98 protein-coding genes and 2 pseudogenes (1 of these 100 running past the window's edge) are annotated in these 113,900 nt (G+C 68.3%); 50 read left to right on the forward strand and 50 right to left on the reverse strand.

All coding sequences use genetic code 11. From position 1 onward, the window contains the following. Positions 1–96: 96 nt before the first annotated feature. Entirely contained in the window at positions 97–1,947 is a 1,851-nt protein-coding gene (locus tag HWX00_RS25085) for a serine aminopeptidase domain-containing protein (RefSeq protein WP_175029058.1), read from the forward strand. 155 nt (positions 1,948–2,102) lie between these two features. Here HWX00_RS25085 and HWX00_RS25090 read toward each other — a convergent pair whose 3' ends face one another. Next, entirely contained in the window at positions 2,103–2,564 is a 462-nt protein-coding gene (locus tag HWX00_RS25090; RefSeq protein WP_226193902.1) for a hypothetical protein, read from the reverse strand. An 81-nt stretch (positions 2,565–2,645) separates the two neighbouring features. On the opposite strand from HWX00_RS25090, the gene HWX00_RS25095 reads away from it, so the two are divergent. From HWX00_RS25095 to HWX00_RS25115, 5 genes are all read left to right on the forward strand, one after another. Next, positions 2,646–3,854 carry a polysaccharide biosynthesis/export family protein gene (locus HWX00_RS25095; RefSeq protein ID WP_059556445.1) on the forward strand — a complete coding sequence of 403 codons (1,209 nt, stop codon included), beginning with the start codon at positions 2,646–2,648 and terminating at the stop codon, positions 3,852–3,854. 55 nt (positions 3,855–3,909) lie between these two features. Beyond that, positions 3,910–6,177, forward strand: a complete 2,268-nt coding sequence (locus HWX00_RS25100; RefSeq protein ID WP_034191563.1) for a polysaccharide biosynthesis tyrosine autokinase — start codon at positions 3,910–3,912, stop codon at positions 6,175–6,177. A gap of 61 nt (positions 6,178–6,238) precedes the next feature. Further along, positions 6,239–7,591: a hypothetical protein gene (locus HWX00_RS25105; protein WP_034191562.1), complete on the forward strand. Its 1,353-nt coding sequence runs from the start codon at positions 6,239–6,241 to the stop codon at positions 7,589–7,591. A gap of 108 nt (positions 7,592–7,699) precedes the next feature. Then, positions 7,700–8,758: an acyltransferase family protein gene (locus HWX00_RS25110; RefSeq protein ID WP_049028486.1), complete on the forward strand. Its 1,059-nt coding sequence runs from the start codon at positions 7,700–7,702 to the stop codon at positions 8,756–8,758. A gap of 74 nt (positions 8,759–8,832) precedes the next feature. Next, on the forward strand, positions 8,833–10,035 hold the full coding sequence (locus HWX00_RS25115; RefSeq protein WP_404823806.1) for a right-handed parallel beta-helix repeat-containing protein: 1,203 nt from the start codon (positions 8,833–8,835) through the stop codon (positions 10,033–10,035). A 36-nt stretch (positions 10,036–10,071) separates the two neighbouring features. Here HWX00_RS25115 and HWX00_RS25120 read toward each other — a convergent pair whose 3' ends face one another. Together HWX00_RS25120 and HWX00_RS25125 are read right to left on the reverse strand one after the other, a co-directional pair. Continuing rightward, on the reverse strand, positions 10,072–11,634 hold the full coding sequence (locus HWX00_RS25120) for a mannose-1-phosphate guanylyltransferase/mannose-6-phosphate isomerase (protein ID WP_175029060.1): 1,563 nt from the start codon (positions 11,632–11,634) through the stop codon (positions 10,072–10,074). Then, the gene (locus HWX00_RS25125) at positions 11,631–12,293 is read right to left on the reverse strand and encodes a GNAT family N-acetyltransferase (protein ID WP_080288009.1); all 663 of its coding nucleotides are present in this window, start codon (positions 12,291–12,293) and stop codon (positions 11,631–11,633) included. Before HWX00_RS25125 ends, HWX00_RS25120 begins: the two co-directional genes overlap by 4 nt. Positions 12,294–12,532: 239 nt before the next feature. Here HWX00_RS25125 and HWX00_RS25130 point away from each other — a divergent pair, with 239 nt between their 5' ends. Next, positions 12,533–13,750, forward strand: coding sequence for a glycosyltransferase family 4 protein (locus HWX00_RS25130; protein WP_244131191.1), 1,218 nt, complete (start codon positions 12,533–12,535; stop codon positions 13,748–13,750). Between the two features lie 699 nt (positions 13,751–14,449). Continuing rightward, the gene (locus tag HWX00_RS25135; protein ID WP_034191559.1) at positions 14,450–15,841 is read left to right on the forward strand and encodes a sigma-54 dependent transcriptional regulator; all 1,392 of its coding nucleotides are present in this window, start codon (positions 14,450–14,452) and stop codon (positions 15,839–15,841) included. A 60-nt stretch (positions 15,842–15,901) separates the two neighbouring features. Here the strand turns inward: HWX00_RS25135 and HWX00_RS25140 are convergent, their stop codons facing one another. The 6 genes from HWX00_RS25140 to HWX00_RS25165 all read right to left on the reverse strand — a co-directional run bounded on the left by HWX00_RS25140 (position 15,902) and on the right by HWX00_RS25165 (position 22,799). Next, the gene (locus HWX00_RS25140; RefSeq protein ID WP_226193904.1) at positions 15,902–18,352 is read right to left on the reverse strand and encodes a glycoside hydrolase family 2 protein; all 2,451 of its coding nucleotides are present in this window, start codon (positions 18,350–18,352) and stop codon (positions 15,902–15,904) included. A gap of 29 nt (positions 18,353–18,381) precedes the next feature. Then, positions 18,382–19,437, reverse strand: a complete 1,056-nt coding sequence (locus HWX00_RS25145) for a DUF1839 family protein (protein WP_034191689.1) — start codon at positions 19,435–19,437, stop codon at positions 18,382–18,384. Then, complete coding sequence (locus HWX00_RS25150; protein WP_034191557.1) at positions 19,434–20,408, reverse strand: amino acid--[acyl-carrier-protein] ligase; 975 nt, start codon at positions 20,406–20,408, stop codon at positions 19,434–19,436. Before HWX00_RS25150 ends, HWX00_RS25145 begins: the two co-directional genes overlap by 4 nt. Then, positions 20,405–21,601: an acyl-CoA dehydrogenase family protein gene (locus HWX00_RS25155; RefSeq protein ID WP_034191556.1), complete on the reverse strand. Its 1,197-nt coding sequence runs from the start codon at positions 21,599–21,601 to the stop codon at positions 20,405–20,407. Before HWX00_RS25155 ends, HWX00_RS25150 begins: the two co-directional genes overlap by 4 nt. Continuing rightward, on the reverse strand, positions 21,598–21,849 hold the full coding sequence (locus tag HWX00_RS25160; RefSeq protein WP_006490451.1) for an acyl carrier protein: 252 nt from the start codon (positions 21,847–21,849) through the stop codon (positions 21,598–21,600). The genes HWX00_RS25155 and HWX00_RS25160 overlap by 4 nt, the downstream gene beginning before the upstream one ends. Positions 21,850–22,016: 167 nt before the next feature. Next, positions 22,017–22,799, reverse strand: a complete 783-nt coding sequence (locus HWX00_RS25165) for a Crp/Fnr family transcriptional regulator (protein WP_034191555.1) — start codon at positions 22,797–22,799, stop codon at positions 22,017–22,019. Positions 22,800–23,718: 919 nt separating this feature from the next. Here HWX00_RS25165 and HWX00_RS25170 point away from each other — a divergent pair. The 5 genes from HWX00_RS25170 to polX all read left to right on the forward strand — a co-directional run bounded on the left by HWX00_RS25170 (position 23,719) and on the right by polX (position 29,857). Continuing rightward, positions 23,719–24,501 (forward strand): Crp/Fnr family transcriptional regulator, encoded by a 783-nt coding sequence (locus HWX00_RS25170; RefSeq protein WP_034191554.1) that lies wholly within the window; start codon positions 23,719–23,721, stop codon positions 24,499–24,501. Positions 24,502–24,503: 2 nt separating this feature from the next. Further along, positions 24,504–25,919, forward strand: a complete 1,416-nt coding sequence (locus HWX00_RS25175; protein WP_244131192.1) for an undecaprenyl-phosphate glucose phosphotransferase — start codon at positions 24,504–24,506, stop codon at positions 25,917–25,919. Between the two features lie 153 nt (positions 25,920–26,072). Continuing rightward, the gene (locus HWX00_RS25180) at positions 26,073–27,245 is read left to right on the forward strand and encodes a glycosyltransferase family 4 protein (RefSeq protein ID WP_034191553.1); all 1,173 of its coding nucleotides are present in this window, start codon (positions 26,073–26,075) and stop codon (positions 27,243–27,245) included. A 301-nt stretch (positions 27,246–27,546) separates the two neighbouring features. Beyond that, positions 27,547–27,939, forward strand: a complete 393-nt coding sequence (locus HWX00_RS25185; RefSeq protein WP_034191552.1) for a TraR/DksA family transcriptional regulator — start codon at positions 27,547–27,549, stop codon at positions 27,937–27,939. A 151-nt stretch (positions 27,940–28,090) separates the two neighbouring features. Further along, positions 28,091–29,857, forward strand: coding sequence for a DNA polymerase/3'-5' exonuclease PolX (gene polX / locus HWX00_RS25190; protein WP_059556702.1), 1,767 nt, complete (start codon positions 28,091–28,093; stop codon positions 29,855–29,857). Between the two features lie 53 nt (positions 29,858–29,910). On the opposite strand, the gene ald is transcribed toward polX, so the two are convergent. Continuing rightward, a complete protein-coding gene (gene ald, locus HWX00_RS25195) occupies positions 29,911–31,026 on the reverse strand; it encodes an alanine dehydrogenase (protein ID WP_175028647.1) in 1,116 nt (371 codons plus the stop codon). A 284-nt stretch (positions 31,027–31,310) separates the two neighbouring features. Here ald and HWX00_RS25200 point away from each other — a divergent pair, with 284 nt between their 5' ends. Next, positions 31,311–31,727, forward strand: coding sequence for a DUF3995 domain-containing protein (locus HWX00_RS25200; protein WP_049032162.1), 417 nt, complete (start codon positions 31,311–31,313; stop codon positions 31,725–31,727). A 12-nt stretch (positions 31,728–31,739) separates the two neighbouring features. On the opposite strand, the gene HWX00_RS25205 is transcribed toward HWX00_RS25200, so the two are convergent. Next, complete coding sequence (locus HWX00_RS25205) at positions 31,740–32,324, reverse strand: RNA 2'-phosphotransferase (RefSeq protein WP_069705309.1); 585 nt, start codon at positions 32,322–32,324, stop codon at positions 31,740–31,742. 603 nt (positions 32,325–32,927) lie between these two features. Between HWX00_RS25205 and HWX00_RS25210 the strand changes: the two genes are divergently transcribed. From HWX00_RS25210 to HWX00_RS25225, 4 genes are all read left to right on the forward strand, one after another. Further along, a complete protein-coding gene (locus HWX00_RS25210; RefSeq protein ID WP_175028648.1) occupies positions 32,928–33,668 on the forward strand; it encodes a gluconate 2-dehydrogenase subunit 3 family protein in 741 nt (246 codons plus the stop codon). Then, positions 33,668–35,446, forward strand: a complete 1,779-nt coding sequence (locus HWX00_RS25215) for a GMC family oxidoreductase (protein ID WP_034191549.1) — start codon at positions 33,668–33,670, stop codon at positions 35,444–35,446. Before HWX00_RS25210 ends, HWX00_RS25215 begins: the two co-directional genes overlap by 1 nt. Then, entirely contained in the window at positions 35,443–36,864 is a 1,422-nt protein-coding gene (locus HWX00_RS25220) for a cytochrome c (RefSeq protein WP_175028649.1), read from the forward strand. Before HWX00_RS25215 ends, HWX00_RS25220 begins: the two co-directional genes overlap by 4 nt. Before the next feature lie 208 nt (positions 36,865–37,072). Next, the gene (locus HWX00_RS25225) at positions 37,073–38,788 is read left to right on the forward strand and encodes a cation:proton antiporter domain-containing protein (protein ID WP_034191547.1); all 1,716 of its coding nucleotides are present in this window, start codon (positions 37,073–37,075) and stop codon (positions 38,786–38,788) included. Between the two features lie 75 nt (positions 38,789–38,863). Here the strand turns inward: HWX00_RS25225 and HWX00_RS25230 are convergent. From HWX00_RS25230 to HWX00_RS25240, 3 genes and pseudogenes are all read right to left on the reverse strand, one after another. Then, positions 38,864–39,223 (reverse strand): annotated as a pseudogene (locus HWX00_RS25230) (SDR family oxidoreductase); the annotation flags it as partial. 139 nt (positions 39,224–39,362) lie between these two features. Further along, positions 39,363–41,255 carry a peptidoglycan D,D-transpeptidase FtsI family protein gene (locus HWX00_RS25235; RefSeq protein WP_034191546.1) on the reverse strand — a complete coding sequence of 631 codons (1,893 nt, stop codon included), beginning with the start codon at positions 41,253–41,255 and terminating at the stop codon, positions 39,363–39,365. 421 nt (positions 41,256–41,676) lie between these two features. After that, positions 41,677–42,021, reverse strand: coding sequence for a DUF3564 family protein (locus HWX00_RS25240; protein WP_034191545.1), 345 nt, complete (start codon positions 42,019–42,021; stop codon positions 41,677–41,679). A 647-nt stretch (positions 42,022–42,668) separates the two neighbouring features. Between HWX00_RS25240 and HWX00_RS25245 the strand changes: the two genes are divergently transcribed. Next, positions 42,669–43,880: an SDR family oxidoreductase gene (locus HWX00_RS25245; protein WP_034191544.1), complete on the forward strand. Its 1,212-nt coding sequence runs from the start codon at positions 42,669–42,671 to the stop codon at positions 43,878–43,880. 54 nt (positions 43,881–43,934) lie between these two features. Here the strand turns inward: HWX00_RS25245 and hpaR are convergent, their stop codons facing one another. Further along, entirely contained in the window at positions 43,935–44,375 is a 441-nt protein-coding gene (gene hpaR, locus HWX00_RS25250; RefSeq protein WP_034191543.1) for a homoprotocatechuate degradation operon regulator HpaR, read from the reverse strand. Positions 44,376–44,527: 152 nt separating this feature from the next. Between hpaR and HWX00_RS25255 the strand changes: the two genes are divergently transcribed. From HWX00_RS25255 to hpaI, 7 genes are read left to right on the forward strand one after another with little or no spacing between them, the layout of a single operon-like run. Continuing rightward, positions 44,528–45,217 (forward strand): fumarylacetoacetate hydrolase family protein, encoded by a 690-nt coding sequence (locus tag HWX00_RS25255; RefSeq protein WP_175028650.1) that lies wholly within the window; start codon positions 44,528–44,530, stop codon positions 45,215–45,217. Next, positions 45,214–45,978: a fumarylacetoacetate hydrolase family protein gene (locus HWX00_RS25260; RefSeq protein WP_175028651.1), complete on the forward strand. Its 765-nt coding sequence runs from the start codon at positions 45,214–45,216 to the stop codon at positions 45,976–45,978. The genes HWX00_RS25255 and HWX00_RS25260 overlap by 4 nt, the downstream gene beginning before the upstream one ends. A gap of 22 nt (positions 45,979–46,000) precedes the next feature. Next, entirely contained in the window at positions 46,001–47,464 is a 1,464-nt protein-coding gene (gene hpaE / locus HWX00_RS25265; RefSeq protein WP_034191540.1) for a 5-carboxymethyl-2-hydroxymuconate semialdehyde dehydrogenase, read from the forward strand. 42 nt (positions 47,465–47,506) lie between these two features. After that, positions 47,507–48,355 carry a 3,4-dihydroxyphenylacetate 2,3-dioxygenase gene (hpaD, locus tag HWX00_RS25270; RefSeq protein ID WP_175028652.1) on the forward strand — a complete coding sequence of 283 codons (849 nt, stop codon included), beginning with the start codon at positions 47,507–47,509 and terminating at the stop codon, positions 48,353–48,355. Between the two features lie 44 nt (positions 48,356–48,399). Beyond that, the gene (locus HWX00_RS25275) at positions 48,400–48,792 is read left to right on the forward strand and encodes a 5-carboxymethyl-2-hydroxymuconate Delta-isomerase (RefSeq protein WP_034191538.1); all 393 of its coding nucleotides are present in this window, start codon (positions 48,400–48,402) and stop codon (positions 48,790–48,792) included. 20 nt (positions 48,793–48,812) lie between these two features. Next, positions 48,813–49,616: a 2-oxo-hept-4-ene-1,7-dioate hydratase gene (hpaH, locus tag HWX00_RS25280; protein ID WP_049036266.1), complete on the forward strand. Its 804-nt coding sequence runs from the start codon at positions 48,813–48,815 to the stop codon at positions 49,614–49,616. 11 nt (positions 49,617–49,627) lie between these two features. Then, complete coding sequence (hpaI, locus tag HWX00_RS25285) at positions 49,628–50,434, forward strand: 4-hydroxy-2-oxoheptanedioate aldolase (RefSeq protein ID WP_175028653.1); 807 nt, start codon at positions 49,628–49,630, stop codon at positions 50,432–50,434. 58 nt (positions 50,435–50,492) lie between these two features. Here the strand turns inward: hpaI and HWX00_RS25290 are convergent, their stop codons facing one another. Both HWX00_RS25290 and HWX00_RS25295 read right to left on the reverse strand, forming a co-directional pair. Then, entirely contained in the window at positions 50,493–50,657 is a 165-nt protein-coding gene (locus HWX00_RS25290) for a hypothetical protein (protein WP_175028654.1), read from the reverse strand. Positions 50,658–50,672: 15 nt separating this feature from the next. Next, positions 50,673–51,473, reverse strand: coding sequence for an AraC family transcriptional regulator (locus HWX00_RS25295; RefSeq protein WP_049036262.1), 801 nt, complete (start codon positions 51,471–51,473; stop codon positions 50,673–50,675). Between the two features lie 95 nt (positions 51,474–51,568). Between HWX00_RS25295 and HWX00_RS25300 the strand changes: the two genes are divergently transcribed. Next, positions 51,569–51,820, forward strand: coding sequence for a hypothetical protein (locus HWX00_RS25300; RefSeq protein ID WP_034191534.1), 252 nt, complete (start codon positions 51,569–51,571; stop codon positions 51,818–51,820). A gap of 46 nt (positions 51,821–51,866) precedes the next feature. Next, positions 51,867–52,832 carry a quinone oxidoreductase family protein gene (locus tag HWX00_RS25305; protein ID WP_034191533.1) on the forward strand — a complete coding sequence of 322 codons (966 nt, stop codon included), beginning with the start codon at positions 51,867–51,869 and terminating at the stop codon, positions 52,830–52,832. A 141-nt stretch (positions 52,833–52,973) separates the two neighbouring features. Here HWX00_RS25305 and HWX00_RS25310 read toward each other — a convergent pair whose 3' ends face one another. The 5 genes from HWX00_RS25310 to pdxR (HWX00_RS25330) form a co-directional block, all read right to left on the reverse strand. Beyond that, entirely contained in the window at positions 52,974–54,065 is a 1,092-nt protein-coding gene (locus tag HWX00_RS25310; RefSeq protein WP_034191532.1) for a porin, read from the reverse strand. Between the two features lie 142 nt (positions 54,066–54,207). Continuing rightward, positions 54,208–55,275 (reverse strand): ABC transporter ATP-binding protein, encoded by a 1,068-nt coding sequence (locus HWX00_RS25315; protein ID WP_175028655.1) that lies wholly within the window; start codon positions 55,273–55,275, stop codon positions 54,208–54,210. Next, on the reverse strand, positions 55,268–57,040 hold the full coding sequence (locus tag HWX00_RS25320) for an ABC transporter permease (protein ID WP_034191530.1): 1,773 nt from the start codon (positions 57,038–57,040) through the stop codon (positions 55,268–55,270). Before HWX00_RS25320 ends, HWX00_RS25315 begins: the two co-directional genes overlap by 8 nt. Before the next feature lie 113 nt (positions 57,041–57,153). Beyond that, complete coding sequence (locus HWX00_RS25325) at positions 57,154–58,254, reverse strand: ABC transporter substrate-binding protein (RefSeq protein ID WP_034191529.1); 1,101 nt, start codon at positions 58,252–58,254, stop codon at positions 57,154–57,156. 216 nt (positions 58,255–58,470) lie between these two features. Beyond that, positions 58,471–59,943, reverse strand: coding sequence for a MocR-like pyridoxine biosynthesis transcription factor PdxR (pdxR, locus tag HWX00_RS25330; protein WP_059556458.1), 1,473 nt, complete (start codon positions 59,941–59,943; stop codon positions 58,471–58,473). Positions 59,944–60,046: 103 nt separating this feature from the next. Between pdxR (HWX00_RS25330) and HWX00_RS25335 the strand changes: the two genes are divergently transcribed. The 3 genes from HWX00_RS25335 (at position 60,047) to HWX00_RS25345 (ending at position 63,506) form a co-directional block, all read left to right on the forward strand. Beyond that, positions 60,047–61,282 carry a multidrug effflux MFS transporter gene (locus HWX00_RS25335; protein ID WP_175028656.1) on the forward strand — a complete coding sequence of 412 codons (1,236 nt, stop codon included), beginning with the start codon at positions 60,047–60,049 and terminating at the stop codon, positions 61,280–61,282. A gap of 125 nt (positions 61,283–61,407) precedes the next feature. Further along, on the forward strand, positions 61,408–62,088 hold the full coding sequence (locus HWX00_RS25340) for a response regulator (RefSeq protein WP_069705315.1): 681 nt from the start codon (positions 61,408–61,410) through the stop codon (positions 62,086–62,088). Further along, positions 62,085–63,506 carry a sensor histidine kinase gene (locus HWX00_RS25345; RefSeq protein ID WP_034191526.1) on the forward strand — a complete coding sequence of 474 codons (1,422 nt, stop codon included), beginning with the start codon at positions 62,085–62,087 and terminating at the stop codon, positions 63,504–63,506. Before HWX00_RS25340 ends, HWX00_RS25345 begins: the two co-directional genes overlap by 4 nt. A gap of 42 nt (positions 63,507–63,548) precedes the next feature. Here HWX00_RS25345 and HWX00_RS25350 read toward each other — a convergent pair whose 3' ends face one another. The 8 genes from HWX00_RS25350 to HWX00_RS25385 form a co-directional block, all read right to left on the reverse strand. Next, positions 63,549–64,415, reverse strand: a complete 867-nt coding sequence (locus tag HWX00_RS25350) for an MOSC domain-containing protein (RefSeq protein WP_049029624.1) — start codon at positions 64,413–64,415, stop codon at positions 63,549–63,551. A gap of 89 nt (positions 64,416–64,504) precedes the next feature. Beyond that, a complete protein-coding gene (locus tag HWX00_RS25355; RefSeq protein WP_034191524.1) occupies positions 64,505–65,458 on the reverse strand; it encodes an ABC transporter substrate-binding protein in 954 nt (317 codons plus the stop codon). A 34-nt stretch (positions 65,459–65,492) separates the two neighbouring features. After that, the gene (locus HWX00_RS25360) at positions 65,493–66,677 is read right to left on the reverse strand and encodes a c-type cytochrome (RefSeq protein ID WP_175028657.1); all 1,185 of its coding nucleotides are present in this window, start codon (positions 66,675–66,677) and stop codon (positions 65,493–65,495) included. A gap of 50 nt (positions 66,678–66,727) precedes the next feature. Next, positions 66,728–67,543: an ABC transporter ATP-binding protein gene (locus HWX00_RS25365; RefSeq protein WP_175028658.1), complete on the reverse strand. Its 816-nt coding sequence runs from the start codon at positions 67,541–67,543 to the stop codon at positions 66,728–66,730. Next, complete coding sequence (locus HWX00_RS25370; RefSeq protein WP_175028659.1) at positions 67,537–68,628, reverse strand: ABC transporter permease; 1,092 nt, start codon at positions 68,626–68,628, stop codon at positions 67,537–67,539. Before HWX00_RS25370 ends, HWX00_RS25365 begins: the two co-directional genes overlap by 7 nt. Positions 68,629–68,632: 4 nt before the next feature. Continuing rightward, positions 68,633–69,667: an ABC transporter substrate-binding protein gene (locus HWX00_RS25375; protein ID WP_034191520.1), complete on the reverse strand. Its 1,035-nt coding sequence runs from the start codon at positions 69,665–69,667 to the stop codon at positions 68,633–68,635. Between the two features lie 30 nt (positions 69,668–69,697). Beyond that, positions 69,698–70,537, reverse strand: a complete 840-nt coding sequence (locus tag HWX00_RS25380) for a class II aldolase/adducin family protein (RefSeq protein ID WP_175028660.1) — start codon at positions 70,535–70,537, stop codon at positions 69,698–69,700. Positions 70,538–70,560: 23 nt separating this feature from the next. Continuing rightward, on the reverse strand, positions 70,561–71,646 hold the full coding sequence (locus HWX00_RS25385) for an LLM class flavin-dependent oxidoreductase (RefSeq protein ID WP_049032552.1): 1,086 nt from the start codon (positions 71,644–71,646) through the stop codon (positions 70,561–70,563). Positions 71,647–71,860: 214 nt separating this feature from the next. Here HWX00_RS25385 and HWX00_RS25390 point away from each other — a divergent pair, with 214 nt between their 5' ends. Next, positions 71,861–73,195, forward strand: a complete 1,335-nt coding sequence (locus HWX00_RS25390) for an acyl-CoA dehydrogenase family protein (RefSeq protein ID WP_175028661.1) — start codon at positions 71,861–71,863, stop codon at positions 73,193–73,195. A gap of 61 nt (positions 73,196–73,256) precedes the next feature. Here HWX00_RS25390 and HWX00_RS25395 read toward each other — a convergent pair whose 3' ends face one another. Continuing rightward, on the reverse strand, positions 73,257–74,231 hold the full coding sequence (locus HWX00_RS25395) for a LysR family transcriptional regulator (protein ID WP_175028662.1): 975 nt from the start codon (positions 74,229–74,231) through the stop codon (positions 73,257–73,259). A gap of 17 nt (positions 74,232–74,248) precedes the next feature. Between HWX00_RS25395 and HWX00_RS25400 the strand changes: the two genes are divergently transcribed. Further along, a complete protein-coding gene (locus tag HWX00_RS25400) occupies positions 74,249–74,815 on the forward strand; it encodes a cysteine dioxygenase family protein (protein WP_034191515.1) in 567 nt (188 codons plus the stop codon). A 100-nt stretch (positions 74,816–74,915) separates the two neighbouring features. Then, positions 74,916–76,541 (forward strand): rhodanese-related sulfurtransferase, encoded by a 1,626-nt coding sequence (locus tag HWX00_RS25405; protein WP_175868153.1) that lies wholly within the window; start codon positions 74,916–74,918, stop codon positions 76,539–76,541. Positions 76,542–76,584: 43 nt separating this feature from the next. Here the strand turns inward: HWX00_RS25405 and HWX00_RS25410 are convergent, their stop codons facing one another. After that, entirely contained in the window at positions 76,585–77,727 is a 1,143-nt protein-coding gene (locus tag HWX00_RS25410) for a glycerophosphodiester phosphodiesterase (protein WP_175029364.1), read from the reverse strand. A gap of 374 nt (positions 77,728–78,101) precedes the next feature. Here HWX00_RS25410 and HWX00_RS25415 point away from each other — a divergent pair, with 374 nt between their 5' ends. After that, on the forward strand, positions 78,102–79,166 hold the full coding sequence (locus tag HWX00_RS25415) for a phytoene/squalene synthase family protein (RefSeq protein ID WP_175029363.1): 1,065 nt from the start codon (positions 78,102–78,104) through the stop codon (positions 79,164–79,166). A 477-nt stretch (positions 79,167–79,643) separates the two neighbouring features. Then, entirely contained in the window at positions 79,644–80,861 is a 1,218-nt protein-coding gene (locus HWX00_RS25420) for a porin (RefSeq protein WP_175029362.1), read from the forward strand. A gap of 89 nt (positions 80,862–80,950) precedes the next feature. Here HWX00_RS25420 and HWX00_RS25425 read toward each other — a convergent pair whose 3' ends face one another. The 8 genes from HWX00_RS25425 to pdxR (HWX00_RS25460) form a co-directional block, all read right to left on the reverse strand. After that, positions 80,951–82,441, reverse strand: a complete 1,491-nt coding sequence (locus tag HWX00_RS25425; protein ID WP_175029361.1) for an efflux transporter outer membrane subunit — start codon at positions 82,439–82,441, stop codon at positions 80,951–80,953. 10 nt (positions 82,442–82,451) lie between these two features. Next, positions 82,452–83,606 (reverse strand): ABC transporter permease, encoded by a 1,155-nt coding sequence (locus HWX00_RS25430; RefSeq protein WP_049034161.1) that lies wholly within the window; start codon positions 83,604–83,606, stop codon positions 82,452–82,454. After that, the gene (locus HWX00_RS25435; protein WP_175029360.1) at positions 83,603–84,550 is read right to left on the reverse strand and encodes an ABC transporter ATP-binding protein; all 948 of its coding nucleotides are present in this window, start codon (positions 84,548–84,550) and stop codon (positions 83,603–83,605) included. Before HWX00_RS25435 ends, HWX00_RS25430 begins: the two co-directional genes overlap by 4 nt. Continuing rightward, complete coding sequence (locus tag HWX00_RS25440; RefSeq protein ID WP_124669367.1) at positions 84,547–85,512, reverse strand: HlyD family secretion protein; 966 nt, start codon at positions 85,510–85,512, stop codon at positions 84,547–84,549. Before HWX00_RS25440 ends, HWX00_RS25435 begins: the two co-directional genes overlap by 4 nt. Next, positions 85,509–86,207: a TetR/AcrR family transcriptional regulator gene (locus tag HWX00_RS25445; RefSeq protein WP_034191506.1), complete on the reverse strand. Its 699-nt coding sequence runs from the start codon at positions 86,205–86,207 to the stop codon at positions 85,509–85,511. The genes HWX00_RS25440 and HWX00_RS25445 overlap by 4 nt, the downstream gene beginning before the upstream one ends. Positions 86,208–86,418: 211 nt before the next feature. Further along, the gene (locus tag HWX00_RS25450; RefSeq protein WP_049032703.1) at positions 86,419–86,838 is read right to left on the reverse strand and encodes a cupin domain-containing protein; all 420 of its coding nucleotides are present in this window, start codon (positions 86,836–86,838) and stop codon (positions 86,419–86,421) included. Positions 86,839–86,848: 10 nt separating this feature from the next. Next, positions 86,849–87,286, reverse strand: a complete 438-nt coding sequence (locus HWX00_RS25455; RefSeq protein WP_049032701.1) for a carboxymuconolactone decarboxylase family protein — start codon at positions 87,284–87,286, stop codon at positions 86,849–86,851. A gap of 95 nt (positions 87,287–87,381) precedes the next feature. Beyond that, positions 87,382–88,866, reverse strand: coding sequence for a MocR-like pyridoxine biosynthesis transcription factor PdxR (pdxR, locus tag HWX00_RS25460; protein WP_175027983.1), 1,485 nt, complete (start codon positions 88,864–88,866; stop codon positions 87,382–87,384). 165 nt (positions 88,867–89,031) lie between these two features. On the opposite strand from pdxR (HWX00_RS25460), the gene HWX00_RS25465 reads away from it, so the two are divergent. Both HWX00_RS25465 and HWX00_RS25470 read left to right on the forward strand, forming a co-directional pair. Beyond that, complete coding sequence (locus HWX00_RS25465) at positions 89,032–89,949, forward strand: LysR family transcriptional regulator (protein ID WP_034191502.1); 918 nt, start codon at positions 89,032–89,034, stop codon at positions 89,947–89,949. Positions 89,950–90,070: 121 nt separating this feature from the next. Further along, positions 90,071–90,820: an SDR family oxidoreductase gene (locus HWX00_RS25470; protein ID WP_059556704.1), complete on the forward strand. Its 750-nt coding sequence runs from the start codon at positions 90,071–90,073 to the stop codon at positions 90,818–90,820. 89 nt (positions 90,821–90,909) lie between these two features. Here HWX00_RS25470 and HWX00_RS25475 read toward each other — a convergent pair whose 3' ends face one another. After that, positions 90,910–92,532 carry a glycoside hydrolase family 32 protein gene (locus HWX00_RS25475; protein ID WP_034191501.1) on the reverse strand — a complete coding sequence of 541 codons (1,623 nt, stop codon included), beginning with the start codon at positions 92,530–92,532 and terminating at the stop codon, positions 90,910–90,912. 165 nt (positions 92,533–92,697) lie between these two features. After that, positions 92,698–94,281 carry a glycoside hydrolase family 68 protein gene (locus HWX00_RS25480; RefSeq protein ID WP_175027982.1) on the reverse strand — a complete coding sequence of 528 codons (1,584 nt, stop codon included), beginning with the start codon at positions 94,279–94,281 and terminating at the stop codon, positions 92,698–92,700. A gap of 187 nt (positions 94,282–94,468) precedes the next feature. Between HWX00_RS25480 and HWX00_RS25485 the strand changes: the two genes are divergently transcribed. From HWX00_RS25485 to HWX00_RS25505, 5 genes are all read left to right on the forward strand, one after another. Further along, complete coding sequence (locus HWX00_RS25485) at positions 94,469–95,482, forward strand: substrate-binding domain-containing protein (protein WP_175027981.1); 1,014 nt, start codon at positions 94,469–94,471, stop codon at positions 95,480–95,482. Between the two features lie 413 nt (positions 95,483–95,895). Further along, on the forward strand, positions 95,896–96,582 hold the full coding sequence (locus HWX00_RS25490; RefSeq protein ID WP_059556477.1) for a type 1 glutamine amidotransferase domain-containing protein: 687 nt from the start codon (positions 95,896–95,898) through the stop codon (positions 96,580–96,582). A 141-nt stretch (positions 96,583–96,723) separates the two neighbouring features. After that, positions 96,724–97,833, forward strand: coding sequence for an NADH:flavin oxidoreductase/NADH oxidase (locus HWX00_RS25495; protein ID WP_175027980.1), 1,110 nt, complete (start codon positions 96,724–96,726; stop codon positions 97,831–97,833). 124 nt (positions 97,834–97,957) lie between these two features. Next, complete coding sequence (locus HWX00_RS25500; protein WP_034191496.1) at positions 97,958–99,028, forward strand: AI-2E family transporter; 1,071 nt, start codon at positions 97,958–97,960, stop codon at positions 99,026–99,028. Positions 99,029–99,241: 213 nt separating this feature from the next. Further along, a complete protein-coding gene (locus HWX00_RS25505; protein WP_175027979.1) occupies positions 99,242–99,616 on the forward strand; it encodes a hypothetical protein in 375 nt (124 codons plus the stop codon). 27 nt (positions 99,617–99,643) lie between these two features. Here the strand turns inward: HWX00_RS25505 and HWX00_RS25510 are convergent, their stop codons facing one another. The 3 genes from HWX00_RS25510 to HWX00_RS25520 form a co-directional block, all read right to left on the reverse strand. Then, on the reverse strand, positions 99,644–100,438 hold the full coding sequence (locus HWX00_RS25510; RefSeq protein ID WP_175027978.1) for an SDR family NAD(P)-dependent oxidoreductase: 795 nt from the start codon (positions 100,436–100,438) through the stop codon (positions 99,644–99,646). A gap of 404 nt (positions 100,439–100,842) precedes the next feature. Next, on the reverse strand, positions 100,843–101,397 hold the full coding sequence (locus HWX00_RS25515) for an inclusion body family protein (RefSeq protein ID WP_034191493.1): 555 nt from the start codon (positions 101,395–101,397) through the stop codon (positions 100,843–100,845). Between the two features lie 120 nt (positions 101,398–101,517). Beyond that, positions 101,518–102,150: an AidA/PixA family protein gene (locus tag HWX00_RS25520; RefSeq protein ID WP_226193912.1), complete on the reverse strand. Its 633-nt coding sequence runs from the start codon at positions 102,148–102,150 to the stop codon at positions 101,518–101,520. Between the two features lie 386 nt (positions 102,151–102,536). Here HWX00_RS25520 and HWX00_RS25525 point away from each other — a divergent pair, with 386 nt between their 5' ends. Together HWX00_RS25525 and HWX00_RS25530 are read left to right on the forward strand one after the other, a co-directional pair. Further along, a complete protein-coding gene (locus HWX00_RS25525; protein ID WP_034191491.1) occupies positions 102,537–103,094 on the forward strand; it encodes an inclusion body family protein in 558 nt (185 codons plus the stop codon). Positions 103,095–103,366: 272 nt separating this feature from the next. Then, positions 103,367–104,212, forward strand: coding sequence for an AraC family transcriptional regulator (locus HWX00_RS25530; RefSeq protein ID WP_175027977.1), 846 nt, complete (start codon positions 103,367–103,369; stop codon positions 104,210–104,212). Positions 104,213–104,224: 12 nt separating this feature from the next. Here the strand turns inward: HWX00_RS25530 and HWX00_RS25535 are convergent, their stop codons facing one another. The 4 genes from HWX00_RS25535 to nthA form a co-directional block, all read right to left on the reverse strand. After that, on the reverse strand, positions 104,225–104,812 hold the full coding sequence (locus HWX00_RS25535) for a LysE family translocator (protein ID WP_049031615.1): 588 nt from the start codon (positions 104,810–104,812) through the stop codon (positions 104,225–104,227). 184 nt (positions 104,813–104,996) lie between these two features. Next, on the reverse strand, positions 104,997–106,259 hold the full coding sequence (locus HWX00_RS25540; protein ID WP_175027976.1) for a GTP-binding protein: 1,263 nt from the start codon (positions 106,257–106,259) through the stop codon (positions 104,997–104,999). Continuing rightward, positions 106,256–106,909 carry a nitrile hydratase subunit beta gene (nthB, locus tag HWX00_RS25545; RefSeq protein ID WP_034191488.1) on the reverse strand — a complete coding sequence of 218 codons (654 nt, stop codon included), beginning with the start codon at positions 106,907–106,909 and terminating at the stop codon, positions 106,256–106,258. The genes HWX00_RS25540 and nthB overlap by 4 nt, the downstream gene beginning before the upstream one ends. A 44-nt stretch (positions 106,910–106,953) precedes the next feature. Next, positions 106,954–107,553 (reverse strand): nitrile hydratase subunit alpha, encoded by a 600-nt coding sequence (nthA, locus tag HWX00_RS25550; protein WP_034191487.1) that lies wholly within the window; start codon positions 107,551–107,553, stop codon positions 106,954–106,956. A gap of 514 nt (positions 107,554–108,067) precedes the next feature. Between nthA and HWX00_RS25555 the strand changes: the two genes are divergently transcribed. From HWX00_RS25555 to HWX00_RS36965, 5 genes and pseudogenes are all read left to right on the forward strand, one after another. After that, positions 108,068–108,964, forward strand: coding sequence for a transporter (locus tag HWX00_RS25555; protein WP_034191486.1), 897 nt, complete (start codon positions 108,068–108,070; stop codon positions 108,962–108,964). Between the two features lie 95 nt (positions 108,965–109,059). After that, complete coding sequence (gene oxdA / locus HWX00_RS25560) at positions 109,060–110,118, forward strand: aliphatic aldoxime dehydratase (RefSeq protein WP_069705332.1); 1,059 nt, start codon at positions 109,060–109,062, stop codon at positions 110,116–110,118. Between the two features lie 55 nt (positions 110,119–110,173). Then, positions 110,174–111,700, forward strand: coding sequence for an amidase (locus HWX00_RS25565; RefSeq protein WP_034191484.1), 1,527 nt, complete (start codon positions 110,174–110,176; stop codon positions 111,698–111,700). 150 nt (positions 111,701–111,850) lie between these two features. Continuing rightward, positions 111,851–112,444 (forward strand): annotated as a pseudogene (locus HWX00_RS36960) (cupin domain-containing protein); the annotation flags it as partial. Positions 112,445–112,511: 67 nt separating this feature from the next. Next, positions 112,512–112,886, forward strand: a complete 375-nt coding sequence (locus HWX00_RS36965) for a helix-turn-helix domain-containing protein (protein ID WP_244131193.1) — start codon at positions 112,512–112,514, stop codon at positions 112,884–112,886. 72 nt (positions 112,887–112,958) lie between these two features. On the opposite strand, the gene HWX00_RS25575 is transcribed toward HWX00_RS36965, so the two are convergent. Further along, positions 112,959–113,900, reverse strand: partial view of a heavy metal sensor histidine kinase gene (locus tag HWX00_RS25575; RefSeq protein ID WP_175027975.1) — the 3' portion only. 525 nt of this gene lie beyond the right edge of the window; only the last 942 of its 1,467 coding nucleotides appear in the window; its start codon lies off the right edge, out of view; it ends in the stop codon at positions 112,959–112,961.

Consider the following 113,900-nt stretch of genomic DNA (forward strand, 5'->3'; position numbering starts at 1 on the left):
ACCGGCCAGCGGCCGGAGTCGCGACATCGTGTATTCCGGTGTCGCCGCTGGCACGGTTGTGCACGGAATAACAAATACTGCTCCGAGGAGTACCGAGTGAAGCCGATAACGTTCGGCAGCTGCGTTGGGTGGCTGCACGAAGGACAGACGGCGCAGGGCGTGATCCTGTGCGAATCGCTGGGCCACGAAGCTGCATGGACGCACAAGCTCATGCGGGCCGTCGCGGAGCGTCTCGCCCGTGCGGGCGTGACGGTGTTGCGGTTCAACTATCCATGCGCCGGCGATTCGCCCGGCGACGACCTCGATGCCGGGCGGCATGCCGCCAGCATCGACAGCATTCATCGTGCGATCGACCTGTTGCGGGACGAAGCCGGCGTGACCACCGTGACGCTCGTCGGCATTCGGGCGGGCGCGCTGTTCGCGATGCTGGCCGCTGCAGGTCGGTGCACGTTGCCGCGCGTCGATGCGGTGGTCGCGCTGTCGCCGGTCGTGCGCGGCCGTGCGTACCTGCGCGAGCTGTCGTTCGTGCATCGTCAGTGGCTCGATACGATGCCGCCTGCGACCCGCGCCGCGCATCGCGACGAACCGTGCATGAACGTGCTCGGACATCGCTTCCCGGCCGAATTTGTCGATGCGCTGAAGGCCGTCGATCTGTGCGACGTCGTGCGCGATGCGCTGGCGCTGCCCGGCGCGATGCTGCTGATCCAGCCGGAGCAGGGCGACGGACCGGCGTTGCGCGACGCACTGCTGGCGCGCGGCGTGAACGTGACGTGCGAACCGTTCCGTGAATGGCCGACGACGATGCTGGACGGCACGCGCTCGCACCTGCCACACGCGGCGATCGACACGGTGGTGAACTGGGTCGTCGCGCGTGCTCCGGGCCGGGGCGTCGCTGCCGGCGTTCCGCCACGCGCCGCCCACGCATGGAGTGGTGAGTCGGCCGTTGCGCTCGACATGGGCGACATGACGGAGCAAGTCGTCGCGGTCGGCCCGGGCCGGCTGGTTGGCGTGCTGTGCCGCCCGGCCGACATGCCGCCTGCCACGCCGGTCGGTCCGGCGCTCGTGATCGCGAACACGTCGACGAATCCACGCAGTGGCGAAGGGCGCTTTGGCGTGCGACTGGCCCGCACGCTGGCGCGGGCCGGCGTGACGACGTTGCGGATCGACGTGAATGGTGTCGGCGACAGCGGGCCCGATGCACCGGACGACCAGTCGGGCGTCGTGTATTCGCCGCAGGCGATCGACGACGTCGCGGCAGCGGCGGACTGGTTGCGCGCGCTCGGTCATCCGGACGTCGTCGCGGCCGGCATCTGTTCGGGCGCCTATGCGGCGTTGCATGCGGCAGTGAAAACGGTATCGCTCGGCGGCGTGATCGCGATCAACCTCGCGCGTTTCGTGTGGCCGGCCGGGCTCACGCTCGAAGCGGCGCAGAAGCAGCGGATCAACTCGGTGCGCGGCTACTGGCTGTCGGTGCGTGACTGGCGGCGCTGGAAGCGGCTCGTCCTCGAACGGCGCGACGTGCGCCCGATCCTGCGCGCGGTGGCCGCCAACGTTATCGCGCGCGTCAGCGTGCCCGTGAAGACGGCGGCCGCGCGCGTCGGCTGGAAGCCGCGCGCCGGTACGCCGCGCGGCGTGATGCGCGAACTTGCGCAACGCAACGTCCGGACGATGCTCGTCTACGGTGCACTCGATCCCGGTATCGACGACGTCCGGCGTCACTTCGGCGCGGTCGAACATGCGTTTCGGCGCTCGCGCCACGTGCGCCTGCACCTGATGCCGCAGGTCGACCACGCCTTGTATGGCATTGCGGGAACCGCCGCCGTGATCGATCTCTGCACGCAGGCGTTGAGCGGCGACTGGGGCTGGATGGTAGTACGCGACGCCAATCCGTCGGCACCCGACACGGCCGATCGACCTTATGCGAACGTGTCGGTCAGAAGTTCCTGATGCGCGTCGCGCGACGCTGGGCGGTTAGCGGGGTGCGATCCTCGTTCGTATGAAGATCGGCTTTCGGTGGGCTTGATCACAGACGTGCCTGTCGCGCTGGTGTCCAATCCCGTATCGGCGCCCGAGCCATTGCGTCGGCGCGCGACGGGGCGGCTTCAGTTCGTGTCACCACGTTGCGTATAGGGCGAAGCGGTGTACGGCGATGCGTACAGCGTGCCGGTATCCCATGCGCCATCGCCGGGTGCGCTGGCCTCTTTCGGGCGGCCCGGCCGCTTCGGCACGAGCGGCCGGCGCAGCGCCCCGCGGGCACGCGATTCCGGCTCCGCGTCGGCGTGGATGCCGGGAAGCGCAAGGCCGGGCGCAGCGGAATCGGAATTCGGCGTCGCGGAGCTGACCGTCGCGGTCTGGGCGGAACGTTGCCGGGGGATCGGCAGGGCCGGCGAGACTGCCCTCGGCGAGATGAAGGTCGACGTATCGGCCGGGTCGGGGTGCAACGATTGGGCATCGGCGGCGCAGGCGATGCCGGCCGACAGGATGCAGATGAGCGACGAAAGCGATAAAGAGCAGTTCATGACGAATCGTACGGAAGACGTGCGGTGACGAGGGGTGCGCGGCACCGCAATGCGAGCCGCGCAGGCAAGCGTAATGCCGGAACCTGCCGCATTCGGCGGGTTACCGCACAGTTTCGGAAGGACACCATGTCAACGACGACGCAAAGGCAATCGACATACGCGATGCGGCAGTCACGCACGCGCTGGCTGTCGCACGTGGCGCTGGCGGCGACCGTGTGCACGCTGAGCGCGTGTGCGCTTTCACCGGGCATGACGTATCACCCGCCGGCCGAACGCGACGCGAACGCGCGCGTGAGCGCCGACGCATCGGGCGCGGGCGGCCTCGACGGCGTGCAGAACGTGTCGAGCGAAGACCTGATCGAGATCACACCGGCATTCGTCGAGCAGCAGCATGCGGCACAGCATGCGAACGTCGACGCCGAAATCCGCCAGTTGTTCGGTACGCCGAAGCCCTACGTGATTGGCCCCGGCGACGTGCTGAACATCGTCGTGTGGGATCACCCCGAACTGAACCTGCCGACGACCCAGACGACGGGCGGCGGCGATGGCGTGGGCGCGAGTTCGGTCGCGACCGGCTACACGGTGGACGCAAGCGGCAGCGTGCAATTCGCGTATGCCGGCCTCGTGCACGTGGCGGGGCTGACCGAGGCGCAAGCGCGCGCGGTGCTGACCAAGCGGCTCGGCGAGTACGTGCGCAATCCGCAGATCGCGGTGCGCGTCCAGGCGTATCGCAGCAAGCGCGTCTATCTCGACGGCGAAGTACGCACTCCGGGGCTGCAGATCGTCAACGACATGCCGATGACGCTGCCCGAGGCAATCGACCGCGCAGGCGGATTTACCGCGACGGCCGACCGCTCGCAGGTATCAGTGACGCGCGGCGACAAGACCGTGATGGTGAGCCTTCCGGCGATGCTGGCCGCAGGCATCAACCCGACGAACATCCTGCTGCGGGACGGTGATCTCGTGCGCGTGCGCGCGGCGAGCGACAGCAAGGTGTTCGTGCTAGGCGAAGTGTCGCGTCCGGCGACGCTGACGCTGACCGATGGCCGGATGAGCCTTGGCGAAGCGCTCGGCGACACGGGCGGCGTCAGCCAGTACACCGCGGATGCGCGGCAGGTGTTCGTGGTGCGGCGCGGGCCCGGCAACCGGCCGCAGGTCTATCACCTCGACGGACGCTCGCCGGCGTCGTTCGCGCTGGCCGACCGGTTCCCGCTCGAGCGCCGCGATGTGGTGTTCGTCGACGCGTCGTCGCTGGTGCGCTGGAGCCGCGTCGTCAACTTGCTGATTCCGTCGTCCGCGCAGGGTGCGCTGACGGCCAAGGCCATTTCGCCGTGAACCTCGTGACGGATCGCATTATCGCGATGCGTCGCGTCTACGGGACCGATCCTGTATGAACGCTCAGACTCTCCCCGACCCGCACGACGGACCCACGTTGCGGCCGTCCTATCCGTACCGCCGCTACTGGGCCATGCTCCATGGTGGGCGGCGGCTGATTCTGTGCACGGCGCTCGCCGGTGCGCTGGCCGGGACCCTCTATGCGCTCTGCGCGCGCCCGGTCTACCGGACCGACATCCTGTTTCAGGTCGAGCAGAGCCCGACCGAGTCGAAAACGAACTCGCCGCCCGGCGATCCGTCTTCGGTGTTCGACCTGAAAACCGATGCATCGACCGAGATCGAGGTGCTGAAATCGCGAGCGGTGATGGCGCGTGCGGTCGACGATACCAATCTGGCCATCGATGCGCGGCCGCATTACCTGCCGGTCATCGGCTGGCGGCTGGTGAACGCGGCCGACGGGCTGTCGTCGCCGCTGCCCGGCGGTTACGTGTATGGCACGGAGCGCATCGACGTCCCGACCTTCGACGTGCCGAAGCGTTTCGTCGGTAAGCGTTTCGCACTCGTCGTCGGCAACGGCGGCACCTATACGCTGCAGCGCACGGGGTGGCTCGGCAGGAGCGGGCCCGTCTGGCAGGGCAGGATCGGCCAACCACTGCACGTCGAGACACCGCAGGGGCCGCTCGACGTGTTCGTGCGCGAAGTCGCGGGCGAGCCGGGCGCACGCTTCGACTTGACGCGCTACGGCGACGAAGAGGCGACCGCGTGGCTGCAGAAGAACGCACTGATCTCGGAGCGCGGCAAGCAGTCGAACATGATCGGCGTGACGCTCGACGGCCCCGATCCCGTGCACGACAGCCGCGTGCTCAATGCGGTCGGCGACGCGTATCTGGCGCAGAACACGCAGCGCAAGTCCGAAGCGGCCGACAAGCTGATCCGCTTCATGGATGCACAGCTGCCGCAACTGAAGGCGCAACTCGAAAAGGCCGAAAGCCGCTTCAACGCGTTTCGCGCATCGCACGGCACAGTCAATACGAGCGATGAAGGGCTCGCGTTGCGTCAGCAGTCGGTCGACATCGAGACGCGCGTGCAGACGCTGCAGCAGCGCCGCGAGGAATTGCTGACGCGGTTCATGCCCAAGCATCCGGCCGTCGTGGCCGTCGATGCGCAGCTCGCCGATGCGCAACACTCGCTCGACACGGTGCGCAAGCAGATCCAGCAACTGCCGACCGTCGAGCAGGGCGTGCTGCAGCTGCAGCGTGACGTGGCCGTCGATACCGCGCTCTATACGAACCTGCTCAACACGCGTCAGCAGATGATCCTCGCGCGGGCCAGCAAGACAGGAACGGTGCGCATCGTCGATGCGGCAAGGATCGCCGAGACGCCCACCGGGCCGCATCGCGGGATGGCCGTGATCGCGTCGTTGCTTCTCGGCCTGCTGGCGGGCGCCGCGATCGTGATCGTGCGACAGCGCGTTGCCGGCACGATCGGTGATGCCGAGGAAATCGAATGGTCGACGGGCCTGACGGTGTTCGCGGCGGTGCCACACAGCCCGCCGTCTGGACAGAACCCGCCGCCGTCGAAGGCCGCGCGGCGGCGCAACGGGCGCCAGCCGTCACTGCCGACGGCACCGGAGGGCGCGGCGCTCGAAAGCCTGCGCAATTTCCGCACGGCGCTGCAACTGGCGATGCCCGACGCGCCGAATCGCATCGTGCTGATCTCAGGGCCGACGACGGGCGTCGGCAAGTCGTTCGTCGCGGCGAATCTCGCGTCGCTGGCGGGCGCCGCGAAACGGCGCGTGCTGTTGATCGACGCGGATCTGCGGAAGGGTTCACTGCACGAGCAGTTCCGCTTCAGTCGTGCGCCGGGCCTGTCGGATGTCGTGGGCGGCACGCACGGGTTCGACCAGGCGCTCAAGCGCGACGCGATGCCCGGTCTCGATTTCATGCCGATGGGCAACGTCGTGCCCGACCCGGGTGAATTGCTGCTCCAGCCCGCGTTCACCGAACTGATCGAGCGCGCCGCGTCACATTACGACATGGTCGTGATCGACGGTCCGCCGCTGCTGCCGGTGGCCGACGCGCTGGTACTTGGGCGCCTGGCCGGAACCGTGTTTCTCGTCGCGCGCAGCGGCGTGACGACGCTGACGGAACTCGACGAAAGCGCGCGACGGCTCGAGCACGCGCAAATCGCCGTACGCGGCGTGATCCTGAACGACTTCAAGGGCTCGCCGGGGCGGTACGACTACGGTTACACGCATGAGAACACTCATCAGGCCGCATCCGGCTACGCAGGCGTAATGGGCGCGCGCGGCCCGGCCCGCTGAGCGGCGGATGCGTGGCGTCGCCCGGCGAGGCGCATGTGCGTGAAGCAATGGAACGGACATCATGAACAAACGAGTGGCGGCCGGCTCGCGAGCGCGACTGCAGCGGCCGGCGAGGCGCGGCGGAGCGGCGCACACCGGCCGCGCGGCCGGTTACGCAGGTTACTGGTGGGAGGATCCGGCACGGCTCGTGCTGCTCTTCATCCTGCCGTTGTACGGGCTGCTTTCGATGAGCCTGCTCGGCGATCAGAAGTCGATCGCGCGCATCTATTTCGACGGGTATTCCGCGTTTGCGGGCGGCCTGTTCCTGCTGGTGCTGACAGCGGCCGCGTGGTTCGCGACGACCGATGCGCAGGTCCGGAAGGGGCCAGGCGACAGAGCGGCCGAGCTGTCGCCGCACGTGCTCGATTTCGTGTTCGCGCTCGCGCTGTTCGGCTATCTCGTGATGATGAGCGGCGTGCTTGCACATCCGGCCGTGCTGCTGTCGTTCCTCACCGGCACGGCGAACACGTTCGAGCTGATCGAACTGAAAGGGCGCGTCACGGGCCTGAGTTCGTTCACGCAGGCTACGGCACCGTTCGTCGCGCTCTATTTCTACGTATTCAGGACGCCGGTCAAGGGCTTCAACCGCTACAAGGCGTACCTGGCCGTGCTGGTCGTACTGACGCTGTTGCGCAGTTTCATCTTCGCGGAGCGGCTCGCGATCATCGAGGTTGCGCTGCCGTTCGCGCTGATGGTCGTGCGGTTCCGGCTCGGCCGCAAGCGGCTGCGACTGCTGGCGCTTGGGCCGTACGCGGCGATCCCGCTGCTGCTCGGCCTGTTCATCGTGAACGAATACAACCGGTCGTGGGAAACCTACTACATCAACATCTACGACAACATCCTCGATTTCGCACTCGAACGCCTGGGCCTGTACTACTCGACGTCGCTGAACAACGGTGCCGGGATCCTCAACGTGCTCGGCTGGGGCAGCGGGCATCCGATGTTCACGTTCGACTGGCTGTTGCACTTTCCGCTGATCGGCGCGACGCTCCAGCCGTGGCTCGACTCGGGCGACAGTGTCGACCTGTTCCTGAACAGCTATGCCGATCCCGAGTTCAACAACCCATCCGGCATCTTCGTCCACTTCTACGAGTGGGGCTGGTTCGGGCTGTTGAACGCGGCGTTCGCCGGCTGGGTGTTCGGGCGCGGCTACGCGGGGTGGCGTCGCGGGAGCGGATTCTGGTGCTGCGCGCACGCGGTGCTGTACGTGTCTCTGATGGAAATACTGCGGATTCCAAACCTGTTCAGTGGCCGGGACTTCGTGCCGATCGTGCTGCTGGTCGTCGTGTTCCGATACTTCGTAAAGCGGCCGGAACGGACATCGTCCGTGGCCGTACGCGGCGCAGCGATCCGGCACACGCCCGACATCGGCTAACTGTCGTCCAGCCCACAGTATTCCGCGGCGAGCGTGCATAGAGTGGAGCTTCTCACGACCATTCGCCACGCGCGCGGGCCCGGACGGGGCCGCGGCATCCACCTTTACATGAATACGACTGCTCGCGAAACCAGCCTGGATGTCGCCCGCGGCGCCGGCATCATTCTTGTCGTATACGGGCACGTCCTGCGCGGCGCCGTTTCGTCGGGGCTCGTGCCGGCCGGCGTGCCCGATACCGTGTTTGCGTGGACCGACTACGTGATCTACACGTTTCACATGCCACTGTTCTTCTTCCTGTCCGGGCTGCACGTCTGCCACTCGTTGCGTGGCGCGCCGAAACGGTTCATCGGATCGAAAGTGCGCACGATCGTCTATCCGTACCTGCTGTGGTCGGTCCTGCAAGGCGGCGTGCAGATTGCGATGGCGTCGCGTGGCACCAATCATCCGTTCACGTTCGGAGACCTGCTCTCGATCGGATGGCGGCCGTTCGCGCAGTTCTGGTTCCTGTACGCGCTGATGCTATGCATGATCGCCGCGTGGCTGTTTGCACGATGGGTGCCGGTGTTCCCCCAGGTGCCGATGGCGCCGCGCATCCGTGGTGCGCTCCTGGCAAGCGCGGTGCTCGGGCTCGCGATCGGAACGGTGACGCAATGGGGCATCGTGTCGACCGCGCTGATGAACTGGCCGTTCTTCGTGGCCGGCGTCGTCGCGTCGCATGCGTTGCCGGGCTGGCTCGAACGCAACAGCCATCCTGCGATGTGCGGGCTGACGGCGGTCGCCTTTGTCGCGGCAGTCGCCTTCGCGCACGGCGTCGGAAGCGCGACGAGCATTTGGGCCGTTCCCGCCGCGTTCGCCGGCATCACGCTGATGCTGCAGCTTGCATACCGCCATGCAGCGTCGTCCGCGCGTGCCGGCTGGCTCGCGGCGATCGGCTACGCGTCGATGCCGATCTACCTGATGCATATCCTGGTGATGGCCGGCGTGCGCATCGTGCTGATGCGCGTCGGCGTCGGCAGTCTCGCGACGCACCTCGTGCTCGGTACGCTCGCCGGCGTGGCGGTGCCGATGATGGCTTATCTGATTGCGCTGCGCACTGGCACCGCGCGTATCGCCGGCTTTCCGGCGTGGCCTGGGCGCGGCGCGGCTGCGCGTCCGCAACCGGCATGACACGCGTGGGCTTGACTCACAAGACCGGGCGCCGATGCCGTTCCCGTCTTTGCTGTGTGATGCTTGGTATGTGGATGATCACCGGTCCCACCGTCACGGTCCACGCTGGGACGGCATTTCAAACCGAACAGACGTCGATCGGCTCGGCCGTGCCGGATGCCCGTGTCGCCCCGGCGCCCGACGGCGCCGATCAGGCCGACGCACTGCAACGCGCGCTGGATGCGCTGCAGCCGGGCCAGCGACTCGTGTTCGCGCCGGGGCGCTACATCGTTGACCGCTCGCTCGTCGTTCGGCAGGCGCAGGTCGTGCTGTCGGGCTACGGCGCGACGCTGATCGCGACCGTGCCGGACGACCAGACGATCGAGATGCGCGGCACCGGCACGACGATCGCCGGATTCAGGCTGGTGGGAACGGGTACGACGCGGATGGGCACGCCCGGGTCGACCAAGATCGAAGTGACGGGGCACGACGTGCAGGTGCTCGACAACGCGATCGACGGTGGTGGTGGCGGCATCTTCGTATTCGGCGGAACGGACGTCGCGATCGTCGGCAACGAGGTGCTGTCGACGCTGGCCGACGGCATCCACATCACGCATGGCGCGCGTAACGTGCTGGTCAAGGGCAACCTCGTGCGCGGCACCGGCGACGACATGATCGCCGTGGTGAGCTACCAGGGCGACGGCGTGCTCAGCCGCAACGTGCTGATCACCGGCAACTCGCTCGAAGGTAACGCGTGGGGGCGCGGCATCACGGTGGTCGGCGGTGCCGACGTGACGATCGAGAACAACGTCGTGCGCAACGTGCAGGTGAGCGCGGGCATTCTCGTCGCGCAGGAGGACAGCTTCCGGACTTACGGCGCGTCCGGCGTGCTGGTCGAGAACAACGAGATTTCGGATATCCAGAACGCGGCCGTGCGTACCGATCCGCGCCCGCTCACGCAGCAGGCCGCGATCGACGTCAGCACGTGGTCGGGCTCGGTGACGCGCGTGGCCGTGATCGGCAACCGCGTGTCGCGCGCACGGTTCGCCGGAATTCGCGTGTGGGGAAACGTATCGCAGTACCGGATCGCGGACAACCGCTTCTCCGCGATCGGCGGCATGCCCGTGCAGGTAGGCGGGGGCGGAGGCTGCCCCTCGGGTGGCGCGCAGGCCGGGTCGTGCGGGGCGCAGGTTGTGCAGCAAGCATTGGCCGACAAGGTCGGGGCGGACCCCTCGGCGTTGCCGCGCGTGCGTGAAGCGCTCAGGCAGGCGCGCCCGTCGCGGCGCGGCATCGATTGACGACTCGATGCACGCGCCGGCAGGCGCGGCCTGCGATTAGCGGACGACGTCTCCCTCCACCACTTGCACGTTCGACACCGCGTGCCGTTCCGGCAGCGTGTCGACGACGGGGCGCCCGTACTGGTCGTCGAAGCGCACGATGTCGTCCTCGCCGAGATAGTTGCCCGACTGCACCTCGATGATTTCCAGCGGAATCCGGCCGGGATTCTCGAGACGATGGACTTCGCCGACGGCGATGTACGTCGACTCGTTCTCGCTGAGCAGAAAGGTCTCGTTGCCGCGCGTCACCTTCGCGGTGCCGCGCACGACGATCCAGTGCTCGGCGCGGTGATAGTGCATCTGCAACGACAGCCGCTTGCCCGGTTCGACGACGATCCGCTTCACCTGGAACCGCTCGCCGAGATCGATCGAATCGTAGTGCCCCCACGGACGCTGCACCTTGCGGTGCTCGCTCGCCTGCGGGCGCCGGTCGCTCTTCAGGCGCGCGACGATGTTCTTCACGCGCTGCACGTCGTGCTTGTTCGCGACGAGCACCGCGTCGGGCGTTTCGATCACGACGACATCCTTCATCCCGACGCACGCGACGAGACGACCCTCGGAGCGCACGAGGCTGTCCTGCGTGTCCTCGAACACGATCGGGCCGCGGGCGACGTTGCCGTGATCGTCCTTCGGCATGATTTCCCAGATCGCATCCCACGTGCCGACGTCCGACCAGCCGGCCGAAAGCGGCACCACGATGCCCTCGATGCCGAGTTCGCTGTGGTCGGCGAGACGCTCCATGACCGCGTAGTCGATCGAGTCGGACGGGCAGGCGTCGAAGGCCGCCGCGTCGATCCGGAAGAACGGATCCTCGGCGACGCCCGCTCGCCATGCCGACTCGCAGGCCGTGTGGATCTCGGGCGCCAGCGCGCGAATCGCGTTGAGCCAGACCGAGGCGCGCGTGACGAAAATCCCGCTGTTCCACCAGTAGTCGCCCGATTGCAGGTAGCGCTCGGCGAGCACCGCGTCGGGTTTCTCGACGAAGCGTCCGATCGAATAGCCGCCTTGACCGCCATGGCGGCTCGTCCGCGGCTCGCCCACCCGGATATAGCCGTAGCCCGTTTCCGCGCGGCGCGGCAGCACGCCGAGCGTGACGATCGCGCCTTCCTGCGCGTAACGCGCCGCGCGTGCGATCGAGTCCTGGAACGCGCCGACATCGGCGATCACGTGATCGGCCGGCATCACGGCGAGCACGGGATCGTCCGCGAGCGCGCTGGCGTCGAGCGCGGCGAGCGTCAGCGCCGGTGCCGTATTGCGCGCGGCCGGTTCGAGCAGGATGCGCGCGGGCGCCGCACGGTCGACCACTTGAGCGGCGCTCATGATGCGATGCTGTTCGCCGCATACCAGCAACAGCGTGTCGCCCAGCGCCGCGTTCGCGATGCCGTTCAGGCGGCGTGCGGTCGCCGACAGCGGCGATTCGTTCGACGTCAGTTCGATCAGCTGCTTCGGATACTGTTCGCGCGACAGCGGCCAAAGGCGCGTGCCGGAACCGCCGGCGAGGATGACCGGCAGGATGCGTGGCAGGTCAGGCTCAGGAACCGGGCGTAGGGTGCGGGTCATCGGTTGGCTCCGGTATCGGCGGGCAGCCGGTTGTGTACGCGGCCGTCGGCGCGCGCGTCTTCGGTTCGGGGCCGGGCGGTCGAGACGGCCCGGGACAGCAGCTGGCGCAACGCGCCGGCGGCGCGGTCGGCCGGCCGGATCATGCCGACGAACGGCGCGCCCTGTTCGAGATACGGTCCGTATGCCTTGCGGAATCCGAAACGTTTGTAGAACGCCTGGCGCGGCTCGGGGACGTGCATGCGCAGCGCGGCGTCCGGCCACGCGGCCAGCGCGGCGGTCAGGGCACGTTCGAGCAGATGCTCGAGCGTATCGCCGTCGCGGCACGCTTCGCTCGTCAGTACCTTGTCGATCACGACGTCCGGATCGATGTCGTCTCCGGGCAGGATCCGTGCGTAGGCCGCGACTTCCGCCGTGTCGCCGTTGCACACGGTCGCATAGACGTGCAATGCGCCCGCGTCCTTGCCGTCGATGTCGAGATGGGTATGCGCATCCTCGACGACCAGCACGGCGTTGCGTGCGCGCAGGATTGCATAGAGATCGACGGCGCTCAGATGTTCGAATTCACAACAATGCCATTCCATGATGCGGTCCTCGTGTGAAACCTTCAGCACGCCGTGCCGCACGGACGCGTTCGTTCCGTGCGGTGTGGCGATGACCATGATGCGGATGGCGTGCGCGCCGGTCTGTTCGAAAGCGCACTCACGGTCCGGTTTGTCGTCCCGCTCGCAGTCCGGCAAACCGGACCGTGAACGGCACGACGGTTCCGGCGCGCCGACAGCAGCGCAATGTGCGATAGCACACATCGGTCGTGGCGGGGCTTTCCGATAATTGGCACGACATGGGGCCGTGTTGCGCGGCTGACCCATATCGAACGTCAATGAAGAATCGGGAGCGGTACTTGAAGATTGCGATCGTTCATGACTGGCTGGTCGTGCCTGGCGGCGCCGAACGCGTGCTGGCGCACATGATCGACTGCTTTCCGCAGGCCGACGTCTACAGCCTCGTCGATTTCCTCGAGGATCGTGACTGCCTGCGCGGCCGCGCGGTGCGCACGTCCTTCATCCAGAAGCTGCCGTTCGCGCGCACGCGCTACCGCAGCTACCTGCCGTTGTTTCCGCTGGCGATCGAGCAGTTCGACCTGTCGGCCTACGACGTCGTGCTGTCGAGCTCGTATGCGGTCGCGAAGGGCGTGCTGACCGGCCCGGACCAGTTTCACGCCAGCTACGTGCATTCGCCCGTGCGCTACGCATGGGACCTGCAGCACCAGTACCTGAACGAGGCCGGGCTCGCGCGCGGGCCGAAATCGGCGATCGCGCGGGCCCTCCTGCATTACATCCGCAACTGGGATGCGCGCTCGGCGAACGGCGTCGATCGCGTGGCCGCGAATTCGCACTTCATCGCACGCCGCATTCGCAAGACCTACCGGCGCGACGCGACGGTGATCTATCCGCCGGTCGACGTCGACCACCTGTCGCTGCGCCCGGACAAGGACGCGTTCTACCTGACCGCGTCGCGGCTCGTGCCGTACAAGCGGATCGACCTGATCGTCGAGGCGTTCTCGCGTACGCCCGAACGCCGCCTGGTCGTGATCGGCGACGGGCCGGAGATGGCGAAAATCCGCGCGCTGGCCGGGCCGAACGTCACGCTGCTCGGCTACCAGCCGTTCGACGTGCTGCACGACCACCTGCAGCGCGCGCGCGCATTCGTGTTCGCGGCGGAAGAGGATTTCGGCATTTCGCCGGTCGAGGCACAGGCCTGCGGCACGCCGGTGATCGCGTACGGGAAGGGCGGCGTGCGCGAATCGGTGCGTGCATGGCCGGGCACCGGTGCAACGGGGCTGTTCTACCGCGCACAGACGGTCGACGCGCTGCTCGACGCACTGGCCCGTTTCGAAGCGCTGCCGCGCGGGTCGATCGATCCGCATGCATGTCGCGCGAATGCCGAATTCTTCGGCTCGGCGCGCTTTCGGGGCGAGTTTACGCGCTTCGTGATGGACGGCTATGCTGCGTTACAGGAGGAAATGGCCGGCCCCGCCGGTTTCACGCCGGGCGACGACGCATCGGCCGTGGACGGCATGCGCGACCGGCCGGTCCGGCAGGGCGAGACGGCACTGTGAGCCCGGGCGGCGATCGTGCCGGTTGATTACGGTATGTAACGGTCGGGCGACCCGCGCGCGGCGCCGAGACGGCCCGGCCGGCCGGCGGCACGCACGATTATGCGGTACATGGAATGCGGTGCCGGTTTTTTTCTCGGATTTCGATGAAAATCACATCCAATCGACGGCGCCAATCTCGCGGAAAAGTAGTATTTGGCACTGATTGACGGGAATGCTCGTAGATAATCAAATCTCAGTGGCCAAAGGGGTGTCGCGCGGGGCGACCCGGCTGCGTAACCGCCTGATTCAGGATTATCTTTTGGTAACAAGACCATCGCGAAACGGGGTGTAAATTCACGAACGGATCACATGCGGCGGTCATTCCGCAAGCGGGTTGGCCGCCGTCCGGTTCAGCATCGGGCGCGACTGTCGTGTACGACGCGACGCACATGCGGACGGATGTTCCGTTTGCCGACGTGTCCCGCCTGACGGCGGGTCGCTTCAAAGCCGGAATGTCGCGGCTCCCGCAGCCGCGCGTTCCGTTCGAGTTCGATGACAACGAGGCCGGGTGACACATCCGGCTCGACCTCCGGGGGTTCTCGCCGTGTGCAGATTCGATCTTCGCCAAGACTGCGGCAACGCAGCGCGAAAAGGCGGCCATGCGCCGCCGGCCGCGGCGCACACGAACGGGTCACGGAGTGAAGAAAGTGATGGGTCGTTATGAATATGCCAATAACGCGCGATAAGAGCGCCGGCGCGGGGAGCGGTAACGGGCAGCGTCCGCTGATCTACTGGACGCAGTCGCCTTCCGTGATGCTGCGAAAGGAATTGTCGCGCCGCGACTGGAAAGTGTCGGTCGTCGCGCATGCGAACGAGTTGCGCGACACGTCCGGCGAAATCACCTGCGGCATCCTCGATCTCAGCGGCGGCCATGCCGATGCGATCGGCAGCATCGCGTCGACCTGCGCGTCGATGCGCGACGTCGTGTGGGTCGCGCTCGTCGACGTCGGCCAGACCGCGTCGCCGAACGTGCGCGCGCTGTTGCGCGACTATTGCTTCGACTACGTCACGTTGCCCGCGTCGCATCAGCGGATCGCCGATACGGTCGGCCATGCGTACGGCATGGAGTGCCTGTTTGCCCGCGACCGCGAACAGCTCGAATCGGAGGAGAAGGGCATCGTCGGCACCTGCAGCGCGATGCTGCGGCTGTTCGATACGGTGCGGCGTTTCGCGCGCACCGACGCACCGGTATTCGTGTTCGGCGAAACGGGCACCGGCAAGGAACTGACGGCCGTCGCGATCCATCGCCATTCGGAACGGCGCAACGGCCCGTTCGTCGCGGTCAACTGCGGCGCGATTCCGCCGCATCTGCTGCAGTCCGAGTTGTTCGGCTACGAGCGCGGCGCGTTTACCGGCGCGAACGCGCGCAAGATCGGTTATGTCGAAGCCGCGAACGGCGGCACGCTGCTGCTCGACGAAATCGGCGACCTGCCGCACGAGAGCCAGGCGAGCCTGCTGCGGTTTTTGCAGGAGCGTTCGATTCACCGGCTCGGCGGCAGCGATCCGGTGCCGGTCGACGTCCGGATCGTGTCGGCCACGCACGTCGACCTGCGCGATGCGATGGAGGAGGGCCGTTTTCGTGCCGACCTGTTCCACCGTCTGTGCGTGATGCGTATCGACCAGCCGCCGCTGCGCGCGCGCGGCAAGGACATCGAACTGCTCGCGCATCACATGCTCGAACGTTTCCGCGGCGACGCGCGCCATCGCGTGCGCGGTTTCTCGACCGATGCGATCACCGCGCTGTACAAGCACGACTGGCCGGGTAATGTCCGCGAATTGATCAACCGCGTGCGCCGTGCGGTCGTGATGACGGAAGGGCGGCTGATCACCGCGCGGGATCTCGAGCTCGAATACTGTCTCGATGCGGCGTCGCCGTCGGTGGCCGACATCCGCAAGTCGATCGAGCGCGAGGCGATCGAAACGGCGCTGCTGCGCACGCGCGGCCGCGTCGCGGCTTCCGCGCGCGAACTCGGCGTGTCGCGCGCGACGCTGTATCGCTGGATGGAGGCGTACGGCATCGAGCGGCCGCGCGGGACGGGCTCGTCCGACTGAGCGGTTCGATCGGGCGGGGATGGAACACGCTCGCGGCACACGGCGGCCGCGAGCGCCGCATCAACCGGCGTGCGTCGCGCGCACCGCGCGCGCGGCATTCACTGCACGGATGTCCACCGCAGGCGGCACGTCGTCGCTCGCCGGGTTGTGCCCGGCCGATTGCAGCGGAACGAGCGCGACGCGCGCCGGCGTGCCCGGCGCGAGGTGGAACCAGTCGTCGCGCGGCATGAAGCCCGGTGCGTCGATCTGCACGTGGCGCGCGACGTGCCGCGTGTCGATGTCGACATGCCACGTGCCACCGGTGCGCGATACGCACGCCTCGATTCCGAGTTCGCGGCGCGCCAGTACGGCCGGATGGGTGCGGGACGGGAAATGGAACGCCTGCGACAGCAGGGTGCCGTCGTCGGTGCGCAGCGTCGCGACAACGGTGTCGTGTTCGCAGGGCCCGAAACGGTATGCATAGGTCCAGTCGAAGAAACGGCCGAGCAGGTCGGCCGAGCCGATCCGCATCGCGTCGTGCGCGGCGATCCGCACCGGGCAGCCGGCCCGCGCGACCGGCGTGCGGCCGTCGCGCAGCGCGACCAGCTCGATCGCCGCCGACAGCGGCGCCGGGTGCTCGTTGACCACGTGCACGTCGAGCCCGTTCAAGCCTTCGTCGACGAGCAGCACCTGGACTGGCTGAAGCACCTGCCGCAGCGCATACCACGCCGATTTCGGCCGGTGCGCGGCGTCGATCACCCCCCATCCTGCTCCGGGCATCACGTCCTGGAACTGCCACACGAGCGCGCCGGCGCAGCGCGAGCCGGTGCGCCGCCACTCCGAGAACGTTTCGCGCATCAGGTCGGCGATCACCGCGCGCGACAGCTCGAAGTAGCGGGCCGGATCCTCGCGCCGCAGCCGGTCGGGCGCGACGTCGTACAGCGTCCGCAGATAGTGGTCGCGGACATCCTCGAAATCCCACGACGTGCCGGGGTCGCGCGGCACGGCCGTCTTCCAGCGCGGCTCGTGCACGCCGGGCCAGCCGAGCACCGCGAGCGTCGCATCGCACGGCACGTTCGCGAACGCGAGGCATTCGCTCGCGAAGCGCACGTCGGCGCGGCGCGCGTCGTCGAGCGGGCGCAGGTACGCGCCGACGCCGTAGTAGTGCGACACGCGTTCGCGCGGCGTGAACGGCAGCACGCCGCCGTCGGGCGAATCGGGCACGTACGGGACGTCGGGACGGCGTGCGGCCGCATGGCCGGCCAGCCGCTCGGCCGTCAGCTCGAGGAAGCGCTGCTTCGGCGCGAGTCCCGACATCGCGGCCTGTTGTGCGATCTCGCTGCCGCCGCACAGCACCGCCAGCGACGGCGAAGCGCCGCGGCGCGCGAGAAACTGATCCGCCTCGCGATCGACGTTGTCCGCGAACGCGGGATCGTCGAGCGCGTAGTCGAAGTTCGCGAACATGAAGTCCTGCCAGACCAGCAGCCCGAGCCGGTCGCACCATGCGTGGAACGCGTCGGCCTCATAGGTCATCGTGCCGCCGACGCGGATCATGTTGAAGCCGGCGTCGCGTGCGAGCCCGAGCAGGCGGCCGTAGGCCGCGTCGTCCGCGTGCAGCGCGAGCGGGGCGGCGCTGCTCCAGCACGCGCCGCGCGCGAACACCGGTACGCCGTTGATGCGCAACCCGAAGCCCTTGCCGTCGGCGCCGCCGTCGACCTCGATCGTGCGGAAGCCGGTCGAGCCGAGCGGCCGCCGTTCGTCGCCGATATGCAGCGTGATCTCGTAGAGTGCCGGTTCGCCGTGCGTATGCGGCCACCAGCGGCGCACGCTGGGCACGGCGACGCTGGCGCGCAGGCGGTCGGTGCCGGTGCGTTCCAGCGTCGCATGATGCTCGCCGCACGACAGCCGCGCGGCGATGCTGTCGGGCAGCGGCGCGGCGAACGCCAGTTCCGCGTCGAGCCAGCCCGTGTCGCCTTCGATGCGCGCCTGCAGGCGCGCATCGACCAGGACGGGGCCGTTGGCCGGATCGAGCACCTCGACGGGCCGCCACGGGCCGGCCGGTACCGCTGGCGGAAACCAGCCCGGCATGTGCCCGAACAACGATGCGCGGACCGTGCGCAACGCGGCCGGCTCGGCGAGCCGCGTGCGCCAGCGCGCCCGGCGCGGCGCGCGCGCGTCGCGCAGCCGCGGCGCGAGCGCGCGAAAGCAGAGCGTCAGCCGGTGCGTGCCGTCGAGCGACACGGGTACGTCGTGCGTGACGAACATGCTGTCGGAGCGGAGGATCGGCGTGTCGTCGAGCCAGGCCTGCGCGAGCGTCGCGAGGCCGTGGAAGCGCAGCACGCGCGGCCCGTGCCCGCGCAGCTCGATCCGGTACCAGTGGTCGCGCTCGTCGAGCGAGCGCGCATCGTCGACCCGGCCGGCCAGCGTGAGCGCCTGCGCGACCGTGCCGGGCACGGGCGCCGCGATCCAGCCGGCGTCATCCGCCGGAAGGTCGCACGGTTCCCGCACGGCGCCCGCGGCCGTCGCGAGCATCGACCACGCGGGCAGGGCTCGCGCGCGCGTCACCGCATGACCGGCACGGGCGCCGCGTCGCTGCGCACGGGCGCGACATGTCGCAGCGGCGCGCCGATCTGCCGCGCGCAGGCGACGAGGTCGGCATACGCGGCCTCGATCGCCTCGAGCGTCGAGTCGCCGCGTTCTTCCTTGCCGCGCGCGCAGGCGCGCGCAAGCCGGAATTCCAGCACCATCGCTTCCGACGCGATGCGATCGCACGCGGCGCGGATCTCGGCGAACGGCCCGACGCAGCCGCTGGCCTGCAGCCAGCGTGCGTAGTGGCCGAACAGTTCGAAGTTTGCGCCGAGCTGCCGCACCGAATTGAACGAGTATGCGTGGAAGTGCTCGAGCGGTGCATCGGCGAGGGTCCGTGCGTCGGTCTGCAACTGCCGCCGGAAGGCGGCGATCGGATTGACGACCGGCAGGCGCCGCAGGTGACGCTGCAGCGCGGCGAGCGATGCGTCGCAGAGCGCGCGCTCGTCGAGCGGCGTAAACCGCCGTTTCGCGCATTCGACGTACGGCGGCAGCGTCATCGGCGAACTGCCGCCGACGAGCCCGTTGTAGTCGAAATCCTCGGCCACGTAGTAACCGCTATTGTGGAAATAGCCGATCTGGTGCTTCACGCGGTCGATGGCGTCGATGCCGATCGTCGTCTTCGTGTGTTGTGTGCGATAGCTGCTGCCGCGCGTGTCGGGCAGGAACCACGCGTCGACCTCGACGATCATCAGGTGGCCGCGCGCGACCTGGGTCTCGATGTGCTGGTCGAGCGGTTCGTAGATCGAATGTTCCTGCACGACGATCCCGTAGAGCCGCTCCAGTTCGTCGTGCGGAAACTTGAAGAACGTGAACTGGTCGCCCTCGAAATCGAGCGCGATCGTAAACGGCAGCGCCGCGTACGGATTCAGGCCCCACCACCGGAGCACCTCGAGCCACATGTCGACGTAGCAGTTGGTCTGCTTCCAGACCATCTCCTGACTGTGCAGCGGGTGCGGCCGGTAGTGGCGTGCGCGGTGGCGCACGTCCTCGAACGACGCGTCTTCGCCGTCGCGGGAGACGAACCTCATCGCGCGCCCCACAGTACGTCGCGCACCTCGACCGGCCATGCGTCGATGTCGAAGCCGTGGTGGCGGAACAGCGCGAGCGTGAGCCGTTCGAGGCCGAAGCCGACGCAGCCCGTGTGCGCGACGTCGTCCGTTGCGGTGCGGATGTTCCACAGCAGGCCGAAATGGTCCATGTGGTAGTTGAAGCTCAGGCACGCGGTCTGACGGTCGTCGTGCTCGATCGGGATCAGCAGCTCGAACTTCAGGTTCTGCTCGCGCTGGCTGTTCGCGACGATCTTGCCGCCCCGGCCGAAGAACGGATCGTTGGCGAGATCGATCGCATTCGGCAGGCGCAGCGCCTCGATCATCCGCGTGCCGCGCTCGATCCATGTTTCGCGGAACGCGACGATCTGTTCGGGCGTGCCGATGCGCACGTACTCGCGCATCCGGAACAGCTGCATGCGGGTCGGGTCGAGCGACGGCTCGTGCCGGAAGCAGTACGAGAACACGTCGACGATCCGGCCGTCGGCGGGCAGCGCCCCCGCGCGCGCGACGACCGGATAGACCGGGTAGCACGCGGCCGGCGTCATCACGACGTAGGTCGGCTTCTGGCTTTCGGTCCAGTCGTCGCCGCGATCGAGGCACTGCAGCACGCGCTGGTGCTGGTGTTCGTCGCCGCAGAACGCGTGCACGCTGCCAGCCAGCTGCGGGAAGCTCTTCATGTATTCGCTGCGCTCGAACTCGATGCGGCTCATCGCCGGCGGGAAGCGCAGCACTTCGGCTTGCTGGTCGGCGCCGACGCGCGTGACGAATGCGTCGAGCGCTTCGACGACGCGCTCGAATCGTTCGCTGCGGCCGAACAGGCCCTGGATGCCGGTCGAGACCAGCAGGCCCGCGTCGATCAGTTCGTCGCGCAGCGGGTTGACGCCCGCGCGGTCGAGCGGCGCGTCGGCGGGAGTGGAGGCGGCGGAGGGCACGGCGAGGCGATCGTTCACGTATGTTTCTCCAGCGTCGCAGGACGCAGCGCGAGCAGCAGGCTCGCAGTGTTGGCGGCAATGCGGTCGTTGCTGATCATCAGCGGCGCCGCGAGCAGGTCGCGAATGTGACGGCCGATGCTGAACGGCGTGCCTTGCTTGTAGCCGGCCATCCCGCAGATCATCATCGCCTGGTGCGCGACTTCGAGCGCGGTCGTCGACACGTAGGTCTTCAGCGTGTTGATCTCGGCGGCCCGGGCCATGCTGGCCGACCACGAGCTGGTCGACGCGTTCGCGTGGAGGCGCAGCACGGCGTCGACACGGGCCTGCATCGCCTGCATCAGCGCGAGCGATTCGGCGATGCGCCGCGCCGCGGGCGACGGCGCGCCGTCGGTCTGGCGCGCCTGTGCGCGGAAGAACTGGTGCGCGCGATGGAACGCGTCGCCGGCCACGCCGATCCAGACGGCGGCCCACAGGATGTGCGACACCGGCACCATCGTTTCTTCGGCGATCTTCGCGAACGGGACCGGCAGGCACTGGACGGCGGCGCCTTGCGCATCGAGCACGAAGCCGTTGCTGCAGGTGCCGCGCATCCCGAGCGTGTCCCATTCGCCGCGGCGCGTGAGCGTATAGCCGTCGCGCAGCAGCGTGACGAGCACCTGCTCGGAGGCCGGGGCGTCGGCGTCGCGGCGTGCGGTCGCGAGGATGCCGTCCGCATAGTCGCCGTACGAGATCGTCGGCGCGGATTTGCGCAGCCGGAACCCGCCGCCGTCGGTTTCGAGCGCGCACTGGCTTGCGCGCAGGTTGCCGCCGACGCCGTCTTCCGACGTCGCCGACGCGAGCAGCCACTGGTGGCGCACGAGCTGTTGCAGGAACAGCTTGTGCCAGCCCTGGTCGGCAGCATGGTCGACGATGCAGGCGACCTGGATCTGGTGCATCGCGAACACCATCGCCGACGACGCGCAGGCCTGGCCGAGGATCGAGCAGGCCGACGCGATATCTTCCAGCGACGCGCCCGCACCGCCGAGATGGGTCGGCACCATCGCGCCGAGCAGCCGGCGCGCGCGCATTGCCTCGATCGCCTCGACGGGGCAGCGCGCGTCGCGATCGACCGCATCCGCGTGCTGCGCGGCGATCTGTGCGACGGCGTGCGCGGCCTCGTCGAGCCGATGCGATTCGCTGTCGGCCGCGAGTTCGGGAAGCGGCGCGCTCATGCGGAATGCTCGGTGCGTTGCAGGGTGGCGATCGTGTCCGCGAGTGCGTCGATGCTGCGGAACAGGTTGCGGTTCAGCATCTCGTCGGGAATCTCGATGTTGAACTGCTTCTCGATCGCGAGCATCAGCTGGATCGTGTCGAGCGAGGAGAGGCCCGCTTCGTAGAGGTCGTCCCCGTCGCCGATCGAATCGATCGCGGCTTCGAGGTGGGCGACGTGCTTGAGGATGGTTCTGATTTCGTTTTTCACGTGCTGCTCCGGCGTGCGTGGTGTCGTCCGCTCGGGCAGACGCGCGATGTGCGCTGACGTCCCCCCGGCAGTCCGGCATCAGTAGACCATTGGCAGGCACGGCGTTCTGTTCGCCACCCTACAATCGGCTGACCCGGCGTGCTCGCGGTGCCGGGCCGGTCCGTCGATCACGCGCGCGATGCGGCCGGCACGCCCGAGTCGGCCGACAGAATGCGCTTCATTTCGTCGCGCACGATCGCGCGGCAGCCACACGACATCCTTTCGAGGCCGTCGAGGTCGGCAAGCTCGATCGAGCTGCGGTATTGCCGGATCAGGCCGAGCTTCTGGATTTCGCCGGCGGCATCCGTGACCGTTTCGCGCCGCACGCCGAGCATCTGCGCGAGCATGCTGTGCGTCACCTGGATCTCGATGCTGCGCGTGCGGTCGTACGCGAGCAGGAACCATCTGCATAGCTGATGTTTCAGCACGTGATGCCGGCTGCAGAACGTGATCTGCGACACCTGCGCCATCAGCAGACGCACGCAGACGAACACGAGATGGCGGATCACCGGCGATGCGTCGAACGCGGCGGCGAATACGCGCCGGTCGAGCCGGTAGACGAAGCCGTCGCGGCAGGCCACCGCACGGCAGGGCATCCGGCCGCTGCCGCCGATCACGTCGTCGCAGACCACGCTCTCGCTGCCGATCTCCGCCACCTCCAGCGTCATGCCGCCGGACGACACGTACTGCAGCGAGATCGCCGTCGTGACCGGCAGGTACACCGCGGTGAGCATTTCACCGGGTTCGCACAGCACTTGCCCCGATTTCAGGTGAACGAGCTGCAGGTGGGGTGCCAGCGTGGCGAGTTCGTCGCGGTCGATGGCCGCGAGAAACCGGTTGGCATCGAAGCTGTGGGAAAGCTCGATCATGCCGTTCGCGTAGGCGACGGCGTCGTTGGCCTGGAGAGTCACGGCACATCCTCGTAGGGTGGCGATCTCGCGTCGTCGTGGCGGTCCCGTGAAAACGGGATTCAGCACGATCGTGCGAATTTGTGTTCATCGAAAATCGAATGACGATGCTGCGAAAAGGCTAGCACGCGATTGAAATCGATCAATTGCACATTACGTCATCTTGCAAAGTTTGACGATTTTGGTCGAGTGCAAACGTCATGCGGATTTAATGGTTCATTTCCGTCGAATTAATCATCCGGAAATGGAATGCCGAGCGGGTCCGTCATTCAATCTTGTTCGGGAATCAATCGGATGACGGTGTGCATCGTACGTGAAAATCATCGGGCGCACGTTGAACATTATTTGACAAATAAACGGGGTCTGCCTGAATGTCCATCAGGATCAATGGCTTGCGTGCGATGTGTGCGACAGGTTACAGAACGGGGAATGCGTACGCCGATTCAAATTTGAGACAGTTTCAAACGAACGTGTGAAGCACGGCGACACCGGGAAGCGTGGTCCTGAACATCACGGAAACAATTGAAAATAGGCTGTAAGTGTTTGAACGACAAGCTTCGCGGCCCCGATCCGTTTGCCCCGGCTCGATGCAGAAGAATTGTTCAGTCAAATCAATTGCGGTGTCCGTCGCCGGAAGAGTGTCCGGAAATGAGACGCTTTTTATGGTGCGAGGCCGAATATTCGGGCGATCCAAATCGAGTGTGATTCATATATTAAGGATGGGCGGCTATTGGCACGTAAATCGCTTATTCGAATTCGCGTGTCGAAACGGGGCGGCCGACTCAATTCGGCGGTAACAAGTCGATGGTCGGTCGGAATCAGGGTTGTGGGCCGCAACCGTTGTCAACGTCCGGACGCGCATTGCGATAACGAGTTCCGTGCACGCGGCTGCAGGCGGTGCGGACAATAAAGGGATACAGACATGCTTCATCTTCACTCGAGCTACACGGCGAACGCCATCCTCGATGCACTCCCGGAGGACAGCATCCGCACTATCGCACCGCATCTCGAACTGGTCCGGATCAAGGCCGGCATGCTCGACCGGGTCGGCGAGCCGATGCGCCATCTGTATTTTCCGACGACGGCGATGATGTCGGTGCAGCACCTGATGGAGGACGGCGCGATGGTCGAGGTGGCGGTGGTCGGCCGTGAAGGCGTGGTCGGCCTCGGGACGCTGGTGGGCGGCATCGCGGCGTCGAACCGGGTCGAGGTGCGCATCGGCGGGATGGCGTATCGCGTGCCGAGTTGCGTGATGCGTGCCGAATTCGAGCGATCGCCGCAGACGTACCGGCTGCTGCTCAACTACTGCCAGGCGACGATGGCGCAGATCTCGCGCAGCGCGCTGTGCAACCGTCATCACTCGGTCAGCGAGCAGTTGAGCCGCTGGCTGCTGCTCGCGCACGACCGCATCGACGGCGACGAGCTGGCCGTCACGCAGCAGACGATCGCGAACATGCTCGGCGTGCGGCGCGAAGGCGTGACGGAGGCCGCCGGCAACCTGCAGGAAGCCGGATTGATCCGGCAGCGCCGCGGCCGCATCACGGTGCTCGACCGCGACGGGCTCGAACACCACGCGTGCGAATGCTACGACCTGATTCGCGCCGACTATCGCCGGTTGCTCGGGGCGCGCGGGAATGCGAGGCCGGCGCCGGTTCGTCCGCGCCTGCCGGAGGTGCATCGCGGATTCCCGGCACATGGTGCATGACGATGCAGTCGACGTCCGGTGGAACGAATGCGATGCGGCGTGCCGCGATCGCGGCGCTCGATGTCGTGCTCGTGCTGGCGGGGGCGCTTGCGGCGCAGGCCGCGTCCGGCCTCGCATGGCGTGAGTTGTCCGATGCGCAGCGCGGTGCGATCGCGCTGCTGTGCGTGCTGACGGTGGCGCTGCTGCCGCGCTACCTGCGCGCCGTGCGTGGCGGCGTGGCGGTGCGGGGCGGCGCGCACGTGCTGACGCAGACGATGGTGGCGGTCGTCTGCGCGAGCGTGCTGACGGTGGCCGCCGCGATGTGGATCATGAATCGAGGCGGCACCGTCACGACACGCTGGCTCGTGCACACGGTGCTGGCCGGCGACGCGGCGTTGCTGCTCGGCCGCGCCGCGCTGCTGGCCGTCGTGCTGACACGCAACGACCCGCGTGCGCGGCAACGCCGTGTCGCCGTGGTCGGCGCAACGGCATACGGGCGCGTGGCGGTCGAGCGGATGCAGCTCGCGCCGAACGGCCCGTTCGTGGCGGCATGCGTCTTCGATGACGACGCACCGGCCGCCGCGAACGGCATCGGCGGCGTGCCGGTGATCGACGACTGGGCCACGCTGCGCGACATGATCCGCAACGGCGAGATCGACGAAGTGTGGCTCACGCTGCCGATGTCGCACGAATGGCGGATCCAGCGCATCGTGCGCGAGTTGCGCGACGAGTTCGTCGAGCTGCGGCTGCTGCCCGATGTGCGGCAGATGGCGGTCGTCGATCGCTCCGCGACCGACGTGCTCGGCATGCCGGCGATCAATCTCGCGACCACGCCGAGCTCGGCGCCGGAGCTGTGGGCGAAGTTCGTGTTCGACCGGCTGTTCGCGTTCGGCGTGCTGATTCCGTTGCTGCCGCTGCTGTCGATCCTGGCGATCGCGGTCAAGCTGTCGTCACCGGGGCCCGTGCTGTTCAGGCAGCGCCGCAAGGGCGTGGACGGCCGCGAGTTCGACATCCTGAAGTTCCGGACGATGCGTGTGCATCGCGCGCAGCCGGGCGTCTTGCGGCAGGCCTCGCGCAACGACGCGCGCATCACGCGCGTCGGCGCATTCCTGCGGCGCACGTCGCTCGACGAGCTGCCGCAGTTCTTCAACGTGCTGTTCGGGCAGATGTCGGTCGTCGGGCCGCGCCCGCACGCGATCGAACACGACGACCTCTATCGGCAACTGATCGACTGCTACATGTACCGCTATCGCGTGCGTCCGGGCATCACCGGATGGGCGCAGGTGAACGGCTATCGCGGCGAGACGCGCAAGGTCGAGGCGATGGCGGCGCGCGTGAAATTCGATCTTTTCTACATGCAGAACTGGAGCTTCTGGTTCGACATGAAGATCATCCTGTTGACGGTCGTGCGCGGCTTCATCGGCCGCAACGCTTTCTGAGGATGGCGAATCGTCCGGAAAGCCGGGCGTTGTGCGGTCGAACGTACCGACCGGATCGGCGGCGGCGGACACACTGACGGCACAGCAGCATTCCGCTCAGCGGGGTGTCCGGCGGCGCCTCATCGTGCCGCAGCCATCGGAACAGTCACGATCATGTCAACGTCGATTCGGGAGCGCAGCGCACCGGTACTGCAGGAAGCGCGCGCGGAACGGGGCGTCGGCGCCGCCGCGCAAACCGCGCGGTTGCGGCGCCTCGCAATCAACGGAAAATTCACGGCGCAGCGCATGACCGGCGTTCAGCGCGTGGCCTACGAACTGACGGCCGAACTCGCGCGCCTCGCGAATGCCGGTGACGAACCGTCGCTCGTCGTGCCGGTCGATCACGATCCGGCGGCCATGCCGGCCGGCGCACGACCGCAGACCGTCGGGCGCCGGCACGGCGCGCTGTGGGAGCAATGGACGCTGCCGCGCACGACGCGCGGCCGAACCCTGTTGAGCCTGTGCAACATCGGCCCGCTGGTGAAGCGCGATCAGCTGCTGATGATTCACGATGCGGCGGTCTTCGATCTGCCGGCCGGTTATTCGCTCGCATTCCGTCTGTGGTACCGCTTCGCGTTCTCGATCCTGAAGCGGCGCGCGCGTCATATCGTGACGGTGTCGCATTTTTCGCGGGCACGGCTGGCCGCCCGGCTCGGGGTACCGCCGGCGCGCCTGTCCGTCGTACCGGGCGCGGTCGATCACATCGACCGGATCGACGCCGATCCCGGCGTGCTGTCGCGCCTGAATCTCGAGACGGACGGCTATGTGCTGTTCGTCGGGTCGCTCGCGCCGGGCAAGAATCTCGTGCGCGCACTGGCCGCGATCGCGTTGATGCGGGCGTCGCACCCGACGTTGCGCTTCGTGATCGCGGGCGGCGCCAATGCGAAGATATTCGGGGTACGGGAGGCAGGCCTGCGCGAGGACGATCCCTATGTCACGTGGGCCGGTTACGTGACCGATGGCGAACTGAAAGCGCTGTACGAGCACGCCGGATGCTTCGTTTTCCCATCGTTGTACGAAGGATTTGGCTTGCCGCCGCTCGAGGCGATGCGGTGCGGTTGCCCCGTCATCGTGTCGCACGAGGGCTCGCTGCCGGAAGTCTGCGGCGGCGCTGCGCTGTTCTGCGATGCCTATTCGCCGCCGGACATCGCCGCCGCAATCGCTCGCGTGATGGACGATCCCGAACTGCGGGCGCGGCTGCGCACGACGGGCCGCGAGCATGCGCGGCGGTACAGCTGGCAGCGCTCGGCGCGCGCGTTGCTCGATATCGTCCGCGCCGATACCTGACGGGCGGTGACGCGGTCCGACGCAACGGCTGGGTCGATCCCGGCGGCGTCTGCGTCGGACGAATCCGGCGAGGCCGCGTTTCACATCCGTCCCCGATTTTCGGGCGTGCGGACGGCCTGCTGATTCCGGTCAACACACGCGTGTTCAATGGGTTTATCCTGCGTCGAATGCGTCTGGCGCTTCGTGCTGCCGGGCGCGTATCCGGACGCGCGGCGACGGCGGTCACGCAGTTTCGCCGCGCACCGGAGCGACACCGCGCGCCGTACGCTTTCGCGCGGAACCCGGAACAGGAGAGACGGCCATGGCGCTCGACCCACAACAACGGCAGACGCTGAAACAGCGGCTGAACGAGAGCGAGCAGGCGCTGCGTGCGGAGATCCGCGCGAGCGAGGACCAGCGCGCGTCGGAATCCTACGCGGACCTTGCCGGCGCGGCGCCGGACGAGGGCGACGAGGCGAACGCGGACCTGTTCGTCGACGTCGATCACGCATTGATCGGCATGAGGCTGACCGAACTGCGCGCGATCGGCCGCGCCCTGCAGCGGATGCGCGACGGCAGCTACGGCGAATGCATCGATTGCGACGGCGCGGTGGGCTACGAGCGGCTGCTGGCGCGCCCGGCCGCCGAGCGCTGCACGCATTGCCAGTCGATCTACGAGCGGCACTACGCGACGACCCCGCGCGCTTCCCTCTGACGTCGCGGCCGCAACGGCGCTGCACGCGATGCGCAGCGGGCGTACGATGAAGGACGGGCGCCGGTGGCGTCGACCTGCGATGCCGACGGGCGGGCAGGCGCCGTGGCGCCAGTACGCGGCGCCATCCACGTGGAAGGGAGCCACGCCGATCATGCCGATCCACAATGCCGAGTGCGCGGCCGTATTCGCCGAGATCGCCGACATGCTCGAGATCCAGGGCGCCAATCCGTTTCGCGTGCGGGCCTACCGCAACGCCGCACGGACGATTGCCGACTACGGTCGCGATATTCCGACGATGATCGCGAACGGCGACGATCTCGGCAAGATTCCGTCGATCGGTCCGGATCTTGCGTCGAAGCTGCGCGAGATCGCCGCGACCGGCACCTGCGAGCTGCAGCAAACGCTGCGCCATGCGTTGCCGGGTGCGATCGTCGAGTTGCTCGACGTGCCGGGGCTGGGCGCGAAACGCGTGAAGGCGCTGCATGATGCGCTGCACGTCGATTCGCTCGAACAGTTGCGTGCCGAAGCGAAAAACGGTCACGTGCGCGAGCTGCCGGGCTTCGGCGCGAAAACCGAAGCCCATCTGCTCGAAGCGATCGACGATCGCCTGCAGCGCGAGCCGCAACGCTTCCTGCTGCCCGACGCCGCGCGGTCGCTGATGCCGTTGCTCGACCGCCTGCGCGCGGTCGCGGGCGTCGGCAAGGCCGTGCCGGCCGGCAGTTTTCGTCGTCGCCGCGAAACCGTCGGCGATCTCGACATCCTCGTCACCGCACGCGACCCGGCCGCCGTCGCCGATGCGTTCGTCGGCCATGGCGACGTGGCGCGTGTGCTCGCGCACGGCAAGACGAAGTCGAGCGTCGTACTCGCCAACGGTTTGCAGGTCGACCTGCGCGTGGTCGATGCCGATGCGTTCGGCGCGGCGCTCGTCTACTTCACCGGATCGAAGGCGCACAATATTGCGCTGCGCAGGATCGCGCAGGCCGGCGGGCTGAAGATCAACGAATACGGCGTGTTTCGCGGCGACGAGCGGATTGCCGGCGACACGGAGGCCTCGGTCTATGCCGCCATCGGGTTGCACGAGGTGCCGCCCGAGCTGCGCGAGGATCGCGGCGAGATCGATGCGTCGCGCGCCGGCACGCTGCCGGCCCTGGTCGAACGCAGGCATCTCCACGGCGACCTGCATGCGCATACCGACGCGTCGGGCGGCCGCGACGGCCTGCGCGCGATGGCCGACGCGGCCCGTGCGCGCGGGCTCGCTTATCTGGCGATCACCGATCGTGCACCGCCTGCCGACGGCGGCCGCCACGACTTCGAGTGGCTTGCGCGACAGCTGGACGAGATCGATCGCATCAATGCGTCGTTCGACGATTTCGTGCTGCTCAGGGGCGTGGAGGCCGGTATTCGCGAGGACGGCAGCCTCGATGTGCCCGACGCGATGCTCGGCCGGCTCGATCTCGTGGTCGGAGCCGTCCGCGATCACTTCGACTTGCCGCGCCAGGCACAGACCGATCGCCTGCTGCGCGCGATGGACCACCCGCATTTCACGATTCTCGCGCACCCGACCGGCCGCATGCTCGGCGAACGCGAGGCAGTCGAACTCGACGTGCCGCGCGTGATTGCCCAGGCCGCGGCGCGCGGCTGCTTCGTCGAACTCGATGCACAGCCGCGGCGGCTCGATTTGCCCGACATCTGGTGCCGCGAGGCCGCGCGGGCCGGCGTGCGGGTCGCGATCGGTTCCGATGCGTACGGCACGGACGAATTCGACAATCTCGCGTACGGCATCGATCAGGCGCGGCGCGGCTGGCTCACGCGGCGGGATGTGCTGAACACGTGCACGCTCGCGCAACTGCGGCCGCTGCTGGCACGGACGATGGGCGAGGGCGGCGGGACGAAGCGGAGCCGGTCGAAGGGGGGATGAACGCGGGCGGCAACGCATGCTGCCCGCCGTGCGTTCATGTCATTCCGGCACGGTCACGCGAGCATGCCGGTCGCCGGCACATAGGGCAGGCCGAGCGCCAGCGCGACCGCTTCGTACGTGATGTGCCCGTCGCAGACGTTCAGGCCCGCGCGCAGATGCGGATCGTCGGTCATCGCCTGCTTCCAGCCCTTGTCGGCGAGCGCGAGCGCATGCCCGAGCGTCGCGTTGTTCAGCGCGAAGGTCGACGTGCGCGCGACCGCGCCGGGCATGTTCGCGACGCAGTAGTGCACGACGCCGTCGACGACGAAGGTCGGGTCGGCATGCGTCGTCGCATGCGAGGTCTCGAAGCAGCCGCCCTGGTCGATCGCGACGTCGACGACGACGGCACCCTTGCGCATCGTCGCGATCATGTCGCGCGTGACGAGGCGCGGCGCCGATGCGCCCGGCACGAGCACCGCACCGATCACGACGTCGGCGTCGCGCACGGCTGCGTCGACCGTATGCGCATTCGAGCAGACGGTCGAAATCCGGTTGGCGAACACGAGGTCGAGCTGGCGCAACCGGTTGACGTTGTTGTCGAGCACGGTGACGCGTGCGCCGAGGCCGACCGCCATCTGCAGCGCGCCGGTGCCCACGACACCCGCGCCGAGCACGACGACGTGCGCGGCCGGCACGCCGGGCACGCCGGCCATCAGCAGGCCGCGGCCGCCGCGCGGGCTTTCGAGGTGGGTTGCCGCGACCTGGATCGACATGCGTCCGGCCACCTCGCTCATCGGCGCGAGCAGCGGCAGGCCGCCGCCGGGGCCCGTCACGGTTTCGTACGCGACGCAGACCGCGCCGGATTTCACGAGCGCGGCCGCCTGGTCGGGATCGGGCGCGAGATGCAGGTACGCGTAGAGGATCTGGCCGCGTCGCAGCATCGCGCATTCGGCCGGCTGCGGCTCCTTGACCTTGATGATCATGTCGGCGCACGCGAAGACTTCGTCGGCGCCGTCGCAGAGCGATGCGCCGGCGGCGGTGTAGTCGTCGTCGAGCAGGCCGATCGCGGTGCCCGCGCCGCGCTGCACGAGCACGCGATGGCCGTGCCGCGTGAGTTCGTGCGCGCCGGCCGGCGTGAGGCCGACGCGATATTCGTGGTTCTTGATCTCCTTCGGCACACCGATCAGCATGAGTCGCCTCCATGGCCTTCGTTATCGTTGTCGTGCGGTCGGTACGATGCTGCGGCGTGCCGACCGCGGTACTGGAATAACAGGGTAGTAGCGCGCGAAGGGAAGTCAAGCGGCCGGCCCGGGCGACCGGCACGCGCACTGCATCGCACCACGTGCTGCCACGGGTTGCGACCGCAGGTCGCAATGCACGCGTTGCCGGGTTTCGGTATCGTCATGCGTGGCGCGGGCCGGGGCCGCGCGCCGAAACCCTTCCGGCAGAACAACGAGACAAGGACACGAACGACATGACCGGCGCGTATTTCAGCGTGCCGACGCTTTGCGCGATCGCGCTCGTACACGTCTACTGGGCGTTGGGCGGGCGGCGCGGCAAGCGTGCGGCGATTCCGGAACTGGATGGCGTGCCGCTGCTGCGGCCGACCGCGATCGGCACGCTTGCCGTCGCGGCGGCGCTGCTGGGCGGCGCATGCGTGGTGGCCGCGCGTGCCGGCTGGCTGGGGCGTAACGCGTATCCCGGCACGATCGCGTTCGCGGTCGTTGCGCTCGCACTGATCTTCGCGGTGCGCGCCGTCGGCGATTTCCGCTACGTCGGCTTCTTCAAGCGCATTCGCGGGTCGCGTTTCGCACGGATGGACTCGCTGTATTACTCGCCGCTGTGCGCGGCGCTGGCGCTGTCCATCGCGTCGATGTTCTGGCCGCGGTGAGCGGCGGGCGGTTCAACCCGCGGGCGCATCGATCGGCGCAAGGCATTCGGCCGGCACGGCGTCGGTCAGCCAGACGCCGTTTTCGGCAATGAAGAACGTGCGGCCCTGCCGGTGCATGCGCTGCGCGTCGACCTCGAGAATCACCGGCACGCCGTAGCGCGCGCCAACCGCCCGTGCCGTCCCGATGTCGGCCGACAGGTGCACGTGATGCCGGGCGCCGGGTTTCAGTCCTTGCGCACGAATCGAATCGAGGAAGCGCGTCGCCGTGCCGTGATAGAGGCGCTCGGGCGGCTGCGCGGCCGGATAACGCCGTTGCACGACGGGCGTCGAATGGCCCTGCACCGCGCGAATGCGCTGACCGTCGTCGGAAAGCGCGAAGCGCTGCTTGTCGCTGGTTGCACAGACGCTTTCGATCGTCGCGCGATCGAGCCGGTGTCCGTGACGGGCGGCGCCGGCAATCAACCGACCGATATCGGCCCAGCCTTGCGCATCGAGTTGCAGGCCGATCGCCTGCGGCTCGTGGCGTAGCAGGTAGCTCAGATATTTGCTGATGCTGGTCGAATCGGGCGCCAGCGATTTGTTTTTCCGGGTATTCATGAGAGGCGGAGGCTACCAGGGTACGGCGCGCTCCGGCGCCGTCGCGTGGTGCCGCGTGACTGGAAAGAGGCAGCTCTCCGGGTACGTCCTCCAGGCAACGAACGCCTGCCTGCCCCCTTCATCCACCTGCGATCGCGCGCATCCTTGCGCATTCCGGTTTTCAGATTTTTCAATTGTTGCGATTTTCGATGCATTGAATTGCATCGAACCCTGTAGCAATGGAACCGGTTCCAGCTATAATTCGCCGCACTCGTCGCCGGGCCCTAAAGAGGGTCGTGCACGTTGCGCTTGCCGTCGGCAAACGCGGCGTCTAAGTTGAACAAGGGTCATGGCGATGGCAGCAGATGCCGGTCGAAAGGCCGCTATTTGTCTGACGATAGGGCCCGTTAAGAGGTCGATCCGTGCAGCGCGCCGCCGTCGCCGGCGCGACGCGCGGCCGCATGAAGGCGTCACCGTGCATCGCGCGGCCGTTGCCCGCATCGAGGTTGTTCGCAACATATGAAGAACAGGACGGCCAGCCGCATGCGGCACGGCTTCCGGCCGGCCACGCGGCATGCGGAATGCGCGTGGCCGGCGCCGATCCCCAACGATCAACATCCGACCATGTCCACGCCACCTGACAAACCCAACTCGCGCCGCCGTTTCCTGCGCACGTCGGTCGCGCTCGTGCCGATCGCGTCGGTCGCCGGCTGCGACCTGCGCTCGTCGTCGCCGTCCGCGACGACGGCCGGCAGCGCGCCCGCCGCATCGTCCAGCGCCGAGCGCGCCCCGTACAAGCCGACCTTCTTCGATGCGAAGGAGTGGGCGTTCGTCCAGGCCGCCGTCGACCGGCTCATCCCGGCCGACGCCGAAGGCCCCGGCGCGCTCGAATCGGGCGTGCCCGAATTCATCGACCGCCAGATGGAGACGCCGTATGCGCACGGCGCGACGTGGTACATGCAGGGGCCGTTCCAGCAGGGCGTGCCCGAGCTGGGTTACCAGTTGAAGCTGGTGCCCCGCGACATCTACCGGCTCGGCATCGCGGCCGTCAACCGTTATTGCGAAAAGGCGCACGGCAAGGCGTTCGCGGATCTCGACGCACCGGCGCGCGACACCGTGCTCGGCGCGCTGGAGAAGGGCGCCGCGCAGATCGACGACGTCCCGCCCGGCGTGTTCTTCGGCCAGTTGCTGCAGAACACGCGCGAAGGTTATTTCTGCGATCCGGTGCACGGCGGCAATCACGACATGGCCGCGTGGAAGATGATCGGCTTTCCGGGCGCACGCGCGGACTTCATGGATTTCGTCAACCAGAGCGGCAAGCCCTATCCGTACGGGCCCGTCTCGATCAACGGGGAGCGCAGCTGATGGCCGCAGAGAAAAAGCCGCATGTCGATGCGGTGATCGTCGGCTTCGGCTGGACCGGTGCGATTCTCGCGAAGGAACTGACCGAAGCGGGCCTGAAGGTCGTCGCGCTCGAGCGCGGCGAATATCGCGATACGTACCCGGACGGCGCGTATCCGAACACGATCGACGAGCTGACGTACAACATCCGCAAGAAGCTGTTCCTCGACCTGTCGAAGACGACCGTGTCGATCCGCCACGGCCTGCAGGACACCGCGCTGCCGTACCGGCAGCTCGCCGCGTTCCTGCCGGGCGAAGGCGTCGGCGGCGCGGGGCTGCACTGGTCGGGCGTGCATTTCCGGATCACGCCGGAAGAGCTGCGCCTGCGCAGCCACTATGAAGAGCGCTACGGCCGGAAGTTCATCCCCGAAGGGATGACGATCCAGGATACGGGCGTGACCTACGACGAGCTCGAGCCGCATTTCGACTTCGCCGAGAAGGTGTTCGGCACGTCGGGGCAGGCGTACAAGGTCGGCGGCAAGGTGGTCGGCGACGGCAACGTGTTCGAGGCGAACCGCAGCGACAACTTCCCGCTGCCCGCGCAGCTCAATACGTATTCGGCGCAGCGCTTCTTCGACGCCGCCAAGTCGCTCGGCCTGCATCCGTACCGGCTGCCGTCGGCGAACACGTCGGGCCCGTACACGAACCCGTACGGCGTGCAGATGGGCCCGTGCAACTTCTGCGGCTACTGCAGCGGTTACGCGTGCTACATGTACTCGAAGGCGTCGCCGAACCTGAACATCCTGCCCGCGCTGAAGCAGGCGCCGAACTTCGAGCTGCGCTCGAAGTGCCACGTGCTGCGGGTCGACCTCGACGACACGAAGAAGCGCGCGACCGGCGTGACCTACGTCGATCCGGCCGGGCGCGAAGTGCACCAGCCGGCCGATCTCGTGATCGTGGCCGCGTTCCAGTATCACAACGTGCACCTGCTGCTGCTGTCGGGCATCGGCAAGCCGTACGATCCGGTCTCGGGCGAGGGTGTCGTGGGCCGCAATTTCGCGTACCAGAACCTGTCGACGATCAAGGCGTTTTTCGACAAGGATACCTACACGAATCCGTTCATCGGCGCGGGCGGCAACGGCGTCGCGGTGGACGATTTCAACGCGGACAACTTCGACCACGGCCCGCTCGGCTTCGTCGGCGGTTCGCCGCTGTGGGTGAACCAGGCCGGCGTGAAGCCGATCAGCGGCATCGCGACGCCGCCCGGCACGCCGCAGTGGGGTTCCGCGTGGAAGAAGGCCGTCAAGGACAACTACGCGCACACGATCTCGATGGACGCGCACGGCACCAACATGTCGTACCGCGACGTGTATCTCGACCTCGACCCGACCTATCGCGATTCGTACGGTCAGCCGCTGTTGCGGATGACGTTCGACTGGAAGGACAACGACATCAAGATGGCGCAATACGTGACCGGGCAGATGAAGAAGATCGCGGAAGCGATGGGGCCGAAGGCGATCAGCGTGTCGACGCGCGAGTTCGGCAAGCACTTCGATTCGCGCGCCTACCAGACGACCCACCTCGTCGGCGGCGCGATCATGGGCACCGACCCGAAGACGAGCGTGCTGAACCGCTACCTGCAGTGCTGGGACGTGCACAACGTGTTCGTGATGGGCGCGTCCGCGCTGCCGCAGGGCATCGGCTACAACCCGACCGGGATCATCGCGGCGCTGGCCTACTGGTCGGCACGCGCGATCCGCGAGCAATACCTGAAAAATCCTGCCCCGCTGGTGACCGTATGAAGAGGACGATGAATTCCCTCGCCACGCGCCGCATGTCCTCGTGGTCGCGTGCCCTCGCGGCCGCGGCGAGCTGGGTCGTGTTCGGCCTCGCCGGCACGACGGCCGTCGCGCAACCGGCGGCGCCCGCCGCGGCTTCCGGCCCGGCGGCTGCACCGGTGGCCCGGTCGGCCGACGCGAGCCTGGTCAAGCGCGGCGAATACCTCGCGCGCGCCGGCGACTGTATCGCATGCCACACCGCGAGCGGCGGCAAGCCGTTCGCCGGCGGGCTGAAGTTCGACACGCCGATCGGCGGCATCTACTCGACGAACATCACGCCGGACCCGAAGACGGGTCTCGGCGGCTGGACTTACGAGGACTTCACGCGCGCGGTGCGCGAGGGCGTGCGCAAGAACGGCGACACGATGTATCCGGCCATGCCGTTCCCGTCGTATTCGCGCCTGACCGACGACGACATGAAGGCGCTGTACGCGTACTTCATGCACGGCGTCGCGCCCGTCGAGCACGAGAACCGCGCGGTCGACATCGTGTGGCCGCTGTCGATGCGCTGGCCGCTCGGGATCTGGCGCAAGCTGTTCGCGCCGGCGCCGAAGCCGTTCGATGCGGCGCCGTACACCGATCCGGTGGTCGCGCGCGGCGCGTATCTCGTACAGGGCCTCGGCCACTGCGGCGCGTGCCACACGCCGCGCGCGCCGACGATGCAGGAGCGCGGGCTGACCGATGCGGACGGCCCGGACTTCCTGGCCGGCGGCGCAGCGATCGACGGCTGGGTGCCGACGAGCCTGCGCGGCGAGCCGCGCACGGGCCTGGGGACGTGGAACGAAGCCGAGATCGTGCAGTTCCTGAAGACGGGCCGCACGCTGCGCACGGCCGCGTTCGGCGGGATGACGGACGTGGTCGGCCACAGCATGCAGCACATGACCGACGACGACCTGAACGCGATCGCGCGCTACCTGAAGACGCTGCCGCCGCGCGTGCAGGGCGAGCAGCCGCACGTATACGACGCGGCCGCCGCGAAGGCGCTGCAGACGGGCGACGCGAGCAAGCCGGGCGCGGCCGTCTATCGCGACAACTGCATGGCCTGCCACCGCAGCGACGGCCACGGCTACACGCGCGTGTTCCCGGCGCTGGCCGGCAACCCGGTCGTGCAGGGGGACGATCCGACCTCGCTGATCCACGTCGTGCTGGAAGGCAGCGCGCTGGAGGGGACGCGCACCGCGCCGTCGACCTTCACGATGCCGCCGTTCGGCTGGCGCCTGTCGGACCAGGAAGTCGCCGACGTGTCGAACTTCGTGCGCACGAGCTGGGGCAACACGGGGGCGCCGGTGACGGCCGCGCAGGTCGCTAAGGTGCGCAAGAGCGTGCCGTCGACGCGGCCGGAGCCGCCGCCGGGCGCGCGGTTCCCGCAAGCGTCGCGCTGACGCGGGCGGCGGGGCGCCGGCCCCGCCGGTCCGACCCGTTTCACGGCGCCGGCCGCGACGTGCGGCGCCCGTCGTTTCGCCGGGGTTGCACCCCGCAAAAGCGCGCGGCCGCGTGAATTTTTCGCGGCCGCGCGCCATTCTTCCGCCTCATCCCTTATCCTTTCACTCTTGAACCTTACTAAATAGTTACAAGAGCTTGGGAGGGGGGATGCCTCATGACGTCAGCCTGATTGCGTTGCTCGCGGCCGGTTTCGGTCTCGCGATGATCTTCGGTTACCTCGCGTCGCTGCTGAAAATGCCGCCGCTGGTCGGCTATCTGCTTGCCGGGATCGTGATCGGCCCCGGCACGCCCGGTTTCGTCGGCGACCTGTCGCTCGCGCAGCAGCTCGCGGAAGTGGGCGTCATGCTGCTGATGTTCGGCGTCGGCCTGCATTTTTCGCTCGGCGATCTGCTCGCGGTGCGCAAGATCGCGCTGCCGGGCGCGGTCGTCCAGATTACCGTCGCGACGCTGCTCGGCGGCGGGCTCGCGCTCACGTGGGGCTGGAGCCTCGGCGCGGCGCTGGTGTTCGGGCTCGCCTTGTCGGTCGCGAGTACCGTCGTGCTGCTGCGCGCGCTGGAAGGACGCGGGCTCGTCGAGACGGTCAACGGGCGCATCGCGGTCGGCTGGCTGGTCGTCGAGGATCTCGTCATGGTGCTCGTGCTGGTGCTGCTGCCGCCCGTCGCGGGGCTGCTCGGCGGCACGCCGCCCGGCGATACGCATGCGGCGGGCGGCAGCGTGTGGGGCACGCTCGGCGTCACGATGCTGAAGGTCGCGGCGTTCATCGCGCTGATGCTGGTGGTCGGCAAGCGCGTGTTTCCGCGCATTCTGTGGCTCGTCGCGCGCACCGGCTCGCGCGAGCTGTTCACGCTGTGCATGATCGCGGCCGCGGTCGGGATCGCGTTCGGCGCGGCGAAGCTGTTCGACGTGTCGTTCGCGCTCGGCGCGTTCTTCGCCGGGATGATGATGCGCGAGTCGGAATTCAGTCGGCGCGCGGCCGATGAGACCTTGCCGCTGCGCGACGCGTTCTCGGTGCTGTTCTTCATCTCGGTCGGCATGCTGTTCGACCCGAAGGTGCTGCTCGAGGAGCCGCTGCACGTGATCGAGGTCGCGGCGATCGTGCTGGTCGGCAAGACGCTCGCGGCCGTCGCGCTCGTGATCGCGTTCCGCTATCCGCTGAACACCGCGCTGACGGTCGGCGCGGGCCTCGCGCAGATCGGCGAATTCTCGTTCATTCTCGCGGGGCTCGGGCGTGCGCTCGGGCTCTTGTCGGCCGAGGGGCAGAGCCTGATCCTGGCGGTCGCGCTGATTTCGATCGCGATGAACACGCTGCTGTTCGCGATGATCGACCCGGCGCTCGTGTGGATCCGCAAGCATTCGGCGTTCGCGCGCAAGCTCGAGGCGCGCGACGATCCGCTCGCCGCGCTGCCGATGTCGACGCCGCAGACCCACTTGACGGGGCAGGTCGTGATCGTCGGCTACGGCAAGGTCGGCACGCGGATCGCGCATGCGCTGGACGAGCGCGGGATCGCCTATGTCGTCGTCGAGCAGAATCGCGAGCTCGTCGAGAAGCTGCGCGCGGACGGCATCGCGGCCGTGTCGGGCGACGCGATCGAGCCGATCGTGCTCGTGCAGGCGCATATCGCGCGGGCCGGGATGCTGGTCGTCACGCTGCCCGACGTGTTCGACGTGCGGCAGATCGTCGAGATCTCGCGCACGCTCAACCCGACGCTCGAAGTCGTGCTGTGCACCAACAGCGGCGACGAGGCCGCGCTGCTGTCCAGCGAGGGTGTCGGCACCGTGTTCATGGGCGAGACCGAACTCGCGCGCGGGATGACCGAGCACGTGCTCGGCCGGATGGTGAAGCCGGTCGCGGCCGCGCATTGACGGCGCGCGGCATCGCGCCGCGCACCGGGCAGCGCGCGGCGGCCCGGGCGGCCGCCGGCCCTGCGGGCTTCGGTGTCAGTAGAACGTCTCGAGCGTCGGTTCCCGCGCCATCACCACGCGATTGCCGGCCAGCAGGCCGCCGCCCACCGGCAGCGCGACGCCGGTGATGATCCGAGCGGCCGGCGAACTCAGGAACGGCGCGGCCTGCGCGACGTCGTCGGGCGTCGCGAAATCGTCGGGCGGATACCCCTTTCTCGATTGCTCGAACACCTGCGGATTGCGCCGCACGCGCGCTTCCGACGCGGGTGTCTTCACCGTGCCGGGCAGCACGATGTTCGCGCGCGCGCCGTCGCGGCCCTATTCGATCGCCAGCGATTTCGTGTCGCTGATCAGCCCGGCCTTGGCCGCGCTGTAGGCCGGATGTTGTAGTCGGGCGCACCGGCAAGGCCGCCTGCGGCGCGCAAATATTGCAGGAGGACGCGGCGGGAACCCTCAAATGATGCGGGGCGTTCCTGGAACGTGGGATGAAAGCAGGGAAGGGCGACGCGCATCCGGCATCGCCCGGACGGCGACGTCAGCCTGCGGCAGCCTTCGCCGGCGCGGCCGTGCCGGATCGTGCGGCCGTCTCGAGCGGCGCGGATGGTTTCCGCGCGGCAGCCGTCCGGGCCGGCGAGGCCTTCGGCGCGGCTACCGTCTTCTGCGGCGCAGCCGCTTTTGCCGGCGCATTCTTCTCGGGCTCGACCGGCGCATCGGGCGGTACGCCGAGCAATTGCAGCGAGCCGCTCGTGACCGACGCGAACACCGGGCCGGCCACCGTGCCGCCGTAGTAGCCCTTGCCGCGCGGCTCGTCGATCATCACGGCGACGATCAGGCGCGGGTTGCTCATCGGCGCCATCCCCGCGAACAGCGCGCGGTACTTGCCCTTTGCATAGGTCGCGCCGACCTGCTTGCGCGCGGTACCGGTCTTGCCGCCGATCCGGTAGCCGTCGACGCGCGCGCGGCGCCCCGTACCGCCTTCGCCGACCGCCATCTCGAGCATCGAGCGGATCGACGCGGCCGTTTGCGGCGACGTCACGCGGTGGCCACGATGCGCGTCGATCGTCTGCTGATCGGTGCCGTTCTTCAGCAGCGACACCGGGTGCAGCGTGCCGTCGCCCGCATAAGCCGTGTAGGTCTGCGCGATCTGCAGCAGCGACATCGACAGGCCGTAGCCGTAAGCCATCGTCGCCTGCTCGATCGGCCGCCAGCGCTTGTAGCCGCGCAGCCGGCCCGACGCCACGCCCGGGAACGTCAGTTCCGGCGCGCGGCCGATCCCGTACTCCTGGTATTTGTTCCAGATCGTTTCGGCGGGCAGGTTCAGCGCGAGCTTCGCGAGCGCGACGTTGCTCGACTTCTGCAGCGCCTGCGAAACCGTCAGCGACCCGTGGTTCGACGTGTCGTGAATCACGGCCGGGCCGATCTTGTAGGTGCCGGGCGACGTGTTGATGATCGTGTTCGGCGTGACCTTGCGTTCGTCGATCGACAGCGCGACGACGAGCGGCTTGATCGTCGAGCCCGGTTCGAACGTGTCGATCACCGCGCGGTTGCGCAACTGCTGGCCGGTCAGGCGGGCACGATCGTTCGGGTCGAAGGTCGGGTAGTTCGCGAGCGCGAGGATCTCGCCGTTCTGCGCGTCGAGCACGACGACGCTGCCTGCCACCGCGTTGTTCTCGATCACGGCGGCCTTGAGCTGGCTGTACGCGAGCTGCTGGATGCGGCGATCGATCGTCAGCTCGATCGTCGCGCCGTGCTGCGCGGGGACGAGCGGGCGCGTATCCGACACGATGCGGCCGAGCCGATCGCGGATCACCTCGCGTTGCCCCGACGTGCCTTGCAGGCGTGCATTCGCCGCGAGTTCGACGCCTTCCTGGCCCTTGTCCTCGACGTTCGTGAAGCCGACCACGTGCGCGGCCGATTCGCCTTCCGGATAGAAGCGCTTCGAATCGGCGATCTGCGTGATGCCGTCGATCGCGAGCTTGTCGAGGCGGCCCGCGGTATCGGCGTCCACTTGCCGCTTGAGCAGCACGAAGGTCTTCTCGTTGCCCAGACGCCGCTTCACCTCGACGAGCGGCATGTCGAGCAGCTTGGCGATCTGCGGGTAGTCGGTATCGGCGACCTGTTTCGGGTTCGCCCAGATTTCATAGGTCGACAGGCTGACCGCGAGCATCGCGCCGTTGCGGTCGACGATGCGACCGCGCATCGCGTCGAGCTCGATCGTGCGCTGGTAGCGCTTCTGGCCCTGTCCGACATAGAAATCCTGGTTCGCGACCTGCACCCAGAAGGCCCGCGCGATCAGCGCGGCGAACGCGAGGAACACGACGATCACGATCAACCTCGAGCGCCACATCGGCAGGCGCGACGCGAGCATCGGATTCTTGGTCGCGGCCGCGTACGGATCGGCGGGGTGGGTCTTCTTTTTCACGCTCATGCAATGGCCGGTTCGGGCCGCCCGTCGGCGGCAAATCAGTCTGGATAATGCGATTGTAATAAATGAGTAAACGTCGTGTGGGGAAAGTGTGTTCCGGCCCCGTGAAAAAACGTCAAAACGGCGACTTGGCCGGACATGAAAAACGAAGGCAGCAAAAAAGCACGGCGAAAGCGGGCGGCCGACGTCACGGCAGGCAACGGGGGGATGCTCGGCAGGGGGGCGATCCGGGGAGGCGGATTCGGGTGCCGGTCGAGCGCGACCGCCGACGCAGCGCGATCAATTGCCCGGGCCTCGATTATTTCTTTATGCCCGAAAATGAGAAACGCCCCGAAAGGGGGCGTCGATAATCATGAATATCGAAATGAATATCACTGGCACCGGAATAAACCCGAAAACCGCAGACGATTTACCTCGATGAATGCTATCGGGCAACGGAAATGAATTCCCGGTATTCCGGCTGGGTCGTGCAGCGATCGACCGCCTGCAGCCGCCATGCACCGGCGTGGTCGCCGGCGAGGACGGCAGGGCCCTGTTCGCGCTGCGTCGCGCCGAACGACAGCCCCTTCAGCTGGCACACGGCGTTGCCGCCATCGGCCGCGCAGAGCGCCATCGCGCCCTCGACGTCGCGGACCTTGCCCCAGGCCGGGAGATCGATGCCCTGATGTGCCTCGCGCGACCACAGTCCCTCGTCGGTATCGACCCATAGAACTGCGAAAGCGTGCCGGGTTGCCGATTCGCTGCCATTAATCCGAATGGTGAGGCGCATTGTGATCGTCTCCTGAAAAATTGACGCATTCGACCGTTTTGACTTGATCAGTCTAGATAGACTGGTGTGAAACGCAAGTGATAATCCTCAAACAATCCTTATTGAGTTCATTCCGGTTTCAGATGGAACGACGTCTGACGATTCATGGTCGTTTCGGAGGCACTTGCCATCACGGGCGTTAGCGGAGATCGTGGTGTCGAGAGGCGCGTCGAAGGCGGTCGGGAGATGGGATGACCCGCGCGCGGGGCGCGTCGATCTGTCGCGCGCGACCGGCCACCGAAACGGTGCCGACGGATGCGACATGGCGCAGTCGGGACACCGACCGGGCGGACGTTTCGTCGTGCCGACGGCGGGTCCGGCACGACACACTCCGACAATCGCGTACAAATCGGCACACTTTCACGAAACTTTCGGGACAGACTTGCATTCGGTCGGGCCCCACACTGGGAAGGTCCCGATCCTGTGCCGCGGACGCCCGTCCGCGGCGGCTGCCGCCATCTCGTGCCAGAGAGCGATCGACGCGATCGCAGGCCGCACGCCCGATCGGGACTGCCGGGGCCGCGTCAGCCCCGGCCCGGCCGTGAGCCGTGCGCGGCCCGCAACCGCGGGCACCGCGCCGCCCGGCCGATTCTTCGAAGGAGACTATCGTGCTGATCTGGAAAACCGCGTTGTCGCTCAACTGGCGGACGAGCCTCGTGTCGCCGGCCAGCGCACCGGTCGCGGCGGCGAACGTCGGGCGCCTGGTGCTGACCGGCGCAACCGGCTTCATCGGCAGTACCGTGCTGACGGCGCTCGTCAATGCGGGGCTGCTCGAACGCATCGTGTGCGTCGTGCGCGCGCAGGATCGCGGCCACGCCGTCGCGCGGCTGCGCGAGGCGGCGCTGCGCGCGGGGCTTGCGCCGTACTGGGCGTCGCGCCTGACCGATGCGAACGTGATCGTCGGCGCGCTCGGCGACGTGTGGCACGGCGCCGATGCGCCGCGCCTCGCCGGGGCGACGCACGTGATTCACTGCGCCGGCCATGCGTCGCCGGCCGACGGCGCGCATCTGCGGGCCGACATCGCCGATGCGGTGCATTTCGCCGAACGCTTCGCGCGCGCGCCGCGCCTGCAGCGCTTCGTGTACGTCGGCACGGCCTATGCGCACGCGGGCCGCGGCGGGATCGTGCAGGAACAGGCGGCGGGCGCTGCGGCGAACGACCCGGCGCACGACGACGAAGGCCTGCCGGGTGCGGTGCTCGCGGCCGATTATCTGCACGCGAAGGCCGAAACCGAACAGCGCCTGCGCGCGCTCGGGCTGCCGCTCGTCGTCGTGCGGCCGTCGCATGTGGTCGGTCATACGGTGCTCGGCACGCGGCCCGCGCCGAATTCGTTCTGGATGTTCCGCCTCGCGCATGCCGCGCGTCGCTTCACCGCGCGGCCGATGACGCGCATCGACATCGTGTCGGTGGACGACGTGGCGCGCGCGACGATGCTGCTGGCCGTGAAGCCGACGCTCGCCCACGACGTCTATCACGTGTCGGCCGGCGACGAGGCGCCGCAGGTCGCGCAGATCGTGCGGGCGATGGACGAGGCGGCGGGGATGACGGGTGCGCCGCGCTACGCCGCGTGTGCGCCGGCGGAACTGCCGCTCGTGGTGCGAGACGTGCTCGGGCGGGCCGATCCGGCACTCGAACGCGTGATCGGCCGTGCATTGCAGCGCTGCGGGGAATTCGCGACGGTCGATCGCGTGTTCGACAACCGTCGCGTGCGCGACGAAATCGATTTCGAGCCGTTGCCGTTCATCGATTACGTCGAGGAGTGCATGCGCACGTCGCGCGGCGTGGCCGTGACCGAGTTGATGCGCGGCGCGTTGCACTGACTGCCCGTACCGCACCGCACCCGTTCCCGCGCGCGGCGGGAGCGGGTGCTTTCCTTATGCGTTGCCGCCGAGTTCGATGAGCCGGTCGAGCGCGCGGTAGATGTCTTCCAGGCCGTCCTCGCCGAAGCGCGACTCGAGCTGCCGGTATTGCTCGTCGATGCGCGGACCGATCTCCGTCACCAGTTTCCTGCTTTGCGGCGTCAGGCTGACCAGCAGCCGGCGCTGATCTTCCTGCGCGCGCGTGCGCGTGATCAGGCCGTCGCGCTCCATCCGTTCCAGCACGCCGGTGAGGCTCGGGCTCAGGATGCAGCAGCGCCTGGCGATCTGTCCCGCCTCGAGCGCCTGCGCCGGTTCGCCGTCGAGCACGCGGATGATCCGCCATTGCTGTTCGGTCAACGCGAATTCCTTGAGAATGGGGCGAAACAGACCCATCAGCGTTTCGCGGGCCTCGAGCAGCAGCATGGCCAGGTTGCGATGGTCGAGCGTACGGTTCATCGGGGTGGGTAAAGGACGGGGACGTATCAATCTTAACAGCCGAAGGAGATGGATTTCGCGTATCAGGGTAATCGAGGTTGCCAGCGTTCGATTGTTTACTTAAGATATTAACTATTGACGATGCGCCGCGACGCGCGGCAGGGGAATGACGCATGGAGCTGTCTTGCACGACCGCCGCGGCGCCGCCGTTGCCGGTCGCCATCGGTACCGTCTATGGCGCACTGCTCAACGAGCGCGTCGCGCTCGACGCGCTCGGCGACGCCGTGAACGCGCCGCCTTACGGCCGCCCGCCGCAGGCGCCGATCCTGTACATCAAACCCGCCAACACGCATGCGGGCGACGGCGCCGCCGTCGTCGTGCCGGCCGGCGTCGACGCGCTGGAAATCGGCGCGTCGGTGGCCGTCGTGTTCGCCCGGCGCGCGACGCGCGTGCCGGCCGCGCAGGCGCTCGACTACGTGCACGGCTTCACGCTCGCGAGCGACGTGTCGGTGCCGCACCCCGATTACTACCGCCCGGCCGTGCGCTTCAAGTGCCGTGACGGCTTCTGCCCGCTGGGCCCGGCCATCGTGCCGGCCGCCGCGCTCGGCGACGTCGACGCGATCGGCCTGACGGTGCGGATCGACGGCGAACTGGCCGTGTCCGCGTCGACCGCCACGCTGATCCGCCCGGTGCGCGAACTGATCGCCGATGTGACCGCGTTCATGTCGTTCGACGCGGGCGACGTGCTGTTGCTCGGCGTCGCGGGCGGCGCACCGCGCGCCCGCGCGGGCAGCACGATCGAGATTTCGGCCGCCGGGATCGGCACGCTGCGGCATACGCTGATTGCGGAGGAAGCACCATGAAGACGGCGCGCGTGATCTACAACGGCGCACTGCATGCGGCCGAACCGGCCGGCGACGGCACGATCCGCCTCGATACGGGGCGCGTGGTCGCCGAGGAGGCGGTGGCGTGGCTGCCGCCCGTCGCGCCGCGCACGACGTTCGCGCTCGGCCTCAACTACGCCGACCACGCGAAGGAACTCGCGTTCAAGGCGCCGAGCGAGCCGCTGATCTTCCTGAAGGGACCGAACACGTTCATCGGCCACCGGTCGCGCACCATGCGCCCGGCGGATGCGACGCACATGCACTACGAGTGCGAACTGGCCGTCGTGATCGGCCGGCCCGCGCGCAACGTGAGCCGTGCGCAGGCCGTCGACTACGTGGCCGGCTACACGGTCGCGAACGACTACGCGATCCGCGACTATCTCGAGAACTACTATCGCCCGAACCTGCGCGTGAAGAACCGCGATACCTGCACGCCGCTCGGGCCGTGGTTCGTCAGCCGCGACGAGATCGGCGACGCGGGCGACCTGATGCTGCGCACGACCGTGAACGGCCACGAGACGCAGCGCGGCAGCACGCGCGACATGATCTTCGACGTGCCGGCGCTGATCGAGCACATCAGCGGCTTCATGACGCTCGCGCCGGGCGACCTGATCCTGACCGGCACGCCCGAGGGGCTGGCGGACACGCAGCCGGGCGACGAGGTCGTGACCGAGATCGAAGGGATTGGCCGGCTCGTGAACACGATCGTCGGCGAAGCAGACTACTATCGCGCCGGCTGAGCCCGTCGCCCAAGGAGAGCACATGACCATCAAGCACTGGATCGACGGCCGCGAAGTCGAGAGCCGCGAGACCTTCACGACGCTGAACCCCGCGACGGGCGACGTCATCACCGACGTCGCGTCGGGCGGCGAGGCCGAGGTCGACGCGGCCGTGCGCGCGGCGAAGGCGGCGTTCCCGAAATGGGCGAACACGCCCGCGAAGGCGCGCGCGAAGCTGATGCGCAAGCTCGGCGAGCTGATCGAGAAGAACGTGCCGATGCTCGCGGCGCTGGAGACGCAGGACACCGGCCTGCCGATCGCGCAGACGAGCAAGCAGCTGATTCCGCGCGCCTCGGAGAACTTCAATTTCTTCGCGGAAGTGTGCGTGCAGATGAACGGCCGCACGTATCCGGTCGACGACCAGATGCTGAACTACACGCTGTACCAGCCGGTGGGCGTGTGCGCGCTGGTGTCGCCATGGAACGTGCCGTTCATGACGGCCACGTGGAAGACGGCGCCGTGCCTCGCGCTCGGCAATACGGCCGTGCTGAAGATGTCGGAACTGTCGCCGCTGACGGCCGACCAGCTCGGCCGGCTCGCGCTCGAAGCCGGCATTCCGCCCGGCGTGCTGAACGTCGTGCAGGGCTACGGCGCGACGGCCGGCGACGCGCTCGTGCGCCATCCCGACGTGCGCGCGGTGTCGTTCACCGGCGGCACCGTGACGGGCAAGCGGATCATGGAGCGCGCGGGCCTCAAGAAGTATTCGATGGAGCTCGGCGGCAAGTCGCCGGTGCTGATCTTCGACGACGCCGATTTCGACCGTGCGCTCGACGCGTCGCTGTTCACGATCTTCTCGATCAACGGCGAACGGTGCACCGCCGGTTCGCGGATCTTCGTGCAGCGCACGATCTACGACCGCTTCGTGCAGGAATTCGCGCGCCGCGCGAACAACCTGGTGGTCGGCGACCCGGCCGATCCGGGCACGAATCTCGGCGCGATGATCACGCGCCAGCACTGGGAGAAGGTGACGGGCTACATCCGCATCGGCGAGCAGGAAGGCGCGCGCGTGGTCGCGGGCGGCGCGGACAAGCCGGCCGGGCTGCCCGCGCATCTGCGCAACGGCAACTTCGTGCGCCCGACCGTGTTCGCCGACGTCGACAACCGGATGCGTATCGCGCAGGAAGAGATCTTCGGGCCGGTCGCCTGCATCATTCCGTTCGAGGACGAAGACGAAGGGCTGCGGCTCGCGAACGACACCGCGTATGGCCTTGCGTCGTATATCTGGACGCAGGACGTCGGCAAGGTGCATCGTCTCGCACGCGGGATCGAGGCCGGGATGGTGTTCGTGAACAGTCAGAACGTGCGCGACCTGCGCCAGCCGTTCGGCGGCGTGAAGGAGTCGGGCACCGGGCGCGAGGGCGGCGAGTACAGTTTCGAGGTGTTCGCGGAGATCAAGAACGTGTGCATCTCGATGGGTTCGCACCACATCCCGCGCTGGGGCGTGTGACGGTCGTTTCGCCGCGATAACGAACCAAACGGAGACTGAACGATGGGCAAACTGTCCCTCGCCGCGAAGATCACGCACGTGCCGTCGATGTATCTGTCGGAACTGCCCGGCAGGCATCACGGTTGCCGCGAGGCGGCGATCCGCGGCCACCAGCTGATCGGCGAGCGCTGCCGCGCGCTCGGCGTCGACACGATCGTCGTGTCGGACGTGCACTGGCTCGTCAATGCCGGTTATCACGTGAACTGCAACGCGCGGTTCTCGGGCACGTACACGAGCAACGAGCTGCCGCATTTCATCCGCGACATGACGTACGCGTATCCGGGCAACCCGGCGCTCGGCCGGCTGATCGCCGAGACGGCCACCGGGCGCGGCATCGCGACGCGCGCGCACGAGATCGACAGCCTGGAACTCGAATACGGCACGCTCGTGCCGATGCGCTACATGAACGGCGACCAGCATTTCAAGGTCGTGTCGATCGCCGGCTGGTGCATGTGGCATCAGCTCGACGAAAGCCGCCGCTTCGGCGAGGCGCTGCTCGAGGCGATCGAGAAGAGCGATTCGAACGTCGCGTTCCTCGCGAGCGGCTCGTTGTCGCGCCGCTTCAACGACAACGGCAGCCCCGAGGAATCGATCCACCAGATCAGCCGCGAATTCTTCCGCCAGGTCGACCTGCGCGTGGTCGAGCTGTGGAGGCAGGGCGATTTCAAGACCTTCTGCGCGATGCTGCCCGAGTACAACCTCCATTGCCACGGCGAAGGCGGGATGCACGACACGGCGATGCTGCTCGGGCTGCTCGGCTGGGATCGTTACGACAAGCCCGTCGAGATCGTCACCGACTATTTCGCGAGTTCGGGCACCGGGCAGATCAACGCGATCTTTCCGCTCGCCTGAGCGCTGCCGCCTGCCAAGCAATCGAATCCGAACGGAGATTTGCCATGCCACACATCGTCGTCGAATACACCGCGAACATCCGCGACGACGCGCGCATTCCCGCGCTGCTGCGCACGATCAACGCGACGCTGATCGCGCAGGGCGGCGTGTTCCCGACCGGCGGCATCCGCTCGCGCGCGCTCGAACTGCAGGACTACTGCGTCGCCGACGGCACGGAGGACGACGCCTTCGTCCACGTGACGCTGAAGATCGGCTCGGGGCGTACCGACGCGCAGAAGAAGGCCGCGTGCGATGCGCTGTTCGATGCGATCAAGGCGCATTTCGCCGAGCTGTACGCGAAACGCTACCTCGCGCTGTCGATGGAACTGACCGAGTTCAGCGAAAGCGGCTCGTACAAGCACAACAACATCCACGCCCGCTACAAGCGGGCCGGCTGAACCCCATTCCCGATCCGACCATGCTCGAACCCGCCCTCATCGACCAGCTCGCGCGGCGTCTGCACGACGCCGAGCGCGAGCGCACGCAGATCCGCCAGATCTCGCTCGACCATCCCGACATCACGATCGACGACGCGTATGCGATCCAGCGCGCGTGGGTGACCCTCAAGCTCGCGGAAGGCCGCACGCTGAAGGGGCACAAGATCGGCCTCACGTCGAAGGCGATGCAGAACACGTCGCAGATCGACGAGCCCGATTACGGCGCGCTGCTCGACGACATGTTCTTCGACGACGGCGGCACGATCCCGACCGGCCGCTTCATCGTGCCGCGCGTCGAGGTCGAACTCGCGTTCGTGCTCGGCAAGCGGCTCTCGGGCCCGAACTGCACGATCTTCGACGTGTACGACGCGGTCGATTACGTCGTGCCCGCGCTCGAGATCATCGACGCGCGCAGCCAGTCCATCGACCCCGATACGAAACGGCCGCGCAAGGTGTTCGACACGATCGCCGACAACGCCGCGAACGCGGGCGTCGTGATCGGCGGCCGGCCGGTGCGGCCGCAGGACGTCGACCTGCGCTGGGTCGCGGCGATCATGTCGCGCAACGGCGTGGTCGAGGAAACGGGCGTCGCGGCCGGCGTGCTGAACCATCCGGCGAACGGCGTCGCGTGGCTCGCGAACCGGCTGTCGCGTTTCGGCGTCGCGCTGGAACCCGGGCAGATCGTGCTCGGCGGGTCGTTCACGCGGCCGTGTGCGGCGCGGCCGGGCGATACGTTCAGCGTCGACTACGGCCCGCTCGGGACGATCCAGTGCCATTTCGAGTGAGGTAGCGAACGATGCAGATTCCGTCGAATGTCTTCAAGGCCGCGCTCGCGCGCGGCGACGCGCAGATCGGGCTGTGGCTCGGGCTCGCGAATCCGTACAGCGCCGAGGTCGTCGCGGGCGCGGGATTCGACTGGTTGCTGATCGACGGCGAGCATGCGCCGAACACGGTGCCGACGATCCTCGCGCAGTTGCAGGCGATCGCGCCGTATCCGTCGCATCCGGTCGTGCGCGTGCCGTGGAACGATCCGGTGATCGTCAAGCAGGTGCTCGATCTCGGGGCGCAGACGCTGCTGGTGCCGATGGTGCAGAGCGCCGACGAAGCGCGCGCGGCCGTGGCCGCGACGCGTTACCCGCCGCACGGGATGCGCGGCGTCGGCAGTTCGCTGGCACGCGCGTCGCGGTGGAATCGTGTGGGCGACTACCTGCATCGCGCGAACGACGAGATGGCCGTGCTCGTGCAGGTCGAGACACGCGCGGGGCTCGATGCGATCGATGCGATCGCGCGGGTCGAAGGCGTCGACGGCGTGTTCATCGGGCCGGCTGACCTGGCCGCCGATCTCGGGCATCTCGGCAATCCGGGCCACCCGGTCGTGCAGGCCGCGATCGACGGCGCGATCCGGATGATCAAGGCGGCCGGCAAGGCGCCGGGCATTCTGAGCGCGGATGAGGCGGCCGCGCGACGCTATCTGGACGCGGGCGCGCTGTTCGTCGCGGTCGGGGTCGATACGACGCTGCTCGCGAGGAGCGCGGAGCGGCTGGCGGCGCAGTTCAAGGGGAAGGGGGGCAAGGCCGCGGAGAAGGGCGACGGCACGTATTGAACGAAACGGACAGACCGTTTATAGAGGGCGATATCACTTTTCGTTTATTGCGAAAAAATCATGCCATCCAGAACCCCGGTTTGGAGCGCGCGATGCCCCACACCACGATGTCCGCTACGATCTGCCCGTCGAGCGCGAGATGCGGGCGGCTGTCGAAGGGCAGCGCGCCTACCGGACGATCATCTGAATTGAACCGGATTCCGCGAATCGTTTGACGTTTCAAGCCGGTCGCGTGTTGTTACCGTGCGTCGATTGTCGATGTCCCCCCGTTCTCCATATACCGTCCAGGCGTCGTCCCCAACGCCCGCCGGAACATGTCGATGAACGCGCTCACGTTGTCGTACCCGAGATCGAGCGCGATCGTCGTCACCGGCACGTCATCGGCGATTCTCTCCAGCGCCCGCAGCAACCTGGCCTGCTGACGCCACTGCGCGAACGTCAGCCCCGTCTCGGCGACGAAGCGGCGGCTCATCGTTCGCGCACTGATGCCGGCCCATGCGGCCCATTCCTCCAGCCGCCGGTTGTCCGCGAGATTCGTGGCCAGCGCATCGGTGATCTTCATCAGCCGCGCGTCTCGCGGCCGTACCAGTCCCAGCGCCTCGACCTCCGACGACGCGATTTCGTCGAGGATCACGTCGGCGATGCGCGTTTGCGCGGCATCCAGTTCCGAATCGCCCCAGCTTGCCGCGCGCTGCACGGCTTCACGCAGCAGCGGTGTCGTGCGGATCGCGCGCGGCGCGGCCGGCAGTGCCGCGCAGCGTGCTTCGGCGACGAACGCCGACCAGCCGGAAATCGGCCCGAACGAACGCAACGAATGCCGGCAATGCGGCGGAATCCAGATCGCGTGAATGGCCGGCACGACCCAGGCCTGGTCATCGAGGCCGATCGTCAGCAGCCCGCTCAGCGCGCCGACGAGCTGGCCGCGCGCATGCGAATGCGGCGCGGTCACGCGCGGGTCGCGTTGCGACAGCACGGCGGCGACCACGAACGGGCCGTCGTCGGACGTGACGAATCGGGCGGGCAGAAGCGGATCGGACATGGCCGGATATCGGTATCGAATGGCTGTTATACCGGAGATTGGCCGGCTTCGCACGCCTACACTGCATCCATCGATGACAACCGGAGTACGACGCGATGCGAGCCGAACAGATGCTTCCCGACCATGCCGACCGGATCGAAACCGGCGGAACGACAATCCGCAAGGGGACCGTCGGCGCGTTCCTGGTCAACGCGCGCGTGTTGACCGACCCGCACGCCGAGCCCGCCGACCGGGCGCGCGCGGAGGCCGACGCGATCGACGCATTGCCGGCGCTGCGCGCGCTCGGCCTGTTCGACGTGCTGGAAGTGCGCGATCCCGCGCTGCGCGCGTGGCTCGACGCACGCTGATGCGCAGCTGAACCGTCGATCGAGATCCCCGATTCAAGGAGTCACCATGAAAGCAGCAGTCGTGACGGGCGCCGGCGAGCGTCCCGTTCAGATGGAATTCGATGCGCCGCGCGCGATGCCGGGCCACAGCCTGATCGACGTGACGGCGTCCGCGCTGAGCCGGCTCGCGCAGGCGCGCGCGGCCGGCACGCATTACTCGTCGGACGGGCGTTATCCGTTCGTCGTCGGCGTCGACGGGGTGGGTCGCCGTCTCGACGACGGGCAGCGCGTCTACTTCTTCGGCGCACCCGCCCCGTTCGGCGCGATGGCCGAGCGGACGATCGCGCCCGATACGCGGTGCGTGCCGCTGCCCGATTCGCTCGACGACGTCACGGCGGCGGCGATCGCGATTCCCGGGATGTCGTCGTGGGCGGCGCTGACCGAGCGCGCGCGGCTCGTCGCGGGCGAGACGGTACTCGTCAACGGTGCGACGGGTACGTCGGGGCGGCTGGCAGTGCGGATCGCGAAGCATCTCGGCGCCGCGAAGGTGATCGCGACGGGCCGCAACGCAGCCGCGCTGCAGGCGTTGCCGAGCGCCGGTGCGGATGCGGTCGTGTCGCTGCAGCAGGACGACGCACATCTGGCACGCGCGCTCGAACCGCATTTCCGTGAAGGTGTGGACGTCGTGCTCGACTATCTGTGGGGCGCCAGCGCGCAGACGCTGTTGCTTGCCGCCGCGAAGGCGACGCCCGACGGCCGCCGGCTGCGATTCGTGCAGATCGGCTCGATCGGCGGCGCGGACGTGCTGCTGCCAGGCGCGGTGCTGCGGGCGACCGCGATCGAACTGATGGGCAGCGGCATCGGCAGCGTATCGCTGCCCCGCTTGCTGGCGTCGGTGCGCGGTGTGTTCGACGCGGCCGGGCCGGCCGGCCTCGCGATCGACACGCGCACGGTGCCGCTGTCGGCCGTGGGCGAACACTGGGGCGATACGAACAGTCTCGTGCGCCCGGTGTTCACGATGCGCGGCGAGTGAGCGGCGCATCGAAACGCAGCGCGCCGGACGTGACGCGAGGGGCACGCTGGGCGGCGGCGGCCGGCGGTTCGCCGCGATGCCGCCGCGCGTGGCCTGGCTGAACGGCGGTCGACCGACTGCCGCCGCCCGCCGGCCCGGGTGTCAGAACCGCTGCTGGATCCCCGCCGTGACGCCGACCTGGGTCGTGCCGTATCCCGCGAAATCGCGCGACACGCCAACCTTCTGGTCGTGTTTCGCGATCGCGAACGCGCCGGCCGCGTACAGCACCGTGCGCTTCGACAGCGCGTAGTTCGCGCGCATCGACACCAGCGTCGGATCGGCATCGCTGCCGCCCTTGATGTTCTGGTGATAGACGGCCGCGATCAGCGAGAACGCCGGCGTGAACTGATACGACCCGCCGAGCCAGTACGTGTCGCTCAGCTGGTTCGCCGCCGTGGTGCGGAACGTGCGTTTGTAGTTGCGGTAGCCGGCCATCGTCTTCAGGTTGCCGAAGTCGTAGCTCAGGCCGGCATGGACGCCCTGGATATAGTTGACCGTATCGGCCGGCGTGACGCTGTCGGCCGCGCCGTTCTGCCGATCGAACGTGACGACCGCCGCGAACGGGCCTTTCTCGTAGCCGACCGCGAAGTCGTATTTCGAGCTGGTCTTCACGCTGCCCGGCACGTTGCCGAAGCCGTACAACGCGCCGAACTTGAAGCCGCTGAATTCGCCGTCGTAGCGCACCGCGTTCGACGAGCGCGTGAACATGCCGTCCTTGCGGCCGCCCGTCGCCGTCGACGCCGAGGCCCACGAGTAGTTCTGCGCGTAACCCATCGGGTCGAACGGCAGCATGTAGTCGTAGGTGACGGTGTAGTTGCGGCCGAGCGTCAGTTCGCCCCATTTGCTCTTCAGGCCGACCGTCGCGCGGCGCGCGAAGATCGAGTCGGGGCCGTCGTCGAGCGCGCCGTTCGCGAGGTCGATCCCGCTTTCGAGTCGGAACACGGCCTTCAGCCCGCCGCCGAGATCCTCGACGCCGCGCAAGCCCCAGCGCGAGGTGTTCTTGTTGCCCGACTTGAGCTTGACCGAACTGCCGCCTTCGGGCGCCGCATGGTTCGTGTATTCGATGCCGGCATCCATGATCCCGTACATCGTGACCGACGACTGCGCGTGCGCGGCGCCTGCCGCGAGTCCGGCGACGGCGGCCGATCCGGTCAGGACGGCGGCGCGAAGGGAACGCTCTGCGCGTGATTTCATTGACGGTGTCTCCTTGGTTCTTGTGGGTTGGGTGAGTCGGTTAGGCGCGCATCCGCCCGCGGCGGACACCGGGAGGCGTCCGCCGGACGGGAAGTCCATGCGTGGCGGGATGCGCGGCGGCACGTGAGCCGCCGCGACCGGGTCAGCCCGCTTTCGCGAACGCCCAGCAGTCGTTGGTCGGGAATTCGATCCAGTGCTTGCCGGCCGCGCGCGGCACGTGGCCGAACGCGCGCAGGCGCATGTCGCCGCAATGGAACAGGTATTCCCAGCGGTCGCCGAGATACATCGACGTGACGAGGTCGGCCTGCAGCCGGTTCGCGCCCGGGCCGTCGGTGACCTGCACGCGTTCGAGGCGGATCACGGCCTGCGCGTCCTGGCCCGGCGCGAGCGTGTCGCGGGCCAGCGCCCGCAGTTCCCAGCCGTCGCCGGCGAGCGTCACGCATTCGCCGTCGATCGCGGCGACGCGCGCATCGATCCGGTTGTTGCTGCCCATGAATTCGGCGGTGTACAGCGAGCGCGGCGCGCCGTACAGCTCGGCCGGCGTGCCTTCCTGTTCGATGCGGCCGTTGCGCAGCAGCAGGATGCGGTCGGACATCGCCATCGCCTCGGTCTGGTCGTGCGTCACGCACAGGGCCGACAGCCCGAGCGACACGATCAGCTCGCGCAGCCACGCACGCGCTTCCTCGCGCAGCTTCGCGTCGAGGTTCGACAGCGGCTCGTCGAGCAGGATCACCGGCGGGTTGTAGACGAGCGCGCGTGCGATCGCGACGCGCTGCTGCTGGCCGCCCGACAGCTGGTGCGGAAAACGTTCCGCGAGATGGCCGAGGCCGAGCTGATCGAGCGCGGTCTGCACGCGGCGCTTCTGTTCGGCCAGGGCGACGCGGCGCAGCTTCAGTCCGTAGCCGACGTTGTCGGCGACGGTGCGGTGCGGCCACAGCGCGTACGACTGGAACACGAGGCCGAGCGAGCGCTGCTCGACGGGCAGGTCGACGCGTTTCGCGCCGTCGAAGAACACGCGGTCGTCGAGCTGGATGCGGCCGTCGGACGGCTGTTCGAGGCCGGCCACCGCGCGCAGCAGCGTGGTCTTGCCGCTGCCCGACGCGCCGAGCAGGCACACGACTTCGCCGGCCTTCAGTTCGAACGACACGCCCTTGAGGATCGGATTGGCGCCGTAGCTGAGGTGCAGGTCGTCGACGATGAGCTTATCCATGAAGTTTCACTCCGAAGCGCAGGGCCACGCCAAGACCGGCGCCGACCATCGCGATGTTGATGACAGAAAGCGCGGCGACCTGGTCGACGGCGCCGGTCGCCCACAGCGACACGAGCAGCGCGCCGATCACTTCGGTGCCGGGCGACAGCAGGTAGACGGCCGTCGAGTATTCGCGCTCGAAGATCATGAAGATCAGCAGCCACGCGGCGAGCAGGCCGAAGCGCACGAGCGGCAGTGTCACGTCGAGCGACACGCGGCTGCGCGTCGCGCCGACGCTGCGGCCGGCTTCCTCGAGTTCCGGGCCGACCTGCAGCAGCGCGCTCTGGATGAGGCGCATCCCGTACGCGAGCCACACGACCGTGTACGCGATCCAGATGCTCCACATCGAGTTCTTCAGTTCGCGCAGGCCTGGCACGAACAGGAAGATCCACAGGAACGCGAGACCGGCGAGCAGGCCCGGCACCGCGCGCGGCAGCAGCACGAGGTAGTCGAGCAGCTTGGTCGCCCAGTCGGGGCGGCGGTGGCCGGCGAACGCGACGAGCGAGTAGAAGCCGATCGCGAGCGCGCCGCCGATCACGCCGATGCCGAGCGTGTTGACGATCGCGCGCACCAGGTTGTCCTGCTCGAACAGCTCGATGAAGTTCGACAGCGTCAGCACTTCGGCGAGCGCGACGCCTTCGCCCCAGTTGGTCACGAATGCGCGCAGCACGATGCCCGAGATCGGCACGATCACGGTCAGCATCAGCCACAGTACGACGATCGCGAGCGCGACCCAGCGCCACACGCCGAGCGGCAGCACCGTCGTCCGGCCGGCCTTGCCCTTCACGGTGACGAAGCGGTTCGCGGTCTTCAGCAGGCGGCGCTGCAGCAGCACGAGCGGGAACGTGATCGCGACGATGCACACGGCGACCGCGGCCATCAGGTGATACGACGGCACGCCGAGCTTGTTGGTCAGCTTGTACAGGTAGGTCGCGAGCACCAGGTGGCCTTCCGGATCGCCGAGCACGAGCGGCAGCCCGAACACTTCGAAGCCGAGGAAGAACACGAGCACGCCGGCGAACAGCAGCGCGGGCATCGTCATCGGCAGGCTCACGTCGAGCGCGACGCGGAACGGGCGGGCGCCCGCCACGCGCGCGGCTTCCTCGACGTCCGAGCCGAGGTTGCGCAACGCGGCCGACGAATACAGGTACACGTGCGGCACGTGCGTGAGGCCGACGATCACCGTGATCGCGAAGACCGAGTACACGTTCCAGGGGATGTTCTGTACCCCGAACAGTTCCTTGAACCACACCGAGTAGAAGCCGACCGGTCCGGCCGCGACCACGTAGCCGAACGCGAGCACCATCGGCGACACGAACACGGGCGTGAGCAGCAGCGGTTCGAGCCAGCGACGGCCGGGCAGGTCGGTGCGCACCATCAGGAACGCGAGGATGCCGCCGAGCGGGATCGAGATGAACAGCATCCCGCCGGCGATGATGAACGAGTTCTTCACGGCCGACCAGAAATCGGGATCGCTGAAGACGAAACGGAAGCCGTCGATGCCGAGCGTCTTGTTCGCGTCGAAGAACGGCGCGGACAGCAGGCTCTGGAACAGGATGAAGCCGAGCGGCAGTGCGACCGCGATGGTGAGTACCGCGACGACGATCCAGCGCAGCATGCCGGCGAGCGGCTGCAGGCTGTTGACCGGCAGCGCGGGAATCGCGTCGCGCGGGCCGGCGGCGGGTGGCGCGGCCGGTGCCGTGCCGGGGGTGCTGGTTGAAAGCATGAGTTCGCCCCTGCGGCCATCCGGATGGCCGCCTCAAGGAAGTCGGTAAGGGGAAGGGCCGCCCGCGCGACGTGCGGCGGGCGGCCGTGGGTCGGCCGGAGCCGGTCAGCGGATCAGCTCTTGATCGCCTGCTGCCATTGCTTCAGGAACGCGAGCCGCTTCGACTGGTCCAGATAGACGAGCAGGCCGGTGCCGATCTGGATCGGCTTCAGCGAATCGCCGAGTTCCTTCGTGAGGCTCGCGGCCGACGTCTCGCCGGTCACGTCCGTGCGGATCGCGTACAGGTTCGCCTGGTTCGCGATCATGGTCTGGCCGCGTTTCGACAGCAGGTAGTCCACCCACAGCTTGGCGGCGTTCGGGTTTTTCGCCTTCTTCGAGATGGTGGCGAGGCGGCTCACGATCTGCGTGTAGTCCTTCGGAAACACGTATCCGATGGACTTGTCCTTCTTCGCCTTCGCGTACGCATACGAACCGATGATGTTGTAGCCGATCAGGTTCTCGCCCGACGAGATGCGCTCCATCATCGCGCCGGTGCTCGACTGCAGCTTCGGGCCCGTCGCGCCGATCGCCTTCACGAGTTCCCACGTGACCTTCTCGTTCAGGTGCGCGTCCTGCGTCAGCGCGTTGAAGCCGACGCCGGATTTCTCGACGTCGTACGTCGTGAGCTTGCCCTTGAACTTGTCCGGTTGCGACGCGAGCAGCTTGATCAGCTCGGCGCGCGTCTTCGGCACTTCGTTCTCGGGGATCAGGCGCTTGTTGTAGACGATCGCGAGCGGCTCGAAGGTCGTGCCGTACGCCTGCTTCTGGTACTGCGCCCATTGCGGCACGTTCGGGCTTTCGGGCGAATCGTAGGCCGCCATCAGGCCGTCGTTGACGAGCTTGACCTGCAGGTCCATCGCGGAGCTCCACAGCACGTCGGCGCTGGTGCTGCTCGCCGCGTTTTCGCTGATGTAGCGGTTGTACAGCTCGGTGCTGTTCATGTCGTTGTACTCGACCTTCACGCCGTACAGGCTTTCGAAGTCCTTGATCAGCGGGCGCACGAGGCCCGTGTCGGTCGTCGAGTAGACGATCAGCTTGCCTTCCTTCTTCGCGGCGTCGATCACGCCCTGGTAATTACCCGGATACCCGGCCGGAACCTGCGCGACGGCGCCGCCGGCGGCAGTGCCCAGGACGATCGCCAGTGCGGCGGCAACGCGCTTCGGTGCAAACGACATGTCTTCCTCCAGTTATGCGTGGTGTTGTTCGAGTGACGCGGATGTTAATTGCGGGGCACTTTCAGCCTGCTTTCATTCCCGTTCACAATCGCGTCGTTTGCGTCATGGATTTCCCGAGGTCGCGGCGGCCGCCGCCGCGGGTTGCGCGGCGTGCGGCATGGTTCGGACGGGAACAGAAGCGGGGCCGGGCAGGCGCGGGAACGCCCGCAACGACCGCTAGGCGGAGGCCGCCAGCAACTGGCCGAGGATCCGGCCGCCATGCCGTGCATGCGCGGCCGTCAGCGCGGAATATCCGACGACGACACCCGCTTCACGCCGGGCGCTTCGGCAGAATTCGCGGATCGGCTGCAACGCGATGCCGGCCGCGCGGGCCCGGGCGACAACCGTCGCGTCGTCCGTCCCGGGCGGCAGCCACAGCACGAAATGAAAGCCCGCGTGCTCGCCGGATACCGCGAACCGTCCGCCGGCGTGCTTCGCCAGCTGCTCGAGCACGATGTCGCGCCGCTGGCGGTACGCGTGCCGCGCGGCGCGCAGGTGCTTCGCGAAATCGCCGCTGGCGATGAAGCGGGCCAGCGCCAGTTGCGGCGCTGCGCCGACCGCGCGCGCGGTCGCATGCCACACGGCCGACAGCGCCGGCCGCAGCGCTTTCGGTACGACCATGAAGCCGATGCGCAGCCCCGAGAACAGCGTCTTGTTGAACGAGCCGCAGTAGATCACGCGGTCGCACGCGTCGAGCGATTTCAGCGCGGGCAGCGGGGCGGTCTGGTAGCTGAATTCGCCGTCGTAGTCGTCTTCGACGATCCACGCGCGGCCGCGCTGCGCCCAGTCGAGCAGTTCGAGCCGGCGCGACACCGACATCGTGACGCCGAGCGGTGCCTGATGCGCGGGCGTCACGTAGACGGCACGCGCATCGGGATGCCGGTGCAGCGACGCCGTGTCGATGCCTTCCCGATCGACCGGCACGTCGATCACGGTCGCGCCCGCGATCGTGAAGATCTGCCACGCCGACACGTAGCCGGGATCTTCCATCAGCACCGTCGAGCCCGGCGCGAGCACCGTGCGCGCGACGAGGTCGATCGAATGGCGGATGCCGGTCGTGATGAAGATGTCGCCGGCGTCGCACGGAATGCCGCGATATTCGCGCAGGTACGCGGCGATTTCGTCGCGGAGGCTGTCGACGCCTTGCGCGGGCGTCGCGCCGAGCTCGTTGGCCGTCGCGGCAAGCAGGCTCGCGCCGAGCGCCTTCTTCCATTGCTGCATCGGCATCAGGCCGGGATCGGCGAGCCGCGCGACGAACGGGACGCCCGGGCGCACGCCGTGTTCGGATTCGGACTCGTCCGGGCCGCCTGCCGGCTCGCGGTGTGCGTTGCCGGGACGAGGCTGCGCGGCCGCGCGCAGATAGCTGTCCGGCACCACCGCGCAGACGCGCGTGCCGGACCCTCGCGTGCGGGCGATGTAGCCCTCGGCGCACAGGATGTCGTACGCCGCTTCGACGGTGCCGCGCGCGATGTCCCAGCGCACGGCCAGCGTCCGGCTGGACGGCAGCGGGCTGTCGGCAGGCAGCAGGCGCTTCAGGATCGCGTCGCGAATCGTGTCGGCAATGCATTCCTGCTTCGACGACGGGCTGCCGGCCGACAGCCCGGAAGGGCGCGGCAGATCGAGCGGAATCGCGGCTTTGCCTCGCGGCATAGTGGTCCAGTCGGTGGTCGATTTAATGGTCCTTCAGCTTATATCACTTTCCCCTTAGATTGCTGTCGACCCTTTCTCCTCGGACCGGAAACGGACTTGCCGCATGAAGACACGCTCATTGCCCCAGCGGGGCTGGTTGTTCCTGTTGATGCTCGTCGTGTGCCTGCCGCGCGTCACGATCGATGCATACCTGCCGTCGCTGCCCGCGATGGCGGACGCGCTGCACGGCACCGACGCCCAATTGCAGCTCACGCTCACCCTCTACATGGTCGGCTATGCGCTGTCGATGCTGGTGTCGGGGCCGTTGTCCGACCGTTACGGGCGCCGTCCCGTGCTGCTCGGCGGTCTGTGCGTGTACGTCGTCGCGAGCGTGGCGTGCGCGCTGTCGAGCGGCGTCGCGGCCCTCATCGTCGCGCGCATCTTTCAGGCGCTCGGCGGCTGCACCGGCACGGTGATCGGCCGCGTCATCGTGCGCGAGCGCTTTCCGGCCGCGACGCAGGCCACGATGCTCGGCCATATCTCGGCCGGCATGGCGCTGTCGCCGGTGGTCGCGCCGCTGGCCGGCAGCGCGATCGCCGCGTGGCTCGGCTGGCGCGGCGTGTTCGGATGGCTCGCGGCGGGCGGGCTGGTCGCGACCGCGATGGTGCTGCGCGTGCTGCCCGAGACGCGCGAACAGGCCGCGCGGCCGGCGCCGGGCCCCGGGCTCCTGCGGACCTACGCCGGCCTGCTGCGCGAGCGACGTTTCCTGCGCTACTCGCTCGCGATCAGCTTCGTTTACTGCACGTACTACCCGTTCATCGCGGAATCGTCGACGCTGTTCCAGCGGCAGATCGGCGTGTCCGGCCCGGTCTATGCGGCGATCTTCGGCGTGACCGTGTTCGGCTACCTGATCGGCTCGAGCGCGTTCGCGCGGACCGGCGGGCGCTGGCAAGCCGATTCGGTCATCGCGGCGGCGGCCGCCGTGAATCTGGCCGGCGCCGCCATGCTGTGGGCCGGCGGCGCGCTCGCCCCGATGTCGGTGGCCGCGCTGGTCGTGCCGATGTTCGTCGTGATGATCGCGGTCGGGATCGCGATTCCGGCGTGCCAGTTCGCGGTGATGCAGCCGTATACGCAGATCGCCGGCACCGCATCGGGGCTGTTCTTCTTTATCCAGATGGCGATCACGGCCGCGTGCGGCGGCGTGCTGGCGTGGCTGTCGGACGGCACCGCGCACCCGATGATCGTCGTGACGGCCGGCGCGAGCGTCGCGTTCGTCGCGGTGGTCGTCGGCTTTCGCGAGCGGCGCGCGGCCGGCGATGCGCGCTTCGCGGCGCCCGGTCATCCCGCGGCGGAACGCTGAGCGGCGGCCGCCGGCGGCGCGCGCGGCGGCTTGGCGGCCCCCGCGCAACCCGTGTTTCCGCGAGGCGTCGACATGGAAAGGATCATGTAATGTAGCGGCCTGTCGCTGACCTTACCGGAATCCCCATGCGCGTGCTGCTCGTCGAAGACAATCCGAACCTGGCCCAGTCGCTGAGCGATGCGCTGAGCGCCGCGCGCTTCGCGGTCGATCACATGGCGGACGGCGAGGCGGCGGACCACGTGCTGCGCACGCAGGATTACGCGCTGGTGATCCTCGATCTCGGGCTGCCGAAGCTCGACGGGCTGGAGGTGCTGCGGCGGCTGCGCGCGCGCCGCAACCCGGTGCCGGTGCTGATCCTCACCGCGCACGGGTCGGTCGAGGACCGCGTGAAGGGGCTCGATCTCGGCGCCGACGACTATCTCGCGAAGCCGTTCGAGCTGACCGAGCTGGAGGCGCGCGCCCGCGCGCTGATCCGGCGCAGCCTCGGCCACGAGCATTCGCTCGTGGCATGCGGGCCGCTTTCGTACGACAGCATCGATCGCAGCTTCCATCTCGCGGGCGAGCCGCTGTCGCTCACGCCGCGCGAGCGCTCGGTGCTCGAGGTGCTGATCCTGCGCAACGGCCGCGCGATCAACAAGGACACGCTGTCGGAGAAGATCTTCGGGCTCGACGAGTCGGTCAATGCCGATGCGATCGAAATCTACGTGTACCGGTTGCGCAAGAAGCTGGAGAACACGGGTGTCGCGATCGTCACGCTGCGCGGGCTCGGTTATCTGCTCGAAGCGAAGGCGGAGAACGACGAATGATTCGCCCGAACCTGCGCACGCAGGTCGCGCTGTGGCTGCTGCTGCCGCTGCTCGGGCTGCTCGCGCTCGACTCGTGGCTCACGTACCAGCGCGCGATGAACGCCGCGCACGTCGCATTCGACCGTACGCTGTCGTCGTCGCTGAAGTCGATCCGCGAAGGCGTGCGGCTCAACGACGGCGAGATCGAGGTCGACCTGCCGTATCTCGCGCTCGAAATGCTCGAATCGAGCGACGGCGGCAAGATCTACTACCTGATCCGCGAGGACAACGGCCACACGATCACCGGCTACCCGGACCTGCCGCTGCCGCAGGGACGCGACGCGGGCGACGGCGAACTGTTCGTCACGCGTTACTACGACGTCGTGTATCGCGGCGAGCAGTTGCGGATGGCCGCGCTGCGCATCCCGGTGCACGACGTGCCGACCGCGCAGTCGCGCATCGTGTGGGTGATGGTCGGCGAGACGATCGAGGCGCGCCAGGCGCTCGCGCGCGAGATCCTGGTCGGGTCGCTGCTGCAGGAGGGGCTGCTCGTCGTGCTCGCGCTCGGGATCGTGTGGCTCGGCGTCGGGCGCGGGCTGCGGCCGCTGAACCGGCTGTCGGCCACCGTGGCCGCGCGCAGCGAGGACGACACGACGCCGCTCGATACCGGTGCGATGCCGAGCGAGCTCACGCCGCTCGTCGATTCGATCAACCAGTACATCGGCCGCACGCAGCGGATGCAGGTTGCGCGGCGCCGCTTCTTCGCCGATGCGGCCCATCAGCTGAAGACGCCGCTCGCGGCCGTGCAGGCCGGCGTCGAACTCGCGCTGCGGCCCGACGAGCAGCCGCGCGCGAACGGGCACCTGCGGCGTGCGAACGGCGCGGTGCGGCAGGCCGCGAAGATCGTCCAGCAACTGCTGTCGCTGTCGCGGCTCGATTCGGACAGCGGCCATGCGATCGCGCACAAGCCGGTCGAACTGCACCGGCTCGCGCGCAGCGTGACGCTCGACTGGTCGCCGGTCGCCCGGGCGCGCGACATCGATCTCGGCTTCGAGCACGAGGCCGATGTCGACGTGCTCGGGCAGCCCGATCTGCTCGGCGAGATGGTCGGCAACCTGATCGACAACGCGATCCGCTATGCGGGCGACCACGCGGTGATCACGGTGCGCGTGTCGCGCGACGGCGAGCACGCGCGGCTCGACGTGATCGACAACGGGCCGGGCATCCCGGCGGACGAGCGCGACGCGGTGTTCGAGCGTTTCCATCGCGGCAGCAAGACGCAGACGGTCGAGGGAACGGGGCTCGGGTTGTCGATCGTGCGGGAGATCGCACGCGTGCATCAGGGCAGCGTGACGCTGGCCGATGCGGCCGGCGGCGGACTGATCGTGACGATCCGGCTACCGGCGGCGGCGACCGAGGCGGTGCCGCGCGCCGCGTGATCGCGCGTGAGGAGGCGGGACGGGAAAGGGCGGTGGTCCGGCTCAGTCGCCGAACCCGATCTCCGCTTCGACCGGCTGGCCGATTTCGAGCCACGCACCGGCGCCTTCGACGACGATCGCATTGATGCCGAACGTCAGCGCGTCGTCGTGGTTCGGGTTCGCGCGATAGGTCTGCAGCGTGTCGGTCGGCTCGTGCGGCCAGGCGGGGTCGGGCGCGCCGGTGGCCTGGTCGATCGTCGGCATCGGGCAGCGCGTGCACAGCTTCACGAGGCGCAGCCGCACCGGCGTGTCGCCGTCGGCGTCGAGGTGTTCGACGAAATCCTCCTCGTACGCGTCGAGATCCGACACGACGATGTTCGGGCGGAAGCGGTTCATCGGAATCGCCGGCGCGCCTTTCGCGGCGAGCCGCGCGTTCAGGTCGTCGAGCGACGACTGCCCGATCACGAGCAGCGGATAGCCGTCCGCGAACTGCGTGTGCGTTTCGATCTCGCCGGTCCATTTGCGGTTGCAGCCGCGGCGCGCGTCGGGCCCGAAGCGCGCGAGCTTCGTCGGCGTACCGAGGTATTCGGTGAGCCACGCGGCCGTGTCGGCGCCCGTGTCGATCGCGTCGACGGTGTCGCGCCAGACGGTCGCCGCCATCCCGGGCGTCGCGGGCGAAGCGTCGCCGTCGAGCGGCGTGCGGATTTCCGGCATGCCCGGCGCGTTCAGCACGAGCGCGTCGTTGTCGAATGCCGTGCGGATCAGCGCGAGGCGCGGGTGCGTGCGCTGCGTGATCATCTGCCCGTCGGGATCGGTGATCAGCCAGTGGCGGTCGTACGCGAGGCCCGTTTCGAGCAGTTGCGCACGCGTCAGCGCGATGCCGGCGCAGGATTTGATCGGATAGACGAAGAGTTCGGTGATGGCTGGCATGACGCTGGCTGAACGCGGGATGGTCGAATCGCGATTGTGCCAGATCGTGCCGAAGCCGTTTGGGCCGTTGCACGCTGCCGCGCGGCCGTTCAGGCGAGCGGAAAGCCCGTATCGAACGTCGTGCGCACGTCGAGCGGCTGGCGCAGCAGCCCGGCCTTCAGGTAGAAGTCGGCCGTGCGCTGCTGTTCGGCGATCACCGTCGCGTCGATCGGCAGCCAGCGCGTGTTGCGGCGCTCGAACTGCAGCTTCGCGGCGGCCGGCGGAATGCCGATGATGCGCGCGAGCGCCGCCGAATACGCGTCGACGTGCCGGTACGACCACGTCTGCGCGCGCACGACGCGCCGCAGGAAATCGTGCAGCACGTCGCGCTTCGACGCGATCGCCGCGTCGGTCGCCGCGAGATAGCTGAGGCCCGACCACAGCCCGCGGCCGTTGACCAGCACGCGTGCGCGGCCGCTCGTTTCGGCGAGCGCCGTGTAGGGCTCCCAGGTCGCCCATGCGTCGATCGAACCGGTGGCGAGCGCCAGCATCGTGTCGGCCGGCGGCAGGAAGCGGAACGACACCGCATCGGGCGGCAGGCCGGCCGCGTCGAGCGCCTTCAGCGTGACGAAATGGCCGATCGAGCCGCGCGTGGTGCCGATGCGCTTGCCCTTCAGGTCGGCCGCGCCTTTCAGCGCCGCGTCGGGTTGCACGAGCACGGCCGTGCCGTACGGATCGGAACGGTTCGCGCCGATCACCTTGATGCGGGCGCCCGACGCGAGCGCGAAGATCACCGGCGCGTCGCCGATCGGGCCGCAGTCGACGGCCGCCGCGTTCAGGGCTTCGGCGAGCGGCGCGGCGGCCGGGAATTCGGTCCACGCGATGTCGTACGCGAGGCCGTTCAGTTCGCCGGCCGCTTCGAGCAGCGCGCGCAGCCCGCCTTTCTGGTCGCCGGCGCGCAGCAGCGGCCGTGCGCCCGATTGCGCGCGCAGTGCGGCAGGCGCCGCGGCGATCGTGGCGAGGGCGCTCGCCTGTGCGAGGAAATGGCGTCGGGTCGGATTCATCGTGGAGTTCGGTTGGAAGAACGGGTTCAGGGATTCAATGCGGGAGCCCGGCCTGCACGTCGCGCACGGGTTCGGTGTCGACGCGCAGCAGCAGTGCGGTCAGCGCGTCGCCGCCGGCGGCCGGCACGGTCGGTCGTGCCGCCGCACTCGAGCGGCACAGCAGGTCGGCATCCGACCAGCCGGCGCTGCCCGGCAACGCGCGCGCCCGCAGCCAGCCTCGGCGATCGGCGAGCAGTTGCGTGCCGCCGAGCGCATCGGGCGCGATGCCGGCAATCGTGGCGAACGCGCGCCACGTATCGGGCGTCGTCGCGACGCAGTTCGCGCGCGTGCCGATCGAGGGCGCCGCGACGGACGCGCCGCGTTCGGTGACGAGCAAGGTTTGCCAGCGCGCGTCTTCCGGCGGCGGCGTCGCGCCCGGCGCGAGCGCGACGATCCGCACGCGCTGGCCTTCGCGCCAGCGATCGAGCGGTTGCGGCGCGGCGTCGCCGCAGCGCACGTCGAGCGCCGGCAGCGGGACGGGCACCGGCCATGCGCCTTCCGCCTGCGCGCCGCTGCCCGCGGCCAGCGCCTTCAGGTAGTCGAGCACGGCCCACGTGTCCTGCGGGCCGAGTGTCGCGGCGAACCCGGGCATCGTCGACGCGCCGTGCTCGTCGCGTGTGCCGTGCCGCACGCGCCAGAACAGTTCGCCGTCGAGGCGCCGCGCGAGCAGCGTGCCGGCAAAGGTCGGCGGCCAGTGCGCGAGCGTGGCCGCGAGCGGCCCTTCGCCACGGCCGTCCGCGCCATGGCACGCGGCGCAGTGTTGCGCATACAGGTGCGCGCCGCGCATCACGCTCGATACGGAAAACGGCGCGGGATCGCGCTGGAAGCTCGTCGGCACGGCCGGCGCGAGCCACAGCGACGAAGGCGGCCACGGCGCGAACCACGCGACGGCCAGCGCGGCGAGCGCGGAGGCGACACGCCGCCTGCGCGAAACGAGCGCGATGCAGGCGAGCACGACCGCCAGTGCCGTCGCTGCGCACGCGAACGCGAGTTGCCGCGTCAGTCCGGCATCGATGCGCAGCGTTTCGAGCGCGATACGGTGCGCCCATGGCCACGCGCCCTGACCGTCCGCGTCCGCCGTCAGGCCGAGCGCGTGCAGCACACGTGCCAGCGCGATTTGCGCGCGATACAGCAGTTGCAGGAACGCGATCGCCCAGTCGGAGAAGAGCGGTGCGTTCATCGCACGCGCCAGAGCCGGGCAGCGACCGGACGTCGAACGGCACCCGGCATCTACCAGCTCGCGTCGAGTCCGAGATGCCGCAGCGCGTCGTGGCGCAATTCGGCGAGGCGCGGGTCGCCGCGATGGCGCGGGTAGGGCAGGTCGACGTGCAATTCGGCGACGATCCGTGCCGGGCGGGGACCGAACACGATCACGCGCTGCGCGAGGAACAGCGCTTCCTCGACGTCGTGCGTGACGAGCAGCGCGGAGAAACCGTCGCGTTGCCACAGCGCGGTCAGCTCGGCCTGCATCGTGAGCCGCGTCAGCGAATCGAGCTTGCCGAGCGGCTCGTCGAGAATCAGCAGGCGCGGATCGTTGACGAGCGCGCGGGCGAGCGCGACGCGTTGCGCCATCCCGCCGGACAGCTGATGCGGGAACACGTTCGCGAAGTCCTGCAGCCCGACGCGCGCGAGCGCATCGTCGACGCGATGCTGCGCGGTGCGCGCCACGCCGCGCGCTTCGAGGCCGAGTGCGACGTTCGCGCGCACGCGCCGCCACGGGTACAGCGTCGGATCCTGGAACACGACGATGCGCGACGGATCGGGGCGCTCGATCGGCACGCCGTCCTGCGCGATGCCGCCTTGCCGTGCCGCGTCGAGCCCCGCGACGAGGCGCAGCAGCGTCGATTTTCCGCAACCGCTCGGGCCGAGCAGCGCGACGAATTCGCCGGCCGCGACCGACAGCGTGACGTCGTCGAGCACCGGCAGCGCACCGCCGGGCCCGTCGAACGCATGGCTCACGCGGCGAATGTCGATGCGCGCGCCGCGTGGCGCGGTGACGGCGGGTGCGGCGGCAACGGGGGAGTCCAGCACGGCGGCGCTTACCATTTGACGGTTCCTTTCTGCCACGCGAGCACGCGGTCGCGCACCGCGAACAGCAGCGCGATCAGCCCGGAAAACAGCAGCGCCATCACGATCAGCGCCGCATACATGTTCACGTACGACGCCCAGCCCTGCGCCCAGCTCAGGTACCAGCCGAGCCCCGACTTCACGCCCATCATTTCCGCGACGACCAGCACCGTGAACGACGCGCTCAGCCCCATGAAGATGCCGACGAACACGTGCGGCAGCGCGGCCGGAATCGCGACGCGCAGCACGAGGAAGCGCGCGTTCGCGCCGAGCGTGCGCGCGACGTCGTAGTACTGCTTGTTGACGCTCGCGACGCCCGACCACGTGAGCACCGCGACCGGGAAGCCGGTGGCGAGCGCGATCAGGAACGCGGCGGCCGAATAGCTCGACGGGAAGAAGTAGAACGTGAGGGGCAGCAGCGCGGTGGCCGGCACGGGGCCGAGCACGCGCAGCACCGGATGCACCCAGTAGCCGATCCGGCGCGACCAGCCGATCGACACGCCCACCGCGAAGCCGACCGCGACGCCGTACGCAAACCCGAGCGCGAGCAGCCTCAGCGTATTGCCGGCGCTGCCCGCGAGTCGCGGCCAGTCGTCGACGTAGACCTCGATCAGCGCCTGCGGCGGCGCGAAGAACGGCGTCGGCAGCCAGCCGGTTTTCGCGGTGACGATCTCCCACGCGGCGAGCACGAGCGGCAACGCGACGAGCCACGGCCCGGCCGGGCGTACGCGGGCGAGCCGCGTGCGCGTGGCGGGGACGAGATGGCCGAGCGTCGCGGCGGCCAGCAGCAGTGCGGCGATCGTCCACGCGGCCGTGCCGAACGTGTCGGTGTACGCCCAGTCGCTGAAGCCGACGATGCGGTTCGGCCACAGTTGCGTGAGCGCGCCGAGCGCGGCCCACGCGAATGCGGCGACGATCCCGGTCGGCCAGAGGCGCGCGCGGCGCGTTTCGGCGGCCTGCGTGGCTTCGCAGGCCGTGCAGGCGACGCGCGCGGACGGGGCGGCACTGCCGCCGGCAGGTGCCGGCGCAGTGCGGGCGGCGGAAGCGTGTTCGATCGTCGACATCGCGTTACCCCAGTACGTTGGCGTAGACCTGCTGCGCGAAGCGCTGCGGGTCCGTGCTCTTCTTCAGCACGCTGATGCGGCGGAAGTCGTCCGCATAGAATGCGATCTCCTGCTGCAGGTCGACGTTGGTCGGGTGATGCGTATAGGTGAGCGTCGCGTACAGCTTGCGCAGATCCTCGGGGTCGATCTTCGGCGAGTATTTCGCGAACACCTTCGCGGCTTCGTTCGGGTTGTCGTGCGTGTATTCGGTGGCCTGCACGATCGAGCGCGCGAGTGCGGCGGCCGACGGCCGGTCGTTGCGGACGAGATCGCCGCGCGCGCCGATCACGCAGCACACCTTGCGCGCGTATTCGCCGGACAGGTTCGTCGCGAGTTCCGTGTACGCGCCGTTGCTGCGCTTCTCGAGCAGATAGAGGTTCGGGTCGCCGTCGGCGATCGCGTGAATCTCGCCCTTGTCGACCGCGACGCCGAGCAGGTCGGCCGGATACTGCCGCCACGTGATGTCGCGCTCGGGATCGATCCCGTTCTTCGCGAGCAGGATCGAGAAGAAGTGCTTGCCGGGCGCGGCCAGATCGCTGACGCCGACCGTCTTGCCCTTCAGCGCCTGCAGCGTCGTGACGCCGGCCGCCTTCGCGCCGAGCAGCCGCACGCAACCGCCGTGCGAACTGCCGATGATCTTCACGTCGAAGCCGGCTTCGAGCGGCTTGAGCCAGCGGTGGATCATCCCGACCGCCGCATCGGCCTTGCCGGTCGCGATCGATTCGAGCAGCTGGTCGGTCGAGCCGCTGTAGTTGATCAGCTCGACCTTCAGGCCGTTTTTCTCGAAGAAGCCGCGCTCCTGCGCGACGACGATCGGCGTCAGGCAGAACGCGTTCTGGTTCCACGCGAACGTGAGCTTCTTCAGCGGCGGCGCGGACCATGCCTTGCGGCCGAGCGTGATCGCCGGCGCGGCGAGCGCGGCGGCGCCGGCCGCGCGCAGCAGCCGGCGGCGTTTGTCGTCGTGCGCGCCGGCGGGCGCGGGTGCGGTGGTGTGGGTCATCGTCTGGTCTCCGGTCTTGCGGAAAGGCGCTCAGTCGAGCAGGTCGGGTTCGTCGGCGAGGACGCGCGCGAACAGGCTGTCGAACGCATGCAGCGCACCGTCGGGGCCGCCGATCTGGCCGTGCGTGTGGCGCGCGGTGGCGTGATCGATCGGCTGCGGCGTGCCGGCCGCTTCCGCCAGCAACTGCGTGTGCGCGACGTTGTCGAGCGCGATGTACCACCATGCGGCGGCCTCGACCGTCGGGCCGGCCGTCAGGATCCCGTGGTTCTTCAGGATCACGCCCTTGTGCGTGCTGCCGTCCGGTTTCGCGAGCGCATCGGCGATCCGTGCGCCTTCGCTGGTATCGACGACCATCCCCGTGAAATCGCCGAACAGCGCGTGATCCTCGTAGAACACGCATGCGTCCTGCGTGAGCGGATCGAGCGGACGGCCGAGTGTCGACCACGCCTTGCCGTAGGTCGAGTGCGTGTGCGCCGCGGCGACGACGTGCGGATGGGCTTCGTGGATCGCCGCATGGATCGCGAATGCGGCCTTGTTCAGCGGCCGCGTGCCGATCGCGGTCTCGCCGCGGGCATTCACGAGCAGCAGGTCGGACACCTTGATCTGCGAGAAATGCACGCCGAGCGGGTTCACCCAGAAGTGATCGGGCAACTCCGGATCGCGCGCGGTGATGTGGCCGGCGAGGCCCGACGCGAAACCGAAGCGCGCGAACAGGCGGAACGCGGCCGCGAGCCGCTCCTGCCGGTGGCGGCGCTCGGCGGCGACGTCGATGCGCGGCGCGGTCGGGTCGAACCAGAAATGCTGGCGCGGCGCTTCGGCGAGTTCGAGGCCCGATGCGGTGCGCACGGGCGAGGACAGGACGGCGGACATGATGAGGTATCGCTCCGTTGGGCTCAGGCGGCGCGACGTGCGGCGTCGCGGGCGGCGACGGCGCCGCGCACGCGCGGAATCAGTTCGCGGCCGTAGTCGATCGCGTCTTCCAGCGGGTCGAAGCCGCGGATCAGGAAGGTCGTCACGCCGAGGTCGTAGTAGTCGAGCAGCGCATCGGCGACCTGCTCGGGTGTGCCGACGAGCGCCGTCGAGTTCGAGCGCGCGCCGGTGAGCTTCGCGATCTCGGTCCACAGCCGCTTGTCGACGCGCGAGCCGCGATCGGCCGCGGCAAGCAGGCGGCGCGCGCCTTCACTCTGCTGCGGGCCGCCGGCGCCGAGGCCGGCCGCTTCGCGCAGGCGGCGCGTTTCGTCGAGGATGCGGTGCGCGCGCGCCCACGCTTCGTCTTCGGTCGCGGCGAGGATCGGGCGGAACGACACCGAGAAGCGCACCTGCCGGCCGTGCTTCGCGGCTTCGGCGCGCACGCGGGTGGTCAGGTCGCGCACCTGGTCGAGCGACTCGCCCCACAGCGCATAGACGTCCGCGTGCTTGCCGGCCACCGCGAGCGCGGCTTCCGACGCGCCGCCGAAGTAGATCGGCACATGCGGCTGCTGGAACGGCTTCACTTCCGAAAAACCCTGCGTGAACCGGTAGTGCGCGCCGTCGTGATCGAACGGCTGCGCTTCGGTCCAGATCCGCCGCAGGATGCCGAGGTATTCGTCGGTGCGTGCATAACGCGCGTCATGGTCGAGGAAATCGCCGTCGCGCTGCTGCTCGCTGTCCGAGCCGCCGGAGATGAAGTGCACGGCGAGCCGGCCGCGGCTGAACTGGTCGAGCGTCGCGATCTGCCGCGCGGCGAGCGTCGGCGCGGTGAAGCCCGGACGATGCGCGAGCATGAAGTGGATGCGCTCGGTCGCGGCCGCGGCGAACGCGATCGTCAGCGTCGCCGACGGGCCGGTCGAATGATGCGGCACGAGGATCCGGTCGAAGCCGGCCGTTTCGTGGGCGCGCGCGAAGTCGCGCACGTAGTCGGGATCGACCACGGGGCCGGACGCCGGGTGGATTTCCGATTGCTTCTGGCTCTGGATCATGCCGATGAATTCGACGCTCATCTGGGTCTCCGGTGCGGGGATGTCCCGGCGCACGGCCGGGCAGGAATGGAGCGCAGGTTAACGCCGGGATCATGCGGAACGGAAATAATCAATCCCGATTTGAATATCAGATTTGCATGGTTTGGGCCGGATTGCGTTACGCATACGCTGTGGGCTCGTGAATGATCGGGCGCGCGTTGGCGCCGTGTTTGCACTCCCCAGGGAATCCGTCTCGATGTCCGCCAGCCTTGCCGCTTCCTCGCCGTCCCCGCAGCCTGCGCTGCGTCTCCTGCCTGCCGACCCGGCCGACGATGCGAACGACGCACGCGTCGCCGCGCTGCTCGACCGCCTCGCGCCCGACCTGGCCGCCGATGCGGCCCGCAACGACGCCGACGGCCGTTTTCCGCACGAGAACTTCGCGCGGCTGCATCGCGCGGGGCTGATCGCGCAGGTCGTGCCGCGCGAGCATGGCGGCGCCGGTGCGACGCTCGCGCAGGCGAGCCGGATCGTGGCCGCCGTCGCGCGGGCCGATCCGGCGACCGCGCTGGTGCTGACGATGACCTATCTGCAGCATCGCGCGCTCGGCCGCGCCGACAACCGCTGGCCGGCCCCGGTGCGGCGCGCGGTGTTCGACAGCGCGGTTGCGCACGGCGCGCTGATCAACGCGCTGCGCGTCGAGCCGGCGCTCGGATCGCCGTCGCGCGGCGGGCTGCCGGCCACGATCGCGCGCCGCGACGGCGACGGCTGGCGGCTGTCCGGCCACAAGCTCTACAGCACCGGCATTCCGGCACTGCGCTGGCTGGCCGTGTGGGCGCGCACCGACGAACGGGAGCCGCGCGTCGGCGTGTTCCTCGTGCCGCGCGACCGTGACGCCGATGGCGAGCGCATCCGCGTGATCGAAAGCTGGAACCACCTCGGCTTGCGCGCATCGGGCAGCCACGAAGTCGTCTTCGACGACGTGCGGCTGCCGGCCGATCACGCGGTCGACGTGCGTGCACCGGGAGAGTGGGCCGTGTCGGCCGCGACCCATGCGGATGCCGACGCGCAGGCCGACCAGCAGGCGTGGATGGTCGTGCTGCTCGGCAGCCTGTACGACGCGGTCGCGCGGGCGTCGCGCGACTGGCTGGTCGAATTCGCGACGACGCGTGCGCCGAGCGGGCTCGGTGCGCCGCTCGCGACGTTGCCGCGCGTGCAGGAAGCGGTCGGCGAAATCGAGGGCTGGCTGCACACGAACCGCGTGCTGCTCGACGATCTCGTCGCGCGCACCGATGCGGGCAATGCGCCGTCGGTCACGACGAGCGGCCTCGTCAAGCGAACCGTGACCGAGCACGCGATCCGCACGGTCGAGCAGGCGTTGAAGCTGTCGGGCAATCATGGGCTGAGCCGCGCCAATCCGCTCGAACGCCACTATCGCGACGTGCTGTGCAGCCGCGTGCATACGCCGCAGGACGACGCGATCGCGGTGGCGGCGGGGCGGGCAGCGCTCGACGCGGCGAGCGCGAGCGACACGACGGCCGGGGCGGGCGCAGCGCCACGCGACGACGCCGAACGCGGTCGACCCGATGCGTGAGCGCGGCAGGGTTGCCGCGCAGGGAAGCCGGGCGGCGCGCAGCAGGCGCCGCCCCGTCCGGTCAAGCGGCCTTGCCGTGCGACTGCTCGGGTACCGCGAACGCCGTGCGCGCATGCGCGGCAACGGCCGCGAGCGGCGCGTCGAAGCGGGCCGCATCGTGCCGGCGCAGCAGCCACAGATCGATCTGCGGCTTGAAATCGGCGAGCGGCACGATGTCGAGCGCGTCGCGCAACGGGCTGCCTTCGACGAGCGGCAGCGGCATCAGCCCGATACCGAAGCCGTTCGCGACGCTCTGCAGTTGCAGGTCGCGGCCGTAGGCGTCGAGCGTGACCGGCATCGGCAGGCCCTGCGCGTCGAGCGCGCGCCGCAGCCCCGCGCGAAAGCCGCAGCCGTCGGGATTGAGCACCCAGCCGCGCGCGTGGCAATCGGCGAGCCGGTAGCTGCGGCGCGGCCAGTCGCCCTTGCGGCCGACCGCGACGAGCCGCGTGGCCAGCAGCCGTTCACCCTCGACGTGCGCCGGCAGCACCATCTCGCGTGCGAGGAACACGAGCGCCGCGTCGAGTTCGCGGCGCGCGACGCGCTCGACGAGCGCGCCGCCCCAGGCCGTCGCGACCTGGGTCGCGAGCGCCGGCCACTGCGCGGCGAGTTCGGCGATCAGGACGGGCAGCATCAGTTCGCCGAGTCCCTGCGTGAGCCCGATCCGGAATTCGCCGGCGGGCGGCTGCTCGCCGGCCGTCAGCTCGCGCAGCGCATCGACCTCGCGCAGGATCGCGCGACACTGCTCGAAGACCCGCTGGCCGATGTCGGTCGGGCGCGGCGGCTTCGTATTGCGGTCGAGCAGGGTCACGCCGAGCGCTTCCTCGAGATTCTGGACGCGCCGCGTGATCGCGGGCTGCGTCATCCCGAGCTCGGCCGCGGCCTGGCTCAGGGTCTGGCAGCGGACGACCGCTGCAAAAGCATCGATATCGCTAATTTTCATGTTTGTTCTGCATGGTCTTTCGGGTGCATCATGACGATCCATCATATTCGGCATCATATTCGAGGAGACGGCCGATGAGTACGCTTTCGTTGCAGCAGACGCCGCTGCGTCCGTTCGTCGACGGTCTGGGCACGCTGCTCGCGTCCGGCGCGAACGAGGCGCGCATTCTCGACGAGGGCGGCGCGCTGCTCGCCGCGCTCGTCGAACACGACGACTGGTTGCCCGACGCGTTCGCGCAGCCCGATCCCGAGCGCTATCGGCAATACCTGCTGCATCTCGACCCGGACGAGCGGTTCTCGGTCGTCAGCTTCGTGTGGGGGCCCGGCCAGACGACGCCGATCCACAACCACACGGTGTGGGGGCTGATCGGGATGCTGCGCGGCGGCGAGTTCTCGCAGCCTTACCGGTTCGACGCGGCAGGCAAGCCGGTGCCGGCCGGCGACGCCGTGCGGCTGGCGCCGGGCGAGGTCGAAGCCGTGTCGCCGCGCATCGGCGACGTGCATCGCGTGACCAACGCGTTCGCCGATCGCGTGTCGATCAGCATCCACGTGTACGGCGCGAACATCGGCAAGGTCGAGCGTGCCGTGTTCCTGGACGACGGCACCGTGAAGCCTTTCGTGTCGGGCTATTCGAATGCCTGACGCGGAGCCCGTCGGCGCGGCCCGTTGCGAGCATGCGCCGGCAGCACCAGAATCGACCCGTTTCGCTTTTTTCACCGACTTTAACGTTTTCAGAGACATCGTGACGCAATCCGCCGATTCCCTTTCCCGTTTTCCCGTCGCGTCGTACCAGGAGGTGCGCGCGCGGCTGCTGGCCCGCGACGAGCTCGCGCTGATCGACGTACGCGAGGAAGATCCGTACGCGCGGGGCCATCCGCTGTGGGCCGCCAATTTTCCGCTGTCGAAACTCGAACTCGACGCGTGGACGCGGATTCCGCGCCGCGACACGCCGATCGTCGTGTTCGGCGAAGCGGGCGGCGAGGATCTCGCGCCGCGCGCGGCCGAGAAGCTCGCGCAGCTCGGCTACACCGACGTGCGGTTGCTCGACGGCGGTCTCGCCGGCTGGCTGGCCGCGGGCGGCGAACAGTTCATCGACGTGAACGTGCCGAGCAAGTCGTTCGGCGAATGGGTCGAGGCCGAGCGTCATACGCCGTCGCTTTCGGCGCAGGAGGTGCAGGCGCTGATCGATGCGAAGGCCGACGTCGTGATCGTCGACGCGCGCCGGTTCGACGAATACCAGACGATGACCATCCCGACGTCGACGAGCGTGCCGGGCGCGGAGCTCGTGCTGCGCGTGCGCGCGCTCGCGCCGGATCCGGCGACGCAGGTGATCGTCAACTGCGCGGGCCGCACGCGCAGCATCATCGGCACGCAGTCGCTCGTCAACGCGGGGCTGCCGAATCCGGTCGCGGCACTGCGCAACGGCACGATCGGCTGGACGCTGGCCGGCCAGACGCTCGAGCATGGCGCGGCGCGCCGCTTTCCGGACGAGATCGACGCGACGCAGCGCGCGCAAGCGCGCCAGGCCGCCCGGGCGGTGGCCGAACGCGCCGGCGTGCCGCGGATCGCGCTGGCCGACGTCGCGGCGCTCGACGAGCCGGGCCGCACGCTGTACCGCTTCGACGTGCGCACGCCGGAGGAATACGAGGCCGGCCACCTGCCGGGCTTCCTGAGCACGCCGGGCGGCCAGCTCGTGCAGGAGACCGATCATCACGCGGCCGTGCGCGGCGCGCGGATCGTGCTCGCCGACGACGACGGCGTGCGCGCGGACATGACCGCGTCGTGGCTCGCGCAGATGGGCTGGGACGTGCGCGTCGTGGAACCGGCCGGCGCGGCGGCGTTCGGCGAGCGCGGCCAGCCGCCGCGCGACGTGCCGGCGACGCCGCCCGCGACCGAGGTGTCGCCCGCGACGCTCGCGGGCTGGCTGAAGGAAGCGGCGCCCGGCGAACTCGCGATCGTCGACGTGACGGCCAGCGCGAATTACGTGAAGCGCCATGTTCCGGGCGCGTGGTTCGCCGTGCGTGCGCAGTTGCGTGACGCGCTTGCCGCGATCCCGCCGGCGAAGCGCTATGTGTTCACGTGCGGATCGAGCCTGCTGGCGCGGTTCGCGGCGGACGATGCGCGTGCGCTGCTGCCGGCGTCGGCCGGCATCTCGGTGCTGACCGGCGGCACGGCCGCGTGGATCGACGCCGGACTGCCGCTCGAAAGCGGCGAGACGCGTCTCGCGTCGCCGCGCGTCGACCGCTACCGGCGCCCGTACGAAGGCACCGACAATGCGGCCGCCGCGATGCAGGCGTATCTCGACTGGGAATACGGGCTGGTCGACCAGTTGAAGCGGGGCGGCACGCACCACTTCAACGTGATCTGACCGATACGGTGCGACCGGGCGCGCCGCGCCCGGTTCGCGCGTGTCAGCGCTTGAACGTATCGACGGCCGTGCGGCCGACGGCCGGATCGTCGGTGAAGAAGCCGTCGATACCCGCGCGCAGGTACGCCTGGATCTCGCGCACCGAGCCCGCCGTGTTGCGCGTGGCCGGCGTGCCGCCATCCTTCAGCGACGCGGGCAGGAAGTTGTTCTCCGGGCGGAACGTGTACGGATGCACGACGAGGCCGGCCTCGTGCGCGTCGCGCACGTACGGTGTCGGCTGCTGCAGCGTGCCGTCCGCGGCGACCGCGATGATCGACGTCTTGTACGGCCCCACGCCGTTCGCATAGGTTGCGATCTCGCGCATGCCGTCGCGCGTCGACAGGTCGCCGTAGGTGCGCTTGTCGTTCGCCTTCACGAAGTCGTACGGGCGCTGGCCGGCTTCGTCCATCAGCTGCACGAGCTTCCAGTTCGGCTGGGTCGACTTGATCCGGTTGCGGATCGTCTTCAGGTTCGCGACCTCGAACGACTGGATGTAGACGGTCGCCGTGCGCGACGTATAGGTATCCTTCAGCAGCGCGTCGACGAGACGGTCCTCGAGCGACAGGTTGATCGACTGGAAGTAGGTGGGATGCTTGGTTTCCGGATACAGGTGGATCGTGCGGCCGGTCTGCGCGGACATCTGCTTCGCGAGCGCGACGATCTCGTCGAACGTCGGGATTTCGAACTGGTCGTTGTACGCGGTGTTCGCGGGGCGCACCTGCGGAATGCGCTCGCGTGCGCGCAGCGTCTTCAGTTCGGCGAGCGTGAAATCCTCGGTGAACCAGCCGGTCAGCTGCGCGCCGTCGATCGTCTTGGTCGCCTTGCGGCTCGCGAACTGCGGCAGCGCGGACACGTTCGTCGTGCCCGAGATCTCGTTCTCGTGGCGCGCGACGAGCACGCCGTCGCGCGTCGACACGAGGTCGGGCTCGATCACGTCCGCGCCGTCCTCGATCGCCTTGCGGTACGACGCCAGCGTGTGTTCGGGGCGCAGCGCGCTCGCGCCGCGATGGCCGACCACCTGGACCTTCGCGGAAATCGGCTGGGCGGGATCGCGCGTCAGATCGTCGCCGCCGCACGCGGCGAGCAGGAACGCGGCGGCACAGGCGAACGGGACGTAGCGCGGAGAGGTCGGGCGCTTGAAGAGCATGTCGATGAACCTTCGAAACGGGAGTCGGAAAAGGGGCGGTCGGTCCGTCGGCGCGGCAGGGGGCCGTGCCGCACGGGATCGAACGGTGCGCGATCGTCGCACCGAATAATTACATATGTATTACTTCGACCTTTCCATTCTGCTTTTTCAGGTCGCGATGCGCGTGGCGGGGGCGTCGACGATGGCCTGGCGGGCGCCGCGATCCGGCCGCCGCCGGCGGCCCGCGCGCCGGATGCACTAAACTTGCGGGAATTTTGCATCGCCGCGCCGGGGCGGACGCCCGCCTGACGCGACGATGCGGCGACTCGCGGCCGGCGCGGGCGCCCGGCGCCCGTGGGCGTCCGGGGCCCGCGCCGGCCGATTTTCCCCGACCCATGACGACTCGAACCGATTCCGCCTTCCTGCTCGGCGACCTGCTGAAGAACGTTTCCCGCTCCTTCTACCTGACGCTGCGCGTGCTGCCCGACGGCATGCGCGACCCGGTCGGCCTCGCGTACCTGCTCGCGCGCGCGGCCGACACGATCGCCGACACCGCGCTCGTTGCGCCCGATCGTCGTGCGGCGCTGCTGACCGGCCTGCGCGACGAGATCGAGCGCCTCGGCGACGGCGTGGCGTTGTCGCGCGCGCTCGAGGACGTGACGCGGATGCAGACCGATTCGCACGAGCATGTGCTGCTCGGCTCGATGGCGCCGATGCTCGCGCTGTTGCGCGCGCAGCCGGATGCGGATCGCGCGTCGATCCGCAAGGTCGTCGCGACGCTCACGTCGGGGATGGAATTCGATCTGCGCACGTTCCCCGACGAGCAGTCGGGGCAGGTCGCGTCGCTGCCGACGCGCGACGCGCTCGACCGCTACACGTACCTCGTCGCCGGCTGCGTCGGCGAGTTCTGGACCGACATGACGGGCGCGCACACGCGCGCCGCGCGCAGCTGGGACCTGCCGGACATGCGCGGGAAGGGCATCCGGTTCGGCAAGGCGCTGCAGATGACCAACATCCTGCGCGACTGCGCGAAGGACCTGCGCATCGGCCGCTGCTATCTGCCGGACGACGTGCTGGGCGCGCACGGGCTGAGCGTGGCCGACCTGATGCAACCGGACGCGTCGGCGCGCGCGCGCGGCGTGCTGGTCGACCTGTTGCGCGTGACGCTCGACCAGTATCGCGACGCCTGCCGGTACACACTCGCGATCCCGCGCCGTTTCGTGCGGCTGCGGCTCGCGTGCCTGTGGCCGATCATGATCGGCCTCGAAACGCTCGAGCTGCTGGCCGGCCACGATGCCTGGCTCGATCCGGCCAAGCCGGCCAAGGTGCCGAGAAAGCGCATCTACCGGATCATGGCGTCGTCGCTCGCGCTGGTCGGCTCGAACGCGGCGATCCGGGCGCGCACGACCGCGCTGGCGGACGCGGTGGCCGCGCGGCTCGCCGGCCCGGCATCACGCTGACACGCGCCGGCGCGGCGCGCCGGCATCTCCTTCGGCCCGCGTTCGCCGGGCCCGTCCTGTCCGATTTTCCCCACACGAACTGAAACGTTTTCATGATTTCGTTTCGCGAAACATGGGTGTCATGAACGTCAGCGATCCTGCGCGGCGGCGTGAATCGCGGCGTCAGCTGCGATCGCGCATTTGTAAGATGATTTTTTGCCGAAGGCGTCTGACAACATCGGACGGTCGTGTTGCACCAGTAAAAATGTAAAGCTAGGGTTTTCACCGGGAAATGCCGGAAAGGCCCACCGCGTAAGCGTTTTCAGGTGTTATGTAACCGCTTGGTGAACCCGCGCGTTGCGTCGATCATACGATGACCGACTGCACATGTTGGGAAACGATTGGTAATCCGTCAGAATCGCGTCGGCATGTACTCGCACATGTGTCAGTCATAAAACCACACCAGAAAAGAAATCATTCTTTGAGGACGGAGAATCAATGAAAAAGCGCGTCGCTTTCGCCATGACGGCAGTGGGCCTTGCAGCCGCTACCGCCGCCCACGCCCAGAGCAGCGTGACCCTGTACGGTATCGTCGACAACGGTATCGCTTGGCAGAACAACTCGTCGAGCACCGGCGCGGTCTCGGGTGGTCACTCGAAGGTGCAAATGTCCACCGGCGTGCGGGCAGGCAGCCGCTTCGGCCTGAAGGGCAGCGAAGATCTCGGCGGCGGCACGAAGGCGATTTTCCAGTTGGAAGCCGGCGTCAATACGGCTAACGGCTCGTCGCAGTGGACCAACGGCATCTTCACGCGTCAGGCATGGGTCGGGATGACCAACGCCACGTACGGTACGCTGACGGCCGGCCGCCAGTACACCGCGTACTACACGCTGCTGTCGCCGTACAGCCCGACGACCTGGCTGACCGGCTATTACGGCGCGCACCCGGGCGATATCGATTCGCTGGATACCAGCTACCGCGCGAACAACTCGCTCGTCTACATGTCGCCGAAGTTCTACGGCTTCACGGTCGGCGGTTCGTACTCGTTCGGCGGCGTGGCAGGCGCGACGAACCGCGGCTCGACGTGGAGCGCGGCGATCCAGTACCTGAACGGCCCGGCAGGCATCGCGGTCGGCTACCAGAAGGTCAACAACGCGACGCTGGGTGGCGGCGTGTGGGGCGCGAACTCGACGGTCCAGAACGGCCTGACGGCAACGGGCGACGGCAACCAGCCGGCAGTCTCGTCGATCAACAACGGCTACGCGACCGCGCAATCGCAGCAACGTGTCGCCGTGACGGCGGGCTACCAGTTCACGCCGGCATGGGATATTTCGGCGTCGTACTCGAACGTCCAGTACACGCCGGGCGTCGGTTCGTCGTTCCGCAACACGGCGATCTTCAACACGGCTGGCGCCGTGCTGCACTGGAAGGCAGCGGCTCAGTGGGACTTCGCGGCGGGCTACTCGTACACGGCGGCAACGCAGTCGAACGGCATCACGAGCTCGGCCAAGTACCACCAGGTCACGCTGTCGCAGTACTACAGCCTGTCGAAGCGCACGGGCCTGTACGCGGTCGAGGCTTACCAGCACGCCAGCGGCAACACGCTGAGCAAGACTGGCGGCGTCCAGGTGGCCACGACGTCGATCGGCGACGGCGTGGGCGCAGGTTCGAAGCAGAACCAGATCGGCGTCGGCGTCGGCCTGATCCACCGCTTCTGATGTCGCGCGGCGCGCGAGCGCCGCTTGCGGTATGCGGTACGAAAAAACCGGCCTTCGGGCCGGTTTTTTCATGGGTGCTGCCGTCTCGTTCATTTCACCGTCTCGTCCGTCCAGTTCCCCGCCAGCGCCTGGAGCAACGCCGCCGTATCGGCCAGCCGGTCGGCCTGCGCGCGCGTGCGGTCGAGCGCCGTCTGCAGCGCCTGCCGCTGTGCATCGAGCAGCTCGAACGTGCCGATCCCGCCCGCCGCGTAGCGGTCGCCGGCAATCGCATGGGTGGCGGCCGCTTCCCGTGCGGCCGTGTCCCGCGCCTGCAAGGCGGCCGCATCGTGTTCGACCGCGCGCATCGCGTCGGCCACCTGTTGAAGCGCCAGCAATACGGTTTCCCGATAACTCGCGAATGCCGCGTCGTAGGCCGCCTCCGCCGCGCGCTTTCTCGCGCGCAGTTCGCCGCCGTGGAAAAGCGGCTGCGTGAGACCGAGGCCGACATTCCATACATTGAGCCCGTCGACGATATCCGCGATGCGCGTGCGCTCCGAACCGATTCCCGCCGAAATCGAGAAACGCGGATACAGGTTCGCGGTGGCCACGCCGACGTTCGCGCTCGCCTGATGCAGCACGGCTTCCGCCGCGCGGATGTCGGGCCGTTCGCGGGCGAGCGTCGACGGCAGCGCGACGGGCAGCGCGCGCGGCAGCGCCAGCGCATCGAGCGCGAGTTCGGGCAGCACGGCATCCGATGGCGCCGCGCCGAGCAGGATCGCGAGCCGGTGGCCGGCCTGCCCGAGGCGGGTCGCGAGCGGCGGCAGCGACGCCTGCGTCTGCGCGAGCAGCGCGCGTTGCGCGTGCACATCGGCTTGCGACACGCCGCCTGCCGCATAACGCGCTTCGACGATGCGCAACTGCCGCGCCTGCGCGTCGACGAGCTGCCGCGTGAGCGCGACCTGTTGCGCGAGCGAGGCGCGCAGGATCGCGGTGGCGACGACGTTGCCCGCAAGCGTCAGCCGTGCGGCGTCGAGCGTGTAGGCCTGATAGTCGACCTGCGCACGCAGTGCTTCGAGCGCGCGCCGGTTGCCGCCGAACACATCGAGCACGTACGACACGCTGACCGACGCGTCGTACAGCGTAAACGGCCCGGGGTTCGGCACGTTGGCCGGCAGCCCGAACGCGGTGGTATCGACTTGCTCGCGCGTGGCGGACAGGTTCGCGTCGACACGCGGCAGCATCGTCGCGCCGGCTTCGGCCGCATGGTTCTGCCGCGCTTCGTCGAGCCGCGCGCGGGCTTCGGCGAGCGTCGGGCTGTTTTGCCACGCGGTGTCGACGAGCCGGTTCAACGGTTCGGAGCCGAACCGTGTCCACCAGCGCCGCGGCGTGTGGTCGGCCGACGAGAAAATCTGCGCGTCGCCGGCCGGGCCGCTGGCGGCGGCCGTCGTCGCGGGCAGCTCGCCGCGCGTGTACTGCCGCGCGGCCGGTGCGGCGGGCGGGCGGAAGTCCGGCCCGACCGCGCATCCGGCGACGAGCAGCGCCGCGGCGGCCAATGCGCAGCCGGCGGCAGTGCGGAAGGGGCGATGCGGGGCCGGTGTCATCGCATGCCGCCTAATCGAGCGTGCGCCGGTAGAAGCGCAGCGCGACGCCCATCACGACGACGGTGAACAGCGCGACCGGCCACACGGACGGCCACAGGTCGGCCCAGCCGTTGCCTTTCAGCAGGATGCCGCGCACGAGGCGGTTGAAGTAGGTGAGCGGCAGCAGGTTGCCGATGACCTGCGCCCACTTCGGCATGCCGGCGAACGGGAACATGAAACCCGACAGCAGGATGTTCGGCAGGAAGTAGAACACCGCGAGCTGCATCGCCTGCAACTGGTTCTGCGCGAGCGACGACAGCGTGATGCCGACCGTCAGGTTCGCGGCGATGAACAGCAGTGCCGACAGGTACAGCGCGAACACGCCGCCGACGAACGGCACGTCGAACACGAAGCGCGACGCGGCGACGATGATCGACACCTGGATCAGCCCGATCAGCACGTACGGGACGATCTTGCCCGTCATCACCTCGAGCGGCCGCACGGGCGTCGCGAGCAGGTTCTCCATCGTGCCGCGCTCGCGTTCGCGCGTGATCGCGAGACCCGTCATCATCACCATCGTCATCGTCAGGATCACGCCCATCAGGCCCGGCACGACGTTGTACTGCGTGATGCCTTCCGGGTTGTACAGCCGGTGCAGCACGACGTCGAACGCGGCCGGGCGACCGTTCAGGTGCGCGAGCGGCCCCGTCAGGTCCTTGTTGGCGACCGGTTGCACGAGGCCCGGCAGCGCGCCGATCGCCGACGCCGTGGCGACGGGGTCGGTCGCGTCCGCCTCGACCAGCAGCGCCGGGCGCTCGCCGCGCAGCAGCCGCCGCGAGAAATCGGCCGGCACGCTCAGCACGAACTGCACGTCGCCGCGTGCGAGCGCACGGCGGCCGGCCGCCTCGTCGGGCAAGGTGTCGACGATGTCGAAGTACGCGGAATTGCGCATCGCGGCGATGAAGCTGCGCGCGAACGGGCTGCCGTCGGCGACGATCACGGCGGTCGGCAGGTGCTTCGGATCGGTGTTGATCGCGAAGCCGAACAGCGCGAGCTGGATGATCGGCACGCCGACGATCATCGCGAAGGTCACGCGATCGCGGCGCAGCTGCAGGAACTCCTTCAGCACGATGCTCCACCAGCGCGCGACCGAGAACGATCCGCGCAGGCCCGCCCACGCATTCATGGCGACACCCGGCCGGGCGGCGCGGACGCGCGGCCCATCATGTAGATGAACACGTCCTTGAGCCCGGTGTCGATCGGCACGACCTGCAGCGGCGTATCGCGGGCGACCTGTTCGAGCGTCGCGTCGAGCCGCGCGTGGTCGCGGCCGCTCACGTGCAGCGCCGAGCCGAACACGACCGTCTGGTCGACGCCCGGCATCGTGCGCAGCCGCGCGGACAATTCGGTCAGGTGCTCGCCGGCGATCGCGCGGGTCGCAAGCCCTTGCGATGCGAGGATCTCGGCCGACGTGCCTTGCGCGAGCAGTTCGCCGTACGCGATGTACGCGAGCTTGTGGCAGCGCTCGGCCTCGTCCATGTAGTGCGTGCTGACGAGCACCGAGATCCCGCGCGCGGCGAGCCGGTGCAGCTCCTCCCAGAAATCGCGGCGCGCGGCCGGGTCGACGCCGGCGGTCGGCTCGTCGAGCAGCAGCAGCTCGGGCTCGTGCAGCATGCATGCGGCCAGCGCGAGGCGCTGCTTCCAGCCGCCCGACAGCGCGCCCGTGAGCTGGTCGGCGCGGCTCGCGAGGCCGAGCCCGTCGAGCGCGCGCGCGACGGCCGCCTTGCGGTCGCGCATCCCGTACACGCGGGCGACGAAGTCGAGGTTCTCGCGGATCGACAGGTCTTCCCAGTACGAGAAGCGCTGCGTCATGTAGCCGACGCGCCGCTTGATCTGCGCGCTGTCGCGCACGATGTCGTAGCCGAGGCAGGTTCCGCTGCCCGCATCCGGCGTGAGCAATCCGCACATCATCCGGATCGACGTCGTCTTGCCGCTGCCGTTCGGTCCGAGAAAACCGAAGATCTCGCCGCGCGCGACGCGCAGCGACACGTCCTTCACGACGTGCTTGTCGCCGAACCGCTTGTTCAACCGGTCGACGTCGATCGCGTACGGGGCGGGCGGCGCGTTCATCGCACGCTCACGGCGACGGGCTGGCCCGGATGCAGCTTCGGCGCATCGGCGGCGGCGGGGCGCGCCTCGATCATGAACACGAGCTTGGTGCGGCTCTCGTTGCTGTAGATGACGGGCGGCGTGTATTCGGCCTCGCTCGACACATAGGTGATGCGCGCGGGCACGTCGGCCGCGCAGCCGTCGCAATGGATCGCGACCGTGTGCCCCGGCGCGAGCGAGGCGATGGCCGCTTCCGGCACGAAGAAGCGCACCTTCAGGTTCTGCGGCGGCAACATCTGCACGACCGGGTTGCCGGCCTGCACCCATTCGCCGACGCGGTACAGCGTGTCGTACACGCGTCCGGCGCCCGGCGCGGCAACGCGCTTCTGGTCGAGCTTCCATTGCGCTTCGGCCACGGCCGCCTGCGCGGCGTCGACCTGTGCGGCTTGCGCGGCGACCTGTTGCGCGCGGCCCGGCAGGCGCGCGACGTCGACCTGCTTTTGCAGCTCGCGCATCTGCGCGGCCGTCGTCTGCGCGGCCGTGCGCGAATCGTCGAGTTGCTGCTTCGACAGGCCGCCGGCCGCGTACTGGCGTTCGTCGCGCGCGAGTTGCGCGGCGGCCCGCGCAGCTTGTGCGCTGGCCTGCGCGAGCTGCGCCTGCGTGACGGCGATTTCCGGCGGACGCTTGCCGGTCTGCAGGTCGGCCAGCTGCGCGCGTGCGGCCTCGAGCTGATGCTGCGCCTGGCGCAGCGCGGCCGTTTCGCTGACGGCTTCGAGCGAGAACGCCGGCGTGCCGGCGGCGACGGCCTGACCCCGCTCGACCGCCAGTTGCGTGAGCGTGCCCGACTGCGACGACGACAGGTACACGAATTCGCCTTCGACATAACCCTGGTAGGTCGTGCCGCTACCCGTCGAGCGTTCGCAGCCGGCGAGCAGCGCGATCGCGGCGGCCAGCGCCGGCAGGCGCGAGCGGGTCGCGTTCACGACGGCCTCCGCGGCGACGGGCCGCGTGCGCGCGGCGCGGCCGCGGGCGGCTGCATGCCCGAGCCGAGCAGCGCGCGCACGTGCCGGTGCAACGTGTCGCGGTCGATCGGCGGCAGGCCGCGCGCGCTGTGCCACAGCTTCGCGGTGGCGAGCGGCAGCATCACGAGCGCGATGATCGAGTGGAACAGGAACGCCGGTTCGAGCGCGGGATTCAGCGTGCCGGCCTGCTGCGCGGCGCGGATGCGTTCGGCGAAGCCGCCGATATGGTCGAGCGGGATGCGCCGGACCATCCGCTCGCGCAGCAACCCGCCTTCGTGGACGATCTCGCGCAGCCAGATCGACGGCAGCCACGGCATGCGGTGCGTGACGTCGAAGAAGCGGTCGACGAGTTCGGCGACGAGCGCGAACGGATCGTTCTCGATCCGCGGTTCGGTCGGCCGCCACACGAACGCGATGACCTGCGCGAGCCGCTCCTCGACGATCGCGTCGAGCAACTGCTCGCGGTTCGTGAAGTAGTAGTGGACCATCGCCGACGTGACGCCGGCGGCCGCCGCGATCTGCGCGACCGTCGTCGCGGCGATGCCGCGCTCGGCGAACAACGCGATCGCGACGTCGAGCATATGGCCGCGCAGGTCGAAATCGTCCACCGACGGGCGGCGCCCGCGCGGCCTGGCGACGGTGGCTTTCGCGTTCATGAAATCGACGCTAATTGATGAGTTAGTTAATTTCAAGGAAGGGTTTTCGCCGCCCTTGATCTCGATCAGGCGCGCGTCGAATCCGGCCACGGACGCGCGGGGCGCCACGTCGCGGCACGCAGTGCGCCGCCGGTGGCATGTAGGGAGCAGTTAACGGGGAAAAGGGCGAGCGGGCGCGCGCCAGCGGTAGCGCACGCGCCCCGCCAAGGGGTTACCGATCGATCGGCGACTTCAGCGGTTCGTGCTCGCCGGTCAGGCCGAACACGACGAGCTGCGCGGGCTCGGTCGCGCTTGCGTTGCGCGACACCGGGTGGCGCGAGCCGGGTGCCTCGTACCAGCCCTCGCCGGCGCGGTAGCGGCGCAGCGGGCCGTCGTTCACCTGCGACAGCACTTCGCCTTTCGACACGACGGCAAACACCGAGCCGAGGTGCCGGTGTGGGGCGGACGCCTGGCCGGGCGCATAGTCGACGGTCGCGACGACGACGCGCTTGCCGGGCGCTTCGGGCACGGCCTGCTGCATGATCGCGTGAACGCTGTCGCCGGCATCGTGCGCGAAGGCGGCGGCCGGCAGCGCGGCGCCGAGCACGAGCGCGGCGCCCAGAACGGTGCGATGGAGCGGGGAGCGGGTCATTGCCGGTTCCTTACTCGGGCATCTTGCGGAACGCGATCGCGAAGCGGTTCCACGTGTTGATCGTCGCGATCAGCATCGACAGGTCGAACAGTTCCTCGTCGGTGAAGTGCGGCTTGACGGCTTCCCAGACGGCGTCCGGCACGTGGTTGTCGGCCACCAGCGTCAGCGCCTCGGTCCATTCCAGCGCCGCGCGTTCGCGCTCGGTGAAGAACGGCGTTTCGCGCCACACGACGACGGTCGCGAGACGGCGGTCGGTTTCGCCGCCCTTGCGCGCGTCGGTCGTGTGCATGTCGACACAGAATGCACAGCCGTTGATCTGCGACGCGCGCAGGCGGACGAGTTCGGCGAGCGGCTTCTCGATCGAGCTCTTCGCGATGAAGTCCTCGGCGTTGCGCATCACCTTGATGGCGTTCGGGCTGGCGGTATAGAAGTTCAGGCGCGGTTGCATGGCAGGTCCTTTTCGGTGGGTGGCGCCGTGGCGGCGCGACAGGACCCACTTTACGAAACCGACTGGCCTGCTTGAATAGCCAATTCTGTGGAAATTCAGGTAACCAGTGATGGTCCGCCGGCCGCGCCCGCACCGAGCAGCCCGGCCAGTTTCGCGAGCGCCGTGTCGATGCGCAGCGCGTCGATCCCGCCATAGCCGAACAGCAGCCCCGCGCGCACCGGCACGCCGACGTGAAACGCCGAGATTCCGTACAGGCCGATGTCCTGCGCACGCGCCGCGAGGACGAGCGCCGCTTCGTCGAGGCCCGGCTTCAGGTGCGCGGCGAGGTGGATGCCGGCGGTCGGCACGATCGCGTCGAACCACGGCGCGAGTTCGCCGCGCAGATGCGCGATCAGCATCTTGCGTCGCGCGTCGTAGTGCTTCTGCACGCGCTTCAGGTGCCGGGCGAAATCGCCTTCGAGCATGAAGCGCGCGAGCGCCGCCTGCGTCAGCGTGCAGGTGTGCCAGTCGACGATTTGCTTCGCCTTGGCCAGCGCGCCGCGCAGCGCGCGCGGCGGAATCGCGTAGCCGATCCGCAGTTCGGGAAAGATCGTCTTCGAGAACGTGCCGACGTACGCGACGAGGCCCGTGCGGTCGAGGCTCTTCAGCGATTCGACCGGCCGGCCCTCGAAGCGGAATTCGCCGTCGTAGTCGTCCTCGATGATCACCGCGCGGCGGCGCTGCGCCCATTCGAGCAGCGCGATGCGCCGTTCCAGCGTCATCGGCATCCCGAGCGGGAACTGGTGCGACGGCGTCACGTAGACGAGCCGGGCTTCGTCGGGCAGGCGGCCGGTGACGAGGCCGTGCGCGTCGACAGGTACGCCGATCACGGTCGCGCCGAGCGATGCGAACGCGGCGCGCGCGGGCGGATAACCGGGATCCTCGACCGCGACCACGTCGCCAGGCCGCACGACGACACGCGCGAGCAGGTCGAGCGCCTGTTGCGCGCCGTGCGTGACGAGCACGTCGTCCCAGCCGCACGCGACCGCGCGGCTGAACGCGACGTAGCGCGCGATCGCGCCGCGCAGCTGCGGGTCGCCGGCCGGGTCGTGATACTGGCCGCGGCCGCGCGCCTGCTGGCGCAGCGCGTGATGCAGGCAGCGCCGCCACGCGTCGAACGGGAACAGCGTCTTGTCGGTCACGCCGCCGCGGAAGTCGAAGCCCGGCGCATCCTGCGGCGCGGGCATCGCGAGCGCGTCGGGCAGGTCGTTCCACAGCGCGCGGGCGTCGACCGCATCGACACGCGGCGTGGCGTCGACGATCGACGGCGCCGGCATCGCCGCCGCGTGCGGCACGCGCGCGAGGCCGTCCGCGATGAACGTGCCGTCGCCCGCGCGCGTAGTCAGGTAGCCCTCGGCGACGAGGCGCTCGAACGCGTCGAGCGTCGTCTTGCGCGACACGCCGAGCTGTTTCGCGAGATCGCGCGTCGACGGCAGCCGCGCGCCGCCTTCGAGGCGCCCGTCGACGATCGCCGTGCGCAGCTGCCGGAAGATCTGCCCCGTCAGGTCGTGACGGCCTTCGATGCGGATCGCGATGTCCATCGCAGTGGTAACCTCGATCGTGACGATTCAATGCCAATCAGGATACCGGAAGTCGGCGGACGGATCGGCAGCGTGCCGGTGCGAGCGCCCCCCCGCATCGCGCGATTGGACCGCAGGCCGCTGCTGCCTTACGATCCACGACACCCTTACCCCTGGAGCGACCTCATGCTGTCCGAAGACGAACTGGCGCTGCTCGACGCGATCCGTGCCACCGGCAGCCTGTCGCGTGCGGCCGCGCGGCTCGGCAAGGCGCCGTCGACGGTGTCGCACGCGGCGCGCCAGCTCGAAACGCGGTTCGACGCGCTGCTGTTCGACCGGCGCGGCTACCGACTGCAGCTCACGCCGGCCGGACAGGTGCTGGCCGACGAGGCGGCACGGCTGGCGCTGGACGTCGCGCGGCTCACGCAGCGCGTCCGGCAGATCGCGAGCGGCTGGGAGGACCGGCTGTGGATCGTCAGCGACGAGGTGCTGGAGTTCGACACGCTGCTGCCGGTCGTCCGCGCGTTCGACGCGCTCGATTCCGGCGTGTCGCTGCGCTTCACGCACGAAGTGCTCGGCGGCACCTGGGAAGCGCTGCGCGACGGCCGCGCGGACCTGGTGGTCGGCGCGACCAACGAGCCGCCGGCGATTCCCGGCTTCAAATGGTTCGAGCTCGGCGCGATGGAATGGGTATTCGCGGTGTCGCCGCGCCATCCGCTGGCCGCCGCGGGCGGCGTGCTGACGCGCGACGCGATCGGCGCGCATCGCGCGGTCGTCGTCGCCGATTCGTCGCGGCGCGCGGCCGGCCGTGCGTACGGGCTGCTCGGCGGCCAGCCCGTGCTCGCGGTGCCGTCGATGCGCGCGAAGATCCTCGCGCAGCGCGACGCGCTCGGGGTCGGCTGGGTGCCGCGCCGGCGTGTCACGTCGCTGCTTGCGCGCGGCGAACTGGTCGAGAAACAGACGGCCGATCCGCGCGAGCCGAATCTGCTGTACGTGGCGTGGCATGGCGAACGCGACGGCCGCGCGCTGCAATGGTGGCTCGAGCAACTGCGCGAGCCGCGCCTTGCGCAGCGGCTGCTCGACGGGATCGACGTCGTCGGCTGAAGCGGCCGCCCAAACATGTTCGATGTTTTCGAACATGTTCGTCGCGCCCGTCGTACGGCAAGGCCGCACGCCGGGCGCATCCTGTGTTCACGGTCAACTCACCGGTTCACAGGAGAACATCATGCAACGCTTCGAAGGAAAAACGGTCCTCGTCACGGGCGGCAACAGCGGCATCGGCCTGGCGGCCGCCAAGGCATTCGCGGCCGAAGGCGCGCGGGTCATCATCACCGGGCGCGACGCCCAGACGCTGGAAGCCGCCCGGCAATCGCTCGGCGAAGGCGCGCTGGCGATCCGCAACGAGGCCGGCAGCGTCGCGTCGGCGCGCGCGCTGGCCGACGCGATCGCGACGGCGGGCGCCCGGCTCGACGCCGTGTTCATCAACGCGGGCGTCGCGAAGCTCGCGCCGTTCGCCGACAGCGACGAGGCCATGTGGGACCTCGTGTTCAACACCAACGTGAAGGGCGCGTATTTCCAGATCCAGTCGCTGGTGCCGCTGCTGAACCGCGGCGCGTCGATCGTGATCAACGGTTCGATCAACGCGCACATCGGGATGCCCGGCTCGTCGGTGTACGCGGCGAGCAAGGCGGCCGTCAATTCGTTCGCGAAGACGCTGTCGACGGAACTGTTGCCGCACGGCGTGCGCGTGAACGTCGTCAGCCCGGGACCGGTGCAGACGCCGCTGTACGGCAAGCTCGGGCTCGATGCGGCGACGCTCGACGAGACGGCCGACAAGATCAAGGGCCTCGTCCCGGTCGGTCGTTTCGGTACGCCGGAAGAAATCGCGTCGACGGTGCTGCACCTGAGCGCGGCGGAATCGGCGTTCATCGTCGGCGCGGAAATCATCGCGTCGGGCGGGATGGGCCTGCTCTGATCCGCGACACCGACGAAGGCCGTTCGCCGGGCGCCGCGGCGCCCGGCGGACGGCCCCGCCACGCGCGGGACGGAGCAGGCGAATCGCGCCTAGCGGGCGGCGCAGGCGCCGGCCTCGAGCTGCGTTACCGTGAGCCCGGAGAATGTCGCGCGGCCGTGCTCGGCGAACACGGCGACGCGGTCCGCATCGAGCGGCGGAAAGACCAGGTCGGTCAGCGCCACGCGGCCGCCGTTCGCGAACACTTCGACCGAGCCGCGATCGACGACGATCTCGAGCCGCACTTGGCCGCGCTCGAGCGGCAGGTCCACGATGTGCTCGCGGCTGAACTTGTCGGCGAAATGCGTTTCGCCCGAGCGGGAACGGTCGAGCGTCAGCGTGCGTTTCGCCGTGTCGTAGACGATCCGGGTGCCGGTCGACCCGTCGGCGGAACCCCGGACGATCAGGCCGGCGCGCGCCGCTTGCCGCGGCGCCATCGTCACCGTGATGCGCTGGACCACGCCGCGTGTCGCGGCCGGCAGCACGCGCGTCGCGGAGTCGACCGTGAGGTCGCCTTCGTGCACGACGGGCCGGCTGTCCGCCCACGCATCGAATGCGGCCGCCGGCGTGACGAAGAGCGTCGGCTCGCCGTCGATCGTCTTCAGCGACAGTTCGCGCGGCAGGGTGGTCGCGCCGCGCCACGGCGCAGTCGGCGCTTTCGCCGCGTAATCCCAGTTGCTCATCCACGCGATCGCGACGGGCCGCGCGCCGGGCGCGCCCGAGAACGTGCCGGCCGCGTAGAAGTCCGCGCCGTGATCGACCCAGCGGAATTGCGCGGGATCGGAGCCGGCGGGCGCAATGTGGTCGGGCACGAACGTGCGGCCGTCGAAATCGCCGACGAAATACATCGCCCCGGAACCGCCCGCGATCGACCACGGGTTGACGTTGACGATCATGACCCACCTGATGCGTTGCGGATCGTCGTCGAGCGGCAGCGGCACGAGGTCCGGCATTTCCCACAGCGCGCCGTCGTGCGGCACGCCCGGCCGCGTGAAGTCGCTCAGGAAATTCCAGTGGATCAGGTCGTCGGAGCGATAGAGCTTCACGACGTGCGCGTCGGCGACGACCGTCGTCATCAGCCAGTAGCCGCCCGGCGCATACCACGACACTTTCGGGTCGCGAAATTCCTTCGATTCCGGATCGAGCGTGAGCACCGGGTTGTGCGCATACGGCTGCCAGGTCGTGCCCTGGTCGAGGCTGTACGCGAGCGACTGGGCCTGGACGCCCGGTGCGTGACCCGAGCCGGGCTTGTAGACGCTCGTATACAGCGCGACGAGCGGCGTGCGGCCCGGTTGGCCGAGACCGGACGTGTTCAGCGTGTCGGCGACGATCGAGCCGGAGAAGATTTCCTCCGATGCGTTCGCGCGCATCGCGACCGGCTCTTCGCGCCAGTGGACGAGATCGGTGCTCGTCGCATGGCCCCACGACATGTTGCCCCAGTCGTTGCCGAGCGGATTGTATTGATAGAACAGGTGATAACGACCGTTGTCGTAGACGAGCCCGTTCGGATCGTTCATCCAGTTGCGCTGCGGCGTGTAGTGAAGCGCGGGCCGCCATTGCGGCGTGCCCTGGCCGGCCGGTGCGTCGCACGGGGCGGCGGCGACCTGCGAGCACGCCAGGCAGGCGAGCAGCAACCGGGCGATCCGGAAGGTAAGGCGGAAAGACGTCGAATTCATGCGCGGTACCGTGCTTCGTCGGGCGAAGCGGGCAAGGGGCGCATGCCGCGTTCAACGGCGGCACGCGCGTGTGTTCGAAGAAAAAAGGGAGGCGCACACGCGACACGCGCGATATGCGCCTCCTCGACCCCGGGCCTTTACCAGCTTTCTTTATAGTTGGTTATCCTAATTGACATGGCTGCTGCCGTCGTTGTGGCCGGCCCCGGTTGCAGGCAGGTTCGCGGGGATGTCGCCGTAGCCGCCGAGCCCGCCGCTTCCGTAGGCGCGGTCGACCGCCGTCGACGTGCCGTTGATGCGCACTTTCACCGTCGGCGCGAGCGTGCCGCCGCGGCGCGGGCCGATCGCATCGATGAACGACTCGACGAGCCCGCCCGGCATCACGTAGTGCGAATACGACTGGAATTCGCGCGGGTTCTGGTTCGGATCCTGCGAATACGGCGCACCGGCCGGCGCGGAGAAGTCGGTCGGGTTGCCGAGCACGAGCCCGCTGCCGCCGTTCAGCGGCAGGAAGTCGCTGCGGATCCCGTTGCCGACGAAGCCGTACACGCCGTCCGGGCCGTCGACGCCGGCCGCCATCGTCGTGCGGTGGCTGATCGTGAACAGGTAGTACTTGCCGTCCTTCAGGTAGATCTGCGGCCGCTCGGTCTGGTCGTCGACGCAGTTCGCCGACAGGATCGGCGGCAGGAACTTCCACTCGGTCAGTTGCGGGTTCGTGGCGATCGCGAGGCCGACATTGGCCTTTTGATACACTGCGCCCGAATTCATCACCGCGTTGAGATCCTCCTTGTACGGATCGTTCGCCGCGTAGCCCAGGTCGGCGTCGGTACAGGTGCGCGCGCCGCGCGGGCCGCCCGTGTTGCCTTCGAAGACCATGTAGGTCTTGCCCGGATGCGCGGGGTCGGTGAACACGAACGGATCGCGGAACGAGAAGTAGGTGTTCTGCTGGCCGGTCTGGTAGTACTTGCCGTCGGGCTCCAGCAGCGCCTTGTGATCGTCGAAGCCGCTGAACCACACGTGCTTGTCGTCGGCATGGATGTGGCCGTCGGTGCGCGTGATGATCGCCTGCGGCGGCGTGATGTCGGCGCCGCCGGGTGCCGAGCGGTTGAACGACGTCGCGGTGTAGTAGAGGCTGACGTTGTCACCGTGCGTGAGGCGAGCCGAGCCCGACCATTCGGCGTTGTTGGTCATCGGCGCGGTGCCGAACACCCTGGCGCTCGCGCCGTCCGGGAACAGGTGGCCGCCCCAGGTCCAGCCGCCGTTCGCGGGGCGCTGCGACGCGGGGATGCCCGCGCGGCGGTAGAAGAAGCCGATGCGCGCATGGACGTGACGGTCGTCGAACGTGTAGCCCGCGTGCGGATCGGCGGTGAGCGAAAAGATCACCTCCCAGCCCTTGTAGCTGAGCTGGTTGGCGCGCAGGTCGGCCAGCGGCCAGGTGTCCCACACCCACACGTTCGAGTTGATCAGCGGGAAATCCTGCGGGATGTCCGGCATCGTCAGCGCTTGCGGCAGCGAGTTCCGGTCGGCGCCGGCGGTGTGCGATTGCGCGACGATCTGGCGGATGTCCGCGCGCGTCCAGCGCATCGTGAAGTTGCCTTCGGGATCGTAGGCTTGCTGGGAGTGAGGCGTGGGCATGGGCGCGCCCGTGCCGCCGGACTGCGCGTGCGCGACGGACGCGAAGGCGGCGAGTGCGCCGCCAGCGAGCAGCAAACGCCGGGTCGTCGCCGGGCGGAAAAAGGGAAAGTATGTCATCTCGTCGTCGTTTCCTGGGAAGGTGAAAGTGAACGGCTGAGTGGGCATCGATGTCCAAACCGGTTTGGATGCTATTTCAAACCGGTTTGGACGTCAAAAGATAATTATTTGACGGTAATCACTACCGACAGGAAACAATTGCCGCCAATCGGCATGCCGTGCGGCGCATGAAGGGCGAGGAACGACGGTGAAGGTGAATCTGAAGGCGCTATCGGATGCGCTCGGGCTGTCGCGCACGACGGTCAGCCGCGCGTTGAACGGTTACGACGACGTCAGCGAGGCAACCCGCGAACGCGTCGCGCGGGCGGCGCGGGAAATGGGCTACGTGGCCGATCCGACCGCGCGCCGGCTGGCGACCGGTCGAGCGGACATGATCGGAATCGTTTATCCGTTCGGTGCGGGCGATCTTGGCGATCCGCGTTTCGGCGAGGTTGTCGCGGGCATGACCGAGCGGCTCGCCGAGCGCAATCTCGATTTCATCATCGCGTCCGCGCGACCGAACGCGGAGCTGGAGACCTATCGGCGGATCGTCGACGGCAAACTGGTCGACGGGCTGATCGTCGCGCGCACGCTCGTCGACGATCCGCGCATCGCGTACCTGCAATCGAGCGCGTTTCCGTACGTCGCGTACGGCCGCACGCAGGCGGCCGAACCGTACGCGTGGTTCGATTTCGACAACGAGGCCGGCGCGCGCGATGCGGTGCGCAGGCTGATCGCCTTCGGGCATCGGCGCATCGCGATGATCAGCGCGCCGCTGGTGCTGAATTTCGCCGCACAGCGGCGCGCCGGTTTTCTGTCGGCGTTGCGCGAAGCGGGCATCGAACCCGATCCGGCGCTGCTCGTCGAGTGCCCGTTCACGCACGATGGCGGGTGGCAGGCCATGCGGGCATTGCTCGCGCGAGACGAGCGGCCGACGGCGCTGCTCGTCGACAACAACATCGCGGGCGGCGGCGCGTTCCGTGTGCTCGCGGACAGCGGGTTGCGCCTGGGCGCGGACATGTCGCTGATCGTCTATGACGGCGTGCCGCCGGACGTCACGCATCCGTATCGCGTGACGGCCGTCGTGCAGCCGACCGGGCATGCGTCGGGGCGCGCGCTGGCGGAACTCATGCTGCGGCTGCTGGGCGACGGCGTGCACGAGCATCGGCTCGAGGCGCCGGTCATCGAGACCGGCGACACCGACGGCCCGCTGCGCGGCTAGCCGGCGCGGGAACGGTGCGGGGCGTGATCGGCCCCGCGCGCGTTGCCGGGCCGGGTCCAGCATCGGGCGTGATGGAAAGGCCATGACGGCGGCAGGGGCGAATGCCCGTTTTTCTAGACGACCGGTCTAATCCGTCCTATCATCCGTCCTCATGAATGCGACGGCGTATTCGGGCGTGGACGACACGGACGCGAAAATGCCATTTCGTGCTGCGATGCTGTCCATGCGGCGAGACGCCGTCGTTTTATTTGGCTCATTTCTAGACGACTGGTCTAATAGAGGCGTGGTATTCGGCGCGATCGATCGCACGATGACGCGCCAGCGCTGACTAACCGACAGGCGTACCGCGCCGACCGGCCATCGCCGGTTGCGCGGCCCTGTTCCCCCGTTCATTTTCGAAGGAGTGTCCGATCATGAAGATTCTGGTTGTCCTGACCTCGCACGACACGCTCGGCGACACCGGCAAGAAGACCGGCTTCTGGCTCGAGGAACTGGCCGCGCCGTACTACGCGTTCAAGGATGCGGGCGTCGAACTGACGCTCGCATCGCCGAAGGGCGGCCAGCCGCCGCTCGACCCGAAAAGCAGCGATCCGTCCGCGCAGACCGACGCCACGCGCCGCTTCGACGCCGATGCGGCAGCCAAGGCGCAGCTCGCGTCGACGCACAAGCTGACCGACGTGTCGGTGGACGACTACGACGCCGTGTTCTACCCGGGCGGCCACGGCCCGCTGTGGGATCTCGCCGAGGATCTGCATTCGATCGGCCTGATCGAGCGCGCGCTCGCCGCCGGCAAGCCGGTCGCGGCCGTCTGCCACGCGCCGGGCGTGTTGCGCCACGTGAAGAACCCGCAGACCGGCGAATCGGTGGTGCGCGGCAAGCGCGCGACGGGTTTCACCAACAGCGAGGAAGCCGCCGTCGAACTGACGGAAGTCGTGCCGTTCCTCGTCGAGGACATGCTGAAGACCAACGGCGCGGAATTCGAGCGCAGCGCCGACTGGGCGCCGCACGTCGTCACCGACGGGCTGCTGATCACGGGGCAGAACCCCGCGTCGTCGGCGCCCGCTGCCGAGGCATTGCTCGCCAAGCTCGGCCGCCGCTGACCGCATGGCGCCGGCCGGTCCGGCGCCGTTCCCGTTTCGTCGCCGGGCACGGCCGGCCCGCCGACGGCCCGTATCGTTCCGCCGTGCGCATCGCGCGGCGCGTTCCCTGTCGTTTTGCAGAACCAAGCAAAGGAGTCGTGGATGTCTGCCCTGTTCGAACCGTTCAAACTCAAGGATGTCACGCTGCGCAACCGTATCGCGGTGCCGCCGATGTGCCAGTACGTCGCCGAAGACGGCGTCGTCAACGACTGGCATCACGTGCATCTGGCCGGCATCGCGCGCGGCGGCGCGGGTCTCGTGATCGCGGAGGCGACGGCCGTGTCCCCGGAAGGGCGCATCACGCCGGGCTGCGCGGGGCTGTGGAACGATGCGCAGGCCGAAGCGTTCGCGCCGTCCGTCGCGGCGATCAAGGCGGCCGGCTCGGTACCCGGCATCCAGATCGCGCATGCGGGCCGCAAGGCGAGCGCGAACCGTCCGTGGGAAGGCGACGACCATATCGCCGACGGCGATCCGCGCGGCTGGCAGACCATCGCACCGTCGGCCGTGCCGTTCGGCGCGCACCTGCCGAAAGTGCCGCGTGAAATGACGCACGACGATATCGTCCGCGTGCAGGCCGATTTCGTCGCATCGGCGAAGCGTGCGCGCGATCTCGGCTTCGAGTGGCTCGAACTGCACTTCGCGCACGGTTACCTGGGCCAGAGCTTCTTCTCGGTGCATTCGAACCACCGCACCGACGAATATGGCGGCTCGGCGGAGAATCGCGGCCGCTTCCTCGTCGACACGCTCGCGGCCGTGCGCAAGGTCTGGCCCGAGCACCTGCCGTTGACCGCGCGCCTTGGCGTGATCGAATACGACGGCCGTGACGAAGAGACGCTTGCCGAGTCGATCGCGCTCACGCAGCGGATGAAGCGGGAAGGGCTCGACATGCTGAGCGTGTCGGTCGGCTTCTCGACACCCGCCGCGCAGATTCCATGGGGCCCGGCGTTCCTCGCGCCGATCGCCGAGCGCGTGCGCCGCGAGGCCGGGCTGCCGGTGTCGTCCGCATGGGGGATCGACACGCCGCAACTGGCGAACCGCGTGGTGGCCGACGCGCAGCTCGATCTCGTGATGGTCGGCCGCGCGCATCTGGCCGATCCGCACTGGCCGTACTACGCGGCCAAGCAGCTCGGCGTCGAGCGTCCGTCGTGGACGCTGCCCGCGCCGTACGCGCACTGGCTCGAGCGTTACCGGATCGCCGACAAGGCGGCCTGAGCCGCCTTCACGACACGGCGCGCGCATATTGCGCGTCGCCGATCCGGCGCCGATGGATAGAATGGCGGTTCATGCAGGCCGGTTGCCTGCGCGAACCGCCATTTTTCATTTCGACAGAGGTGCCATGGGCGCACATGTCCCGTCGTCTCCCGATTCCGCCGCACGGCCGCGCGCGCAGCAGATTGCCCGCGTCGTGCTGTATGCGGCGCTGCTGGTGCTCGCGCTGTGGATCATCCGCGACTTCATTCCCGCCATCGCATGGGCCTGCGTGATCGCCATCGCGATGTGGCCGCTGCTCAAACGCTTCGAATCGCATCGGCTGTTCCGTGACCGGCCGACGCTGATCGCGACCGTCATCACGGCCGCGATCTCGTTGCTCGTCGTGCTGCCGGTCGCGGTCGCGACCATCCAGGCGATCGGGCAGGCGCACGACCTGCGCGAGTGGTTGAAGTCGGTCCAGGACAGCGGCATTCCGTTGCCGGACGTCGTCAGCCGGCTGCCTTACGGCTCGGCGCAGATCACCGAATGGTGGCAGGCCAATCTCGGCCATCCGCTGCATGCGGCCAGCGCGATGCACGGCGTCAGCAGCGAGAAATTCCTCGCGTACGGGCGGCAGTTCGGCACGAAGGTCGCGCATGTGCTGCTCGAATTCGGCTTCATGCTCGTCACGCTGTTCGTGATCCTGCGCGCGGGCCACAAGCTGTCGGGCGCATTGCTGCAGGGCGCGCGGCGCGCGTTCGGGCACAACGGCGCGGAACTGATCGACCGGATGGTCAAGGCCGTGTACGGCACCGTGACGGGGCTCGTCGTCGTCGGGCTCGGCGAGGGTGCGCTGCTCGGCATCGCGTATGCGTTGGCCGGCGTCCCGCACGCGGCGCTGCTCGGCCTCGTCACGGCGATTGCCGCGATGCTGCCGTTCTGCGCGCCGATCGTGTTCTGCGGCGCGGCGCTCTGGTTGTTCGTGCAGGGTGCGACGGTGTGGGCCGTCGTGGTGGCCGTGCTCGGTTTCGTCGTCGTGTTCGTCGCCGAGCATTTCGTGCGGCCGGTGCTGATCGGCGGCTCGACGCGGCTGCCATTCCTGCTGGTGCTGTTCGGCATCCTCGGCGGCGCCGAGACGTTCGGCCTGATCGGGCTGTTCGTCGGCCCCGCGCTGATGACGGTGCTGACGATGCTGTGGGCCGAGTGGATCGCGTGACGATGCGCGACGTTGTGCCGATTTGACGCATCGGCGCGGCGGGTTCGATGCGCGTACAAGCATGCGCGGGCCGCAACGACCGGGCTTGCGCGCGGGCATGACCTGCAGGGATTTGTATAAAGATCTCTACATTTCTTTTCGATCCGGACCCAAAGGTCGAGTAGCATGGGGCTTTCGATCACGCCGGCATGGCGCAGCAGATTTTCCCCAAGCATGCGATTGATTCCGATGTCCCGTCCCGCAGCGATGCTGTCTCTGGCCGCAGGCTGCCTGATGTTGCACGGTTGCGCCTGGTTCGACGCGTGGCTGCCGTTCTCGTATTCGCGCACGCCGCTTGCGCGGGCCGCGTCGCGGCACGGCGCGACGCGCGCCGATGTCGTCCGCGCGGCCGGCAACCCGCGCAGCGTCTGGATGGTCCGCAACGGCAGCGGCGTCTGCTACAACTACTTCATCGAGCACGGCAACGATCACCGGACGTACTTCGTCGTGTTCGACAAGGCCGGCGTCGTCACGCAGCACGGCTTCGACACCTGCATGGACGCCGATCGCAAGGGCGCGCTCCAGCCGGGCAAGGCCGCTTCGCGCTAGTGCGCGGCGGCCCGCGGGCGCCGGCCGTTACGCAATCGTATCGACCACGCCGCCATCGACACGCAGCGCGGCGCCGGTCGTCGCCGAAGCCTGCGGCGAGCACACGTAGACCACCAGGTTCGCGACTTCCTCGGGCGTCGCGGGCCGCTGGATGATCGAGCTCGAGCGGTGATTGCGCACGAACTCCACGGCCACGTCGTCGACGCTGCGGCCGGATGCGTCGGCCGTTTCCTTCAGCATCGCGCGCACGCCGTCCGACATCGTCGGCCCCGGCAGCACCGAATTGACGGTGACGCTGGTGCCGGCGGCGAGCTTCGCGAGGCCGCGCGCGATCGACAGTTGCGCGGTTTTCGTGAACCCGTAATGAATCATGTCGACCGGGATGTTCAGGCCCGATTCCGACGAAATGAACACGACGCGCCCGGCATTGCGTTCGATCATCCCCTTCAGGTAATGCCGTGCGAGCCGCACGCCGGACATCACGTTCATCTGGAAGTAATGTTCCCACTCGGCGTCGTCGATCTCGAAGAACGCCTTCAGGCCGTAGATGCCCGCATTGTTGACGAGGATGTCGGCCTCGGGCGTGTGCTGCGTGATGCGCGCGACGCCGGCTGCGTCGGACAGGTCGGCGGCGACGCCCTCGAAGCTTGCGCCGGGCACTGCCGCGCGCAGTTGCGCGAGCGCCGATTGCACCGACGCGTCGCTGCGGCCGTTGACGACGACGCGCGCATCGGCGCGCGCGAGCCCTTCGGCGATCGCGAGCCCGATGCCGGCGGTGGAAGCGGTGACGACCGCGGTCTTGCCTTTCAGATCGATGTGCATGAGCGTGACGGGAGAGGAGTGAACGGGAACCGCCGCGTGTGCCGCGGCGGACGAAACTCAAAGCTTAGGAGAATTTCGAGCAACAGGCCATCCCGCCCGTGGGGCGGCGGCGTTGACGCACACACTCCGGATGCGGACGTGAAGCGCTGCCCGTTCGTGAGTCGCGGGTGCGCGAGATCCCGGTCGGCTCAGGTTGGCTGAGCGCGAGACCGGGATCGCGCGCGTGCTTCGCCCGCGGGGAACCCCGCCAATGACGCGTTTGCGGGCTGCGATGGCGGCATGTGTGCATCCGGTGCGGATGGATCGGCGCCACAGCCGACGCTGGCGGATGTCGCGGATGCCGCCGGTCCGTCTTGTGCCCCTTGCTCGCAGCCTTTGCGAAGCACGCCAATGGCAGGCAAATATCACGAGCACATGACGAACCAGTCCCACCAGTAATATCCCACCAGCTCCTGTGTACTTCGTTCCAGCGTATAGAGTCCGAAGCAGGCGCCAAGCGTTTCTATCCCGCTCGTTCGTGCCTTGGCACCGATGCTGACGAAAGTGTGCGACTTCTTCAGCGGCGGCAGGCCGTCGGACGTTTCAGGGTTCAGCTGCACGGCCGTCACTTCAAGGAAGTCCTGCGTGAACTGGTTGAAAACCTGCTGGCCGAAGAGGTGCGAAACCTGATAAACGAGCACGGCCTCGTCCGCGTTCCCATAGAGGGACACCGCCCTGAGTGAAACGGTGTCGCCCGGTAACAGCGTCAGACGTGATTCAGCGGCGCCATTTCCGATCGCCCCACCGCGTGCCCCGGTGTAAAGCAGGCGTACGGCGCGATGGTCGATGGCGGTCGGTGCCCCGGGCTGCTTGCTCGGATTCGGGTACCTCGTCTTGATGTATTCCGTGTCGATTACGGCCAGGATGTCGATTTGCTGCGCGGTCGGGTCGAGATTGATGCTTCCAAGATCGGCTGTCATACGTGGTGCTCCATTCGAGTTCTGTCGCGGAAAGGGGCGGCGCCCGGTCAGGCGCCGTGCAAGACTTGCCGGCTGGATCGCCTCCGTCCGGCTTCGGAGCGAGTGGCCGGGGCGCTTGCCTCAACTGGCGGTGGCTTGCCAGGTCCAGAAGAAGTAGCCGAACAACGTCTTCTTGTTTTGATCCCGCGTATAAAGTGCAAAACACGCACCGAGGTTCTCGGATCCGGAAGAACCTGCTACGGCATTGAGGCTTTGAAACGCCTGGGATTGCGCCGAGATCGCGATGACGTCGGGCGTCTCCGCGGCGCTCGGTGCGTCGGCCTCGACGATGTTGTGCACGGCAAACCGGCTGAAGACCCGATCCCCCGAGAAGTGCCGCACGTCGTAGATCACCGCCGCATCGCCCGAGATGTCGGACAGCGACGTCCCCATCAGGGATACGCTGTCGTGAACCTGCAGCTTCAGGCCCAGCGTTCCCGTTCCTTCCGAACTGCTCACGCCCGGCAGGCGGCTGCTGAGCATGAACGCGGCATTGCTGGTGATGGCCGTCGGGGCGGATGCGTTCCTGCTCGGGTTGGGATAATGTGCCTTGACATAATGCGTGTCGATAACCGCAAGAATGTGAATGAATTGAGCGGTCTTTTCCAGGTTGATGCTGTCCAGGTCGACTTTCATTGGAATGCCTCCGTGGTAGGTCAATTGCCCGTTTGGTGCGAATGGCGCATCGGCGATGCGCTCTTTCAGTATCGTCAATTTATATTCATCTTTGTACCTGTCAGGTTTGATGGGGGATCTATTTTAGTAGCGCGTATTTTATTTATTTAGGGGCGGGAGGTGGTTCTGGCGAGGTCGTGGAATCAACGTGCTGGCGGGGATGGTGTGATCCTTCCATTACGTGTTCGCGCGATATTGTTTGTGAGCAGGGCGCGGGTGCGCTTCGACTTGTGTAATTGGCTGTAATTGATTTTTGTGATTTTCCTGCTACCGGAAATTGGATTATTGATTGTGGGCTGCAATGATCGTTATCGTGTAATTGGTTGTAATTGATTGTTCCGGTCAAAATAAGGATATTGATCGTGACGCACTAATGACGTGTCGTCGGATTTCAATTGCCAACGTTGAATGATTGGAGGTTAACCATGGCTTCCGAAGTCACCCTTGCATCAAGCGCGCAGGACATCAACATCATCGTGGTTATCGACACGGAATGGGTCAAGAGAACGTACCCGACTCCGAGCCAGAACCCGGGCAGTCCGACGGGCATCGCTCACAATGGCCAGTTCATGATTTGCACCGGCGCGCGCGGCATCAAGGGGCAGGGTACGGCCGACCTGGAAATCACCGCCTACCCGCGTGACCGCATCATGTTCACCGGCGTGTCGATCTACGACAACTCCGACGACGCCGTGATCATCTACGACATCAAGCACTACAAGGGTGATCAGGTGTTCAACCAGTTCAACTGCAACACGGTCGTCCGCAACGGTGCGGTGGAACCCGATCCGGAATCGCATACCCGAAATGGCCTCCCGGCCAAGCAGAAGCAGCTCACGTTCGCGACCTTCGACTCGTCGGTCAGGAACAGCGGCACCGAGTATTTCGGCGTTTGCTTCGCGCTTTACAAGCTCGTCGGCGGGCAGAAGCAGGAACTGTTCGGCTACTACTGGTGGGATCCGAAGATCTACGTTCCGGCCTGACCTCATCCACTCGACTCGAGCGCGGGGGCAACGGGAAATGCGTGTCGACACCGGGCGAAGCGCGGGCATGTGGGAGCCGTGTCTTCGTCAGTGTCGAGGCGTCGGCTGAGGCAGGGTTGTGCCCACGGGAATTTCCGTGGGCACAATGCACGTTTGACGGCAGCCCGTTCGTTTTTGTTTGCCGCCGCGAATCCTGCAGGCGGGCGCAGGTTGCGCGGCGCCGCACAGTCTTGTACGGTGAGCGTTCGCCGTCCGAACCGGGAGCCCGCCGCGTGAGCCGTACCGCCAACCGATCCATCGATCCGTCGCCGTTCTGGCGCGATGCGGCGCTGCCGTTCATCGAAGCGCGCACCGTCGACGACGGCCGCGAGATCTGTTACGCGAAACATACGCACGACACGTTTTCGGTGGGCGCGATCGTCGGCGGCACGAGCACCTACGTGAACGGCGCGACGCGCGCGCACGTCGGGCGCGGCGTGCTCGTCATCATCGATCCGGAACAGGTGCATGCGTGCAACCCGTACGGCCCCGACGCGTGGGCGTACCGGATGGTCTATGTCGACGTGCCGTGGCTCACACGGCTGCAGCATGCGCTGGGCCGTGATCCGAATGGCGATTTTCGCGGGTTTTCGCCGAAATTGACGGAACGGGGCGACCTGTTCGCGCAATTTGGCGGTTTCTATCGCACGCTCGTGGCGCCTGCCGTCGATCCGCTCGGCAAGGAAAGCGCGGCGGTCGAATTCTTCACGCAACTGCACGGCGCGCTCGATCGCGAGCCGCCCGACCCGCGGCCGGGCGACGACAACGCCAAGCTCGCGCGCGCGGCCGACTACATCGCGGCACATTGCCGCGAGGGCGTGACGCTCGATGCGATCTGCGCGGCCGCCGACCTGTCGCCGTCGTACCTGATCCGCGCGTTCAACGCGCGCTACGGGATGACGCCGCACGCGTTCCTGATCGATCGCCGTGTCCAGTACGGCCGTACCGAGCTGCGCCGCGGCCGGCCGATCGCCGAAGTCGCGCTCGACGCCGGTTTTGCCGACCAGGCCCATTTCCAGCGCGCGTTCCGGCGCATCGCGGCCGCGACGCCCGGACAGTACCGCAGCGCGATGCGCTGACCGGCGGCGCGGCTACACGTCCAGCAGGAACAGCGCGCTGCCCGCGAGCAGCAGCGCCATCAACCGGTTGAACACGCGCATGCGCCGCGCGTTCGCGAGCCGGTGCCGCAGCGACGCGCCCGCGTACGCCCAGCAGGCGATCGACGCGAAGCAGATCACCAGATACAGCGCGGCGAATTGCCAGACCTGTGCACGGTCGCCATCGGCCGCGTACGCGCCCATCGCGGCCACGCACGCGAGCCATGCCTTCGGATTGAGCCACTGCATCGCGGCGCCGGCCGCCGCCGACGGGCCGGCCACGTCCGGGTCGGCCGACAGCCGGCCGTCGTCGAGCGCGAGCCGCAGCGCCAGGTAGAGCAGGAACGCGATTCCCGACCACTGCGTGGCCGTCGTCAGCATCGGCCAGCGCGCGAGCGCGGCGTGCAGCCCGAGGCCGATCAGCAGGAACAGCGCGACGAAGCCGAGCGTCGCGCCGGCCGCATACCGCAGGCTTGCGCCGAGACCGTGGCGCGCGCCCGCGCTGAGCGCGACGATGTTGACGGGACCGGGCGTGATCGAGGACGCCAGCGCGAACGCGGCCATCGAAACCAGCATGCTCATTGATTGCCTCCATGCGAATGTCAAAGTCGCATCGAGACTAAAGAAGCCGCGCGTGCCGGTATTGAAGAAAACTGCCCTCGGCGGCGCTGCCGGGATTCGGGTAACGCCGAACCGGGCACAGCGCTCACCGGCGCTCGAAAGTCGTTGGACGCAGGTGTTGCAACCGAAGGCATCGCGTCTCACGTCACGGACGGGCGGCCGCCGCGAGCGCGTCGAACACGTCCGCTTCCGGAAGCCGCAGCCACGATTCCGGGCCCGCGTCGATTTCCTCGACCGTCAGCAGGCACGCATCGAGTTCGCGACGCAACCGGTCGTGATCGACCGACTGCCCGATGAACACGATTTCCTGCCGACAATCCCCTGCCGGCTCCTCCCATTTCTTCAGCACGCCGTCGCGGCGATAGTCGTCGAGCGGCCAGTCCGACTGCGGGATGAATCGCCACCATCGCCCGACGTAACCCCACTGGAACGCGCCGCCCGTCTGCACCAGCATGGCGATGTCGGTATACCGGTGCGCAGCCCAGACATAACCCTTGCAGCGCAGCAGCCGGCCGTTGTCCCACGGACGACGCAGCCAGGCGAGCAGGCGCGCCGGATGAAACGGCGCACGTTCGCGATAGGTCCACGACGCGATCCCGTACGCATCCGATTCCGACGGACGTTCGTCGATCTGCATGCGCTGCATCCATCCCGGCGATTCGACCAGCGCCGGCAGATCGAAGCGCCGGGTATCCAGCACGTCCGACGGATCGACCTTGCCGTGCTGCATCGGCAGGATTCGCGCAGCCGGATTCAGCGACGCAAGCATCGCGCGCAGCCGGTCGAAACCCGCATGGCCGATCCGGTCGAGACGGCTCACGAGGATCACGTTCGCGTATTCGACTTGCTCGAGCAGCAGGTCCGACAGCTTGCGCGGCGGGCCGGAATGGCCGTCGTTCGCGAGCGCCGCGTCGTGCGCGACCGGTTCGGCCGACGCGATCATGTCCTCGAACGTCTCGCCGTCGACCACCGTGACGAGCGTGTCCAGCCGTGCCAGCTCGCTCAGGCTGAAACCGTCCCGATCGAGAAACGCAAACGTCTCCGCGACCGGCATCGGCTCCGAGATGCCGGTCGATTCGATCAGCAGATAATCGAAGCGGCGCTGCCGCGCGAGCGTGCTGATCTGCTCGAGCAGGTCGGCGCGCAGCGTGCAGCAGATGCAGCCGTTGCTCATCTCGACCAGTTCGTCCTCGCCTCGATGCAGCTCGACGTTGCGCCGCACGTCGTCGGCGTCGATGTTCACTTCGCTCATGTCGTTGACGATCACGGCGACCTTCAGTCCTGCGCGATTGCGCAGGATGTGGTTCAGCAACGTCGTTTTCCCGGCGCCGAGGAAGCCGGACAGCACGGTGACCGGAATCCTCGGGCCGGGGGCGGCCGGCGCGCCTGGCGTCCCCGGCGTCGTCATGCGCTTGGCCCGGACGCGCGATCCAGGTAGCCTTCGAACAGGTCGACCACGACGTAGCCGTCGTCGGCGGCGTCGCCCCACAGATCCTTCACGCGGAACTCGACATGGTAGGTCGGCTGATGCGCGGCGCCGGTGTCGCCGTGGCCGATCGCGTCCGGGAAGGGCCACGATTCGGTCGTCCGGTGCAGCACGACGCCTTCCTTGCCGCGAACGTAGCCCGGCGCGCGGATGTGTCCGCTGACGTATTCGTCGCGAACGACGACACGCTCGCCGACCTCGAACCGCGTCGAGTCGGGCGGAGCCGCGCGGCCGCCGGATGTCGGCGGGTTCGCGAGCCGGAAATGCGAACCGAGCGCGCGGTCGAGTTCATCCTGCGTGAGCACGCCGGTTTCGACGAGCAATGTCGCCGTCGCGATCACGTAGCGCTCGTAGTAGCGCGTGCCGACATGCTGGCGTACATCGATGCGTTCGACCGCGTGACGTACCTCGTCGACGCTGAATTTTTTCAGTTGGTCCACGCCGACGAACATCAGGCTGTACGCGAGATGTTCCCAGTCTTCCTTGAAGACCGGCTTGTAGCCGAGACTGTTGATCGTATGCGGCACCGGGCCGAAACCCTGGAAGCCGCCGAGGTCGTGAAAGCCGTCCATATGTGATCTCCGAGATGAAGGACGAAAGCGAAACGGGGGGCGAGTCAGTGCGCGCGCGGCAGCGCGACGCCGATCAGCACGTCCTTCGTGACGAGCGTGCGCAGTTGTTCCTCGCTCATCTGCTCGCTGCCGGCCGGCCGCACGGGCAGCACGAGATAGCGGGTTTCGGCGGTCGTATCCCAGACCTTCACGACGACGTCGTCGGGCAGGTCGGTGCCGAGTTCGCGCAGCACAGTGCGGCCCTCGCGGACGAGTCGCGCACGATATTCGAAGCCCTTGTACCACTCGGGCGGCAGCCCGAGGACCGGCCAGTTCGTGCATGAGCACAGGCTGCAGACGATCACGTTCTTCAGCGTGGGCGTGTCTTCGAGCGCGACGATGTATTCGCCCTGCGGGCCGGTGTAGCCGAATTGCGCGCATGCGGCCGTGCCGTCCTTCAGCAGCAGTTCGCGAAACGCCGGGTCGACCCACGCACGCGCGACGATGCGCGCGCCGTTGGCCGGATCCCAGGTCGTGGACATCAGCTCGGTCAGGCCTTCGATATAGCCGTCGGGAATCAGGTTCTTCTCTTTCATCACGCGAAACAGCGCCCAGGCACGTTCGCCGGGCGTCGAGACCGTTTCCGCGGAAGGGGTCGTACTCATCGTGGGGGCTCCTTGTGGTGGTTCGGGTTGACCGCCGCCACGGCGTCGGGACGGCCCTGGCGGGGGTGGCCGCGTGGTGTCGGTCACGCTCGACGAGCAGGGTAAGAAGAGAAAAAGCACGGTTCTTTGCCGGCACGGATCGGAAACTATGCTGAGACGGCCCCGTGGCGCGGCGTGGGGCCGGCGCGCACGGATGCACGGCGATGGACGGCAATGGGCGGGGCACCCGACACGAAAACCGTGGCAGCCGGCGCACGTTTTGCGACCGCTGCATGACATCGGAAGCGCAGGTCCGCCACAGCCAATTTCTTGTTCCGCCGGAAAACAGAACTGCGGATTTTGCCTTCCTATTCTCATCCTCAAGCGACGGCCGTTCGATGTCGCGAATCGCCGGCATCCCCGATGGACCGGCGGAACAACAGTCAGCCAGCACCCCCGCGATTCCACCATCCGGCGACGGTTCCCGTTCGTCGTGCGTCGAGCGTGGCGGTGTCTGCGCAACCAGGTGAGGAGCATGATGGACAACGTCAACAGAATGAAACTGAAGCGAATCGCGCGCTGGATCGGTTTGTCGCTGATCGCCGTCGCATCGCATTACGCGGGCGCGGTCGAGGTCGATCCCGGCGACTACGAGCAGTATCCGGCCGGCGCGACGATCGGCGTGCTGTACTACAACTATTCCGCGACGAACGCGTACTACGCGAACGGCCACCGGACGTCGGATTTCGACCTGCAGTCGAATGTCGGCATCGCCCGCCTGCTGCACGTGTTCCAGCTCACCGACAGGCTCACGATCGATCCGCAGGTGTTGCTGCCGTTCGGTCACATCAGCAGCTTCGGCAACGCCGGCGCGCTTGGCAGTACGAACGGTGTCGGCGACGTGATCCTGACCGCGCCGTTGAAATTCCGCCTCAACGACGCGAAGGACGTCGTCGCCGCGACGGTCTACGTCTACGCGCCGACCGGGAGCTACGACCAGAACCGCGGTCTCAATCTCGGCGCCAACCGCTGGTCGCTCGATTTCCAGGCGGCCTACATCAAGCACTTTTCGCCGCAGTGGGCGCTCGATCTCGTCGGCGACGCGATCTGGTACGGCAACAACACGTCGTACGGCGCGAGCGGCGCGACGCTGCATCAGCGGATGAGCTACAGCGCACAGGCGATGGTGCGTTACATGCCCGATCCGGGCACGTCGCTCGCGGTCGGCATCACCCAGCTCTGGGGCGGTGAAACGAGCGTCGACGGTGCGGACAACAACGACGCGCTTCGCACGACGCGCCTGCGGCTCACCGCGGCGAAATTCGTGACGAAGTCCGATCAGGTGCAAATCCAGCTCGGCACCGACCTGAGCGTGCGCAACGGCCCGAAGAACAGTGTGCTCGCGGGCCTGCGCTACGCGCACATCTTCTGACCGGCCGCATGCGCCGGGATACGCCCGGTGCATGTCGCTCCGTGTCCCCAACGTCGATACCTCGACACCCGATTCCCTTTCCAGAGAGGTCATGCATGGAATCCGCCATCGACAAACACCTGGTCTGCCCGCGGACGCTGTCGCGCCGCGTCGCCGATGACTACCAGCCGCCGTTCCCGATGTACGTCGCCCGGGCCGCCGAAGACCTGAGCCAGGTCGTGATGGGCTATTTCGGCGTGCAATACAGCGGCGCCGACAAGCGCGCGGCGGCGCTGGCCGCGTTGCGCCGGATCGTCGCCGATTTCGGCGTGCAGGACGGCCCGAACAACTTCGATCTGACGCAACACACCGACGACCAGGGTTACGAGAACCTGATCGCCGTCGGCTACTGGCGCGATCCGGCCGCGTATGCGCGCTGGATCGCGTCGCCGGCACTCGTCGAATGGTGGACCTCCGACGCGCGCCTCGCGGACGGCATCGGCTACTTCCGGGAAATCGTCGCGCCGCGCGCCGAGCAGTTCGAGACGCTCTACGCATTCACGAACGATTTCCCCGGCGTCGGCGCGATCATGGACGGCGTCAGCGGCGAGATCGAGGAGCACGGTTACTGGGGATCGATGCGCGACCGGTTCCCGATCTCGCAGACGGACTGGATGCGCGCGGACGGCGAGTTGCGCATCGTCGAGGGCGATCCGGCCCGCGGCGGCCGCGTGGTCGTGCTGGCGCACGACAACATCGCGCTGATTCGCTCCGGCCAGGACTGGCGCGCGGCCGAACACGACGAGCGCCGGCTGTATCTCGAGGAGATCGAGCCGACGCTGCGCAGCGGAATGGACTTCCTGCGCGACAACGGCACGGACGTCGGCTGCTACAGCAACCGCTACGTGCGCTCGATCGATCTCGACGGCAACGTGCTCGACGAGAGCTACAACATCGGCCACTGGCGCTCGCTCGACCGCCTCGAACGATGGGCCGAATCCCATCCGACGCACCTGCGGATCTTCGTCACCTTCTTCCGCGTCGTCACCGGGTTGTCGAAACTGCGGCTGTATCACGAGGTTTCCGTCTTCGACGCGAAGCATCAGGTCTACGAATACGTGAACTGCCATCCGCGCACCGGGATGATGCGCGACGCCGTCGCCATCGCCCGCTGAATCCCGCCGGCACCGCCGGGGCCGGCGGTGCCGCTTACCGAACTGGAGAACGTCGATGGCCATCAAACGCCCGACCCGCGAACAACTGTCCGATATTGCAGCCGGCTTCGGCTTTCATCTCGATTCCCGCCAACTCGCCGACTACGACGATGCGCTGCAGGCGAACTTCGACGCCTACGATGCGATCGACGCGCTGCCCGACTATCTGCCCGTCGTCGCGTATCCGCGCACGCCCGGCTACCGCCCGGAAGGCGACGAGAACCGTTACGGCGCGTGGGCGCGCAAGAGCACGATCCACGGCGCCGCCGACGGCAAGCTGCGCGGCAAGACGGTGGTCGTGAAAGACAACATCTGCGTCGCCGGCGTACCGATGCGCAATGGCTCGACCACGTTCGAGGGCTACGTGCCCGACGTCGATGCGACCGTCGTCACGCGGGTGCTCGACGCCGGCGGCACGATCGCCGGCAAGTCGACCTGCGAGTACTACTGCTTTTCCGGCGGCTCGCACACGAGCGCGTCGGGGCCGGTGCACAATCCGCGCAAGGCAGGGCACTCGTCCGGCGGCTCGTCGTCGGGCAGCGGCGCGCTCGTTGCGAGCGGCGAGGTCGACATGGCGCTCGGCGGCGACCAGGGCGGCTCGGTCCGGATCCCGTCCGCCTATTGCGGCATCTACGGGATGAAGCCGACGCACGGGCTCGTGCCGTATACCGGCGCGATGCCGATCGAGGCGACCGTCGATCATCTGGGACCGATGACGGGCAACGTGCTCGACAACGCGCTGCTGCTCGACGTGATCGCGGGCGACGACGGGCTCGATCCGCGCCAGCGGGCGCTGCCGCCGCGCGCCGATTATCTCGGCGCGATCCGCGACGGCATCGCGGGACTGCGGATCGGCATCCTGCGCGAGGCGTTCGGGCTCGCGAATTCGGAGAACGTGGTCGACGAGGCCGTGCGGGCCGCCGCGTACCGGTTGCACAAGCTCGGCGCGCGCGTCGACGAAGTGTCGGTGCCGCTGCATGCGGCCGGCACCGCGATCTGGCTGCCGATCGCGGCCGAGGGGGCGACGCAGCAGATGATGAAGGGCAACAGCCACGGTTTCAACTGGGGCGGCCTGTACGTGACCGGCATGATCGATCACCACGCGGGCTGGCGCGAGCGCGCCGACGAGTTGCCGGATACCGTGAAGGTGACGATGCTGCTCGGCGAATATTTCACGAGCCGGTATCGCGGGCGCTACTACGCGAAGAGCCAGAACCTCGCGCGGCGCTTGCGATCGGCTTACGACGCGGCGCTGCAGTCGTATGACGTATTGCTGATGCCGACCGTGCCGATGCGCGCGTCGAAGCTGCCGGCGCCCGGTTGCGCGATGTCCGAGTCGCTGACGCGGGCGTTCGAGATGCTCGCGAATACCGCGCCGTTCGACGTGTCCGGGCATCCGGCGATGTCGCTGCCGTGCGGGGTCGCCGACGACCTGCCGATCGGGCTGCAACTGGTCGGGCGCCGTTTCGACGAAGCGACGCTCTACCGCGTGGCGTATGCGTATGAACAGTCGTCCGACTGGCGTCGGACGACGTACGCATGACATGCCCGGCGCGGTAGCGCGCGGCCGCCGCGCCGCGTGCCGGTTCGACCGGCAACGCGGCGTGCGCGGTCATCGATTGGACAAGGCGCTTTTGAACGGGCACGCTATCGGCTGCGTGTTTGCCAACCCCTGTAGGGCACGATCATGACGATGCGTCCTCTCCCGCGCGCCGCAAGCGGCGACGCGCCCGGTCCGGCGTCCGGCAGCCCGCTGGACGAACGGACGAACGCGGCCATCGAGGTGCCGATCGACGGCTCGGTCAGCCAGCGTATCGAATTCTGGCGCGAGACGATTCTGCGCCTGTTCGCGGACGTGCAGATCGCCGCCGTGCAGAAAGCCGATTTCTTCGGCCGGGTGCGGCAGCGCAAGTGCGAAAAGATGCGAATCTCGGAAATCCACGCGAGCGAGCAGGCCGTGATCCGGCGTTATCGCCAGGCGCGCAGCGAGTACGAGGACAAGTATTTCGGGGTCTTGATGCTCGAGGGTAGCCAGTCGGTCGAGCAGGACGGCAAGATCGTCACGCTGCACCCCGGGGATTTCGCGATCTACGACGCGACACGGCCTCACCACCTGCAGTTCGGCCAGTCGTGGCGCGAGATCGTCGTCAGCATTCCCCGCGCGACCCTGAACCAGCTCGTCGTCGGGATGGAGCACCGCACGGCGTGCCCGACGCAAACCGGGGACGGCGTCGGCAGCGTCATGCGTGCGTTTCTCGAGCAGATGTCGTCGCAGATCCGCAGCGTGACCGAGGACGAGATGCGGCAGTTGTCGGATACCGCGATCTCGCTGATCGCGATGACGCTGGGGGGGCATGCAGCGCAACGACCTCGCGCAGTCGAGGATGAAGGCGTTGACGCTGACGCGCGTGAAGCGGCATGTGCTCGAGCACCTGCACGACCCGGAGCTGAACCCGATGCTGATCGAGCAGTCGATCGGGATTTCGTCGCGGTACATCAACAAGCTGTTCGAGGCCGAGGAGGCGTCGCTGATGCGTTACGTGTGGAACCTGCGGCTCGAACGGTGCGCGCAGGATCTCGCGAATCCGCAATGCGCGGCGCTGCGCGTGTCCGACGTCGCATTGCGCTGGGGATTCAACGACATGTCGCATTTCAGCCGCGTGTTTCGCGAGCGGTTCGCGATGTCGCCGCGGGCGTGGCGCGAGCAGAGCGGCAAGCCGCGCGCGTAATGCGTCCCGGGCCGCGTTCGTGGCCGGCCAGCGCCGATCGCGGCGGCCGGACGTCGACAGGCTCGGCCGACTTCAGTGCAGCGCCCGCGGCGCGTGCGCCGACCGCGAATCGGCGGAGTCGACCACGCCGGTTGCACCGGTTGCGTCGCCCGCGCGCAGCGGTCCGCCCGCGCAGGGTTCCGTCGACACCGAGAAGCCGAACGTATTGACGCCGCCCGCGCACGCGACGAACACGCCGCCGCCGTGCATCTCGGCCACGGCCTTGACGATCGACAGTCCGAGCCCGTGGTTCTCCTTGCTGTTCGCGCGTGCTTCCTCGAGCCGGTAGAAGCGCTCGAACACGTGCGAGCGCTGCACCGGATCGATCGGCTCGCCGGGGTTCGACACGGCCATCTCGACGAGCGTGTCGCGCCGCGTGATCGTCACTTGTAACGTCGCGCCGGGCGCGGAATGCTGGATCGCGTTGATCAGCAGGTTCGTCATCGCGCGGCGGAACAGCGACGGATCGACGGCCGCGCGCGCATCGCCGTGCAGTTCGGCGTGCAATTGCGCCTCGTCGAGCGGGATCTCGAGGAAATCGAGCATGCGCCGCACCTCGTCGGCGAGCGACACGTCCTTCAGGTCGGCCGCGCGTTCGCCGCGGTCGCTGCGCGACAGGAACAGCATGTCGTTGATGATCACGCGCAGCCGCTCGAATTCCTCGAGGTTCGACTGCAGCGTCTGGCGCATCCGGTCGACCGAGCGGTCACGGCTCGTCAGCGCGACCTGGGTCTGGCCGATCAGGATGCTGATCGGCGTGCGCAGCTCGTGTGCGACATCCGCGTTGAACGCCTCGAGTCGCGCGTAGGTTTGCTGGATCCGTTCGAGCGCGCCGTTGAACGATGTCGCGAGATCGCGCAGCTCGGTGGGCAGCGCGTCGGTCTGCAGCCGCTGGCGGCGGTTCGTCGCGCTCACGCTCGCCGCGTCCTGCGACAGCCGGTCGAGCGGCGCGAGCCCGAAGCGCGCGACCGCGCG

Source organism: Burkholderia seminalis DSM 23518 (assembly GCF_902832885.1).
Lineage (GTDB): Bacteria > Pseudomonadota > Gammaproteobacteria > Burkholderiales > Burkholderiaceae > Burkholderia > Burkholderia seminalis.

Coding starts and splice junctions, on each gene's coding strand:
- HWX00_RS25095 (WP_059556445.1), top strand. CDS start 2,646: ATGTCAACGACGACGCAAAGGCAATCGACATACGCGATGCGGCAGTCA.
- HWX00_RS25100 (WP_034191563.1), top strand. CDS start 3,910: ATGAACGCTCAGACTCTCCCCGACCCGCACGACGGACCCACGTTGCGG.
- HWX00_RS25105 (WP_034191562.1), top strand. CDS start 6,239: ATGAACAAACGAGTGGCGGCCGGCTCGCGAGCGCGACTGCAGCGGCCG.
- HWX00_RS25110 (WP_049028486.1), top strand. CDS start 7,700: ATGAATACGACTGCTCGCGAAACCAGCCTGGATGTCGCCCGCGGCGCC.
- HWX00_RS25115 (WP_404823806.1), top strand. CDS start 8,833: ATGATCACCGGTCCCACCGTCACGGTCCACGCTGGGACGGCATTTCAA.
- HWX00_RS25120 (WP_175029060.1), bottom strand. CDS start 11,634: ATGACCCGCACCCTACGCCCGGTTCCTGAGCCTGACCTGCCACGCATC.
- HWX00_RS25125 (WP_080288009.1), bottom strand. CDS start 12,293: ATGGTCATCGCCACACCGCACGGAACGAACGCGTCCGTGCGGCACGGC.
- HWX00_RS25135 (WP_034191559.1), top strand. CDS start 14,450: ATGAATATGCCAATAACGCGCGATAAGAGCGCCGGCGCGGGGAGCGGT.
- HWX00_RS25140 (WP_226193904.1), bottom strand. CDS start 18,352: ATGCTCGCGACGGCCGCGGGCGCCGTGCGGGAACCGTGCGACCTTCCG.
- HWX00_RS25145 (WP_034191689.1), bottom strand. CDS start 19,437: ATGAGGTTCGTCTCCCGCGACGGCGAAGACGCGTCGTTCGAGGACGTG.
- HWX00_RS25155 (WP_034191556.1), bottom strand. CDS start 21,601: ATGAGCGCGCCGCTTCCCGAACTCGCGGCCGACAGCGAATCGCATCGG.
- HWX00_RS25170 (WP_034191554.1), top strand. CDS start 23,719: ATGCTTCATCTTCACTCGAGCTACACGGCGAACGCCATCCTCGATGCA.
- HWX00_RS25175 (WP_244131192.1), top strand. CDS start 24,504: ATGCAGTCGACGTCCGGTGGAACGAATGCGATGCGGCGTGCCGCGATC.
- HWX00_RS25180 (WP_034191553.1), top strand. CDS start 26,073: ATGTCAACGTCGATTCGGGAGCGCAGCGCACCGGTACTGCAGGAAGCG.
- HWX00_RS25185 (WP_034191552.1), top strand. CDS start 27,547: ATGGCGCTCGACCCACAACAACGGCAGACGCTGAAACAGCGGCTGAAC.
- polX (WP_059556702.1), top strand. CDS start 28,091: ATGCCGATCCACAATGCCGAGTGCGCGGCCGTATTCGCCGAGATCGCC.
- ald (WP_175028647.1), bottom strand. CDS start 31,026: ATGCTGATCGGTGTGCCGAAGGAGATCAAGAACCACGAATATCGCGTC.
- HWX00_RS25200 (WP_049032162.1), top strand. CDS start 31,311: ATGACCGGCGCGTATTTCAGCGTGCCGACGCTTTGCGCGATCGCGCTC.
- HWX00_RS25205 (WP_069705309.1), bottom strand. CDS start 32,324: ATGAATACCCGGAAAAACAAATCGCTGGCGCCCGATTCGACCAGCATC.
- HWX00_RS25210 (WP_175028648.1), top strand. CDS start 32,928: ATGTCCACGCCACCTGACAAACCCAACTCGCGCCGCCGTTTCCTGCGC.
- HWX00_RS25215 (WP_034191549.1), top strand. CDS start 33,668: ATGGCCGCAGAGAAAAAGCCGCATGTCGATGCGGTGATCGTCGGCTTC.
- HWX00_RS25220 (WP_175028649.1), top strand. CDS start 35,443: ATGAAGAGGACGATGAATTCCCTCGCCACGCGCCGCATGTCCTCGTGG.
- HWX00_RS25225 (WP_034191547.1), top strand. CDS start 37,073: ATGCCTCATGACGTCAGCCTGATTGCGTTGCTCGCGGCCGGTTTCGGT.
- HWX00_RS25235 (WP_034191546.1), bottom strand. CDS start 41,255: ATGAGCGTGAAAAAGAAGACCCACCCCGCCGATCCGTACGCGGCCGCG.
- HWX00_RS25240 (WP_034191545.1), bottom strand. CDS start 42,021: ATGCGCCTCACCATTCGGATTAATGGCAGCGAATCGGCAACCCGGCAC.
- hpaR (WP_034191543.1), bottom strand. CDS start 44,375: ATGAACCGTACGCTCGACCATCGCAACCTGGCCATGCTGCTGCTCGAG.
- HWX00_RS25255 (WP_175028650.1), top strand. CDS start 44,528: ATGGAGCTGTCTTGCACGACCGCCGCGGCGCCGCCGTTGCCGGTCGCC.
- HWX00_RS25260 (WP_175028651.1), top strand. CDS start 45,214: ATGAAGACGGCGCGCGTGATCTACAACGGCGCACTGCATGCGGCCGAA.
- hpaE (WP_034191540.1), top strand. CDS start 46,001: ATGACCATCAAGCACTGGATCGACGGCCGCGAAGTCGAGAGCCGCGAG.
- hpaD (WP_175028652.1), top strand. CDS start 47,507: ATGGGCAAACTGTCCCTCGCCGCGAAGATCACGCACGTGCCGTCGATG.
- HWX00_RS25275 (WP_034191538.1), top strand. CDS start 48,400: ATGCCACACATCGTCGTCGAATACACCGCGAACATCCGCGACGACGCG.
- hpaH (WP_049036266.1), top strand. CDS start 48,813: ATGCTCGAACCCGCCCTCATCGACCAGCTCGCGCGGCGTCTGCACGAC.
- hpaI (WP_175028653.1), top strand. CDS start 49,628: ATGCAGATTCCGTCGAATGTCTTCAAGGCCGCGCTCGCGCGCGGCGAC.
- HWX00_RS25295 (WP_049036262.1), bottom strand. CDS start 51,473: ATGTCCGATCCGCTTCTGCCCGCCCGATTCGTCACGTCCGACGACGGC.
- HWX00_RS25300 (WP_034191534.1), top strand. CDS start 51,569: ATGCGAGCCGAACAGATGCTTCCCGACCATGCCGACCGGATCGAAACC.
- HWX00_RS25305 (WP_034191533.1), top strand. CDS start 51,867: ATGAAAGCAGCAGTCGTGACGGGCGCCGGCGAGCGTCCCGTTCAGATG.
- HWX00_RS25310 (WP_034191532.1), bottom strand. CDS start 54,065: ATGAAATCACGCGCAGAGCGTTCCCTTCGCGCCGCCGTCCTGACCGGA.
- HWX00_RS25315 (WP_175028655.1), bottom strand. CDS start 55,275: ATGGATAAGCTCATCGTCGACGACCTGCACCTCAGCTACGGCGCCAAT.
- HWX00_RS25320 (WP_034191530.1), bottom strand. CDS start 57,040: ATGCTTTCAACCAGCACCCCCGGCACGGCACCGGCCGCGCCACCCGCC.
- HWX00_RS25325 (WP_034191529.1), bottom strand. CDS start 58,254: ATGTCGTTTGCACCGAAGCGCGTTGCCGCCGCACTGGCGATCGTCCTG.
- pdxR (WP_059556458.1), bottom strand. CDS start 59,943: ATGCCGCGAGGCAAAGCCGCGATTCCGCTCGATCTGCCGCGCCCTTCC.
- HWX00_RS25335 (WP_175028656.1), top strand. CDS start 60,047: ATGAAGACACGCTCATTGCCCCAGCGGGGCTGGTTGTTCCTGTTGATG.
- HWX00_RS25340 (WP_069705315.1), top strand. CDS start 61,408: ATGCGCGTGCTGCTCGTCGAAGACAATCCGAACCTGGCCCAGTCGCTG.
- HWX00_RS25345 (WP_034191526.1), top strand. CDS start 62,085: ATGATTCGCCCGAACCTGCGCACGCAGGTCGCGCTGTGGCTGCTGCTG.
- HWX00_RS25350 (WP_049029624.1), bottom strand. CDS start 64,415: ATGCCAGCCATCACCGAACTCTTCGTCTATCCGATCAAATCCTGCGCC.
- HWX00_RS25355 (WP_034191524.1), bottom strand. CDS start 65,458: ATGAATCCGACCCGACGCCATTTCCTCGCACAGGCGAGCGCCCTCGCC.
- HWX00_RS25360 (WP_175028657.1), bottom strand. CDS start 66,677: ATGAACGCACCGCTCTTCTCCGACTGGGCGATCGCGTTCCTGCAACTG.
- HWX00_RS25365 (WP_175028658.1), bottom strand. CDS start 67,543: ATGGTAAGCGCCGCCGTGCTGGACTCCCCCGTTGCCGCCGCACCCGCC.
- HWX00_RS25370 (WP_175028659.1), bottom strand. CDS start 68,628: ATGTCGACGATCGAACACGCTTCCGCCGCCCGCACTGCGCCGGCACCT.
- HWX00_RS25375 (WP_034191520.1), bottom strand. CDS start 69,667: ATGACCCACACCACCGCACCCGCGCCCGCCGGCGCGCACGACGACAAA.
- HWX00_RS25380 (WP_175028660.1), bottom strand. CDS start 70,537: ATGTCCGCCGTCCTGTCCTCGCCCGTGCGCACCGCATCGGGCCTCGAA.
- HWX00_RS25385 (WP_049032552.1), bottom strand. CDS start 71,646: ATGAGCGTCGAATTCATCGGCATGATCCAGAGCCAGAAGCAATCGGAA.
- HWX00_RS25390 (WP_175028661.1), top strand. CDS start 71,861: ATGTCCGCCAGCCTTGCCGCTTCCTCGCCGTCCCCGCAGCCTGCGCTG.
- HWX00_RS25395 (WP_175028662.1), bottom strand. CDS start 74,231: ATGATGCCGAATATGATGGATCGTCATGATGCACCCGAAAGACCATGC.
- HWX00_RS25400 (WP_034191515.1), top strand. CDS start 74,249: ATGAGTACGCTTTCGTTGCAGCAGACGCCGCTGCGTCCGTTCGTCGAC.
- HWX00_RS25410 (WP_175029364.1), bottom strand. CDS start 77,727: ATGCTCTTCAAGCGCCCGACCTCTCCGCGCTACGTCCCGTTCGCCTGT.
- HWX00_RS25415 (WP_175029363.1), top strand. CDS start 78,102: ATGACGACTCGAACCGATTCCGCCTTCCTGCTCGGCGACCTGCTGAAG.
- HWX00_RS25420 (WP_175029362.1), top strand. CDS start 79,644: ATGAAAAAGCGCGTCGCTTTCGCCATGACGGCAGTGGGCCTTGCAGCC.
- HWX00_RS25425 (WP_175029361.1), bottom strand. CDS start 82,441: ATGACACCGGCCCCGCATCGCCCCTTCCGCACTGCCGCCGGCTGCGCA.
- HWX00_RS25430 (WP_049034161.1), bottom strand. CDS start 83,606: ATGAATGCGTGGGCGGGCCTGCGCGGATCGTTCTCGGTCGCGCGCTGG.
- HWX00_RS25435 (WP_175029360.1), bottom strand. CDS start 84,550: ATGAACGCGCCGCCCGCCCCGTACGCGATCGACGTCGACCGGTTGAAC.
- HWX00_RS25445 (WP_034191506.1), bottom strand. CDS start 86,207: ATGAACGCGAAAGCCACCGTCGCCAGGCCGCGCGGGCGCCGCCCGTCG.
- HWX00_RS25450 (WP_049032703.1), bottom strand. CDS start 86,838: ATGACCCGCTCCCCGCTCCATCGCACCGTTCTGGGCGCCGCGCTCGTG.
- HWX00_RS25455 (WP_049032701.1), bottom strand. CDS start 87,286: ATGCAACCGCGCCTGAACTTCTATACCGCCAGCCCGAACGCCATCAAG.
- pdxR (WP_175027983.1), bottom strand. CDS start 88,866: ATGGACATCGCGATCCGCATCGAAGGCCGTCACGACCTGACGGGGCAG.
- HWX00_RS25465 (WP_034191502.1), top strand. CDS start 89,032: ATGCTGTCCGAAGACGAACTGGCGCTGCTCGACGCGATCCGTGCCACC.
- HWX00_RS25470 (WP_059556704.1), top strand. CDS start 90,071: ATGCAACGCTTCGAAGGAAAAACGGTCCTCGTCACGGGCGGCAACAGC.
- HWX00_RS25475 (WP_034191501.1), bottom strand. CDS start 92,532: ATGAATTCGACGTCTTTCCGCCTTACCTTCCGGATCGCCCGGTTGCTG.
- HWX00_RS25480 (WP_175027982.1), bottom strand. CDS start 94,281: ATGACATACTTTCCCTTTTTCCGCCCGGCGACGACCCGGCGTTTGCTG.
- HWX00_RS25490 (WP_059556477.1), top strand. CDS start 95,896: ATGAAGATTCTGGTTGTCCTGACCTCGCACGACACGCTCGGCGACACC.
- HWX00_RS25495 (WP_175027980.1), top strand. CDS start 96,724: ATGTCTGCCCTGTTCGAACCGTTCAAACTCAAGGATGTCACGCTGCGC.
- HWX00_RS25500 (WP_034191496.1), top strand. CDS start 97,958: ATGGGCGCACATGTCCCGTCGTCTCCCGATTCCGCCGCACGGCCGCGC.
- HWX00_RS25505 (WP_175027979.1), top strand. CDS start 99,242: ATGCGATTGATTCCGATGTCCCGTCCCGCAGCGATGCTGTCTCTGGCC.
- HWX00_RS25510 (WP_175027978.1), bottom strand. CDS start 100,438: ATGCACATCGATCTGAAAGGCAAGACCGCGGTCGTCACCGCTTCCACC.
- HWX00_RS25515 (WP_034191493.1), bottom strand. CDS start 101,397: ATGACAGCCGATCTTGGAAGCATCAATCTCGACCCGACCGCGCAGCAA.
- HWX00_RS25525 (WP_034191491.1), top strand. CDS start 102,537: ATGGCTTCCGAAGTCACCCTTGCATCAAGCGCGCAGGACATCAACATC.
- HWX00_RS25535 (WP_049031615.1), bottom strand. CDS start 104,812: ATGAGCATGCTGGTTTCGATGGCCGCGTTCGCGCTGGCGTCCTCGATC.
- HWX00_RS25540 (WP_175027976.1), bottom strand. CDS start 106,259: ATGACGACGCCGGGGACGCCAGGCGCGCCGGCCGCCCCCGGCCCGAGG.
- nthB (WP_034191488.1), bottom strand. CDS start 106,909: ATGGACGGCTTTCACGACCTCGGCGGCTTCCAGGGTTTCGGCCCGGTG.
- nthA (WP_034191487.1), bottom strand. CDS start 107,553: ATGAGTACGACCCCTTCCGCGGAAACGGTCTCGACGCCCGGCGAACGT.
- HWX00_RS25555 (WP_034191486.1), top strand. CDS start 108,068: ATGATGGACAACGTCAACAGAATGAAACTGAAGCGAATCGCGCGCTGG.
- oxdA (WP_069705332.1), top strand. CDS start 109,060: ATGGAATCCGCCATCGACAAACACCTGGTCTGCCCGCGGACGCTGTCG.
- HWX00_RS25565 (WP_034191484.1), top strand. CDS start 110,174: ATGGCCATCAAACGCCCGACCCGCGAACAACTGTCCGATATTGCAGCC.
- HWX00_RS36965 (WP_244131193.1), top strand. CDS start 112,512: ATGCAGCGCAACGACCTCGCGCAGTCGAGGATGAAGGCGTTGACGCTG.